We start from the raw sequence: 91,700 nt of genomic DNA, 5'->3' as shown, positions 1-91,700 counted from the left end.
ATCCGCGAACGGTGCTCGCAAAGACACAAAAATATCCAGTTAGGTATAAACGAAAAAACACCACTCGTTCTTAAACGAGTGGTGTTAGACCACTGGTCACCCTTTTTGCTTTTTAACTACTGCTTAATTACCGCTTAACTCACGATTTGAAAAGTTGGTATTAATCAAGCTCACTATAAATACGTCTGTTTTCTTCTTTAGTAAGTGCAATAACTTCTGTTTTAGAGATGTAATCTTGCAGTGCTTTTTTGTTTTTAAAATCTACTAACACCACCAAATTACCTAAACCGAGTAAAGCGCTAACGCTGCGGATAATTGATTGCGGCCAGCTAATTAAATTACCCTCAAGAGTTTGTACTTTTAAACGCCATGCACGCATGCCAATGGTTTGCCCGCTTTTAGTCCAAAAGTAGCCAAAAAATACTAAGGTAACAATAATTAAAAGAGCGGTACGAATACCCGAAAGAAGATTTGAGTTCTGAATAAAGGCAGATACATCCTCTGTGCCATTTAAACTAATTACATCGAGAGAAATAAGCCCTTGAACGGCAAATAAATACAGCACTACAGTTAACATCGCAAACGCAATAATGGCTAACGTATCGTAAACTAACGACGCAAAACGGCGCCAAAAACCAGCACGTGGAAACTCATCCGACATAAATACACTCTCACTATTAATATGCGAGCTAGTTTAGCAAAAAAGCTTACAAATACTAAGACATGTTAATGCTTAGAGAGGGAATTGATTTTATTGCTTTAAGTTATTACCTACAGGGGAAATGAAAAAGACCCTGCTATTGGTAGCAAGGTCTTTTAATTTATAGCGGATTTAACCTAGCTTGATAGCAAGGTATTTGATGTCGTCACCACTTATTTGCGGTAAAAAATAAATATCGCCGTATTTAAAATACTGCTGCGAGTTAATTATTACGGCCTGTGCTGCCTGAGGCAATGAATCGTAAGTTTGGCCCAAGCTATAATCATTCACATTCCCCACTTTTATTGCCTGATTAAGACGGGTTGGTGGCTCATCAACCACTGTATAACCGTCATTATTTGCGACGTAATACACGTTTTGATATGTGTAGTAGGTGGTATTGTGATGCTTAAAATGCCTGTAATTTCTTGGTAGCGTATTTATACGCAGGCCTCTAGGTGGCGTAACTACATGGTAGCCTCTTTTAGCTTTACGGTAGTAAAGGCCGTCGTTAAACGTAAACGAAATACCATTAAATCTAATCGATGCGCTATTGCGTGGTAAATGGTTTATAAATCGATTTTGTCTGTAAGCGACTGAATTATTATGGTTTGTTAAGTAGTTATATTTGCGCTGGTTGTAGCGGTATTGTTCACGCTTTTCCTGCTTGTACTTAGCAAGTTTACGTTTTTCTTGTTTACGGTCTTCTCGTTTTTCTTTTTTATGCTCAATACGCTGCTTTTTTTCATGGCGGCGTTCATCGCGTTTATATTCAACACGTTTGTCGTGGTCACGTTTAAAGCTTTTATCATTCTCTCGCTCGTTTTGTGCTCCAAGCGCAGAGCCTGATACTGCGCCAATGGCGAGCAGTGCAGGTAGTAAAAAAGTAAGTTTCATAGTATTGCCTCGTTTATGTTTTTACATAACTGGGTTCAATACTAGCGGTTCAAACTGAATGTTAACTGACATACAACAGCAAACGGAGCTATGCTTACAGCTTTTTACATTTTACTGACGGTTCTTGACATAATCTCTAGTTTTTGACGATTTTTAAGGGTAATTCTGTTCTTTTTAAGGGGGGGGGTATTACGAGAGATATTTTAATAATATTGCTATTAAATTATGTGTTTGGACTTTTTTGTTGTGCTTAGAAAACGTTATTTCCGTGCATTTTAGATGGGAAAATACCAATAATAGAGTTTAAATAGTGTAAAAAGCTAAGTTTGCGGCGCGTTGTTTATTGCCGCAAACATGACTTTATATTTTAAAGTACGCATTTATCTTTTAATAAATTTAAGGTTAGGGTGATACGTTATGACATTAACTTTAACAAATGCTGTGTTATTAACGTTTCTTTTAACAACTTTAACGGGAACGTACTTGATTACCTTAGTCTGGTTAATTTTTTTCAGTTCTCGTTTTAGCTGAACCTTTTTATATTCTTGCTTTGTATATCTATCATGTGGTGCTGCAAATGCAGAACTAGATAAAGTGCCAATAACTAATAGTGCAGGTAGTATAAATGTAAGTTTCATAATATTGCCTCGTTTGTGGTTAACATGGCTAGTATTGACGTTTGAAACTGAATGCCAACTGCATATAGGGGCAACTGTAGGGAGGCTTTACACCCTTTTACTTATCTTTACTATTCTTGACGCTAATACCAATCCGCAGTAATACTTAATCAATTTGAGAGATTCAATCTAACGCTAACTCTATTAAAAAATGACTGATATATGGCTGCATAAATGCAGAAGGTAGGGCAATGAAAGAGCAATTGTCGAGAACAATTAATAACAAATTCAGCAGTGTTATCAACACCTTTTCTTACTTCAAAACAGGCAGCTTAATTAAGCTACCTGGTATAAAACCGTATTGGTTCTATACCAATTCCATATATCGTTTAGGTTGACTACTTTTGATAAAAAGGATAATCGCTATAACCTACTTCAGTACCGCCATACATAGTGGCTGCATCGGCCTCGTTAAACGTCCAATTATTCGCTATACGCTCTGGTAAATCAGGGTTAGCTATAAATGGGCGACCAAATGCAAATAAGTCACCGTAACCTTCACCTAAAATACGCACCGCTTTTTCTACTGTGTATTTACCAGCATAAATAATGCGACCTGAAAATTCAGCTCGTACTGCTTTATAAAATTCTTGTGGTAAATCAGGAGCATTTTCCCAATCAGCTTCCGCTATTGATAAGTAAGCAATGCCAGCTTGCTCAAGCACTTTAACGGCTTGTACATAAGTATGATGAGGGTTTGATTCAACAAGTCCTAGATACACTCGTGTTTCATCTGTGCTTTCAAATAAAGGAGCAAAGCGAACACCTAAACGATCAGAGCCTACAACGTCACTTACCGCTTCAACTATCTCTTTTAAAAAGCGCAGACGATTATTAAGCGTTCCACCGTATTGATCGTCACGGTTATTAGTATGTTCAGAAATAAACTGATTAACTAAATACCCGTTAGCACAATGAAGCTCTACGCCATCAAAGCCTGCTTCTAGAGCATTACGTGCAGCTTGCGCATACATGTTTACCAGCTCGCCAACCTCAGTAGTACTTAGTGCACGGGGGGCACTTGGGTCAGCCAATGCGCCTTCACCAGGTGCGGTTTCAATAAATACTTTTACATTGTCAGCAATAATATCTGAAGGGCCAACCGGTTTACCTGAATTTGGTTGTAGCGTGGTGTGCGATACGCGCCCTACATGCCAAAGCTGAGCAAAAATAACACCTCTTTTAGCGTGTACCGCGTGTGTTACTTTTTTCCAGCCTTCAATTTGTGCTTGCGAGTGAATACCTGGGGTCCAAGCGTAACCTTGTCCACGAGGTTCTATTTGTGTGCCTTCGGTAACCATAAAACCAGCCGATGCGCGCTGTGCATAATACTCAGCCATTAATTCATTAGGAATATTGCCAGGCTGAGTACTACGAGAGCGAGTAAGAGGTGGCATCACAATACGGTTTTTAAGTGTAAAAGGGCCAAGCTCAATTGGTGAGAATAAAGGGGCGGTATTAACTAATTCTGATTTCATTTTAAATTCTCTTATAAAGCAAACAAAGGCTTAAATAGTGGTTAAGCAACATTGGCAGCATAGAGATTTAAAGATACAATTTGAAACAACACTTTTTTGTGCAGCATACAATTATGAATGGTATTAGTCGGCTCGATATAAAACAGTTAAGAGTACTCAGTAGCTTATTAGAATTGCAAAATCTTTCGCAAGTAGCCAAAAAAATGGGGTTAACGCAACAAGCTATTAGTGAGCAACTACGAAAACTACGAGACTTATTTGACGATCGCTTGTTTATTCGCCAAGGTAATAACATGGTTGCTACTCCTAAAGCGCAAGGACTCAAGGCGCCTGTTAATCATATTTTAAAGCAATTAGAATCGTTACTAGAGCCCGAGCTGTTTAGTCCGCAAACTTATAAAGGTGTGTTTACCATAAGCGCAACCGACTACGCCACGCAGGCTTTACTACCGCAATTATTTAATATTACCCGCCGCGAAGCGCCAGGTTTAAAGCTGATTGTGCGCGACTTTGCATCCGACAACGTTAATCAACTTATAACGGCCGGTGAGCTTGATTTGCTGATAAGCTTTCCAGAATTTATACCCGACAACCTTTCTTATATCACTTTGTTTGAAGAACAGCATTTGTGTATTACCGGTATAGGTAATACTACTTACACTGAGCCTTTGAGTTTGGCGCAATTTGCAAAGCATTCACAGCTAGTGGTGTCGCCATCGCGCGCTAATTTGCGTGGTTCGCACGATCAGTGGTTTGAAAGCCAAGGGCTAAAACGTAATATTGTAATGTCGGTACCGAGTTTTTCAGCAGTGCCCGACATTTTACATACTACTGATATGCTCGCGTTTTACCCATCAAGATTATTACCAAACAGCAAAGTTAAACAGCTAAAAATAGAAGCTCTGCCTCCTACCTTTAAAGTAATAGCCGCATGGCATCCTCGTACCAATAACAGCCCAATCCATAAATGGTTGATAGAGCAGCTGCAAAACTTATAAAATTCTTAGAAATGCAACGAGATCTAAACGCTCTTGCTTAGTTAATTTTAATGGTTTTAGTAGTTTCGTCGTTTTAGGAAAATGAGGATCGTTTAACTGGGTTTTTCTGGGCTTAGGTCTTGCTCCACCATGGTTGTACATGCTTACTATGCCCAGTAGATCATCAAAAAGCCCATTGTGCATCCAAGGAAATGTTTGTGTTAAACCAAGTAGAGAATGGGTTCTAAATAACCCTATATCACTTGGATTATTTGTAAAATTAAACCGGCCTTTATCTTCAAAACTACGGCCGTAGTAATGAAGGCCAGTGCCATGAAATTGGTTGTCACTTAATAGTGCGCCATTGTGGCAAGTCATACATTTTGCTTTGGTTCTAAATAAATGTAATCCGTTTAATTCACTATCTGATAAGCGTCTAACCGCTTTTTTTGGATTACTCTGAACCTCATTAATAAATGATTTAAAACGAGTATTAGGTGCAATGAGTGTTCGCTCAAATGCAACGAGGGCTTCTGCCATTTGTGCCATGGAGAGCGTATTTGAATTAAAAGCACTTTTATTAAATGCCGTATAGCTTTTATCTTTATTGACCCGCATTAAAGCTTTTTGTGGATCTAAGTCCATTTCAATTGGATTGCTAATGGGCATAAGTGCTTGTTGCTCAGCTGTTTTAGCGCGACCATCCCAAAAAAAACTTTGCCACTGATCTATACCAAAAATTGCAGGGGTATTACGGGTGCCCACTTGATCATTTATACCGATTGCAGTGGCACGACCATCATGAAAACCCTTATCTCGTTCATGACAACTTGCACAGCTTACGGTTTTATCGCGTGAAAGCTGTGTATCATGAAAAAGCTTATTGCCAAGTGCAACGTGCTCTGCCGGTGGAGTGGCTATTGGCAATAGCGAAAGAGGCTCAACTATACGTCCGTCACTGGTTTGAATTGGGGGCCAATTTACTTGGCTCTTACTATACAAACCACGTAGCTCTTTGTCGCTGTATTGTTGAGCGTGCATACTAAGGGGGAGTAATAATGTTATTAAACCAAGTAGCTTAATCATATTTATAAGTTACTCCAAGCCAAAACATTCGGCCAGGCTCAATGCCCGCGGCTCCTTCGTTTACATTGTAAGTGCGTGCGTTTAAAAGGTTAGATACATCAGCGCGTATTTCTACGTTGTGTTTTTCACTAATTTTAGGATTATATCGTAAGCTTAAACCGACCATAGTACGGGCGCGAATAACGCGTTGCTCATAAATATCCACCAAAGTAGATGTAATAGGGCAACTTATACAGCTCTTGTCTAGCTCAACGCTTTCACTTGCGCCTGTGCTAACAGCTGTATCAAAGCTGCCACTATAGGTAATGTTCAAGCCTGTACTAAGTGAATCAAGCCAGTCAACATTCCAACCCATAGCACCGGTTACGGGAGTTCCAAAATTGGTGCGAATTTGAGATAACTGGCTAAGTGTAACGAGCTCACCTTCCTCTTTAGCATTAACGTAATAAACTAGCTCATCGAGAGGGGTGTTATTTGCGGTTGCATTGTAACTGTCGTTTGACACTTTATTTTGCGCATATGAAGCATTTGCCCAGAGTGAATGTGCTTTAAATTGTGCACTCCATGCAATCGAGTAACGCTCAGAGCTACCTGTACCGCTGTTTGTTATTTCAATATATTTGAAGCCATCTTCACTTGGCGTATCAGCAGTTGAGCGAGACAATTGTTGATGCTTTTTCCGTTTTACATACTTAAGTGAAAAGTTACCAATTTTTTCAAATGAGTGAGCTATACCAAAAGCTAACTCGTCATCAAAAGGTGTTTGCACATCGTTAAAACGATATTTAAATGCGCCAGTGTAATTAGAGGGTAACCAGCCTTGTAAGTAGCCGTTTTCGATAGGGCGGTATTCGTTATACGAAAAGCTTTGTTGCTCTTTTATTTTATAACCAATAATTCCTGAATCATAATAACGGTTTACGCCTGCGCTTATTATTGTACGTCCATCATTAAACACATCGTAACCAAGCGAAATACGCGGGGCTAAGTTATGATTTTTTAAAAAATCATCATAGTTATAGCGTATTCCTAAGTTAATATTTACATGACCAAGCGTTAAATGATCGGTCATATATAAAGCGCTACGGTTAAGTCCTACATTTATATATTCAGCAGGTGTAACTTTACGACCATTAAAATACTGTGCAGTACTTACAATGTTATCGCTATAAGCTGCAATATGTTCAGGGTTATTAAAATCAATACTCCTTCCCAATTGCTCGGTAAGTTGCTCTATAGAAATAGCAGATTCAAGCGATTGGCAATCAAGCGTGTAACCGCTGCAATTAAGTGGTGCACTGGCGCTTGACCAAATAATAGGAGAGTCGTATGTGTAACTATTTTGAAAACGTTCACGTTTCACTTCTTGGTGTATAAGCTCTATACCAGCTTTAATATTGTGCTCTACACTCAAAAATTTAAACGTATTAAAATCGAGAGTGTTTTTCCAACTAGTGGTCAACTGTGTGTTATCGATCGCCCCATATCCACCTTGCTTTGAGTAACGCGTATTAGATAATCCTTGGTCCGCAAATTCTCCCCATTGCTTTCCTTTTGCCTGCAACCAATTATAAAAGTGATCTGGGGACTCTCGACTGCTATCGCTTAAATTTACATTAAGGTTACTGTGCCATGTAGCAAAGCTTAAATTTTCTGTTAACGATATTACGCCGCCCACTGCTCCACCTTCTAAGTGAAAGTTACTGTCTTTGGTATCAACAATAAAGTTATCAACTTCGTAAGGGGCGTACATTAAACTAATATCAAGCTGATCGACCCAGCCATTTTTGTATCCATATTTAACTAATGCATTAATATTTCGGCGACTTTGCGTTTTTGGTTGACCCAGTGAAAAATCACTAATGTCGCTGGTAAGGTAATTAACGCTTACCATAAGTCCGTGGCGTTCATTGAGTTGTTTATTGGCGCTCAATGAGTAACTTATTTTTTTAAACTCAGGGGCTTCTAGCGCTTCATCATCAACATTTCGTTGTCCAGACTCTTCATCAGCTTTAAGAAAATGGTATTCTCCCCAGCTACTTTGATTCCCACGCACACCAAAGCTAAAGCTGTCTTTTGCAAAAGCACTTTTGGTTTTAGCATCAACAATCCCGCCTGAAAAACCACCAAATTCGGCTGGAATGTTATGGTCGTACACGGTTATTGATTCAACAATATCTGAATTTACATTCATGCTTTGCACACCGCCCGACACATCATTACTGGTAGCTGTAACTCGCGTAGCACTGGCGGGATCAATACGGTTGTTGTAGTTCATGCCATCAATCGAAAACCCTGTTTGCCAAGGTTGCGCGCCAGAAATAGATATTTCGGGTGCGCTAATTTCAGCCAAGCTTTCAATACTAAAAGCGTCGTTACTGAGTTGTACTCCAGGAAGGAGGGCAATTAACTCATTTATATCCCCATTACCTTTAGCGGTCGAGGTTATAAAGTTACGGTCGAGGTATGAGCGACCAATTACTTCAGGCACTTCAATACCTATGTACTGACCTTTTACTTCTATGTGTTCTAAGGCTTCACAACGTTTTTTTTCTTCATTTTGTAAAGTACTGCATATGGGTTTTGACTGGTCGGTCTGCTCTTGCTCGTTCGCTGCATAAGCGTTTTGGGTAAGCAAAAGCAGACACGCTAAGGTGCTAGGTGTCTGCATTTAAATCTCTTAATTAATTACCAAGTGGAGTACTGTCTTCGCTATCAATAATGCCGTCATTGTCGGCATCTTGATCGGCTATTAAACCTGAGGCTGTTATGTCGTCTTCGCTTACATTTGGTAGGAAAAAGTTAGGAAGTCCGTCGTGATCGGTATCTACACTGGCAACTGCTTTTTCTCTAAAGTCATCACGGGCAGCTATTAAACTTGCCATTTCAGTATAAAGGTTGAGTTTATCTGCTGAGCCATTTACGCTATTTTCAATTAACGAAATTGCTTTAGCATTATCACCAAGAAGCACATGAGCAGAAACTAAGTCCATCATATTACTTTGTAATGCGGTGTCTGAAAGCGCAGTAATGCGTTCCTCTAAAGTATTAATTAACGTAGACGTTGGTGCTTTAAATCCTTGGTATTTAGCTTCATAGTCATTAATGTTTTGAGCATTAGCCCCCATAGATGACAACGCACTGTAAATAGTGAAATACCCAGTTTTAGGCGCTTCAATATCTAAAATATACTCTTTTAAAAGCTCAACTAGATCGGTTAATTGGTTGCTATCAAACTCTGAAATTAAAGGCGTAATTTCTTCAACCGATAAAGTAAATGTGTCTAATGCTTGTGTTGAATAACCCGCATCAATCATAAAACCAAGTGTTTCTAAGCGGTTCTCAAAGCGATCTTCAGGGGTTTCTAGTTCTGATATATAGTTAAGTAATTGCGTATATATAGCTGGGATATCATTCGTTGAGCCAGATCGAGTTAGCGTCATTATTACATTGCTATGAACTGAAATTTGGCTGCTAGATGAGAGTGTTTGTAGCTCACCGCTTTGTAGTTTTTCGAGCATAGTAATGCACTTTTCAGCTTGAACTTTTTCATCCATACCAACGCGACCGCTTATTTCAACAAAAGCAGAGCAGCCTCTAAAACCAGTAAGATACGTTGCATAACTCTCGGCTTGTATGTACTCATCTGAAATAAGTAAATCACCGGCATAATTCATTACTTGTTGAGCTAAATCATTTCGATTAAATTGGCTCAAAATAAGTGCAGTACCAGGTAAGTTTGTAGTATCGGTTAACCCCTGAAATAGCACGTTATATTCATCTTTATCTTTAAAAGGTTGAGCAACTTCATCGAGTACTGTTGTGGCATCTTCGCCTGCTAATAAACGCTGCGCCACAATAAATGAAACCATTGAGCGTTGTGCAAATGATTGCTCCCACTCAGATGTAATTAGTTCATATGCAGGGTTTTGAGTTGTGTCGTACAGCGCCTCGATAAGTGTAGCCAAATTACTTAGTGCATACGGGTAGTAGCTAAGAGTTGCTTGTGAATAAGGTGAGGCAGCATAATTATAATTACTATCGAAATTAGTAATACCATAAAGAGCGAGTGCTTTATTAGTATATTCACGGGCAAGTTCTAACTGATTAGTTTGTAATAAAAACTCTGCCGACCATGCTAAATATAGTATACGAGAGCGGTGAGTTGGCTCTCCTTTATAATCACCATTTTTTGCTATTACGTAGCCTGTTTTATTACTTAATTGAGCGAACGATTTGGCGAATAACTTTGCAGTTTCTAAGTTTTCAGCAGTGGGTGTCGCTGCATATGATTCAAGAGTTGAGCTTGCAGCACTTGAAAATGCAGTAATAAAGTACCCAAATGTAGTTGTAAACTCATCCTGTGCTGCGTTTAATGCATAGCCTTCAATTTGTTCAATTAAGCTAGTTGCTTGCGACAGTTGTAATGCATCTAAATAGTCTCGTGTAATAGTTAACAACCAAGATGCATCATTTCTGTCTATATTATCCAATCCTTTTTCAGCAAGGTATTGGTTATAAGATGTTAAAGCTAGCTCTCTATATTCTATAGCTTGCTCAGAGCGATTAATCGTATCCAGTGCACTGGCTACTTTTAGAAGCCCATCGGCATAGGCTGTTTGCTCATTAATGAGTAATAAATACTCTTGTGCGGTAGTTAAAAAACCAGCGCGCGCATAAGCTGCAGCTTGAGTTTGATAAATACTATAACGAGATAGTTCATCGTTAATATTTTCTGTTATTAAATCGGCTTGTTTTAAATGAGACTTATCTGAGCTGTAGTAGTAGTTACGTTTGTCTTCATTTGTTACATAAGAGGGGCTAAGTGAAATAGTCGCAGTTAATGGCTCACTTATAATGCCGTCGGTATAACTAACGGTAAATTCATCATTTTGCGTAGTGAGTGTTTGTGCCTCATAGCTAAATTCACCAGTTTCACTATTTATAGATATTACACCACTACTTGGCGGTGTAAGTAGCGTAATGCTCACTGCATCGCCATCAACATCACTAGTATTTATTTTACCTACACTTGTTGTTGAGGTAGTAAATGTAACATTAGTTGTTGAAATAGTAGGTGCATCATTAATGTTTTCAATAATAAAACGTACAACAACATCAGCGCTTAAACTGCCGTCACTTGCTGAAATAGTCGTGCTATCTTCACCAAAAAAATCAGCGTGTGGTGTGTAAGTAAATTCACCATTAGCCTCTAATGTAATAATGCCGTTACTTGGCGATTGCGCCAAAGTATAACTAAGCGGGTCGTCGTCAGTGGCTGAAACCTGTCCTGAAAAAGCGGTATCTTCATTAAGCGTAAAACTTAAATTTGATTGGGTAAATAATGGTGCACTGTTGCCCGAGCCGCTTCCACAACCTGCTAAAGCGAGTGCGCATAAAATAGGGGTAAATTTAATAAGTCTGTTCATTATTGTTAATATTAGAAGTTAATAATGTTGCGAATGATAACGCATATCAATTGTGTTTCACAGTTCAGGGTCGGTATTTATGTTAAAAATAAGAATGTTACCTTTAACTAATCAAGGGTTTAAAAAGTAAAGAGACGTTAAAGCAGAAAGGTGTATAGCTAATGTAAATATTTTAAGTTCAGCTAAAAAGTATTTATATACTTAACTAATGAAAGCTTTTCTCATTATTAAATGTAGGGGCTGAACAAAATTACCACCTATAAAATAGCTTAAAATATGAGTTTGCATCGGCTTAGTATTTTTAATAAATTTATTAATCAAAATTAAATAGGTTAATGCCATTTAACCTCTCCTTAACCCTCGACCGAATAAGCTATGTGCAATGGTATGAATTAGGCATAGTTAAATGGTTTATTTTAAAAAGCACTCAACCGGTTTTTTACTTGCACTTAGTTGCACACTTGCTGCATGCAGTAGTCAGCCAAGCTATCAAGGTAATAGTACTGAGCAGTCGCTAAAGCAACATGCAAACTGGCAGTACACGCAAAGTAACGCACAGCAAGTAAATTACATTACCGATTTGGTGAATATAGAAGGGCTTGATTCGCTTATTGATCAAGCTGTTACTAATAACCCATCGTTTAATCAAGTGCATGTTGCATTAAAACTAGCTTATGCGCAGCGTGATGTAACCGCTGCAAGTCAGTGGTTTAGTGTAGATGCAGGATTTGACGCGCAGCGCAGTAAAACCGAAGGTACGCAATACAGCTCATCAGTAGGTATAAGCTGGGAAGCCGATATATGGCAAAAAATTGCTGACAACGTAGCCGCGCAAGATATGACTATTGCCAGTAATCAAGCTACTTATCAAGGCGCTAAAGACACATTAGTAGCGAGTGTTATTCGTACTTATTTAAATATTATTTTGCAGCAAAATTTGCTCGATATAGAGCAGCAACGTTTAGTTGTTTTACAAAATAATGAGCAAAGTATTGTAGAGCGCTACCAATATGGGTTAGGTGATTTAGAAGCGCTTGATACCGCCCGTACTAGCACGGCATCTACCCGCGCGACCATTGCCGATTATCAAGAGCAAATAGCAAAAGCAAAGCGTGCTTTAATGCTAATTGTAGGCACTGATAAACTTCAAAACCTGCCAAGTAAATTAACACTGCCAAGCGTTATTGAGCCATTAAGTACATTACCAGAGCAAGATTTGGCACGCCGACCTGACTTACAAAGTGCCTATTACAACATTCAGGCAAAGCATTACTTGGTTGATGTATCGTACAAAGAGCTACTACCGAGTATTTCGCTTTCGGCATCACTGAGTGATTTAGCAAGCACGCCAAGCCAAGCATTATTAACTAGCCCTGTGTGGAGTTTATTGGGGAGTTTAAGTGCCCCTTTATTTGAAGGTGGAGCACTGCGTGCGCAAGTTGATATTGCAAAATTAAATGCCGAGCAAGCGTTTTGGCAGTACCAAGATACGCTGCTAAGTGCGGTAAACGAAGTTTGAAAATGCACTCGGGCAGGAGCAATCATTAACCGAGCAACAACTGCAAATTAGCAATGCACTTGCCAGCGCTCAACGCAGCTTTAGTAACTATCAAAGTAAGTATCAACAAGGTTTGGTTGATATTTTAGATTTGCTAACAGTGCAACAAAAAGTATACGACCTGCAAGCCCAGCTTAGCCAAATAAACTACACCCTTTTAACTAACCGCATAGATTTAGGCCTCGCTTTGGGCCTTGGAGTATCGTCATGAAAATTTCGCCAACACCGGTTGTTGTAACGCTTGTTGCTATTGTTTGTATAGGGCTTGCTATTATGTATAACGGTCAAAAAATGGCTGAACAAGCAAATAGCCCACAACCTCCCGCTATTAAAGCTATTGCCCCAAATGTATCGGTAATTAATGCAGTTCCGAGCACTTATCAGGCTTATGTTAGTGGGCATGGTGAAGCTAAAGCGCATTGGTCACTTAGCTTAAAAGCACAAGTTAAAGGCGAAGTAACCAGTATGAGCGAGCAATTTGCGACCGGTAACTTAATAACTAAAGGGCAGGTGTTTGCACAAATAGATAATACAGAATACTTACAAGCTCTAGCTAGCGCAAAAGCAACATTGGCTGATGCAAAACTAGCACTGCAAGAAGAACAAGATTTAGGTGAGCAGGCAAAACGTGAATGGGAACGCTCAGGTGTTACGCAAGCACCAAGCTCGCCGCTTGTATTTAGAACGCTGCAATTAGAAGCCGCGCAAGCTACGCTCGATAAAGCACAATATGCACTTAAAACCGCACAGCGTGATGTAAATAACACCCAGTTAAGTGCACCATTTGACGCTGTTATTTTATCGCGCGATATAGATTTAGGTACTTATGTAGGTATTGGCGATACGCTTGCCACGCTAAACAGTACCGACAAAATAGAAATAACCGTGCCGCTTTCATTAAGCCAGTGGCAAAACTTAGCAAATAATAAATCAGGCGAGGTTATTTTAAGTGATGTAACCACTAATACTAAATGGAATGGTTATATTGCACGTTTTGAGCAACACCTCGATGACAGTTCGCGTCAGCGCAGCGTAATTGTCGCCTTAGATAAACCGTTTGAGCAAGCAACGCCGTTATTGCCAGGCACATTTTTAGCGGTAGAAATTGCCGGTAAGCAGTTAAGTAACGTAATTAAATTACCTGCTTCTGCGGTATCTCAAGATGGTTCAATTTGGTACGTAAATGATCAAAACAACTTAGTAAGCATACAAGCCAATAAAGTATTTGAGCGTGGTGATTACGTATATATTTCGCCAGTTGCAGAGCAAAGTACTTTAAAAGTAGTAACGCGCCCATTAGTAAGTTACCTAAGCGATATGAAAGTAAATCCAATTGTTGAGGAGATACAATAATGAGCCCTCATCAAGCACCTCAATCACCCAGTAATAATAACCCGCTGCACGGTATTATTAACTGGTTTGCAAATAACTCTGTTGCCGCTAACTTATTGTTAGTTAGTGCGATTGTAATGGGTATTATGTCGCTTACGACTTTACGTAAAGAGGCATTTCCGAGTTTAGAGCCAGATACTATTTCGGTATCGGTGGTTTATGACAGTGGCGATGCATTGCAAGCCGAAGAAGGAATAGCGTTAAAAATTGAAGAAGCGCTCGAAACCGTATCGGGTATTAAACGTATTACCTCTACATCCGATGCTAGCGGCAGCCATGTAAGCATTGAAAAAAGTACTGATTACTCACTCGATGAGTTACTTGTTGACGTTAAAAACCAAGTTGACGCTATTAATAACTTTCCGGCAGATGCCGAGCAACCTGTTATTGATAAAGCCCGTAGGCAAGATCATGCATTAACGCTGCAACTTTTTGGGGATGCCGATCGCCATATATTACAAAACCTGGGCGAAAAACTTAAAGCCGATTTATTAGCGCAATCAGGCATTAGCGACGTAGCGCAGTCGGGTGTGATTGACCCGATGATGTCCATAGAAATCGACGAAGGTAAACTCCAAGCCTATGGCTTAAGTATTAGCGATATAAGCGAGGTCATTAATAATGAGTCATCAAGCCCGCTTTCGACTAGTTTGCGCGATAGCAGTAAAATTATACGCTTAAAAGCCGCCGATCAAGCTTACTGGCAGCGCGACTTTGCCAATATTGTATTGTTGAGTACTGCATCAGGTACACAAATTAAGTTAGGCGATGTAGCAACCGTTACCGACTCATTTGCCGAAGATAGCAACTCATTAAGCCGTTATAACCAACAAAATGCCGTAGGCGTTGAAATTTTAATGGGCGATAGCAGCGATATAACTACCATTGTTGAGCAAGCTAATAGCGTAATAGATAAATGGCACGAAAGCGGTTTATTACCCCAAAATGTAGAGCTTGAAAGCTGGCACGACAAAAGCACCATGATCACCGAACGTTTATCGCTACTTACTAAAAATGCCGTGACCGGTATAATTATGGTGTTTGTAATACTTGCCATATTTTTAAACGTACGCGTAGCGCTGTGGGTGGCTGGTGGCTTGCCGTTTGTATTTTTTGGCACCCTTTATTTTATGACCGATGGCTACACCGCACTGACCATAAACGAAATGACCACCTTTGGCTTTATTATGGCGCTGGGCATAGTGGTAGACGATGCCGTTGTTGTAGGCGAGAGTATTTACACCACACGTAAAAAGCATGGCGATACACTAAATAATACGGTTTTAGGCACCATGAAGGTTGCTGTGCCAACAATATTTGGGGTGTTAACCACCGTTGCCGCGTTTGTGGCGCTTTCGAATGTGTCAGGCAACTTAGGTAAAATTTACTCTCAATTTGCTACCGTAGTGACCATTTGTTTACTGCTTTCGGTTGTTGAATCAAAACTTATTTTACCATCGCATTTAGCCCACATTAGTACTAAACGCCAAGTTAAAAAAGGCTTAGGAGGTCTGTGGTCAAAAATACAACATGGTGCTGATAGTGGCTTAAACTGGTTTAGTAAAAACATTTACTGCAAGGTTATTGAATTTTCACTGCGCTTTAGATACGCCGTAGTCGCTGCGTTTATCGCCTTTTTTATATTAGTTATTGGCATGCCAATGACAGGCACAGTAAAGGTTGGTTTCTTCCCAAGTATTGCAGGCGACACCGTAACAGCCGATTTAGTTATGCAAAACGACGCTGCTTATGGGCAAACAAACACAAATTTACTAACGCTTGAGCAAAGTGCATTACAAGCAGAGCAAAACTTAATGACCAAGTTGAGCTCTGACAAAAGCGAAATAACCAGCCTACAAGTCATTAGTAGTAGCGACACCAGCGGTGAAGTAAGCGTTGAGCTATTAAACGAAGGCGCTTTTACAGCAAGCGAATTTGCTCAAGAGTGGCAGCGCGTAGCAGGTAGCCTTGAGGGCAGTAAAAAATTACAAATATTAGCCACGCGTAAAATGGTCGATAACTTTAAAGTTGAGCTTAAAGCGTGGGACGACGAAACCGTAATGGCGGCGGGCGCACTATTTAAGGAGCGCTTACAAAATACCGCAGGCGTTAACGGAATAGACGACAACTTAAACCCAGGTCAGCCACAGCTTAAATTTACCCTAAATGCACAAGGGCGTGCACTTGGAATGGATACAGCCAGTTTATCAAAGCAAGTACTTCAAGCCTTTGGTGGTGCAGTTGTACAGCGCTACCAACGTAATAAAGACGAAGTTAAAGTGCGTGTACGCTACCCAGAAGATGCTCGTAAAACACCTGCGGATATAATGCAGTCGCGTATTCGCCTGCCTGATGGCACCGTTGTACCGCTAGTAAACGTAGCCACAGTAAGCAGTGAATATCAGCAAGATGAAATAACCCGCATTGATGGACTACGTGCAATTTATTTAAGCGCACAAGTAGATAAAAACGTGATTGCTCCAAACGAGTTAGTTGCTAATTTAAAGCGCGACTTAATTCCTGAGTTAACACAGCAATTTCCTAACTTAAGTGTGTATTTTGCAGGAGAGGCAGAGCAACAAAGCGAAACCACCAGCTCAATGAGTACTATGTTTGTAGCGGCTTTATTAGTTATTTACGTGTTGCTGGCTATTCCGCTTAAATCGTACATTCAACCAGTACTAATCATGGTGGCAATTCCGTTTGGCATTGTGGGCGCTATTTTAGGACATTGGTGGAACGACTTAACCATTAGTATATTGTCATTAAATGGTATTTTGGCGCTCAGTGGCGTAGTTGTAAACGACAGCCTATTACTTGTTTCACGCTTTAACGAACTAGTAAAAGAAGAGGGCATGAGCACACACGATGCCATAGTTGAGTCGTGTACGAGTCGTTTGCGTGCGGTATTACTTACCTCAATTACAACTTACGCAGGCTTAGTGCCGCTACTTAGCGAAACCTCAATGCAGGCACAGTTTTTAATTCCTGCTGCGGCATCACTTGGCTACGGTATTTTGTTTGCTACGGTTATTACCTTAATACTTATACCGGCATTATTGATGATTCAAACCGATGCTAAACGCGGTATTGATGCTGTGCTAAAATCGCTAGGTGCTAAAAATAAAACGCAGGAAACAGCCTCTTAATGATAAACGTACTACTGGTTGAAGACGACATAGACTTGGCAACCACCATTGTTGATTATCTCGAAATTGAGTCAATAGAGTGTGACCATGCAAGCAATGGCGTAATGGGTTTAAATTTAATAGAACGTAATCAATATCAAATGATTATATTAGATGTAAACATGCCCAAAATGGACGGTTTAACCATGTGTAAAACATTGCGTGAGCAAGGCATTGATATACCAGTATTAATGCTGACAGCGCGCGATAGCCTCGACAATAAGCTTGAGGGGTTTGCAGCCGGTAGTGACGACTATTTAGTAAAACCATTTGCTATGAAAGAGCTAGTAGCGCGGGTTCAAGTATTAGCAAAGCGTAAAAGTGGAGAGGTAAAGCGACTTACATTTGCTAACTTAACACTTAATTTAACCGCGCATACAGCAACAGTGGCAGAGCACAGTTTAAAGTTATCACCCATTACTTTTAAGTTATTAGAAGTGCTTGTACGAGAGCAGCAAAAACCGGTAACCCGACAGGTAATTATGCAAGCAATATGGGGCGACGATCAGCCAGACAGCAATAGCTTAAAAGTGCATATTCATCATTTGCGCAAACAGCTAGAGCAAGCGCATTGCCAAGCCGTACTTGAAACAATACCCAGTGTAGGGTTTGCGCTAAAATTAAAAAATGAGACACAAGCATGAAAATTAGACCCAGCCTGAGGTTGTATTTTTTTGCCACCATGGTGCTTTTAAGTTCATTAATGGCAATTGGCTTTTCGTTTTTAAGTGTTAATTATTTTATTGATGGCTTAGACCGAGGGTTAAACGGAGTTATGTTTGAGCTTTCGCAAACCACTGAGATTGAAGATGGGCAGCTAAAAAATATTGTTGGATTTAATGTGGCGAGCCGTTGGGAAGACATGCCAGAAATAATACAGCAAAAATTTGAAGTAGCGCCAAATGAAGCCGGTGTACTACAAAAAGTGAAAGATAATACCTCGTTGTTTACCATGCCTGCAGACTTGTTTTTTGTTGTTTACTATCAAAACCCAAATGGCGAGGCGCGTTATATATCGCGCATTATGCTTGAAAAAAATCGCCCTAAAAGAATGGGAAGTGTAAAACCAATACACCGCATGACATTGATAGCCATTACTGGTTTTGCAGCCATTGCCTTATTTACCTTCTTTTTGTTTATGGTAATGAAAAAAATAGCCAAGCCAGTAGAGTCACTACGTGGTTGGGCTAAGTCGTTAAATCAAAAGAATTTACAAAACACGCCGCCCGATTTTACCTATAACGAACTAAATACCTTGGCAACGTTAATACGCAGTAGCTTACTTTCAGCTCACGACAGCCTTGAGCGAGAACAGCGCTTTTTAAGTTATGCGAGCCACGAGTTACGTACACCAATTTCGGTTATTCGCAGCAACGTTGAGTTACTTAACCGTTTAAGCGAAAAAGCACCTTTAAGCGATAAACAATACCTTACACTGCAGCGAATAGAGCGCGCCGGTTTAACCATGAGCGATTTAACCGAGACGTTATTGTGGCTTAGCAGAAATGACGACCAGCAAAGTTCACCAGAGCCTGTAAACCTAGCCGAAAAAATAACGACCTTGGGTAACGAACTCGACTATTTACTCAATTCAAAACAAGTTGATGTACTTATAAATACCGATAACCAAAATACGACTATTAATACCGAAGCCACTGCATGCCACATTGTGCTTACTAACTTAATACGTAATGCGTATCAGCATACGCAACAAGGGCAAGTGCGAATTACTCAGCAGGGCAGCCGTGTGATTATAGTAAATAGCAGCGAACAAACTGATACGTCACACGCGACTAATAACACAAACAAGCCTGCCAATATTGGCTACGGTTTAGGGTTGGAGTTAAGCGAAAAAATAATAAAACGACACGGTTGGGTATACGAAGTAAACGACATGCCTGGGCGTTATGAAGTGGTGGTCGATTTTAGTTAATACGCTTTTTTTAATACTTAACCTGAACTCTGGTTAAGAGATTTACTAACATATTGAATCATAGTGATATTTAAATTTATATTCTCTAGCCAGAAATTTTCAGTGAAAACAAGGCGAATTTACGCGTCAATAGCTGGTCTATTGCAAGTAAATTCAACGCAGTTATCGCTGAAAATAGCTGCTTGAGATAGATTTATTATCCAGAGTTTAGGTTACTTGGATTTGAAATATAAAAACCGCACTAAGGCACTTTTAAAAAAGCTTTAGCGCGGTTTTTTATATTCAAAAATATTTAATTTAACGCTGAGAATATAGAAACTTAGTGATTTATTTAGCAAAGTATCTGTTAACGAGCCTTACAATGCCAATGATCATCGTGTTTAGTGCAGGCTTGTTTTGTGGGCTTGGCTTTTACGATAATAATGTTTGGAGAGTTGTGCTCAGTTACTAAAACAGGCGTAACTACTTTAACTGCTTTTTTATGTGGTTTATGCGCACTGGGACCATGTTGATATACAGTGCAGCCGCTCATAATAAGCGCGGTCGTCATTACTAAAACTATTTTTAAAGATAAGTTCATGTTTATTAGTCCTATGTAGCTTAATACAAAGCCTAGGATAAACTTTTTTTTGTATAGTGCTGTAAGCAAACGTAAGGATATTGTAAAGGTGGTTTATATGGCTTTTGATATCATTTAACTAATTAATAGGTACATTGGTACTGCGTTAAATACGCCAATACCAATGCTTATAATATTGAGTTTAGAGCTCATAGCTTAGTCCGCTGAGTTCAAGCTTATAAATCGCTGCGCCAACCCATACCAGACTCTTCCATTAAACGCTCGTACACGCCTTCTATGTTAAGTGGTAACCATGCATCAAACTGTTTAAAGTCACTAAATTGGTCTAATTTTACATTTTGTTTAATTTCGTCAAGCGTATTACCGGCTAAAACGCCTGCTGTTACTTGGCTATACAAAAGCTCTAAATAACTTAAGTAACGTGCTACATCGGCTTTATTACCCATATCGGCATGTCCGCCTACAAAAGTATTAAAGTCGTATTTGAATACCGCTTGGGTTGAGTTAATCATGCCTTGAATATCGTAACTCCACAGTTTTTGCCACGGCATTCTACCAATAACAATCCAATCAACCACAAACAACGTTTTTTGCTTTTCGAATAATATACTAACCGAACCACGACCATCGTTTGGACCATGGTAGTTAAGCTTTACTGTTGAATCACCAAGAGTAAGTAGTAGCTCGTCATCAAAAGCAAGGCTGGGCATTACCGTTTTCATTTTTGTGTTTTTAATATCTTGCGCAGCGAGTTTATGCGCTACAAACGTGGTGTGCGGGCTTTTAAATACCTCAGCGCCGTAAATATGATCGCTGTGATTATGGCTATAAATTACATACTTTACCGGTACGTTAAAGCGGGTTTTAATTTGCTCACTTAACCAGGTGGCGGCTTTTTTATTAAGTGGGTCGGTAACAATTGCGCCCTCAGGAGTGATTAAAAATACTGAGCGGTGTCTGTCGTCTATAAAGCGGTGTAAGCCGTCCCCTAAGTCTTCTATTTCATAGGCTTGTGTGGCAAAGCCTATAAATAATAAGGCTGTAGTTAATAGTTTTTGTAGCAAGCGGGGCATACACCATTCCTTTTAAAATTGATTAAATTAATAACGCTATTAAAAGAAGAAAGCATAAAGCTGTAAAAAATTTCAGTTGCTAGTTAAATTAAAACTTAAAACTTAAAACTTAAAACTTAAAACTTAAACCTAAGCCTAAACCTAAGTAAAAGGATCAAATATGAGGATGAAATAAAAAGCCATTATAAAAATGGCTTTAGATAGGTTGGTTGGGTTTATCTTTGTGTTAGTTGTTGGTTTATTTCTTCAAAGATACTTGCATCATCTATGGTTGAAGGTATTTGTAGCTCTTCGCCATCAACTAGTTGACGTAAATTTTTACGCAGTATTTTACCCGAGCGGGTTTTGGGCAACCTATCTACGCTAACTATATTTTTAAGACACGCAATCGCGCCAATTTGATTACGAACACTTAAAACAAGCGCTTGCTCTACGTCGGTACTTGAGCCTATAAAATCATTTTTGAGCACGATCATTCCCATAGGGAGTTGCCCTTTTAGGGGATCGTTCACACCAAAAACAGCGCATTCGGCAACAGCAGGGTGCGCGGCTACTATCTCTTCCATTTCGCCAGTAGAAAGCCTATGCCCTGCTACATTTATAACGTCGTCGGTTCTGCCCATAATAAATAGGTAGCCGTCTTCATCAATATAACCACCATCGCCAGATAAATAATAACCTTCGTATTCATTTAGGTAGCTTGCTTTAAAGCGCGGGGTATCTTGCCAAATTGTTGGTAGGCAACCCGGTGGAAGTGGCAGTTTAATTACCACGGCGCCTTGCTCGTTAGCTGCGCATTCATTGCCATCCATATCTAATATTCGCACGTCAAAACCTGGAGTAGGCACGGTAGAGCTGCCAGGTTTTGTTGCTAAGTACTCAAGCCCTACAGGGTTACAAGCAATAGCCCAGCCAGTTTCGGTTTGCCACCAATGATCGAGCACTGGCAGTTTGGTTTTTTCTTTAAGCCACTCATAAGTGGGAGGATCTAACCGCTCGCCAGCTAAAAATAAACGTTTTAAGCTTGAGGTATCGTATTGATTAAAACCATCGGCATTTGGATCTTCTTTTTTAATTGCTCTAAAGGCGGTGGGGGCACTAAATAATGCATTTACTTTATATTCTTCAACCACGCGCCAAAATGCACTGGCGTCGGGGGTTTTAACCGGTTTACCTTCATATAATACGGTCGCGCAGCGATACATTAGCGGCGCGTAAACTATATAAGAGTGCCCAACTACCCAGCCAATGTCAGACGCTGCCCAAAATACGTCGCCGGGCTTCATACCATAAACGGTTGCCATGCTGTACTGCATTGCCACTGCGTGACCACCATTTTCGCGCACTACGCCTTTGGGTGTGCCTGTCGTGCCTGAGGTATATAAAATATAAAGCGGATCGTTACCATTTACAGGCACCGGATCTGCGATTGCAGCTGTTTGCATTGCCTGAGTCCAATCTATGTCTCGTTTAGGCTTAAGAGTGGCGGTTACTTGTGGACGCTGATAAATAACGCAGTGTTCTACTTTGTGCGTAGCTAAGTCTATTGCGTTATCAATAAGTGGTTTGTATTCAATAACGCTGTTTACTTCAACACCGCATGAGGCGCTAAGTATAAGCTTGGGCTTGGCATCATCAATGCGTACAGCTAATTCGTGTGCAGCAAACCCACCAAATACCACAGAATGAATAGCACCAAGGCGAGCACACGCCAACATACCAATAACCGCTTGTGGGATCATTGGCATATAAATAACAACGCGATCGCCTTTTGTAACACCTAACGATTGTATTACGCCTGCAAATTTAGCAACTTCTTGTTGTAGTTGTGAGTAGCTATAAGTTTGCTTTGTATTAGTGACTGGAGAGTCGTAAATAAGTGCAGTTTGCTCGCCAAATCCGGCAATAACGTGTTGGTCTAGTGCTAAAAAACTGGTGTTTAATTGCCCGTCGCTAAACCAATGGGAAAGCCCATCGTCGTCTTGTGTGTATGCTTTTGTGGGAGCTTTGTACCACGGAATATTTTTACTTTGTTCGAGCCAAAATTGGGCTGGGTTTTGCTTAAAGGCATTATATTGCTGTTGATATTCGCCTGACATGTAAGGCTCCTGAAACTAAATTTGTGTGTGAGAGACCTTACAAAATGTAGGCTTTTTTTAGCAAGCAAGCTATTCGACCTTGGTCGGCTAAAAGTTAATCAATACACTGGTTTTAAAAATACAAAATTGACAATACAAAGCGTGTGGTTCAGCATGGCGGGCAGTAAAAACAAGAGAAAACACGATATGAGTAACGTAGTAAGAGTAGGGGTTGCGGTTATCATAAAGCATCAAAACACAATTTTACTAGGTGAGCGCATTGGCGCGCATGGTGCTAATACATGGGCAACACCTGGTGGACATTTAGAGTTTGGTGAAAGTGTTGAGCAATGTGCAATACGAGAAGTGTTTGAAGAAACAGGTTTAAAGGTAAGTAAAATTACTAAGCTTGATTTTACCAATGATATTTTTACAGCAGAGAACAAACACTATATTACGTTGTATGTAAAAGCTGACTTTGAAGGCGGAGAGCCTGAACTTAAAGAGCCTAATAAATGTTTAAAGTGGCGCTGGTGCGATATTAATAATCTACCAACGCCACTGTTTACATCACTAAAAAATTACTTATCTGAGGCTGTACTAGCCTAGTTATTTTGTTGGCTTAGTCGCTGGGCTTAATTCTAGTTTACTAAAGCTTACTTGAGCGTAATCGCCATTTTGTTTATCTGTAGTCCAATCGCCAGTACCTAAACATGCGGCATACCAACGACCTGGGGCGTCTTTGGTACTACATTGATTGTATGCACCGGCTTTGAAGTAATTAGAATCACCAGCATAACCAAGGGGATGATCTTTTTTGTCTACTTTGCCATAAGCATCAACGTTATTAGCAAGATTTATCGAGTAATTTACGTCTGGCTTACCTTCTGCAGTGAACGTTAGATACATTGTATTTTTATATACATTTACTGTGTAGCTAAAATCTTCACCTAACGCAATACCTTCAGAACCAGGTTCATTAGGATTTTCCCATGTGTTACCCCATACAGGGTAAGCAATGTCTGTACGGTCAGGATCTGCTTTTGGTAAGTTTCGCTCGTAGTTCCAAAATACAGAGCCTGTTTTATGGTTTGGCCATTTCTTATAGTATATTTTAAGTGGTTCATTACCCCAGCCAAATCCAGAATTTTCTGCGACAAGAGCTTTGTTCTTTTCTGCATGTATTTGCCCAACTACAACAGAAAATGCAGCATCTCTATCTGAGTTTTTAGCTCTTAATGCAACATGGTCTACTTTTAATGTAGCCTGCATTTTTCCGCCTTCAGCACCAAACTTTTCAGCTAAAGGATGAGCAGTCAACGCAAAGTTATTACCCGGGTTATTTGTTTTAATTTTAGTATTTGATCCCCGGATCATTTGTCTCAATTCGCTACGGGTATTGGTAGAGTTAGCGCTTGTAAGTGCTTTATTAGGGGAGGTAAATACCATGTAGCCTTTTTCATCAAGATAGAAAAAATCAGGATGTGCGTAAGTCTGAATTTCTGCTACATCTATTTCATCAATTTTACCGTCGTTGTTTAAATCTACTGGTACATTTATTTTCCAGTGAGATAAATCAAATTTAGTTGCAGGTACTGGCGCATTGCTTTGCTGATTATTACTTGGAGTACTTGTACAAGCTGTAAAAAATAAAGGCGTGATAACGGCTAGAGCCGTAAGTTTAAATTTAGATGTATTTTTTGTCATTATTGTCTCTGTGTGATGAAGTAAAAATTGTACGGTTCTGGCATCGCTCAATCTCAATCTAGCATACCAATTTAACAATTAAAACTTACCAATTAGTGATTTTAATTATTTTTTAATTGTATTTTTGTTATACCAATTTTCTTGGTGTGTTGTTTTACGGTTTTTATGAAAGTGTTTTCGGTATGAGTTTTTACATGCTTGGCTATCCACTTACTCATGTTTAGCGTGAGCTTAGGAACAAAGATATAGCTTGTTCCTTGGGTTGTTTTTAGTTTTGTAGTTTGCTTTTAGAGTTAATAAAAGTAATTAAATAGTCACTGCCGTGAATAACTAATATTGAAGTTTTTGCAAGTAGCTAATGCTGCTAATTGGCGCTTATAGTTTATTGGGTTATGTGAACGGCCCGTCATTTTTTATTTTATGAGTGCGTAGAGAAAACCGGGCCATGTTCGAAATTTAAACTAAGTATGAAATTACTCTTAATAAAATTTAGAAATATCATAATTTTTTCTTCAAAATCAAATCCTAAAGTATGTGTTTTTGTTTTTAGTTTAATATAAAAGTAGAAAAAAATATTCATATCAATACAATAATGTATCTATTTTTCGGTTAGTGTTGTTGGAGTTTCAGTTGTTGGATTTTAAAGGGATTAAGTCTACTTTTTTAAGCGCTCTTGGTATTTCAGGTCTTTTTTTTGGTTTAATACACTTTGAGGCTTTATGGCAAGACAAACTAACAATTATAAATTATTTAGTATTTCCCTTACTTATTATTACAGCTGTATTTGCAACTCAGTTTAATCGAAGTCGCATTGCTATTTTGTGTTTATTATGGGGACTATATTTAATAAGTGAGCACTCTACTTTTACGTGGTCTAAATGGTTGGTTGGTAACTCCCAGTGGCTACTTTTATGCGGAGCAAGTTTATTACTGCTGCTTGCATTCATGAAAGATAGGGCTATCTTCTCAGTACACACCCTTACTCGTGTCGTACTTATTGTTTTTTGTGGTGGGATTACGTTTGCTTGGCTTAAAGTAAGTGGTAGTTTTATAGAGTTATTTCCTAACACTGAAACATGGAAACAGATAACGCCATATATCCCAATTTTTTTGCCATTAAGAGTAATTGGAATTGTATTATTATGGCGAAGCTTACGAAATCATGACTTAACACAAACGATATTACTAGTAACTTTTGTTGTTTGGTATTTAAATCAACTTCATGTAATTACATTACCTTGGTCTGTTATTGCGGTTGCCATGTCATCTATATATTTGTTGGCGGTAAGTACAGATTCATATTATTTAGCATACAGAGACGATTTAACGAGCCTTCCTACACGTCGAGCTTTAAACCAACTCGCATTGTCTTTAGGAAGAAAATACACAGTTGCTATGCTTGATATCGATCATTTTAAAAAGTTCAATGATACTTACGGACATGACATTGGTGATCAAGTACTAAAATTAGTTGCAGCAAAAATGGCAGGTGTAAAAGGTGGTGGTAAAATTTATCGCTATGGGGGAGAGGAGTTTACGGTAGTATTTCCTCGTAAATCTATAGAGCAAGCAATCCCTGAATTAGATGCCTTGAGGGAAAGTATTGCAACCTATGACATGGTTATACGAAATCCTAAACGGACTGACAAAAATTCCAGAAAATCAAAAAAGCCCAGTGACTATAAAACAGTTAATGTTACTGTTTCTATCGGTGTAGCACAAAGAGAGCCTAAGCAAACTTTTGATCAAGCCTTAAAAAATGCTGATTTAGCTTTATATAGAGCTAAGAAAAATGGCCGTAATAATGTAAGCAAATAACTTAAGTCACTTAAATATTAAGTTTTTTCATTTAAATATTTACTCGGAGAATGGCCATACCATCGATAAAAAGCACGATTAAACGAACTTTGATCTTGAAAGCCTAAGATATCTGTCAGTTCTATTAAAGGTATATTGCCTATTAAAGTATCTGCACGTTTTTTTCGTTCTTTTTCAAGTAACTGAACAAAGGTTAAATCTTGCTGTTTTAAGCGTCGTTGTAGCGTTCGGGGTGTTAAATTAAGCGCATCAGCTATGCCTATTAGGTTGCAGTTTTGCAAAGTAGTTTTAGCTGTAAGTAACTGATTAACTTTATCGTCAATACACTGCTGGCTTTTAAAGTTAGAGAGTTGCTGCTCTGACAATTGCTTAAAAGTAGAATTAATAATGGCGTTATCGGTTTTAAAGGGCAGCGTCAAATAATCGCTCGGAAAGCTAATTTGATTATATTCAGCACTGCTTTTTACAGGGCATTTAAACCATGATTCAAGGGCGCGCCTTTGCGATGGCAACCAATTATAAGTGAAACTAATACTACTTGGCGAAAGCGTTAAATTTATTAACTGGCGAATAACACTTACCCACGCGGTCATGTTTCGTAAAACAACATGCTCATTACAACTTTGGTGAGCAACCCAACGAATAGTTGCTGTATCAGTATTTAGTTCAAACTTGGCTTTACCAATATCAGCCACCAAGCTGTCGTAGCTTAACAATGCTTTAATGGCACTGCTTAAGTTATCGCTTGATTCAATTAAGTAACCTAAAACGCCGTAGTCAGCAGTGCGAATTTGCTGACCTAGGGTAAAACCAAAAAGAGGATCGTTAAGTGTTTTTTTGCCATAAACTAATAAGGCATTGTAACTATTTAAACTAATACGCGGCGCTAATTGATGGGTACGCTGATTACTAAATTCGTCAAAGCTAATAGCGTGCAAAGCCGTTTTAGTACTAATGCCTTGCGCTTGTAAGTAATCAAGAATACTTGAAAAGTAATGATCAGCTAATGTGTGCATTTGTCATCTAAAGCTAAAAAATAGTCGTGTATTAGCAAGTTTGCCACGTTAAATTTTTATATGCTAGTTGAATGCCTAATAACCTCTTGCTGTAAAAATGATACTTATAACAATTAAACAAACGCTTAATGCACAGCCAAAGCAAATAATAAGCACACTATTGGATCATCAACAGTTGCATCGATTTTTTAATGCCAAATTTACGCTGCTACAAGCACAAGACGAAGGGCAAATAGAAGGCGGAAAAGGATCTGTTAGGCAAGTGAAAATAGGTAAAATAACTTTTTCAGAGCAAATAATCAGTGCCGATCAAAATCAGATCAGTTACCAAATAGTAGGCGATAAACCAGTAGCTAATCATCGAGGCGACATATACCTCAGTGCAAATAAAGACATCAATACTTTAGTTACCGAACTTAACTATTGCATAAGCTGCTCAGCTCCATGGTGGATGCCAAATGCATTACTTAAATATGTTATTACAAAAGATATAACCCAAGCGTTAAACAATTTAAATAATTATTTTTTGGCGGGTAAAGTATGAACTCAGAAATTATTTTGCTCGCTCTTAGCCCGTTATTTTTGATATTTGTTTGCTGTGAGTTTATTAAGTTTAAGTGCTATTACGACATAAAAGATAGCCTAGCAAATACAGTGTTAGCGCTATTACACCAAGGCGCAGATGCTATTGTGTTACTGCTGTTAATGCCTTTATTTAATTGGTTGTATGACTATAGATTGTTTGATATTGAAGTGAGTGTGTTAAGTATTGCATTTGCATTTTTACTACAAGATTTTTTATATTATTGGTTTCATAAAGCATCGCATCATGTTCATTGGCTGTGGGCCGCGCATGTGGTTCACCACAGCTCAACTAAAATGAATTTCACCACCGCATTTAGGCAAAGCTTAATGTACCCCGTAGCCGGTATGTGGGTGTTTTGGCTACCTATGATTTTAATTGGATTTGAACCGCTAACAGTATTTAGCGTGGTTGCATTAAATTTAGCGTATCAATTTTTTGTACATACTCAAATAGTGGGTAAGTTAGGCTGGTTTGAAAAAGTATTTAATACGCCTTCGCATCATCGAGTTCATCACGCAATAAATGCAGGCTACCTTGATAAAAACTTTGCTGGTGTACTTATTATTTGGGATAAGTTATTTGGCACCTTTGTAGAAGAAGATAAATCAAAGCCTTGTAAATACGGCATTATAGGGCAGCTTAATAGCAATAACCCAGTCGTTATTACGTTTCATCAGTGGGAGCACTTATTGAAAAGTGTTTATAAGGCATCGGGAATAAAAGCTAAATGTAGAGTGCTATTTGGCTACCCTACAAGTAGCATTAAATATAAATAATATTGAGAAAGTTAAAAGTAAAACTGCATAGCTAAACTCATTGATGAATTATGGCTATGCCATTGAGCATGCTGTACTTTGCTGCGCAGCGATACATTGCGAGAAACAGCGTAATTCCATGTTATAGCTATTTCGCTGTGCTTACTTGCTGCGTTATCAGTTAGCCATAATATATTGCCAGTTAAAGCGAGTTTATGGTTATTGTTTATTTGCCAAATTACACCGGCTTCGCTGCCTATTCCTGTACTAAGTTGGTCGGTTATATCGCCTGTATTTAGCTCAAATTGACCAAGAATATAGCCGTGTACATTATTAGGATCGCCATAAGATTTACCATAACCTCCTTTTGTAAAAAAGCGGCCTAAACGTTTATTGTCACTTGGTTGTCGGTCAAAGCCCATTTTAAAGTTCCACGACCAGCTATCAAATACGCGGTTATCGGGTGCAAGCGACATAGCATCTAATAAGTAAAAATGTTCAATATCTGCATTTCCTTCGTCAGTAATAGCGGCTTCCAAATCAAAAAAACTAATTTGTGCACCCGCTATAAAACCTTCAGGCCTATCTAGTAAGTCATGATACGCAAGCCTATAACCAAAATTTGTAAGGTTTGCTTGGTTATTATTTTGTACCCTACCTAGCGATACTTTAGAAGAACCATGACCTTGCTCTGGGGAAGCAATAGGGCGGTTTGGCTTAGTAAATGGCGAAGCTACATTATATTTGCTGCGCATTAGGAGTAGCTTAGTTAGTCGCGGGGCAATTTCTTTACGATTTAATGCTTTATCGTAAAATTCAAAATTTAACCATTCATACGCCATTTCTAATATAGCGACTAATTGCGACTGTGAGTAATTACGAGTATTGAGAGAGCCACCTTGCATTAACTCTCTTGCATCATCAAGTTGTTCGTCAGTCATTTGAGTAGAGTAATGGTATAGCTTAGTGCCAAAAGCAGGGCGGTAATTAGGTGTTTGTAATAAGTTGTTATTTCTTAGTACTGCAACGGTATCTGATGGAATAGCTTGCATATTAAATGACGATGTTAAATCAAGGTCCTCTTGTGCAAGTTGTAATAATGCAAGTAATTGGTAAGAGCAGTTTTCATCAATAAAAAAGTAATCGAATGTAGCTAATTGTAGCTCCCACAAGTGCAATAAAATAAGCTCTACCTGTAGCTCTGATAAATTAAGTTTGTATTCCCAAATATCACGAGATTCTAAATCATTATATTCGCGTACTTTTTTATAGTACGGCATAAGCGAAAACTTACCTGGGTAGCTGCCAATCAAGCCTTTTAGTGCATACATAGCTGCGTTATCTGAGCCGTCTGGCTCTGCTGCAAAATTAACGGCGAATGCGAGCAACTCTTTATGGCGAGTCTGATCTTTTGCATCAATACGAAGTAAAGTGTGGCCAAACATTGATGATGGGCTATTCATAAATGCAGTTGGAAAAACTAACGTAACCCCTTTAGGGTTTATTATTTTTTGCCACGCCTGTAGTTCTGGGCAATTAAGTTCGGGCCAGTTATTTTTAACTTTTGTTTTTAGCCATTTATAACGTGCAGGAAACTGACAACGATATTGTGCTGTTTTTGGGTGAGTATTTTTACCACTAAATGCGGCTATAGTGGCTTTTAGTTCGTCATATGGGCTTGTTTTACCTGAAGGAGATAAAAAAAACTCAGCACTGTCTACTTCACTTTTCCAATCACCTAATGTGGCCAAGCGGTAGTGACCTAATTTAAGCCAGTAAGGGTGTGTTGCTAATGTATTTGTTTCAATACTTTGAGCGTTTGAGTAAGTACTAAAAAGTGCGAGCAGTAAACCAAATAATATTTTTTTCATAATCACTAAATTACAAAAGCCGCTAGAGAAATACTCCAGCGGCTTTATTTATACGTATAAAACCGGCTAATTTAGCTGATTAAGAAAGAGTATAAGAAGCAAGTTGTGCGTTACTTGCAAGAACAGTGTTTAGGTTTTCTAAAACTGTTTGTGAAGTCACGTTTTCAGAAGTAAATACTGAAGAAAACTGTGCTTGAGCAAGCTTATTGAACGCTGCTTTATCTTGATCTGCAACACCCCAAGCTTCAGCTAGAGTAGCTAAAGTTTCGCCTTCACCTTTTGACATATCACGAGCAAGTTGCTCCATGTTACCGTCAATGAATAAAGCGATTTTTTCTGAAGAAGTTACTGTACCAGTACCATCACAACCAAGAGTACCAAAAGTGATACCAAAAGTTTGGTTACCAGATGTACCATTTGTTGTAGCGCCTAAAATTTTAACGCCTTTACCTTGCTGACCAGCAAATAACATAGAACCAAGACCACAACCAATATCTTGGTCAGCCATTGCGTTTGAGAAAGGAAGTAAAGATAGAGCTGCTACTGCGATTAGTTTTTTCATTTTCATAAATCCGTATATGATTGTCTTTATTTAGAGTAAATAAAGTTCACGGAAGATTTTAGCAGACTTGCAGAGAAAAGGAACAGGCTAAAATATGAATATTTTACACTCTAATTTTTAAATATATTAAAGTTAATGTCAGGATGAAAATTAGCCTAATTTCACTTTTTATTGAACTGGTGGCGGTTTTTTACTTCTTGGGGCGCCTAATAAAATACAAGTATGGCAAATGCATACAGATAAAAACGCACTAATACCCAATGCACCGCCATAACCGTCAAGTTTTGGTACAAGGAATTCAAATAATACTGAAAACAAAATAGATGAGCTTGCTACAGTATAAATACCAAATCGATGTGGGGCGCTCATACCTATGAATGTGCCGCCAAAAAATACAATTGCGTATAAATCGGGGTTTAAATTTAAGGCGCTAAAAATTAAATAAGCAATAATAGACAGTGAAGATGATGCTCTTATACCATCAAAGCGGCTATGTTTAGCTAAATAAAATGTTAAAAAAGCTCCAAGCAGTACAAGTAATGGATATTCAATACTCATAATACAATTCCTTTGGCTAATACAAAAAGTGCCACGCTTGCAAAAGCTACACTGCCAAGCTTGCCACCAAAACCTGTAAACATATTAATAGTAAGCACATACAAACTTGAGCCAATAAGCGAAATAATAGCAATTTCCCAGTAACTGGTAATTAAATGAGTTGAACACATACCTGCAAAGCTACCAGCATAAATTGCAGCATACGGATGGTTTTTATAATGTGCAGGAAAAGGAATAAACGAGCCAATAAGCCCCGTTAGCGCAGCAGAAATCACTAAAGGTAATGCAAAAGTAGTGTGCATAGCAAAGCAAGCTACAAAGCCTAAAAAGAAAGTGATGAATTTTAAAAATAAGAATTTAATCATAGCGGCGCATTTTAAACTAATCCTTTTGCGCTTTCTAATACTCTCTAACAAATAAATGTTATAAGTAATTACAAACTTTAAAAACGTGTTTTTTAAACGGCTTTTAGGTATTAAATATGCTTAATAGTGCCGCTGTTAATGTTCTATAAATCACAAGTTATGTATAATGGCGATAATTTAATGTATTAAAGTGTTAACCAAGGGTTATTTATGTCTAACTGTTTACATCTGGCTATTCCGGCTGGCAATTTAAAAGTGGCTAAAGCGTTTTATTGTGACGTACTAGGCTGTAAAACGGGCAACAGTGAAGAAGGTCGCTGGGTAGATATAGATTTTTGGGGTAATGAACTTACCTTACACCAAAGCGTTGAGCGCCTACCAACAGTTCGCCATGATGTAGATATGGGAGCTGTAGCAGTACCTCACTTTGGGATTCACTTATCTGAAGATGAATTTAACGGGTTAAAAAAACGTATTGAAGATGCGGGTATTGAATACCTAGATAAACCATACCGTCGTTTTATTGGTGATGAGTTTGAACAAGAAACGTTTTTTATTGAAGATCCAAATGGCAATGTGCTTGAAATGAAAACAATGGTAAACCCTGACGTTTTATTTAAAAAAGTATAAATATTACTTTGCTCATAAGGCTAAAAAGCCACCTTATTGAGTAATGTTGATTGTTTTCGATCGTTGTTCGACATTTCAAACTTTTTAAAGTAGGCCCTAACAATTGTTAGAGCCTACTTTTATATGCCTGTTAAAGCCAGCTACTGAAATTAAGTACTGTGGTTAAGTAGTGATTTTAGTTTGCCAGGCTTAATTGGCTTACTTAAATAATGAATATTAGCGGCTTTGGTTTCTTGTTTAAGCTCGGTGTCGCGCACTGCGGTAATTAAAATAGCGGGTACTTGGCTTTGCCAAATTTCGCGCAGGGTTTTAATTAGCGTTATCCCATCGCAATCACTACCTAATTGATAGTCCATTAAAATAACATCGGGTGCACCGTTTTCTTTAGCGTGCGCCAGTACATTATTTACATTATCAAATAGTGTGTAATTAGCTTGCCACTTTTTAAGTAAGCTTGCCATTGCTGCTAGGTTTTCAGGGTCGTCGTCTACGGCAACAATATTAATTGCTGCACGGTTTTCTATTAAGCTGTTTGTAGTACTTTTTTGTTGTACAAACTGCTCGTCTCCATAAGGTACTTCAATACTAAAACGGCTACCTTTATTAGGCTCAGAATGCACATCAAGCGGCAAACTTAATAAATCAGCCATACGTTTTACAACACCTAATCCTAAGCCTACGCCTTTGTTATCGCCCGACTCAACACGGTAAAAGTCGTTAAATATTTTAGCTTGCTCTACTTCGCTAATACCAGGGCCTGTATCCCATACTTCTATTCGTAAATTGTGTTTACGGTTTCTACAAGCAATTAATACACGGCCATTATCGGTGTATTTAACTGCATTAGAGACCAAGTTTTGAATAATTCGGCGTAAATAGGTTATATCGCTGTGCACAATTTGCTGGTGTGAACGCACACTAAGCTTAAGGCCTTTATCACTTGATAAAATAGCGTATTCACTTTGCAGTGGCGCTAAAATATCTTCAATATAAAAGTGGCGAGGGGTTGGGGTCATAGCGCCTTGTTCTAGCTTGGCTATTTCAAGTAGTGCCGACATTAAGTGCACGGTTGAATCGAGACTGTCGCCTAATTTTTCAAAGCTGTTTTGGTTAGTGCTGTCGAGTTGCTTTTCGTCAATGGCAGCAAGGTATAAACGTGCTGCGTTTAACGGCTGTAAAATGTCGTGGCTCGCCAGTGCTAAAAAGCGCGTTTTACTGTCGTTGGCTTGCTCTGCTTCTCGTTTTGCTAAAGTAAGTGCTTGCTCGGTTTGTACACGGCTATCTATTTGAGCTTGTAAGTCTCTATTAATGGTTTGCACTTCTTGAGTTCGCGCTTCTATGCGGTTTTCAAGATCCATGTTTACTTCTTCAAGCGCATTTTGCGTACTTATGTGATTGGTAATATCTGAAAAGCTGGTAACAAATCCGCCATCGGGCAGCGGATTACCAATCATTTCGTATACTTGGCCATTACGACGGTGGCGAATAAAGTGATGCGAGCTGCCGTATTTTAAATGCTGCACACGTTTTTCTACTTGGCGTTCTATTTCGCCAGGGCCACATTCACCTCGATTAGCGTTGTATCTAATAATATCTTCTATGGGTTGGCCTACTTCTAAAAATCCTTCAGGGTAGCCGAACATTTCGCTGTAGCGTTTATTCCAAGCTACTAGCTTTAAATCTTTATCGACAACTGAAATACCATGGCTTAAATTTTCGAGTGAGGTAAATAACAGATTTTGATTAAATTGCAGCGCTTGTGTGGTTTCGTCAAAAAAGTTTACAACTTCTTCAAACGCCATACGCTTACCCGACGATACCGTATGTATTAATGCTTGTGCGGAAGATGCGCCAAGCACGCCTGTTAACGCGCGTTCGCAGTAGGCTATAAATTCAGGCTCTGGGTGTGCGTTGTTATCGCTTAAGTGATGGGCGAGTGCGTAATGCGCCAATACTTGTTGGCTGCGCTGAATACCTAAAAAGGTTTGCAGTAGTATTTTAAAGTCGTAAACAGTGGCTTTTACGTCTTTATTTAAGCGCCTTGATAAAATAGCCTGATCTTTAGGGTTAACAAAAGCAGCTGCCTGAATCTTATCAATTAAGCGCTCCTCAGCCCCAAGTGAAAAACTAATATAACACCCAATATTGGCAAACAAAGCTATCAAGGTTCCACGCGTTATAAGCGTTTGTTGTAGCTCGCTATCAAGCGTTGCTCCGGCATCGAGTATTGGCAGCATTAAAAATAGTACCCAGCAAATAAAGCCCGCTACTAAACCTGCATAAACCCCATAAGCATGGCCTTTTCGCCAGTATAAACCGCCCACAATAGCGGGTAATAATTGAGTAACAAGTGAAAAAGCAACTAAGCCCATACTTGCCAGTGCGCTGCTATGGCCAAACCATTGCTGATAGAAATAGGCCAAAATTAATATGCCTGCAATAGCAAAGCGCCTTACAAGCAAAATACGAGACTTATAACTGGTGGTAATTAAGTTGCGTTTAAATTTACGACGTAGCATTAGGGGTAATACCACATCGTTTGAAATCATCGTGCTTAGCGTCAGTGTTGCTACCACTATCATTGCGGTGGCGGCCGATAGTCCACCTATAAATACAAAGGTGGTTAAAAAGGCGTTGTCGTTAATTAACGGTAGGGCAAGTACAAAGCTATCTGGCGAATAGCCGCTGCCAATTTCAGGATGAATTGCCGCAGTCGCAATAGGTAAAATCATTGCGGCAGTTAATAGTAAATACAGCGGAAAAGCCCAGCGAGCGGTAAGTAAGTGGCGTTTGTTTTGATTGTCGACCACGGTTACATGAAACTGGCGTGGTAAACATATAATAGCGGCCGCAGCCATTAAAGACTGGCCAATAAAGTTAAAACTAAAAAAGTTAAAGTCGCTCCAATGGGCCCAAATCGACTCGGTTACTTTATTTGAAGTAGGCTCTGGCATATTAAATAAGGTGTAAACAGCAAGGCTTGCTACAGCAATAAGTGCAATAAGTTTAATCATTGATTCAAACGCGACAGCAAGCATTAACCCAGAGCGATACTCTGTTACGTCCACTTTGCGGGTACCAAAAAATATTGCAAATAAGGCCATAATTAATGTTGCAGAAAGCGCGAGCATATCGCCTGATATTTTATTACTGTTTTGCAAAAGTAAAAAGCTGGTACTAAGCGCTTTTAATTGCAGTGCAATGTAGGGAATAGTCGCCAGTAAGGCGATTACAGTAACCATAATCGCGGTAGTTTGGCGTTTGCCGTAACGAGCTGAAATAAAGTCAGCAATAGTGGTTATGTTTTGTTTTTTGCTTACCAGTACCAGCTTACGTAAAAACCCTTGGCCGAATAAAAACAGCAGCGCAGGGCCCAATAATATTGGCAAATAACTCCAACTGCTGGTAGCGGCTGTACCCACTGAGCCGTAGTAAGTCCAAGAGGTACAGTAAATCCCAAGTGAGAGTGAATACACAAAAGGGTGATGGCTAATACGCTTTGCCAAAGGGGTTGTTTTATCGCCCCAATTGGCGAGCCAAAACAGCATACCTATATAACTTAAAGCAACAATAATGAGTACGGCAGTCATGTTGTTATTAAACCTTATTATTTTAAATAGTCCCTCAACCCTATGAGGGATTAACACAATACCAGAACTGAGGTTAAGTGTGAGGCTTGAATTTAAAATAAAACTTTCATTTTATTTCTATCTTATTGAATATTAATAACAAAAATAAAATCATCTCAAGCATTAGACTAATGTCGCATTAATAATCAACTTACCAATTTAATAGTAAAGCCAATTCAAAAAATTAAGCTAACCAATTGAAATAAAATGAAAATGTATAAAATACGTTTGAATGATAAATACAGTTTACGTAAACGTTAACAGGCTGTTACGACTATGGTCTCAATTCAATATGTAACCAGCGTTGCTAAATTGGTAAGCGAAGATAAAAAACCACTCATCGCGATATTGCGGTGCTTAAAGGGGAAAACAAAAATGGCTTTTAAAGATGAAGAACAAGCAAAAGCTTATTGGGCAGAAAACATTTCGCTGTTATTTAAACTGTTAGCAGTGTGGTTTATCGTGTCTTTCGGCTTTGGCATATTACTGGTTGATGTACTTAATGAAGTACGTTTTTTTGGGTTTAAACTTGGCTTCTGGTTCGCCCAGCAAGGCGCGATTTATACCTTTGTTGCTTTGATTTTTGTGTACGTTTTCAAAATGAATACGTTAGATAAAAAATACGGCGTAGACGAATAGGAGCTAAGCAATGGATGTTCAAACACTCACGTTTATAATTGTTGGTTTAAGCTTTGCGCTTTATATCGGCATAGCAATTTGGGCCCGTGCGGGTTCAACTAAAGAGTTTTATGTAGCAGGCGGCGGCGTACCTCCTCTTGCTAATGGTATGGCAACGGCTGCCGATTGGATGAGCGCCGCGTCGTTTATTTCAATGGCGGGTATTATTTCGTTTGCAGGTTACGATGGCAGTGTTTACTTAATGGGGTGGACAGGTGGTTATGTACTATTAGCCATGTGTTTAGCGCCTTACTTACGTAAATTCGGCAAGTTTACTGTGCCAGACTTTATTGGCGACCGTTACTATTCACGCACTGCGCGTTTAGTAGCAATTGTATGTGCCATATTCATTTGTTTTACTTACATTGCAGGGCAAATGCGTGGTGTAGGCGTCGTATTTTCACGCTTTTTAGAAGTAGAAATTGAAACCGGTGTTTACATTGGTATGGTGATTGTATTCTTTTATGCGGTACTTGGCGGCATGAAAGGCATTACCTACACACAAGTAGCGCAGTATTGTGTACTTGTATTTGCCTACCTTGTACCTGCTATTTTTATTTCGATGATGATGACGGGTCACTTCTTCCCACAAACCGGTTTTGGTGCCACATTAATTGGCAGCGACGGCGTGTACGTACTTGATAAATTAGACGGCTTAAGCGCTGAACTTGGTTTTGCGCAATATACCGAAGGCTCTAAGAGCATGATAGACGTGTTCGCTATTACTGGCGCGTTAATGGTAGGTACTGCTGGTTTACCACATGTAATTGTTCGCTTTTTCACTGTGCCTCGCGTAAAAGACACGCGTATTTCTGCAGCATGGACACTTGTGTTCATCGCGATTGTTTATACTACAGCACCTGCAGTTGCAGCTTTTGCTCGCGTAAACATGGTTGATACTATTAATGGTAAAGACGGTAGCGGTACAGCTTACGCAGAAGCACCAGGATGGATTAAAAACTGGGAACGCACAGGTTTAATTACATTTAATGATAAAAACGGCGATGGCAAAATGTTCTACACGGCGGGTAAAATCACCGATCCGAACAGTGCTAACGAAGTAAACGTAGACCGCGACATTATGGTATTAGCTAATCCAGAGATTGCTAACTTACCAGCATGGGTAATTGCACTTGTAGCTGCTGGTGGTATTGCCGCTGCACTTTCTACAACAGCAGGTTTACTACTGGTTATTTCGACCTCCGTTTCGCACGATTTACTCAAGCGAACCCTCAAGCCCGATATTACCGACAAGCAAGAGTTACTTGCAGCGAGGTTGGCAGCCATGGTCGCTATTGTTATCTCCGCGTACTTTGGTATTAACCCGCCTGGGTTTGTGGCATCGGTAGTGGCATTTGCATTCGGCTTGGCGGCAGCGAGTTTCTTCCCAGCAATTATTATGGGTATATTCTCTAAAACAATGAACCGCGAAGGCGCAATTGCAGGCATGGTAACGGGTATTGGCTTTACCGCTGCGTATATCATCTTCTTCAAGTTTGTTAGCCCAGAGCTAAACAGCCCTGAAAACTGGTTCTTAGGTATTTCGCCTGAAGGTATTGGCTTAATTGGTATGATTATTAACTTTGGAGTAGCTGCAATTGTTCTTAAGTTTACTAAACCTACACCGGTTGAAATTCAAGAAATGGTTGAAAGCATTCGTAACCCTAAAGGGTCTGCAGAAGCACACGACCACTAGGCTACAATTTATAGATATAGTTTACAAAACATAAAGCACCAAAAGCCCGACTTTAGTCGGGCTTTTTATTTGTTTAATAAATAAGTACATTAGATTGGTACATCATCATTTAAAGAGCGAATACAATGAGTGTAGAACAACAAGAAATAGCCCAATACGTTTGTCTGCAAGCGCCTTTTACACTGCTTGATAGCAGCGCATACGAATATTTTGTAAATCATCTTGATATTATTTACCTCACCCGCGAAAACCAAACTCAGTGGTTACAAAGTGAAAACCCTAAACTGTTTTTAATTCGCTCTGGTTTGTATGACCTAGTTGATGGCAAGGGCGATGTTGTTACACGCTTGGCGCAAGGTGATTATTTTGGTTTTCCGTCGCTGTTAACCGGCGAGGCAATTCAAAATAGGTTAGAAGTACAAAAAGAGGGCATTGTGTATATGCTCTCTCAAACGCACTTTGATTTTTTACGCAGAGAATATAAATTGTTTGAGCAATACTTTGTACGCGCTCATGCTAACCGGTTGTTGTCATCGCATTATAAAAGTAAAAACGATAGTTGGTCTGAGCGTAAAATATCAGAGCTGATGACCCGCACCGCCATTACGCTTACGCCCGATGCAAGTATTAGGCAAAGCGCTAAAAAAATGAAAGAGCATGGCGTGTCGTCAATAATGATAACGCAGCACGCGCACTTAGTAGGGGTGGTAACAGACCGCGATTTACGTAATCGAGTACTTGCCGACGAGGTAGATCCACAAGATGCAGTAAGCAGTATTATGACCGCCAAGCCCAAGTTTATATTTGAAAATAACCGGGTGTTTTCAGCGCTGCACTTAATGCTTAAATATAATATTCATCATTTGCCTGTGCTTGACGAAAGTCACAACCCGATAGGGATGATAACCAGCACCGATTTACTACGCCAACAAAAAAGCGACCCCGTACAGCTTATTGGGCGCATATATAAAGCGCATACTGTTACTGATTTAAAACGCTACGCTAAAGAAATTCCCGAACTTTTGCGTGGTTTTTCGTACAACATTGACGACATATCGCTAATTGGTAAATTACTCAGTGGTTTAACCGATGCGCTTACATCGCGCCTGATTCACTTATTTCAAGAAGAGCATGGCGCAGCGCCAACCAGCTTTAGTTTTATTTGCTTTGGCTCGCAAGCACGCGAAGAACAAACCCTGCATTCAGATCAAGACAACGGCTTGTTACTCCCTAACGACTTAACCACCGAGCAACACGCTTACTTTAAAAGTATGGGGGAGTTTGTATGTGAGAATTTAGTTGAGTGCGGCATTAGGCGTTGCCCAGGTAATATTATGGCAAGCAGTGATGAGTGCCGAATGAGCGTAAACGATTGGAGCGAGCGCTTTTTTAAATGGATAAAAAGCCCCACACCGAATGCAATGCTTAACTGTAAGATATTTTTTGACCTGCGATTTATTGAAGGTTCAAATGCTTTATATACCGCTTTTTGCGAGCAATTAATTCGTATATCGCGTAACGACTTATTCTATGCCGCAATGGCAACCGACATAAGCAGCAACAGCGTGCCAATTGGTTTATTTAATAAATTTAAAACCGAAAAAACAGATCAAAATAATAAATACATAGATTTAAAAAAACGTGGTGTCGTAATTATAAATGACATAGTGCGGTTATACGCTTTAAAAGCGGGTATTAGGCGCGCCAACACACAAGAGCGGTTGGATGCACTACTAAAACATAAACTGATCAGCAAAGAAGATATATACAACCTAAAAGACTGCTGGCGGTTCTTAACGCAGCTTCGTTTGAGTACACAAATAAACGAAGAGGGCTTACCGAGTAATTGCATTAACCCTAATAAATTAAACTCACTAGAGCGCCATCAACTAAAAGAAGCGTTTTACCTTGTTAAACAAGCGCAGCAAGCCGCCGCGTTTAAGTTTGCTCGCGGCAGTTTATAATGATGGATTACTAACATGGTAAAAAAGCTGCTCACTCGGTATTTAAAGCGCCGTAAATTACTAGGTAAAAATGCCTTACAACAACGTTATTTGGTGATTGATTTAGAGCTCACTGGGCTTGATGCAAAGCAGCACGAAATTGTATCGGTAGCGTGGGTGATAATAGATAACCAATGTATAAAAATGAGCGAGTCACAGCACATTATAAATAAAGACGTAAAAAGCCTTGAGCAAAGTCCTGTTTTTCATGGAATTAGCGATGATGCTATAACAAAAGGACAGAGCTTGTGCAGTATATTAACGCAATTGAGCTGCCATTTTAGCGACTGTATTTTAGTGTTTCATAATGCCATGCTCGATTGGGGGTTTTTAAAAATAGGGCTTAAAAATGCCAATATAACTATACGTCCTAAACTTATAATCGACACACTCCATATTGAACAAAAGCGCTTACTCCATCATTCAACTGAAATAAAACAAGACGATTTAACCCTTAATACATGCCGCACACGTTATGAGTTACCAAGCTATCATTGCCATCATGCACTGACCGATGCACAAGCCACCGCCGAGTTACTGCTAGCCCAGTGCCATCAAATAAGCCGTGGCAAAGAGTTAAAAGTAGCCGAGTTGACGTAGATTGGCTGTAGGCGGGGCTTTATGCCGCGCGAGATAAACTCCCGCCTACAGTAAAGGACAGTTTACTTTTATTGTTGTCCGTATAACTATAGGTACGGTTGCGTAATCATTATCTAACTAATCACTTCAAGGAACGATCATGAAGCTCATCACTACTATTTTCTTAACCTTATTCCCACTCATCACTTTTGCTAATTCAAGCTTACCTACAAGCCGTCAAATTTCGGTTCAAGGTAGTGCAGAGGTGCTTGCCAATCCTGATATCGCTAAAATACTATTTCAAATTATAAGTATTAAAAACGAACCTTTAGCAGCTAAGAACGATCTTGATAATAAAGTTAATTTACTAATTGACGGACTAAATCAATTTGAAATAACTGCCGATGATGTAGTTGCCTCAAGTGTTAAAGTTGAAAAAACGGGTATGGATTACATTGAAACAGGGCATCAAGCTCCCGCTGAATACGCAGCTATAAGGACCTTTGAAGTAACACTAAAAAATATTGAAAGAGTGAATGATTTAAGTGATTTTTTATTGAGTTTAAAAGTAAATGCGATTCAAAATACTGAGTTTTTATCTTCAAAAGCTGAGCTGTTACAAGCACAAGCTACACAACAAGCACTTAATAACGCAAAAGAAAAAGCAAATGTGCTTGCTAACTCCTTTGGTACAAAAGTGGGTGAAGTACGGACTATTAGCTCAACTCAAAAAAGCGTTTACAGTGGCTTTGGTGCAGCGGTTAAAAAAATAGATAGAGTAAATCCAATGAGCGATTCATTTCCTAAAGCTCGCAAAAATTATTTACAACAAACGGTAAGCTTTAAATCATCAATAAACGTGGTGTTTGATTTAGAGGTAAATGAATAAGCTAAAATTTTCATTCCAAATACACTTTCGTACTGTAAGCTGGCTTTAAGTTTTTGATTAATTTGAAGGTAACCATATTATGAGCGATGAAAATAACACGTTAAAAGCACAAACTGAGGCAAAAATAGCAGCAGGGCGTAAAGGTAATCCTGATTTTATGAAAGGTGTTGATGAAACGATTGCACAAGCAAAAGCGTTTCAACAAGATGCTAATGCACTTGATTTAAACCAAATCGCACCAAGTTTTGAGTTACCAAATCAACATGGTCAATCGGTGCAGTTAACCGAGTTACTTGCTAAAGGGCCTGTACTTGTTACTTTTTATCGTGGAAGTTGGTGTCCGTACTGCAATTTACAGCTCAAAGCGCTTCAAGCACGTTTACCTGAAATTCACGAATTAGGCGCACAATTAGTGGCTATTAGCCCGCAAGTACCCGATGGCTCACTTAGTGATGATGAAATAAGTAAAATGGATTTTTTAGTGCTGAGTGATCAAAATGCGGATGTAGCAGCAAGCTACGGCGTAGCATGGCAAGTACCCACATTTTTACTAGAGCATATGCGAGTAGACAGAGGCCTAGATTTAGAGTCGGTTAACAATGGCAATAGTAGTGTTTTACCGATCCCTGCCACCTTTGTTTTAGATAAACAAGGTAAAGTGACTTGGCGTTATGTTGATGTTGATTATCGTACTCGTTCTGAGCCAGAAGATATAATTAACGCATTGAAAAATTTAGTATAAAAAACTTAATTTAAAAAGTCAGAACCATCGAAGAGCTTGCAATGCGTAAGCTCTTTAACCTTAATTTAAAGTTTCTAATGCTACCCTCTTATAATAATGCTCAAGGTCGATTACAATACAGCCATCTAAAAGGCGTATTGCCTTTATCTGCACGCTAAAAGAGTGGATTTTATATTTCATGGCAATCAAACTTGCAATTAATGGTTTTGGTCGTATTGGTCGAAATATTGTCCGCGCGTTATACGAGTCTGGTTTGAGCGACGATATAAAAATTGTTGCGATTAACGAACTTGCTGATCCTGAAGCTATTGCTCATTTATTAAAATACGACACATCCCACGGTCGTTTTTCTTTTCCTGTAAAACTTGGTGAAGACACCATTAGTGTTGCAGGCGATACCATTGCACTTTTTTGTGAAGAAAACCCAATTGAATTACCTTGGCAAACGCTCGATGTAGACGTTGTACTTGAATGTACGGGTGTTTATCACTCGCGTGAACATGCGCAGTTACATATTACTGCAGGCGCTAAAAAGGTGTTGTTTTCGCATCCGGCTGATAACGATGTTGATGCTACGATTGTGTATGGCATTAACGACGATGAGCTTAAAAGCGAGCACACAATTGTGTCTAACGGCTCGTGTACAACTAACTGTGTTGTGCCGGTTATTAAAGTATTAGATGATGCATTTGGTATTGAGTCGGGCGCTATTACAACTATTCATGCGTCGATGAACGATCAACAAGTGATTGATGGTTATCATCATGATTTACGCCGTACTCGCGCTGCAAGCCAATCAATTATTCCAGTTGATACAAAGCTCGCCCGTGGTATAGACCGTATTTTACCTAAATTTAAAGGCCGTTTTGAAGCCATCGCCGTACGTGTACCGACTATAAATGTCACGGCAATGGATTTAAGTGTAACGGTTAATACCGATGTAGATTTAAACGCAGTAAATAACGCACTTAAAGCACAAGCAAAAGACCGCTTAGAAGGTATTTTAAGTTATACCGAAGAGCCGCTTGTGTCGGTTGATTTTAATCACGACCCACATTCTTGTATTATTGATGGCACACAAACACGTGTTAGTCACAAACGACTGATAAAGTTATTAGTGTGGTGTGATAACGAATGGGGTTTTGCTAATCGTATGCTCGACACAGCGCGTGCTATGATGGCAGTGAATAAGTAATTTATTAATATAATAATTTTAAACGTATTTTTCAGGTTCAGTATCGTTAACTAAGGAGATGTTCATGTCGGTCATAAAAATGGCAGATTTAGATTTAAACGGCAAACGCGTATTAATTCGTGAAGATTTAAATGTACCAGTTAAAGCAGGTAAAGTGACGTCAGATGCGCGTATTCGTGCAGCACTACCTACTATTAAATTAGCGCTTGATATGGGTGCTAAAGTAATGGTTATGTCACACCTTGGCCGTCCTACGGAAGGGGAATACGATGAAGCGTTTTCGCTAGCACCTGTAGCTGATTACTTAAACGATGCCCTTGAGCAAACTGTACGTTTAGAAAAAGATTACCTAAACGGTGTTGATATTGCTGATAACGAAGTTGTTGTTTTTGAAAATGTGCGCTTTAACAAAGGCGAGAAGAAAAACGACGAAGCGTTATCTAAGCAACTTGCAGCACTGTGTGATGTATATGTAATGGATGCATTTGGTACGGCTCACCGTGCACAAGCATCTACGCATGGCGTTGGCTTATTTGCTGATGTGGCGTGTGCAGGTCCTTTATTATCGGCTGAACTAGAAGCGTTAGGCAAAGCACTTGATAACCCAGCTCGTCCATTAGTGGCGATTGTTGGTGGTTCTAAAGTTTCAACTAAGCTAACCGTTTTAGATTCACTTTCTAAAATTGTTGACCAATTAGTTACCGGTGGCGGTATTGCAAATACCTTTATTGCTGCATCAGGTAGCCCAGTTGGTAAATCGCTTTACGAACCAGATTTAATGGATGAAGCGAACCGTTTATGTGCTGCAGCGATTGCTAATAATGGTGAAATTCCGGTACCGACTGACGTAGTTGTTGGTAATGAGTTTTCTGAATCTGCTGTAGCTACGCTTAAAGATGTAAGCGAAGTAACAAGCGACGATATGATTTTTGATATTGGTCCTGATACAGCGAGCAAGCTTGCAAAAATTATTGCAAATGCGGGCACTGTTGTATGGAATGGCCCTGTTGGCGTGTTCGAGTTTGACCAGTTTGGTAATGGCACACGTGCTATTGCACAAGCAATTGCTAACTCAAATGCGTTTTCAATTGCTGGTGGTGGTGATACCTTAGCCGCAATTGATAAATACGGCATTGCCGATAAAGTTTCTTATATTTCTACTGGTGGTGGTGCGTTCTTAGAGTTTTTAGAAGGCAAAAAACTTCCAGCAGTTGAAATGCTAGAGTCGCGCGCTAAGTAATTTTAGTAGCGTAAGGTGAGGGGGTAATAGCCCTCACCGACAATTAATTATTAAATACCTCTCACCCTAATTTAATAGTTAATTTAGACGGAATATTACTGCAAAGCAGTGGTTTTTCGTGGCGTTGTTATAACGCCAAACTAACACATCCGTTCAAACTAGATGGTAGGGAACTACTGTCGATAAATTGGAGAATACCCAATGGCTTTAATCAGTATGCGACAACTTTTAGATCATGCAGCAGAGCATGGTTACGGCGTACCTGCTTTTAACGTTAACAATCAAGAGCAAATGCGCGCAATAATGGAAGCGGCTGACAAAACAAACAGCCCAGTAATCGTTCAGGGATCAGCTGGCGCACGTGCTTATGCTGGTGCTCCATTTATTCGTCATATGATTTTAGCAGCCGTTGAAGAATGGCCACATATCCCCGTTGTTATGCATCAAGATCACGGCACATCGCCAGGTGTATGTCAGCGTTCAATTCAGCTTGGTTTTTCATCAGTAATGATGGATGGCTCGTTAATGAGCGACGGTAAAACCCCTTCAAGCTACGAATACAATGTAGAAGTAACGCGCGAAACTGTTGCTATGGCTCATGCTTGTGGCGTATCGGTTGAAGGCGAGCTAGGTGTACTTGGTTCACTGGAAACAGGTGAAGCTGGCGAAGAAGATGGTGTTGGCGCTGAAGGTATACTAACCACTGAGCAAATGCTAACAGACCCTGAAGAAGCGGCTGACTTTGTAAATAAAACACATGTTGATGCACTTGCAATTGCCTGTGGTACTTCGCATGGAGCTTATAAATTTACTCGCCCACCAACAGATGACATTTTAGCGATTGACCGCATTAAAGCTATTCATGCACGTATTCCTAACACGCATTTAGTGATGCATGGTTCATCTTCAGTTCCACAAGAGTGGTTAGAAATTATTAATCAGTACGGTGGCGAAATTCCAGAAACTTATGGTGTGCCAGTTGAACAGATTGTTGAAGGCATTAAATTTGGTGTTCGTAAGGTAAATATTGATACCGATTTACGTTTGGCATCTACCGGTGCAATTCGCCGTCATATGGCGCTTAACCCATCTAACTTTGATCCACGTAAATACCTAGCTGAAGCTACAAAAGCAATGACAGAGATTTGTGTTGCGCGCTATAACTCGTTTGGTACTTCTGGTCAGGCTAGTAAAATTAAGCCAATTTCACTTGATGAAATGCACCTTAAATACTTAAGCGGCGAACTAGACCCTAAAATTAGATAATAGATCAATTTATAATTGATCATTATTAGGGCCTGTTTATCTTTCGAGGTTAAATTTGCAGCAGTATGTTTGGTATTTAGGCAAGGCAGAGCCTATGCAGTGTGGTTATTCCCCATAAATAGGCGATAACGTGGAATAAATGCCAAACATGCGCTGCCCGAAGGGTTCTGCCTAGGGGCAATTTACTCTTTGTTGCTCGGTTTTTACTTAGCCCGCTAGGTTACAAACCTCACGCCGCGATTAAATCGCCCCTAGATTGAACAAATTTTAATCCTGAAAGGTCAACAGGCCCTAAGCCAGTAACTTTGTTGCTGGCTTTTTTAATGTCAGCCCTTTTTATATTGTAGGTTACGGCTTCTATTGATCAGATCGCTGTACTATCAACGCCGTACTATGGGATCACGCATTTACTAACACAGCCTTTTCGGATCATTACTTTACTAAGCCAAATACACTTTAATGCTATTTTGGGCTCTGAGATAATTTGATCGTTATTTATTTGTATAAACAATCAACAACTTATGGCTTTGACTAGGTACAACTCTGATCTGAGAGTGGATCGGCTTGGTAAAAATATGATCCTTTATTTAGGGCTTAGTAAAATTTAGATCTATTTTTAAACGTATTGATTGTTACACAGGCGGGTTTATTGATTTTAAAATGGCTTTAAAGCTGCTTTTAAACGATCGATCTGTAAAAATGTCTTGGTTAGTAAAACAATGATCCCAACTAATTTTGTATTATTTAATGATTTAACTAGCGACAAAAAGCAGATAATTTCAAAAATTAGCTATTTTATAAATTTATCGTAAATCTCTTTTTATTACGTTAAATATTAAAAAGGTTTTAAAAATATGACGTTAATGAGGTTTTTTGTCACTAATTTGTGTTTTTTTTACCACCATTTTAATTTACACGTTACACTTTCATAAAAATGTCATACTTAGTCATAATAATGAAAACTAATTCGATAGCGTAAGAGATAAATTGGAATGTCACGTAAAGTACTAGTCGTAGATGACGAAGCTCCTATCAGGGAGATGTTGGTTTTTGTTTTAGAGCAAAATGGATTTCAAGCAATTGAAGCAGAAGATTACGACTCTGCTATTGCAGCTATGGTTGAACCTTACCCAGATATGGTTTTACTTGATTGGATGTTACCAGGTGGAAGCGGTATTCAAATTGCTAAAAAGTTTAAGCAAAACGAACACACCCGCCAAATCCCAATTATTATGCTTACAGCCCGCGGCGAAGAAGAAGACAAAGTACGTGGCCTTGAAGTAGGTGCTGACGATTACGTAACTAAGCCGTTTTCTCCTAAAGAGCTTATGGCACGTATTAAAGCGGTTATTCGCCGTGTATCGCCAACCTCATTAGAAGAAGCTATTGAAGTACATGGCCTGCGTTTAGACCCTATTTCGCATCGTGTTACCTCAGAAGGTAATGAGCTTGATATGGGGCCAACCGAATTCAGATTACTGCACTTTTTTATGACTCACCCAGAGCGTGTTTATAGCCGTGAACAACTGCTTGATCATGTATGGGGAACTAATGTTTACGTAGAAGATCGCACGGTTGATGTGCACATTCGTCGTCTGCGTAAAGCAATTGGCCCACTTGGACATGACCGTTTGGTGCAAACTGTACGTGGTGCTGGATATCGTTTTTCAAGTAAGCTGTGATCAGCTTAAAGCTTAGCTAATGTATGAAATACGCATGTATTACTACTCTAAGGTAAAGTGAGTGTATGTATCGAGTTGTTAATAAGCAGGCGTTAGTAAAGCGCCTGTTTATCTATTTTTTACCCTTACTATTAATTGGTGTGCTAGTTGGCGCGCCATTTTTGCTTTTATTTTTAGGATCTTTTTCCCTCCTTATTTGGCACTACCATCAACTTTATCGTTTGAGCGATTGGCTACTTAATCAACGTAGCTTTAATCCACCTGAGGGCGAGGGTGCATGGGAGCAAGTGTTTGAAGGTATTTATCATCTACAGCACCGTAATCGTAAAAAACGTAATGAGCTTGCTGATTTAATTCGTCGCTTTCGCGATGGAGCTGAAGCAGTACCTGATGCGGTAGTGGTATTACAAAACGATTTAAGTATTGTGTGGTGTAATCAATTAGCCCTTAAAGTGCTTGGTTTGCAGTGGCCAACCGATCATGGTCAGCGTCTTGATAATTTAATTCGCGAACCTAAGTTTGCCAAATACATGCACAAAGGTGAATTTGACGACGCGCTTGAGCTGGATAACGGCCATAGCATTGAGCAAGTACTAGAATTTAGGGTAATGCCTTATGCAAGCACGCAACTTATGGTTGTTGTGCGTGATGTAACGCGCTTAAAACAGCTAGAACAGATGCGTAAAGACTTTGTAGCCAATGTGTCGCATGAACTACGTACACCGCTTACAGTGGTTACTGGGTATCTTGAGATGATGGATGGCGACATGATGCCGCCGCCAGCAATGTGGAACAAAGCGCAAAATACTATGCTTGAACAATGCAAGCGCATGGATAGCTTAGTCAGCCAATTATTATCGCTTTCGCGTATTGAAGGTGCACGGCGCCAAGACAACGATAAAGCTATAAATGTGCCGCAATTACTTGGTTATATTCACACTGAGGCAAACTCAATTAATCAAGACAAAGGCCATGAGCTTATTTTTAATATTGATAAAACCCTCGATATTAAAGGCTCTGAGGATGAACTGCGTAGTGCGTTTTCTAATTTAGTATTTAACGCCATTCATTACACTAAGCCCGGTGGCAAAGTGGAAGTGTGTTGGCAGCGCAAAAACAATAAAGCGTGTTTTAGTGTTACCGATAATGGTGATGGTATTGCGCCAGAGCATATTAACCGTTTAACTGAGCGTTTTTATCGTGTTGATAAAGCCCGCAGCAGAACAACAGGTGGCTCAGGTTTAGGGCTTGCGATTACAAAACATGTACTAACGCGCCACGATAGCAAATTAAATATTAGCAGTGAAGTTAACAAAGGTTCGTGTTTTTCTTTCGAATTTTCAATAGATAAGATAGTTTCGCTAGCTAAGTAATTAGGCTGAAAAGCAAAGTCATAAAAGTGTCATTTAAGAGTAATGTAACTGTCATGTACTCACTTTAGAGTGGGCAGCAGTTAGAAAATGGGACGAACAAACCGGAGAACCCTACATGAAATTTAAAAACTTAGTTGCCGCAATGGGTGTGGCTGTTACAACTTTCGTATCTGCACAAGCAGTTGCTTTAGACCAAGATATTCCTGAGTATCAAAAAATTAGTGGTGTTTCAGGTAACTTCTCATCAGTAGGTTCTGACACTTTAGCCAACATGATGACGTTCTGGGCTGAAGAGTACAAACGTATTTACCCAAATGTAAATATTCAAATTCAAGCAGCAGGTTCTTCTACTGCACCACCGGCACTTACCGAAGGTACAGCTAACCTAGGTCCAATGAGCCGTAAAATGAAATCTAAAGAAATCGAAGCGTTCGAAAAACGTTACGGTTATAAGCCAACAGAAGTTCGCGTAGCTATTGATGCACTTGCTGTATTTGTACATAAAGATAACCCAATTGAAGGTCTTCGTATTGACCAAGTAGATGCTATTTTTTCATCTACTCGTAAATGTGGCGCACCAGAGCAAGTTAATCGTTGGAGCGATGTCGGCCTAACAGGCGATTGGGCTGCTAAAGACGTTCAGCTTTATGGACGTAACTCAGTGTCAGGTACTTATGGCTACTTTAAAAAGAAAGCACTGTGTAAAGGTGATTTCCGTAATAACGTAAATGAGCAACCGGGTTCTGCATCGGTAGTACAGTCAATTTCATCTTCATTAAATGCAATTGGTTACTCTGGTATTGGTTATAAAACATCAGGCGTACGTACAGTACCGCTTGCTAAAAAAGGCGATAACTTTGTTGATGCAACACTTGATAACGTTGCGCAAGGTAAATACCCGCTATCGCGCTTTTTATATGTTTATGTGAATAAACACCCGAATAAGCCACTATCACCTATGGAAGAACAATTTTTAAGAATGGTACTTTCAAAAGATGGTCAGCAAATTGTAGAAAAAGATGGTTATGTACCACTTTCTGCAAAGCTAGTAAAAACAGAACTTAAAAAGCTTGGTTTAAACTAATAAACCATAGGCAATAAAAAACCGCTCACTGAGCGGTTTTTTTGTGCCTAAAACTAAAAACTTTAAGGAATTAAATATTACCTAATTTTTCGGCTTGTGCTTTACATTGATTATAGCTCTCAACACATTTTCCAGAGCATACTTGTTGCTTTAAGCCCTCAGCAGTTGTTTGCTGTTCACATGTACTTTCGCATTGGTAATTTTGTTGAGCACACTGATTCATTTCAGGGTTTTCAACTTGGTTTTGACAACCTACTAATAGTGCAAAAGTAAGGGCGACTACGCTTGTTTTTATTAAAGTGTGCATGCTTCTTATCCTTAAAATGGAGTCGCAATAATATTAAATTTCGACTTGAATATTGTCGATCAATCTAACACCACCAAAATAGGCTGCGGCTAAAATAACAAATTGAGTATCTTCGATTGTAGCAGTTTTTAATGTATCTCGTTGAGCAATCTCAAAATAGTCTGGCTTTAGGCCAGCTTGCTCTAAGCTCTGTTTAGCTAAGCTTTCAAGTTTTACGAAGTCTTTTTCGCCGCTTTTAAGTTGCTCAGCGCATGTATTAAGTGCTTTAAATAATACGGTTGCAGTCGCTTTTTGCTCATCAGATAAGTAACCATTACGCGAGCTCATAGCAAGGCCAGAAACTTCTCGCATTGTAGGTACACCAATAACTTCAACCGGAATTGATAGGTCGCGCGCCATGGTTTTAATTACTTGCAGTTGCTGAAAATCTTTTTCACCAAAGCAGGCGTAATCGGGTTGTACAAGATTAAATAATTTTGTAACTACCGTGGCAACACCTCTAAAGTGACCAGGGCGTGAGCCACCACAGTAACCTAATGAAATATCAGGCACATCTACAAAGCTCTGTGCGCCAAGTCCATTTGGATAAATTGTCTCTACACTTGGGGTAAATACAATATCAGTGCCTAGTTCTGCAAGGCCTTGTTTATCTTCGTTTAGTGTACGAGGATAGTTATCTAAATCTTCGTTAGCACCAAATTGCATTGGGTTAACAAAAATACTCACAACGACTTTATCGGCTAAGTTTTTTGCTTTTTCTACTAGCGAAAAATGCCCACGGTGCAAGTTGCCCATCGTTGGCACAAGTGCCACGCTAAGACCCGCTTGGCGCCATGCTTTAATTTGACTACGTAACGATCTGATTTCAGTAATTGACTGCATTATTTAAACTCGTGTTCAGCGCTTGGAAACGCGCCATTTTTAACGTCTGTACAATACTTTTGAACGGCTGCAGGCATATTGCCTGTTTCGAGCAAAAAGTTTTTAGAAAATTTAGGAATGTAACCTGCTGAAATACCAACCAGGTCATGCATTACCAGTATTTGGCCGTCAGTTAAACTGCCCGCACCAATACCAATAGTTGGGATGCTTAGGGCGTCTGTAATGCGTTTTGCCAGTGCACTTGGAATACATTCAAGTACTAATAATTGCGCGCCAGCAGCTTCTAGTGCTTTTGCGTCATCAATCATTTTTTGTGCTTTATCTTCTTCGCGACCTTGTATTTTAAAGCCGCCAAATACATGTACTGACTGTGGTGTAAGGCCTAAATGCCCGCAAACTGGAATACCTTGTTGAGTAAGCGTTTTAATGCTCTCGTAAAGCCATTCTCCGCCTTCAAGCTTAATCATGTTTGCGCCAGCGCGCATAAGCTCAGCTGCATTTTTACAAGTATCACTTACGCTTGAGTAGGTCATAAAAGGTAAGTCAGCAATTACAAATAATTCGCGGCTACCAGCGCGGACACAGCGGGTATGATATGCGATATCTTGATTGGTTACGCCAAGGGTGTCATCGCCGCCTTGTAGTACCATGCCCAAAGAGTCGCCCACTAAAATAACTTCAACGCCGTTATCATGAAATAACTTTGCAAAACTAGCGTCGTAGGCTGTTAATGCAGTAATTTTGTTATTTTCTGCTTTCATTTTATTTAAAGTAGAAACGGTTATTTTAGACATAATATCCTCGCAGGCAAAAGCCTAGGTTAATTACAGAGGTAATTGTTGTAAGTCGTTGAGCGGTAAATTATTTGCAATGGTTTTTAATGCAATGCCGCTAGGTAAAATAAGTTCAGGTGCAAGCTCTAATAGTGGATAAACCACAAACTCGCGATTATTCAAACCATAATGAGGCACAGTTAAGCGCACCGTATTTATAATTTGATCATCAAATAATAGAGTATCTATATCAAGAGTGCGTGGACCCCAACGTTCAGCCTTTCTTACTCGACCATGCTCAAGTTCAATACGTTGCGTTAAATCAAGTAATTGCTCTGGCTCAAGGGTCGTTTTAATGCACGCTACTGCATTGATATAGTCTGGTTGATCTTGTGGGCCCATAGGCTTACTTGCATAGTAATGCGATACGTTTATAAATTCACAATTAGGCAGCTTTTTAAGCGCGATTACCGCGTTATCAAGCTGCTCTTTTGGTGAGTTTAGGTTGGCACCTAAACCCAAATAAACACAGTGCATGTTATTACTCAGCTGGCTTTTTAGTAGGTCGACGGCGCTTTCGAGGCTTAGGACCACCTTGGTGACCTAAGTTTTTAACCATCTCTTTTTGGCCGTTTATATCTTGGCTTAAGTATTGTGTCCACCACTGGGCAAGCTCAGTGTGCTGTGTTTCGCCTGCATCTACGCGTAAGAGTAAAAAGTCGTAGGCGGCTTTAAAGCGAGGTTGCTGCGTTAGTCTGTAAGCACGTTGGCCTGCACGTTTATCCAAACGGTGCTGAATATGCCAAATATCGCGAGCACCTAAAGTAAAGCGTTTAGGAACCGCAATGTGTTGTGAGTTATCGCTTAGTACTTTATTCATTGCTTGTGCGAAAGCATCGTATTCTGCAAGTTGTTCTTGGCTTTGAATCTTTTTAGTACGTTCAAGCAGCGGGAACCAAAGTAGTGCGGCAAAAATAAACGCTGGTGTTACTTTTTTATCTGCATTAATACGTTTGTCGGTATTTTGAAACATTTGCTGAATAAGCGTGTGTTCTAAGCCACTTGGATTTTTATCTAAGATTTTATCAAGCTCAGGAAACAGTGAGCGGAATAAGCCGTATTTACGCAGCATTAAAAAGTTAGCTTCGGCCTTGCCGTTTAAAAACAGCTTAAGAATTTCTTCAAATAAACGTGCTGGCGGAATGTTATCAAGCAAACTTGCAAGCTCGCTAATTGGCTTTTCACTTTTAGGCGCAATACTCATATCAAGTTTAGTAGCAAAGCGAACTGCACGTAACATACGAACAGGGTCTTCGCGGTAACGCGTTTCAGGGTCGCCGATTAGCTCAATTTGTTTAGCTTTAATTGCCGCTAAGCCGTTGGCGTAATCGTGAATACTAAAATCTTTGATTGAGTAATAAAGTGCATTGATTGAAAAGTCGCGGCGTTCTGCATCTTCTTCAATACTGCCAAATACGTTGTCACGTAGTAATTGGCCTTCATCGCTTGATTGGCTTATTTGATTTTTGTCTTCTTGGGCTTCGTGGTGGCCACGCATAGTCGCCACTTCAATAATTTCACGGCCAAATACAATATGTGCTAAACGAAAGCGACGACCAATAAGGCGACAGTTTCTAAATAGTTTTTTTACTTGATCTGGCGTGGCATTAGTAACTACGTCAAAATCTTTTGGCTGTTGGCCTAACAATATATCGCGAATACAACCACCAACAAGGTAGGCATCGTAGCCACCGTCTTTTAAACGGTATAATACTTTGATTGCATTTGGGCTAAATTGTTTGCGAGAAATACCATGCTCACCACGAGTGACAACAATAGGTTCACTGCTTACAGAAGCGCTTTCGGCACTGGTATTCGGGCCGATTATTTGTCGGCAAAATTGAAAAAGCTTGGAAATAATAGTCTGTCTCCTAGAAGGTGTGATTGACTCTGCATCGCAATCAAAAGTTACAGCAAATGGGGCGGTTATAGCCCAGTACAAGCTGTTTGACGTAATTAGCATATATTTAGGCGGCTATCATATACCAGCAGGGTTTAAAAATTAAGTTGATGTGTTGAAATTAAGCCGTTTTTAGCTATTTTATTTACTTAAATGTGTAAATTGGACTTTCTGACTACGTGGATGCTGAGAAATTTGTATTTCGGATACTTGTGGTACCTGTTTTAAGCTAAAGTTTTTAATTCCCCAAGCGATTAATTGTTCAATATTTAAATCGATTAAATCAGCTATAACAGGCAATCCTAAAAATTCAAATGCACTAATTAAAGCAGGCTTTGGATTTTGTTTGCTAATGGCAGGAGCATAATTTTGTTTAGACAATTTGAAACCAGGCTTGGCAACCGCTAAAGGTAAATGAGCAAATTCAGGCACAGGGCTATCGAGTTGTTTAAATAAACTAATTTGCCGTGCGGTTGGCTCAATTAAATCAGCGCCTCTTACAATTCGATTAATCCCTTGATCAATATCATCGACGACCACAACAAGTTGATATGCAAATAAGTCATCGCTGCGTTTAATTAAGTAATCTTCATGGGAAAGGGCGCTATTTACCGTTATATCGCCTTGAATTAAGTCATTAAATTGAGTCGTTGGATGTTGCTGAACTAAGCGAAGCGCACCGGATTGAGTATTATGATTAAGTGCTTGGCAATGCCCCTGATAAATACCGCCAATGGCTTTTATTTGTTTGCGAGTACAGGTGCAACCATAAACAAGTTTTTGTTTTAAAAGTGAGTGGGTAATATCTTGGTATAAAGGCAGGCGCTGCGTTTGATATACAACAGATTCATCCCAGTGCAGGGCGTAGGCTTGTAAGGTATTAAGAATATCGGAGTCGGCGTTTTTAACCACGCGCGTAGTGTCAATGTCTTCTATACGAACTAACCAATCTCCTTGGTTAGCTTTTGCATCTAGATAACTACCCACAGCCGCTACAAGTGAGCCAAAATGTAATGGCCCAGAAGGAGACGGTGCAAAACGACCGCGATATTTACGCATAGGCGCAGTAACGGCTGTAGGAGACATAACTAATTAATAAATATTAATTAGCCACGTCCAGATTGCTTTTCTTTGATTTCTGCAAGTGTTTTGCAGTCTACGCATAAATCGGCAGTAGGACGTGCTTCTAAGCGACGTATGCCAATTTCGATGCCACAAGACTCACAAAAGCCAAAATCATCTTCTTTAATCAAATTAATTGTTTTTTCAATTTTTTTGATTAATTTACGTTCGCGGTCACGAGTACGAAGTTCTAAAGAGAACTCTTCTTCTTGTGCAGCGCGGTCAACCGGGTCAGGAAAGTTAGCAGCTTCGTCTTGCATGTGCGATTTAGTACGATCAACTTCGTTACGTAAATCATTACGCCAAGTTTCTAAAATCGTTCTAAAATGAGCACGTTGTGCATCATTCATGTACTCTTCGCCTGGTTTTTCTTGGTATGGTTCTAAACCGGCTTGAGCCAATAAACCATGTTTCTTTTGGTCTGGCATAACTCTCTCCTAAATCCTTAATTTAATGCCTCAGCATTAGCCGGCGGTATAAATAACAGAATCTTATATCCTAGGCAAATTTATTTTTAATTAATCGAATTAGCTTCAACCATGCTTACTGAGTGAAAAGTGTATTAATAGTCTATTTACACTTTTAATTAATTCACATATTCGCTTTCTAAAACTTGCCTTGTTATGTGGGCAAAAGCTTTAAAAACAAGTTAATTTTTATAATTCACTTTGTATAACTTTTTTTAATTTGAGTACTTTGCTTATTTTTCAAATTACGCTTAGTTCAATCCCTTGGTTTAATACACTATTGTGCAAATACTATTTTTTTATGAAGTAAAACTTCATTAGCAGAAATTGTGGCCTTGTATGCTAATACTTCAACGCCGGCTATTATTGCTTGGCTTAATAGCGTGGCGTATTTTTTATCAATATGCGCAGCTGCACTTACTGTATTTATTCCTTCATGCAAAACAGCGAACAGTAATACTGCTCGGTGGCCTTGTTCGATCATTTCTATTAGTTCGCGAATATGTTTTTGTCCGCGCAGTGTTTGCGCATCAGGAAAGTAGCCTTGCCCGCTTTGTGGTGCATCTTCGCTTAATAATGTGACTGATTTAACTTCTACGTAGCAATCAGGCTTATTTTCGTCTGTGAGTAAAAAATCGATTCTGCTGTTTTCGCTGCCGTACTTTACTTCGCTTTGCAATTGACTGTAGTCGAGTAGCTCGCTTATCACATTATTGTTTATTGCTTCTTCTACTACTTTATTGGCCACCGCTGTATTTACACAAATAAGCTGCAATAAGTTATTTTGCGTAAGCTCTAATGAATGCGGATATTTTCGTTTTGCGTTATCGCTTGTGGAATAAAAAGCAGCAAAACCCGGCTCTGCGCATCCCGTCATTTTACCTGTATTAGCACAGTGGGCGGTAAATTCACTGCCATCACTTAATTGTAAATCAGCTAAAAAGCGTTTGTAGCGTTTTAATAAGGTGGCAGGTTGCAGAGTTGGCGTGTACTTCATGATAACTTCCAAAGCGTAAATACTGCACAGCAGTGTGGTTTATGTTATTTATCTCAAGCTGTTGGGAACTTAAGCGCTCTATAGTAAACTCGGTGGCACATTTAAGTGCAAGGGGATTCTAACATGAGTGAAAAATTTGTTGTTCAACTAAGCGAACAAGCAGCAGCGAGTCATTGGGGCGATAATGCGTCATTGTCTTTTAATGAGCGCGGTGCAACTGTTCATTTGTCTGAGCAAGAAACATTGAAAAATGTTCAAAAAGCTGGTCGTACTATTGCAATCCAAGGTATTAAAAACGTTGAATTAGCAGGCGATGCTTGGTGTACAGAAAGCCAATGGGCTTTTTATCAAGGCTTTGTAACACCAAAATCGTTAAACGGTGTTGAGTTTGTTGATAACGCACAATCAGATATTAAAGAACTTGCTCACTTAAAAACGTCAGCAATTTGGGCACGTGAAATGGTTAACGGGACTGCCGATGACATTTACCCAGAAAGCCTTGCTGAAAAAGCGGCTGAGTTTATTCAATCATTAGCGCCTGAGCATGTAAGTTACCAAATTATTAAAGGTGATGCGTTACTAGAACAACAGTGGATTGGTATTCATGCTGTTGGTCGCGGTAGTGTTCGCCCACCAGTATTGCTTGAGCTTGATTACAACCCAACAGGCGACGAAAATGCACCAGTAAGTGCAGCGCTTGTAGGCAAAGGTATTACGTTTGACTCAGGTGGTTACTCAATTAAATCAAGCGAAGGTATGCTTGGTATGAAGTGCGACATGGGCGGCGCTGCAACAGTAACTGCAGGTTTAGCATTGGCTATTAACCGTGGTATTGAAAAACGTATTAAACTGTTTTTATGTTGTGCTGAGAACTTAATTTCGGGTCATGCATACAAATTAGGTGACATTCTTACTTATAAAAATGGCACGACAGTTGAAATTGTAAACACCGATGCTGAAGGTCGCTTAGTACTTGCAGATGGCCTAATGGCAGCAGGGGAGACTGGCGCTCCACTTATTATTGATGCAGCAACACTAACTGGCGCAGCGCTTGTTGCTGTTGGCCAAGAGTACAATGCATTATTTGCACTTGATAAAGAACTTGTACGTGAAGTTGAGAGTTTTGCATCTCAAGAAATGGAAGCTGCTTGGCCACTTCCTCTTGAAAAATGGCATCAACAAAACTGCCCATCTCCTTATGCTGATACGGCGAATAGCCGTGCACAAAAAGGTGGCGGTTATGGCGGTGCATCGAATGCTGCAGGCTTTTTATCGCGCTTTGTGCCAAACGATGGCAAAGGCTGGGTACACATCGATTTAGCGGCTGCATTTAACATGGGCAGTACAAGTCAATGGGCAGCGGGTGCAACAACTCAAGGTATGCGTACAGTTGCTCGTACTTTACAAGAAAAAGCATAATATTTACTAAATTACGCTTTTTACGCTAAAAATAGGCACCTTTTGGTGCCTATTTTTTATTTTACAGGCAAGCAATTTTATTTCATTTACGGTAAAATCAGTAGCCAATACCTGTTTGAGTTTAATTTTTGCTTAACTCTAAGCTGCGCTCAAATCTTATATCCACCACTGGGGTTTCTAATTATGTCAGATAAGTGCTACATCACAGCTCAACAGCTGCTTGAAGATTCGTTCCGCGTAGCGGCACAAGTATACCAAGATGGCTTTCGTCCTGATTTTATTATTGGTATTTGGCGAGGTGGTGCACCGATCGGTATTGCTGTTCAAGAATATTACGATTACAAAGGCATTGAGACTGACCACATTGCAGTACGTACATCGTCTTATTACGGTATTGGTAAACAGTCGAAAGAAATTAAAGTACACGGCTTACATTACATTGTAGAGAACGCAAATGCAGGTGATTCATTATTAATTGTTGATGATGTATTTGACTCAGGTCGTAGTATTGTTGCATTAAAAGAAAAGCTTTCAGAGCTTATGCGCTTAAACTTACCACGTGATATTCGTATTGCATGCCCGTACTACAAGCCAAAAAACTCAAAAGTAGACACTGTTCCAGATTATTATATTCATGAATCTGAAGAGTGGTTAGTGTTCCCGCATGAACTATCGGGTTTAACACCGGATGAAATTATTGCTGGTAAATCTGATCTTGCGAAAATTCATGACATTTTGCTAGAGAAGTAATTAGTAATTTGCATAAATAAAAAAAGGCCGTAAGGCCTTTTTTTATTTTAAAGCTGAGCAAAGCTATCTACGTACTCACTTAGTTTTGGTATATCGACTGCTTGTAAGCCATCGTTACTTCTAAGTACCAAGCCTTTTTCTACAAGTTCTGTAACAACACGCCTGTAAGCTCGCTCAGTGGTAGCAAAACGTTCAGCTTCAGCATTTACAGTTGGGTAGGCTCTAAGTAGCGTAGGGTTGTTGTTTTCGGCTCTTAGTAAGCAATCTTTAGCTATGTTATAGCTAAGTGGTAGTAATAACTTATCTAAATTGATTTTTTGGTTTTCCTGAAACTTAGCCGCAATAGTTTGTGCGGTGTATAAGCTTAGTTCTGGTTTTTCAAGCAGTAGAGCACGCCAATGCCTTAATTCAATAAGGTTATAAGTTACATCGCTAAAGCACGTTACCGTATAAATACATGGATTATTATTTAGCGCTTCTATTTCACCAATAAGGGTGTTGTTACAATCCAATTGTCCTAACAGCAGGCGTCGTCCATTACCTACGTCGTAACTAAACGACACAGTGCCACTGCGTACAAGCACAAGCTTGCTTAAAGGCTGATCTTGATGGATCAGAACTTCTTTTTTTGATTGTTGATAGCTGCTACCGGCAAAGGTTAAAAGCTGATCAACAAGGTAACTAGAAAAATGGTATTGAAACATCAATGTGCTCTTCGGACATTTGTCCTATTTATTACATCTTAATGACGATAGCATTAAGACACTAAGAATTTACGCTAACTTGCTACTAATATTATTAGCTTTGCTAAGAGTATTATTTTACCTTCATTTCCCGTGTAATGATTTAAGAATTTGCTGGTATTTTCTGGCAAACTTTTTCAGGTTTTTTAAGCAGGTTAGCTTTTTTATTTTGTTGTAACTTTGCAATACTTACAAGTGCCATAAGATAGCAGTACATGTAATGCTAACCTAAAGGCTAGGAGAGAACAATTGAGTTGGGAATATTTAGGTTATATTGCATCAGCTTTATTGGTTGCATCGTTAACAATGACAGATGTAGTAAAACTGCGTTGGTACAATATGTTTGGTTGTATTGTATTTACTGCATACGGTGTTGCCATTGGCGCAGTGCCTGTTATTTTTACCAACGGCTTATTGTCGCTTGTAAATTTATATCACATTATAAAAATATATCGCCAACCTAAAGTTGAAGACGCTAAAAGCTAAAATGAGCTATCTGCACAAAATAAGTTAATGATTTCAATTAAAATCAAAACTTCAGTTTTTGTGCAGTCCAGCTTGAAGCGCATATAGATAATCTCATATCACTCTACATAACTTACCTTGATGAACCTTTGAACCTTTGAACCTTTGAACCTTTGAACCTTTGAATCATGCTGTAATCTCCTATTCGAAAGATGATTACCTTAGGTTTTAATACGTCGATCGTTAGCTAAATTCTGTTCGCGGTTAAGATATAAATAAGTGCTTCTAAATTTCATAAAAAAATCCGATAGCAGTAAACCGCTATCGGATTTTTATCTGTTATACCAACCTGCTTATATGCTATTTAAATTGCTTAAATATTTATGTAGGTTGGTACTATGGTATTTACGCTTTTTCTAAATCCTCAACGTCACCTAAACCTGCAGTTAGTTCTTCAAGTAATTGCTTTATTTCTTCAGAAGCTAAAATAAAGTCAGCATCAAGTTTTAAAGCCATATCTTCTTTAGGAATATCTGCGTTTTCTTCTTTTAGAGTTTCAGAGTAGCTTAAACGTTTGATAGAGCCATCGTTTTGCAGCATAAACTTAAGACGCTCTTGCCAGTCAAGCGCAAGTTTAGTTACGCGTTTACCACTTTCTAAATGCGATTTAACTTCATCACACGATAGATCATGACCTTTAAGCTTTACTTGCGCGCCGCTGTCGTCTGCTTCTTCAAGTTCAGCGTCTGAGCCAATAGCAAAACCTTCTGGTGTACTAAAGTTAGTTAACCAATCAGTTAAAAACACATCTAGATCGTAGTTAGCAAACGCAGGTACAACCGGAAGCGTTCCTAACGATTTACGAAGTAGTGCTAGTAGCTCTTCTGCTTTATTAAAGCTGCCACTATTTACAACAACCCAACCGTTTTCTTGGTCAATAAAGGCAAATTGTAAGCTCGACTTTTTAAATGCTTGAGGTAGAAGAGTATGAAGAATGTTTTCTTTTAATTCGTCTTTTTCTTTCTTTTTAACTGGGCGGTTTTCTTCAGCTTCTATCAGATCAACTTTCTCAGCAACTAGTTCATTAATGACAGAAGCAGGGAGTACTTTTTCTTCGCGTTTAGCGCAAACTAGAATACTTTTTTGAGAAAAATGCGATAGCGTATCGCCATGTTTTCCAAACGCTTTTGTCCAACCAAATGTTGCAAGCTCTTGACCAGTACATGGGCGAAATAAATCTTGCTCTAATGCTTTATCAAAGTCTTCTTGAGTATATGAAACGTCTTGCTTAAAGCGGTAACAAATAAGGTTACTAAACCACATAGGGGAATTGATCCATTTGAAAAATTTGTACAATCATAGCAATAAAAACAGTATCTCGAAATGACTGATTTGTTACTAGGGCGTGTTGAACTTTATGGATTGAAATTTGTTCAATCTAGGGGCGATTAAATCGCGGCGCGAGGTTTGTAACCTAGTGGACTAAGTAAAAACCGAGCAACAAAGAGTTAATCGTCCCTAGAAAGAACCCAAAGGGCAGCGCATGTTTGGTATTTATGCTGCGTTATCGCCTATTTATGGGAAATAACCACACTACATAGGCTCTGCCTTGCCTAAAAACCAAATATGTTGCTGCAAATTCAACCACCAAAGATCAACACGCCCTAATAATTTAATGCATATACTTTTATTTATTCATATTTATCAAAAATAGGCAGTGGCTTAGCCATGTTCTTCGGAAATTGAATATAGTAACGCAGACCTTTGCCCGGTTCACTCGTTGCATCAATAGAGCCACTAAGGGTTTGCTTGACCAAATTAAGCATTATATGGGTGCCTAATCCGCTACCGCCTTCATCGCGTTTGGTAGTAAAAAATGGGTCAAATAATTTTTTTAATTGCTCGTTAGTAACACCGTTACCGTCATCTTTGTAATCAATAGTTAAGTTGGTGTCATCAGCGCTTATTTTAATATCCATTACACCGTTGCTTTTACCTTCAAAGCCATGAATAAGTGAGTTCATAATTAGGTTAGTAAAAATTTGGCTTATAGCCCCAGCAGGTAGATTTAAAACTAAATCATCAGGACATTCTAATTTTATAGTATGGGATGTCTTTTTTAGTTTTGGGTGCAGTGAGCGTATTACTTCGTTAGTGTAATCTTTAAAGTTAATGGTTCTTACTGCTTCACTGGCTTGATCGACCGCTATTTGTTTAAAGCTAGCTATAAGCTCCGAAGCTCTATCTAAGTTAGTGGTTAGTAAGCTTGTGCTTTGTTTTGCTTCGTTAATGAATTCTTCTAGTGCTTTTGGCGAAAGTGTTTTTTCGGTATAAGCATTTTCGAGTTTATTTAAGCGTTCTTGTAAAAATGATATTGCCGTTACACCTATCCCAATAGGGGTGTTTATATCGTGTGTAATACCTGCCACAAGTCCGCCTAGCGCAGCCATTTTTTCTGTGCCTAGTAAACGTTCCTGTGCAAGGCTCAACTCTTCTATATAGCGCTGAGATTCAGTTTGCTTTGTAATTAACTCTTGCTCTGTGCTGCGGCGTAAGTCTACTTCTTCGGTGAGGACAATTTTTTGCTTTTCGAGTTCGTATTTTTGCTGCTGTAAATCCATCATTGCTTGGCTTAAGTTGGATGTTTTACGGGCTACGTCTTGTTCAAGTTGTATGTTGTGATGATCGAGTTTTTCGTTACTTATAATGAGTTCTTTTTGGGTGTGCTCAAGCTCTTTTCTATACTGAACTACTTTATCTATAAGATTGTTAAATGACTGCTCCATCACTTTTAATTCATTATGTTCTTCTGTTTCTATTTCTATATGTTGACCTTCTAGCTCGTCTAGTTCTAAATTTTCTAGTTGCTCAGTGAGCTCAGCTAGAGGGTCTGTTAGAAGTTTTCTAAATGCCATTAAAAATAAAATGATCAAAAAAGTGGTTTTAATCATCGCATTACCAATCAAAAAGTAGATTGATACCATAATGCGACTAAATACAACTTCTCGACTTGAGAATAAGGTAACGTCGCCGACTTGGGTAGCACGACCTGAAAACTCAAAAATAAGTGGGAAGGTGTAACCAAATAAACCTGATTTACTATCTTCTAAAATAACTTCCTCTTGTACTAACTGTTGGTTATAAAGCTTGTGTATATCGAGCGAGCGTCCTAACTGTGAAATAATTTCGCCGCTGTCGTCACGAACAATAATTCCCTCAATCATAGGGATGGCGAGTAAACCTTCTGCCGTTGTAATTGTTTGCTTAGTATTAAGCTCCCAAATTGCACGCGTTAAGCTACGGCTAAAAGTTTTTTGTAATGTACTCAATTCGTCACGAATATAGTCTTTAGTGTTGAGGTACTCGGCAAGCACCTGTCCGCAAGTCACTACAAAGGTAAGTAAAAAATAAACGGATAAAACGCTAGTCAGTAGCTTTTTTGAAAGGCTTTTCTTTAACATGGGTGACTTGTACATCCTTTGTTATTTTTATGACGTTACTATAATTATTTAAAATTTAGTCAATAAACCTCTAAAAATAAATAAAAAAGTTAATGTTTAGTAACTTTAATTAGTAAAACTGGTATGTAAGATCAAAGTAGCCAAACGAAGTTATAGATTAGTCATTTAGTTACCTGCTAAGGATTGTCGCTTTGATTCGTTAACCATAAAAAAATAGATTTATTCTATATCTATCATTGAATTGAATTATTAATGTGTTGGGTATTTAGGAACGTGTTAAAGTATCTTAAGTGCAAAAGAAGGCATTATTTCAATAACCTTTTAATAGCCTTTTAATAACTTTAATGGTTGTGTAGTAGTAAACATGATGAAATTTTCGATATTAGTTTGTGATGATTCTGCAGTTGCTCGTAAGCAAGTTGTACGGTGTTTAAACGAATGTATAGACGCAGAAATACAACAAGCTATAAATGGAGCGTACGCTCTAGAACTTTTACGAGCACAAAGCTTTGATTTACTGTGCTTAGACCTAACCATGCCTGAAGTTGATGGTATACAAGTACTCGAGACTATAAAAACAGAAAAAATAGAGTGTTTTGTGTTAGTGATTTCTGCCGATATACAAGAAAAAATGAAGTTCAGAGTTATAGAACTTGGAGCTATAGACTTTGTTAATAAGCCTATTAATAAATCTAGGCTGAATGAGATTCTGCATAAATTTGGCATTCATTAGGTTTTTTCATGTTAAAAAAGGCTGTTTTATCTTTTAATTTAGGGTTGACAGCATAGCCTTTGTTAAGGCAGTCTTAACATATGAAAACAATTAATCGCGTACTGACCATTATTATTACAACCATCATTCTTACTGGATAGTGGCATAGGTCGGTGCAACAAATTTAAAGGCCTGTGTTCACTTAGAACACAGGCCTTTTTTCGTTTTATGGGATGAGGAACATAAACAATGCGAGTTTTAAAATTTGGTGGGTCTTCGCTTGCCGACTATGCATGCTTACAACAGGTAGCTCAGCTAGTTAAAGTACAATTAAAAGATGAAATGCTTTTGGTACTTTCTGCTCCCGGTGGAATGACCGATTCGCTAGTCGCACTTGCAAGTGCTGCAGAACAAGGCTTAGATTTTTCGCAGCAATGGCAAACATTAGTTAGCCGCTGTGAAGGTTTGAAAGCTGACGTTGAAAAAAGTGGTGTAGTAGTTACAAGTTGGCCAAACTTAAGGGAACTTAAAAATAAACTAGATGGCGTGTCACTTATACAATGTTGCCCTGATCAGGTTCGCGCATTTGTGATTAGCTTTGGAGAGCGCGTTAGCGTTTCTTTAATGCAGGCTTTATTGAACTCGCACGATGCAAGATACTTAGAAGCAACAAGCTGTATAGCTTCAACTGGCGGTTATATTGACGCCGAGGCTGATTTAGTAACAAGTAAAGCGCGCTTTCAAGCTGTGCTCAAAGAAAGCCCTGCAACTATTTATATCATGCCTGGTTTTACAGCGAGTAATGATAAAGGTGAGCTTACAACGCTTGGCCGTAATGGCTCAGACTACTCAGCAGCAATTGCAGCAGCATGTTTAGAAGCTGAAATTTGCCAAATTTGGACAGACGTTGATGGTGTATACAGTGCTGATCCTCGTTATATTAAAAAAGCGACTAAAGTAGATTTTTTATCTTATAAAGAAGCGATGGAGCTTTCTTACTTTGGTGCAAAAGTACTTCACCCTAAAACAATTTTACCGTGTGCTAAAGCAGGCGTGCCGTGCGAAATTAAAAATACGCATAACCCAGACGCACAAGGCTCATTAATTGGTAACGATTATTCATCAGATGAGCCAGTAAAAGCGCTTTCGAGCCTACAAGACCTTGCAATGCTAACTGTCTCAGGGCCTGGTATGAAAGGTAAAGTAGGCATGGCGTCTAAGGTATTTAACGCGCTTGCTCACGATAATGTATCAATTGTATTGATCACGCAGTCATCATGCGAATTCAGCATTAGCTTTTGTGTACACGAAACAGACCTAGCACTTGCACTTGATGCGCTACAAACTGCATTTGAGCTTGAACTACAAGCAGGGCTTATTGAGCCTGTACAAGTGCAGCGCAATTTAGCCATTGTTACTTTAGTGGGCGATAACATGCGCGCGCACCGTGGCTTAGCAGCTAAGTTTTTTGCATCGCTTGCACAAGCTCAAGTAAATATTGTGGCAATTGCACAGGATTCTACAGAAAGCGCTATTTCAGCCGTGATTGATGGCGAACTTTGTAACGACGCCGTAAAAATATGCCATGAAAACTTTTTCACGCATGTGCCGTCAATTGATGTGTTTTTACTAGGTTGTGGCTTAGTAGGGCAAGAGCTTATTAACCAGCTTGAACGCCAGCAAGCGTGGCTTGAAAAACGTAATATTAAACTCAACTTGTATGGTGTTGCTAACTCTCGTCAATTACACCTAGATAGTGAAGGCATTGCTTTTAGTGATTGGCAGCAAAAACTAGCCTCATCTGAGCAAGCGTTTGATTTAACACTAGTAGAGCAATTTGTTAAGCAAAATCATTTGGTAAACCCTGTGCTTGTTGATTGTACGTCGTCGGATGCACTTGCTGCGCAGTATGTAGACTTTTTAAATGCAGGTTTTCATGTGGTTGCTGCCAATAAAAAAGCAACAACAAGCACATACACGTATTACCAAGATTTAATTGCAGCAACGCAAAAGAATAATCGTAAATTTTTATACGAAACAAACGTTGGTGCAGGCTTACCTGTAATCGACAACTTACAGTCATTATTTGGTGCCGGTGATGAGTTATTAGAGTTTAGCGGTATTTTATCAGGTTCACTTTCGTATATGTTTGGCGCACTTCAAGATGGTTTATCACTTTCTGAGGCAACTATTAAAGCCAAAGAAAGTGGCTTTACTGAGCCAGATCCTCGTGATGATTTATCGGGTACCGATGTAGCACGTAAGTTGTTGATCATTGCTCGCGAAGCCGGTATGAAATTAGAGCTAAGCGATATTGAAGTTGAGTCTGTATTGCCACAAGGTTTTGCACAAGGTGATAGCGTTGATGAGTTTATGGCAAAACTACCAAGCTTAGATGCTGATTTTAACGACCGTATCAAAAGCGCTGCGAGCGAAGGCAGAGTACTTCGCTATGTAGGCACAATTAAAGAAGGCCACTGTAAAGTAGGTATTGAAGCGGTAGATGCAAAGCATGCGCTTAGTGTCATTCGTGATGGCGAAAACGCACTGGCTATTTTAAGCCAATATTACCAGCCACGTCCGTTTGTAATTCGTGGTTATGGCGCCGGCTCGGAAGTAACAGCCGCGGGTGTATTTGCTGATATTTTAAAAACGTTATCGCGCTAGGAGCTCGTTATGATTGAAGTATATGCTCCGGCGTCTATTGGTAATTTTGCAGTGGGCTTTGATGCACTTGGCGCAGCGCTTGCGCCAATTGATGGCAGTTTATTAGGCGATGTTGCAGTTGTAAGCGCAGCGCTAAGCGATGAGTTTATTTGCACTGGCGAATACGCTCATAAGTTACCAAGTGATGCTAATGATAATTTAGCGTATCAGTGCTTAGTGCATTTTAGAGCGCATGTTGCGCCTAATATGCCAAGCGTAAAGCTCGAGCTTAAAAAGAACTTACCAATTGGATCTGGACTTGGCTCTAGTGCGTGTTCGGTCGTGGCTACTTTTACTGCCCTTGATAAGTTTGCAAAAACTAATTTAAGTCAGGTTGAGCTTATTGAACTGATGGCTGACTTTGAAGGTGTAGTAAGCGGGGGTCGTCATTACGACAACATCACGCCATGTTATTTAGGTGGCTTGCAGTTAACAGGTGATTTAATTCCTGATAAATCGATTGCACTGCCTGTTGATGAAAACTGGTACTACGTTGCTGCGTTTCCTGGTTTTTCGCTTAATACTGCAAAAGCGCGTTCTGTTTTACCAAAAGAGTTGAGCATGCATGCAAGTGTTGAGTTTGCTCAGCGTTTGTCGGCATTTAGTAGCTTGCTGTTAACTAATCGTTTTGACGATGCGCTAAGCATAATGAAAGATGAAATAGCAGAACCTTACCGCGCACCGCTTATAAAAGGCTTTAGTGAAGCCAAAGCAAGCTTGCCAGCGCTGGGCGCTGAAATAGTCAGTATCTCGGGCGCCGGACCCACCTTGTTTAGCGTATGTAAAACACTTGAAGCTGCACAGCAATGCGCGCAGTGGTTAGAAACCAATTACATTAACGAGCAAGGCTTTTGCCACATTTGTAAATTAGATAACGACGGCACGCGTCAATTAACAGTTTTATAGGATAGGTAGTCATGCAATTACATAATTTAAAAGATAGCTCACAAAAAGTGTCGTTCGTTGAAGCCGTAAAAACAGGTTTGGGTCGTAACCAAGGTGTATTTTTTCCAGAATCACTAGCCCCACTGTCCGATGTTGATGCATTGCTTGATATGGACTTTGTTGCACGCAGCGGCAAAATATTATCTCACCTAATTGGTGATGAGTTACCAAGCGATACTGTGGCACAAATGGTTAAAAATGCATTTAACTTTCCAGTTAAGCTGGTGGAAGTTGAAGAGAACACATACTGTTTAGAACTGTTTCATGGTCCTACACTTGCGTTTAAAGACTTTGGTGGTCGCTTTATGGCAGAGTGTTTAACGCAGTTTAATAAAGACGAGAAAGTAACTATTTTAACAGCAACATCGGGCGATACCGGTGCAGCTGTAGCGCATGCTTTTTACAATAAACCAAATATCGATGTTGTTATTTTATACCCTAAAGGCAAAATTTCACTTGCTCAGCAAAAGCTATTTACTACGCTTGGTAATAATATTCATTGTTATGCAGTTGAGGGCAGCTTTGATGATTGCCAAGAGCTAGTTAAAAATGCCTTTTTAGATGAAGAAGTTAAATCAACACTTGGGCTTAACTCAGCTAATTCAATTAATATTAGCCGTTTAGTTGCTCAGGTTTGTTACTACTTTGAAGCCATCGCACAGCTACCAAAAGAAAAACGCGCAACAGCACATATATCAGTACCTAGTGGTAACTTTGGTAATGTGTGCGCCGCAATGATTGGTGCGGTTATTGGTTTACCTGTAGGTAAATTAAGCGCAACAACCAACCAAAACGATACTGTGCCGCGCTTTATGCTTGATAAAAACTGGACGCCAAACGCAACGCTTGAGTCGCTTTCAAATGCGATGGATGTAAGTAAGCCAAACAATTGGCCGCGTGTACAAACAATGTTAGATAATAACTGGTTTAGCTACGATAATTTTTATTCAACAAGCGTAAACGAGCAAGACACGCAAGCCGTGATGAAAAAAATTCAACAAACGGGCTATGTTGCAGAGCCCCATACTGCTATTGCTTACCAAGGTCTTGTTGAAAATCGGGCACCTGGTGCAGCGGGTATCTTTTTAGCGACAGCTCATCCTGCTAAGTTTAAAGAAAGCGTAGAGGGTATTCTAAATATTGAATTAGGTATGCCAAAACCACTTGCTGATGCACTAGCAAAACCATGCCTAGCAAGCGACATGAACGCCGATTACGACGCGTTACGTACCGAAATACTCGCTAAATTAGGCTAAGTTAAATTACAAGGAAAAGCGGCTTGAGCCGCTTTTTTTATAACTTTATACGGATGATTACACTTAGTTATATTTACTAATTAAATGTAGTAAATATAATTCATTTAAAATTATTATGGCTTTATAAAAAAATATCATCTTAAAAGAGCTGTGAAATAGTTTCAATCCCTGTTTAAATATCCTCAACTTAAGAGCGTAGGCAAAGAGTCGTTTAAAGCGTACAATAAAGCCTCTAAAAAACACCATACACGTTGCCCTAGGAGACCCCAATGTTAGAACGTAGCATGAATATTTCGGATTTTGATCCAGAGTTATTTGACGCGATAACCAAAGAAACTGCTCGCCAAGAAGAGCATATCGAACTAATCGCTTCAGAAAACTACTGTAGCCCACGCGTACTAGAAGCGCAGGGTTCACAGCTTACAAACAAATACGCAGAAGGTTACCCAGGCAAACGTTATTATGGCGGTTGTGAGCATGTAGATGTTGTTGAGCAATTAGCAATTGACCGTGCTAACGAATTATTTGGTTCTGACTACGCTAACGTGCAGCCACATGCTGGTTCGCAAGCTAATGCTGCTGTTTTTCTAGCATTATTAGACGCTGGCGATACTGTATTAGGTATGAGCTTAGCTCATGGTGGTCACTTAACTCACGGTTCTCACGTAAGCTTCTCTGGTAAGCTTTACAATGCAATCCAATACGGACTAGATGAAGCAACGGGCGAAATTGATTACGCACAAGTTGAAGCACTAGCACTTGAGCACAAGCCAAAAATGATTATTGGTGGTTTCTCAGCGTACTCTGGTATTGTTGATTGGGCTAAATTCCGTGAAATTGCTGACAAAATCGGTGCTTATCTGTTTGTTGATATGGCTCACGTTGCGGGTTTAATTGCGGCAGGCGTTTACCCAAGCCCTGTTCCTCATGCACACGTTGTAACTACAACTACGCATAAAACACTTGCAGGCCCTCGTGGTGGTTTGATTATTTCTGCATGTGGCGACGAAGCAATCTACAAAAAGCTTAACAGCGCTGTTTTCCCTGGTGGCCAAGGCGGTCCTTTATGTCATGTTATTGCAGCAAAAGCAGTGGCATTTAAAGAAGCACTTCAACCAGAGTTTAAAGTATACCAAACACAAGTTGTTAAAAACGCAAAAGCAATGGTTGCTGTAATGCAAGAGCGCGGCTACAAAATCGTTTCTGACAAAACTGAAAACCACTTATTTTTACTTGATTTAATCGATAAAGATATCACTGGTAAAGATGCAGATGCTGCCCTAGGCAACGCTAACATCACAGTTAATAAAAACTCAGTGCCTAACGATCCTCGCTCACCATTTGTAACATCTGGTTTGCGTATTGGTTCTCCTGCAATTACTCGTCGTGGTTTTACTGAAGTAGAATCAAAAGAGCTTGCTGGCTGGATTTGTGACGTACTAGATAACATCACTGATGAATCTGTACAGGCGCAAGTTAAAGAAAAAGTAAAAGCAATTTGTGCAAAGTTACCTGTTTACGCTTAATTGCATAAGCGGCAGTAATTTAGAGCACATAAGCCCTAATTTTTGCTAAGATAAAAGACCGCTATTTAGCGGTCTTTTTTGTTTTAAAACGGAAGTACCGAGCTATGCATTGTCCATTTTGTACCGCAAAAGATACTAAAGTAATTGACTCACGCCTTGTTGGCGGAGGCCATCAAGTTCGCAGGCGTCGTGAGTGTAACGACTGCCACGAGCGCTTTACTACATTTGAAGGCGCTGAACTGGTTATGCCTCGTGTTATTAAACAAGACGGCAGCCGCGAACCATTTAACGAAGATAAACTTTTAAATGGCTTAAACCGTGCACTCGAAAAACGCCCAGTGAGCACCGAGCAAGTAGACGAAGTAGTGAATATAATAAAATCGCAACTACGCGCAACGGGTGAGCGAGAAATTTCAAGCCATTTGGTTGGTGAATGCATTATGGAAGCCCTCAAAAAACTCGATAAAGTAGCGTACGTAAGATTTGCCTCTGTTTATCGCTCGTTTGAAGATATACGCGAATTTGGCGAAGAAATTGCCCGCTTAGGGGAGTAATACCAATTTTATTAAAAACATGATTATTCTATCGCATTAAATAGCGCACTCACTGCGTTAAAAATTATTCATATAGAACAACTATATGTCATAATTTTCGCCTTGTTATTGCGCTATTTTCTTAGCGCTATAATAGACCACTTATTTAACGCAATTGGTATAATAAATGCTTAACCAAGTTCCTTTTACAGAACATGATGAAATGTATATGGCACGCGCCATAGAACTTGCAAAAAAAGGCCGGTTTACTACCACGCCTAACCCTAATGTTGGCTGTGTATTAGTTAAAAATAATCAAATAATTGGTGAGGGTTTTCATCAATTAGCAGGTCAAGGCCATGCTGAAGTAAATGCACTGGCAATAGCTGGTAATAATGCACAAGGTGCAACGGCTTATGTAACGCTTGAACCATGTAGTCATTATGGGCGTACGCCACCGTGTGCTGAAGGCTTAAAAAAGGCGGGCGTAGTAAAAGTAATTGCCGCTATGGTTGATACAAACCCACAAGTTGCAGGCAAAGGCCTTAAAATACTGAGCGATGCCGGTATTGAAGTTGCTTATGGATTACTTGAATCACAAGCTCGCGCACTTAACGTTGGCTTTTTTAAGCGAATGGAACAAGGCTTACCTTATGTGACCTGTAAAATGGCAGCAAGCATAGATGGTAAAACAGCGCTTAAAAATGGGCAAAGTAAGTGGATCACAAGTCCTGCTGCTCGACAAGACGTACAATTATATCGAGCGCAAAGCTGCGCTATTTTAACCGGTGCCGATACCGTGCTAGTAGACGATGCTAAACTTAATGTGCGACTAAGCGAGTTGCCTTGCACGTTACCTACCGATTTACCGCTTCGCCAGCCCGTGCGTGTTATAATTGATTCACAGAATCGTTTAACGCCCAACCTTGCTTTATTTAAAATCCAAAGTGATGTAATAATATTTACGACTAAGGTTGATAAATCACTGCAATGGCCGCATTTTGTAAAGCATATTGAAGTAAGTGAAAGTAACGGCAAAGTTGATTTACAGGCTGTTTTAGAAAAGCTTGGGCAACTGCAGTTTAATAATGTTTGGCTTGAGAGCGGAGCAACACTTGCTGGTAAAATGACAGAGCTTGATTTAGTTGACGAGTTTGTTTTTTATTTGGCGCCTAAATTAATGGGCCATGATGCAAAAAGTTTAGTTAATTTTCCTGAATTGACGAGTATGCAAAACACCGTTGATTTAACATTTAATGAATGTGCGCGCATTGGTGACGATTTACGTATCACCGCGTTAAAAACTCATTAAAATCACTTAATAAAAAGAGTAGCGCTATGTTTACTGGGATAATAGAAGCCACAGGCAAAATTGCTTTATTACAAAAAAAACAAGGCGACTTAGCCATTCGTATCCAAAGTGCTGATCTTGATATGGAAGATGTAAAGCTAGGCGACAGCATTGCAACCAATGGCGTTTGCTTAACCGTAGTTGATAAACATATTGATGGTTTTAGTGCTGATTTATCTAATGAGACGATTGGTTTAACCGGTTTTGCTCACTATGCATTAGGGCAAACGGTGAATCTTGAAAAAGCCATGCAACCGGTTTCGCGTTTGGGCGGTCATTTAGTATCTGGCCATGTTGATGGTATTGCAACAATTACAAGCATTACAGCAAATGCTCGAGCTACAGAATATTGGCTTACAACTGACGAAAATTTAATGAAATACATTCCGTACAAAGGTTCGGTATGTATTGATGGTATAAGCCTGACAGTAAACGCTGTAGAGGGGAATAAATTCAAATTAACAATTGTCCCACATACGAGTGAGCAAACCACAATTGCTCACTTTAAAGTAGGTACTCAGGTTAATTTAGAAGTCGATCAAATTGCACGTTATTTAGAGCGCCTTATAAAAGGTGCGGAGCAACCATCGGGCTCTGATATTTCGATGAGCTTACTCGCTAAAGCGGGTTTTATTAAATAACGAAACTGACAACTTACACGAGCAAATTTATGAATTTACACAGCGCGCAAGAAATCATCGACGATATTAAAGCCGGTAAAATGGTTATTTTAATGGATGATGAAGATAGAGAAAATGAAGGCGATTTAATAATAGCTGCTGAGCATATTAGCGCACAAGCGATTAATTTTATGGCTACCCATGGCCGTGGTTTAATTTGTTTAACCATGACGCAAGATCGTTGCGAGCAACTTGATTTACCGTTAATGGTAAAAAACAATGGTGCTGCATTTTCGACTAACTTTACAATGTCGATAGAAGCATCAAAAGGTGTTACAACCGGTATTTCAGCAGCAGATAGAGCGCGTACAGTGCAAGCGGCGATAGCTAAAGGCGCAGTGCCAAGTGATATTGTTCAGCCTGGTCATATTTTTCCTATTATGGCACAACCTGGTGGCGTATTAACTCGTGCAGGACACACTGAAGCTGGCTGTGATTTAGCGCGTTTAGCTGGGCTTGAAGCATCATCTGTTATTGTTGAAATACTTAATGCTGATGGCACTATGGCACGTCGCCCTGATTTAGAAGTTTTTGCGAAAGAGCACGATATTAAAATTGGCACCATTGCTGATTTAATCGAATACCGTAACTTAAACGAAACAACAATTGAGCAAGTTGCAAAATGTAAGTTACCCACTGTTCATGGTGAATTTGATTTAGTTACTTACAAAGATACAATTGACGGCCAATTACATTACGTATTGCTCAAAGGCGATATAAAAAATCAAGAGCCGACAAATGTACGTGTACATTTGCAAAGCACTTTTAACGATATCCTACTTTCAGACAGAAGTGCTGACCGAAGCTGGGGCCTTTCTGAAGCAATGGCCTATATTGCTAAAAATGAAGGTGCTTTAGTTATTTTAGGTAAGCAAGAAAGCACTGAAGAGTTAGAGGCAACTGTAAAAGCATTTGCAGCAGCTGATGCTGGCGAAAGCGTTACGCCACGTAAATTCAAAGGTACATCTCGTACTGTTGGCGTAGGCTCGCAAATACTTGCCGATCTTGGAATTAAACAAATGCGCTTAATGAGTCGCCCTAAAAAGTACCATGCACTTTCGGGCTTTCATTTAGAAGTTGTTGAGTACATTGAGCCACAATAAGCATCACGCTTAAACTAGGCTATTATTTTATTTTTATGGTATGATGCGTAGCAATTTTTGCGCAATCGCAACCGCTTGAACTTATTTTTAGGGTTATCAAATGAAAATTATTGAAGGTAGTAAGTACGCTCCTGGCAAAAAGTTTGCCATTGTCATTTCTCGTTTTAATGACTTTATCGGTAGCAGCCTCCTTGCAGGTGCTGTTGATGAGCTAAAACGCACTGGTGGCGTATCTGATGACGACATTACCGTTATTTATGTACCAGGCGCGGTAGAATTACCTTTAGCGGCTAAACGCGTTGCGGCAAAAAAAGAGTATGATGCAATCATCGCATTAGGCGTAGTGATCAGAGGTGGTACACCACACTTTGACCTAGTTGCTGGCGAATCAAACAAAGGTCTTGCGCAAGTATCACTTGAGTATGATATCCCGGTTGCATTTGGCGTATTAACCACAGAAAGCATTGAACAAGCAATTGAGCGTGCTGGCACCAAAATGGGCAATAAAGGCGGCGAAGCTGCTTTAGGCGCGCTTGAAATGGTTAATGTGTTAGATAAAATTTAAGTTTAAGGAATTTTTGTGAAACCAGCAGCAAGACGTAAAGCACGTATCTTAGCACTCCAAGCCGTTTATTCTTGGCAAATAAGTGGCAATTTAATTGCCGATATCGAACAACAAATGTTGATCGAAACAGACGTTACTAAAATTGATGTTGAATACTTTAAAGATTTAGCGACGGGTGTTGCTGTAAATTATAAGCAACTAGACGAAGCTGTATCACCACATTTAACACGTCCGTTTAATGACTTAGATATGGTTGAGCGCGCAATTTTACGTTTAAGCAGCTATGAGCTTAAGTTCCGTGAAGATGTACCTTATAAAGTTGCTATCAACGAAGGTATTGAGCTGGCCAAAATATTTGGCGCTGAAGACAGCCATAAATTTGTAAACGGTGTACTTGATAAAGCTGTTAAGCATTTACGCAAGTAAGTAAACCGTTAAAGAGGGGAGCCGGCATAGGCCGGCTTTTTTGTGTATGAAGGAATTTGAATTAATTAACCGCTACTTTAAAGGTCGCGGGATCACCCGTCGTGATGTAAACCTAGGTATAGGGGATGATTGCGCTTTAGTAACCGTTCCACAAAACTGCCAACTTGCCGTTACAACAGATACTCTTGTTGCTGGCGTACACTTTTTTGATGATATTTCCCCTCGTGCATTAGGTCACAGAGCGCTTGCTGTTAATTTAAGTGATTTAGCGGCAATGGGCGCTGAGCCAACATGGGTTTCAGTTGCGTTAACCTTGCCAAGTATTGACCCACAGTGGATTGAAGAGTTTACTGAAGGCATGCATGAAATTGCAGAATACTTTAATGTGCAAATTATAGGTGGCGATACTACTCAGGGCCCATTAACTATCACTATTTGTGCAAAAGGGACTGTACCAGAAGGTACTGCACTTCGCCGTAGTGGTGCGAAAGTGGGTGATTGGATTTATGTTACAGGTCCGCTAGGTGACGCTGGACTTGCAATTGAGTCTCGCAAACAAGGTATAAGTATTGAGCCAGAGCATTTAAAGTACTTAAATAAGCGCTTTGACTTTCCAACACCGCGTGTTGCTGCAGGACAGGTATTACGAGGTCTTGCATCATCGGCTATTGATGTATCAGATGGTTTAATCGCTGATTTAAGTCATATACTTGATATGTCGCAAGTAAATGCAGTTGTGAATATTGAAAGTATTCCGACTTCAGATGCAATGCAAGCAAGCCTTGATTTTAATCAGCAGCTGCCATTTATTCTAAGTTACGGTGATGATTACGAATTAATTTTTACTGTACCTGATAGCAATAAAAGTATGCTAGATATAAAACTGCGTCAATATGGTGTAGATGCAACATGCATAGGCCAAATTAAAAGTGGCGATGGTCAAATTGAACTTTTACACAACGGTGAAAAGTTTGATTTTAAGCAGCAAGGTTTTGAGCATTTTGCAAAGGAGCTGGTTTGAACAAAAACCGAAAGTTTAATTTAAAGCGCCCACATCAGTTTTTTGGTTTGGGTTTTGGTACTGGGTTAGCCCCTAAAGCACCTGGTACATTTGGCACTTTTGCTGCACTGCCATTCATTTTTATGACTATGTATTATCCGCTATGGTTGCAAATTGTGTTTGCCGTAGTGATCAGTATATTTGGTATATGGGCCTGCGGTAAAACGGCTGATGATTTAGGCGTGCATGACCATCCTGCTATTGTATGGGATGAAGTGGCAGGTTATTACATTACAATGATTGGTGCAGCACTTAGCTGGCAAACATTACTCGTTGGTTTTTTGTTATTTCGCTTTTTTGATATAGCAAAACCTGGTCCAATCCGTATGCTAGACAAACGAGTACATGGTGGTTTGGGTATTATGGCCGATGATATACTTGCGGGCGTTTTTTCGCTTATATGCTTACAGGCGCTAATAAAAGTGGGTTTACTACCCTTTTAATTTTTTATATTTGATTTGTTTAACTAGGTGGCAGCAATATGATGCGATTTTTACTGGTTTGTGTACTGATGTTGTGCGCGACACCAAGTTGGGCTTCAATTAGTGATTACGTAGTTAAGCAATGGAATATAAAAGATGGTCTACCTTCGCAATCACTTAAAAGCGTAGTACAAGACCAGCAAGGCTATATGTGGCTTGGTACTCAGTTTGGCTTAAGCCGTTTTGATGGCACAACATTTACAAACTACAACACGCAAAATAGCCCGTTCTTGCCTAGTAATGGTATTAATAAACTTTTAGTCGATTCTAGTGGCTTATTATGGGTAGGTACTAAAAGTGGCTTGGTAGTTATTAATCCAGCCACATTTGCAGCACAAGAGTTTAATATTAAAGGTCCAGTAATAGATATTCTTGAGGACTCTAAAGGCAGCATATGGATTGCGGCCAATGGTTTATACTATGTAGATAGAGGGCAAGTTGATTTACGCACTGAAGTAAATGGGCCCCTACCTATTGTTAATGCTACCGTAATTACCCAAATTGTTGGCTCTGTTAGCCAAATGGCACTCTCTCCTGAAGGTATTTGGCTGGTTAATGACCGTCATTTATTGCGCCTTACAAAAAACTCATCAGATTTTTCTAAATTACGTTTAGAGCTTACCGCAAAAATATCGTTACCAGAGCGCTTAGCGCAAACCATAGTGCACGATTTATCATTCTTAAATGGTAATTTGTATATAGCCTCTGAGTTAGGTGCTTACTTTTTAGATTTAGACGATGAACTAAGGCCTTTTCCTTTACCTAATGCAAATAACTCAGCCGTTTATAAGTTTATGAGTGATACCGATGGTGGCTTGTGGATTTCGACTTATGGACGTTTATTGTTTAGAGATAAAACCGGTGAGTGGCAATGGGTAGAGCCAAGCCAACTTGATCAAAGCATATGGTTTGCTGATATTTTTAGAGATGATAAAAATAACGTTTGGTTAGCAAGTTTTAGTGAAGGCTTATGGCTTGTCCATGAAGGGCGAGTAGAAAGGCATTCAGCGGTTTCAAATATGACCGAATCTGTTATGGCTATTAGCCAAGCTCCCGATGGGAAACTGTGGGTTGCTAACAAAAGCGGCATTGGTTATTTCGATTTAGATAAAAGTTTTATTAATTTAGTTCCAAGTAGTAAATATGGATACGCGTCAGTACACGATCTACAATTTGATGGTGAACGATTATATATAGCTACAGGACGTGGCTTATTTGTTTTTGAAAACAAGACACTCTATACCGTCCCAGGTCGAGCGCTTCGCGATAATCCTGTGTTTGCAATAAGTCGCTCTAGTAAAGGCGGTTTTTGGATTGGTACCGGACGCGGTTTATATCGATTAAATTATGCTGGTTTAACACCTTTTGCATATAATGCTTTTTTAGGTAGTAAGTTTATTACCTACGTATTGGATAAAACAAACTTTGGTGTGATTGGTACTAGTAAAGGCGCATATTACTTTACAGACCGCGGCATTGAAAAAATTGGTGACCAAACAACACTTGAAAGTGCATACGTAACTAGCGTGTTACATATAGATGGCGTGGGTATTTTGATCGGCTCTCTTAACGATGGGCTTTTTTACAGAAGTACGCAAGGGCAGTGGCGTCAACTCGATGCAGCTAATGGTTTACCGTATGGGTCTATATTTAGCCTAGAATATGATGAAAAGTTAAAGCATGTTTGGGTAAGCACCATGAAAGGTGTTTACAGAATGCCTGTAGAGCAATTTAAAACAGAAATAAAAAGCTTAAAAGTTGAAGAAGTAATTTCATCTTTTGACCGTCAACTCGATGGTAAAGCGAATCAATGTTGTAGTGGACTTGGGCATGATGCGGTAGCAGACACCGGTAATTCTATTTGGTACCCAAGCTTACAAGGTGTTGTTGAAATACCTAAAAACGTAGAGCTATTTGGTGTGCTTGCATTAAAGCCAACAATAGAAACAATAACAACGCCACTTCGTCATTTAACTACCGCTGCGCTTGGTAAAAAACCATCATTAGAAACAGACGAGCGTGATATAACGCTAACTTACACAGCTATTGATTACTATGCACCAAACAGTATTGAATTTAGATATAAACTAAGTGGCTTAGATAGTGATTGGCGCTATGCTAATACGCGACGTGAAGCTATTTATACTAACTTGCCTCCAGGCTCGTTTTTGTTTCAATTAGAAGCTAAGCGCCAAGGTGAAGACTGGACTAAAGCGCAAGAAGTAGAATATGGTTTTGTAGTGCCTGAGCGATTTGATGAAACTATTTACTTTAGGCTTTTAATTACCAGTGGCTTTATTTTGCTTTTCTACCTTATTTTTTGGGTGTTTAGAGCGCAAGAGCGTAGAAAACAAGAAGCATTAGAGGGCTTGATCACCGAGCGTACCTTAGAGCTTCGTCAAGCTAATGATAAATTAGGCCAAGTGAATTCACAGCTTAAATTAGTTAGTCACTCAGATGAGCTAACAGGGCTGCGTAGCCGTCGCTTTTTGTTTGATCAACTCCCTAAAGATATCGAACACTTTCAACGTAATTCACAATCGCTGCAGGCACAAGGCAAGTCACTGGTGCTGGTAATTATTAACTTTGATAACTTCAGCCGTATCAATGATGCCTATGGCCCAATTGCAGGTGATAGCTGCTTACAGCAAATGGCTGCATTATTAAATTCGCGTACGCAGGGTTCTGACTATGTGGCACGTTGGAGTGGTGATGAGTTTTTACTATTATTACGTGATTTTAAATGCAATAAAATAGACAGCTATGCTTCAGATCTTTGTAAAGTAATAGCGGCTAATTCATTCCAATTACCAAATGGAAAAACAACTAATATCACGGCATCAATTGGTTGGTCATTTTATCCATTACCACTTTTGGGTGGGCAGGTAATTAGCTGGGAGACATCTATTAACCTAGCAGATATTTCACTACACCAAGTTAAAAAGCGCGGTGGTGATGGTGTTGCAAATATTACGTTTGATGATCAGCTTGATGCATTTGAGTTTGAACAAAATTCTAACGTTGATCAACAATTAGGTATTTTACAAAGCAATGGCCTAGCTGATATTAAAGTGTGGATGCGCTGATCAGCAATATTTGATATTAAAAAAGGAGCCTAGGCTCCTTTTTTAATATGCTCAACTTTAGATGTATAGGAAGTTAATTAATAAACGCTTTAATAGCGGTTAATATTCCTTGCTCGCCTAATCCCATTTCATCGTGCATTTCATCTTGGGTGCCGTGTTTAATAAACTCATCAGGAATACCTAAGTTAAGGATATTAATATCAGCTTTTTGCGTTGCTAAGAATTCGTTAACTGCAGAGCCGGCACCGCCAGCAATCGCATTATCTTCAAGCGTAACAATTACATCGTGGCTAGTTGCAAGCTCATTTAAAAGTGCGGTATCAAGTGGTTTAATAAAACGCATATTAACAAGCGTTGCATCTAATTCATCTGCAGCAAGCTGTGCATTTTCAAGTAATGTACCGAACGATAAAATGGCAATTTTACGGCCTTTCTTAACCGTATCTGCCCTACCTATTTCAAGCAGTTGCATAGTGCTTTCAATGTCTGCAGTACCTGCACTACCTCGAGGGTAACGAACTGCAACAGGGCAGTTTGCTTTATAACCAGTGTACAACATTTGGCGGCACTCGTTGGTATCGCTTGGTGCCATAATTACTATATTTGGAATACAGCGCATAAAGCTTAAATCGTACGCACCTTGGTGAGTTTCACCATCGGCTCCAACAATACCAGCGCGGTCAATGGCAAATAATACAGGTAAGTTTTGCAGTGCAACATCATGTATTAATTGGTCATACGCACGTTGTAAAAAGCTTGAGTAAATAGCCACAACAGGTTTTAAACCTTCACAGGCAAAACCAGCAGCTAAAGTAACTGCATGTTGCTCTGCAATGGCAACATCAAAGTATTGATCTGGAAACTCTTTAGAAAAACGCACCATGCCTGAACCTTCGCGCATCGCAGGTGTGATAGCCATTAACTTGCTATCTTGCTTGGCCATATCGCATAACCAATCACCAAATACTTTTGAAAAAGTAGCAGCACTAGGTTTAGATTTAGGTAGGCTAGTTGTGCTCGGATCGAATTTTGGTACACCATGGTAGCCAATAGGATCGGCTTCAGCCGGTTTATAGCCCTTACCTTTCTGCGTTTTTATATGTAAAAGCTGTGGGCCTTTTAAATTACGCATATTACGCAATGTATCTACAAGCATGTTTACATCGTGGCCATCAATAGGGCCAATGTAATTTAGGCCTAATTCTTCAAAGAAGGTACCCGGGATCATCATGCCTTTAATGTGCTCTTCCATTTTACTGGCAAGTTGTTTTACCGGAGGTACACCTGAGAGTAGCTTTTTACTACCTTCACGAATGTTAGTATAAAAGCTACCTGATAAAATTCGAGCAAAGTGATTTGTTAATGCGCCAACATTTTCAGATATCGACATTTCGTTATCATTTAAAATAATAAGCATGTCTGATTTTACATCGCCTAAATGATTCATCGCTTCAAATGCCATGCCTGCGGTTATAGCTCCGTCACCAATAATGGCTACAGACTTTCGACCTTTACCTTCTTTTTGTGCAGCAATAGACATACCTAAAGCAGCTGAAATAGATGTGCTTGAATGGCCTACGCTAAACGTATCGTATTGGCTTTCATCGCGAAAAGGAAAAGGGTGCAAACCATCTTTTTGGCGAATAGTGTGCATTTGGTCGCGACGACCAGTAAGAATTTTATGCGGATAAGCTTGATGACCCACATCCCAAACTAGGCGATCGTCTGGAGTGTTATAAACATAATGCAGCGCAACGGTTAGTTCAACCGTCCCTAAACCAGACGCTAGATGACCGCTACTTTGCGATACTGAGTTGAGTAAATAATCGCGCAGCTCATTGCTAAATGCAGGGAGTTTGTCTTGCGCTAAGTCACGCAATTGGGCTGGCTCGTCAACCAAATTAAGTAATGGATACTTGCTACTATCAAGTGTCATGGTTTTATATATATCCTTCGCTAACATTAATTAATTCAAAGCTTTTACGAATAATTAATGTTGAGTAATAATGTCAGTGCTAATTGCAATACGTATGAGCAAAAATTAGTGGTCACGCTCAATTAGGTAATTTGCTAGCGACGCAAGAAGTGTTGTGTCAGCATCTATATTTGCTAACGCTTCATGGGCTTGTTGAATTAAATTATGCGCCTTTTCTTTAGCGCCTAGCATACCTAATAATGCCGGATATGTCGCTTTATTCGCGGCAATATCGGAGCCTTGTGGCTTTCCTAAAGTAACCGTATCGCCTTCAACATCTAAAATGTCGTCGTGTACTTGAAATGCTAGCCCTATAGCATACCCAAAAACACTTAAATTTTCTAAGGTTTGTTGATCAGCCTTTTCACTGCAAAGTGCACCAAGTGTAATTGCGCAATTAATTAGAGCCCCGGTTTTTAGTTTATGTATTCGCTCCAGTTCTTGTACGGTAATTACTTTATCTGTTGCTGCTATATCAAGCCCTTGTCCGCCAACCATACCCTGAAGACCTGATGCATGGGCAAGTTGCGCAATCATTTTTACTTGTGTTTGCGATGAGCATTCAAATTTGTGATTCGCAATAAGCTCAAAAGCAAGAGTTTGAAGAGCATCACCGGCTAAAATTGCATTTGCCTCGCCAAACTCTATATGGCAAGTAGGGCGTCCACGGCGTAAATCGTCGTCATCCATTGCCGGCAAGTCATCATGAACTAACGAATAGCTATGAATGCACTCAATTGCAGCAGCAAGTACGTTTAAGTCTTGATGGTTTACGCCGAGCATTTTACCTGTGGCATAAACTAAAAATGGACGTAATCTTTTACCGCCATTAAATAATCCATACTGGGTGGCGTTCTTTACCGTTTCTTCTGTATCGAGAGGCTGGTTAAAATGCTGTTGTAAGGTCGCTACTACATCTTTTTGAGCACGTTCAATATGATTTTTTATGCTCACAGCTATTCCATATCATTATCAAAATTTGTAAGTACTGACTTTTCGCCATTCCCCAGCAAAATTGATACTTTTTGTTCTGCTTGCTGTAATTTCCCTGATGAAGCACTTGCTAATGCTATTCCACGCTCAAATTGCTTTAACGATTGCTCAAGCGATAAGTCACCTTGTTCCATGTCACTAACGATTGTAGATAATTCTTCTAGTGCTTGTTCGAAACTTAAGTTTTCAGGTTTTTTAGTCGCCATCTTTATTTCAGCTTACATAATAAATTTAGGGGTCAATTTTAGGGGGAATGCTAAACTAGGTCAAAGGATGATATTGGTTTTTTACCTTTATGACGTTAAATTATATTTCAAGTGCATTAATAAAGCCTTAATAGCGGTCTGTTGGTTTAATAAATCAATTGATAATTAGGTAGCCCTTAGAACTTCATCTAAGATAGTGTTTAAGGCTGCTTTTTATGTTTATTTATAAAAATGGCTCAAGCAATTCAATATGTTGCCGATAAGCAGTTAATAATAAAAGTTTATGATAAGGCCATTAAGCATGAAACTTCTGGAGGAAATGTGGATTTAGCAACCATTATAGGGATTTTGGGCGCAGTTGGCTTAATTGTTATGTCCATGTTCATGAGTAGTAGCGGCGAAGTCGCTATGTTTTATAATACCCCATCTGTAGTTATTGTATTTGGTGGTTCACTTTTTATTGTTTTATCTAACTTCACTATGTCGCAATTCTTGGGTATAGGTAAAGTTGTTACTAAAGCGTTTATGTTTAAAATTGAAACGCCAGAAGAGCTTATAGAAAAAGCAGTTGAGCTTGCTGATTCAGCTCGTAAAGGGGGGTTTTTAGCACTCGAAGAAGCTGAAATACCAAATCCCTTTATGCGCAAAGGAGTCGACATGCTCGTCGATGGCCATGATGCAGATGTAGTTCGCGCAACACTTCAAAAAGATATTTCTCTAACCACTACTCGCCATGAAATGGGGGCGGGTTTATTTAAGTCTTTAGCTGACATAGGGCCTGCAATGGGCATGATTGGTACTTTAATTGGTTTGGTTGCGATGTTATCTAACATGGATGATCCAAAGGCAATTGGTCCGGCAATGGCTGTAGCGTTATTAACAACCCTATATGGTGCATTCTTGGCTAATGTTATAGCTATACCTATACAGGTTAAATTAGAGCTACGTAAAGATGAGGAAGCTATGAATCAGCGATTAATCTTAGATGCAATTCTAGGTATTCAAGATGGCCAAAACCCGAAAGTAATCGAGGGTATATTGAAAAATTACTTAGCTGAATCAAAACGTAAAGTAGATACCGAGGAGTAACTATGTCTGATCAAGAGTGCAAATGTCCGCCACCAGGTCTACCTGCATGGATGGGAACTTTTGCCGATTTAATGTCACTATTAATGTGCTTTTTTGTACTCTTGTTGGCTTTTTCTGAAATGGATGTACTCAAATTTAAACAAATTGCAGGCTCTATGAAGTTTGCTTTTGGTGTACAAAACAAAATTGAAGTAAAAGATATCCCTAAAGGAACTTCTGTGATTGCCATGGAATTTACTCCAGGTAAACCAGAGCCCACCCCAATTGAAACTATTCAGCAACAAACAGTAGAAATGACTCAGCAAATGTTAGAGTTTCAAGCTGGTGATGAAAGCTCAGCTGGTGGTAGGCAAGAGCAGCGTGGTGACAAACGAGGTGGTGAATCCAGTAGTACTTCGCAAGGTCAAGGAGCTGAACAAGCAACGTCTTCGGCCGATCAGGAGCAAACTAACGAGTTAGTCAAAAAAATAGCCCAACAGTTAGAAACTCAAATAATCGATGGCGCAATTGAGCTCGAGTCCTTGGGGCAGCAAATAATTATACGTATCAGAGAAAATGGTTCGTTTCCTTCAGGTAGTGCATTTCTACAGCCTAAGTTTAAACCTATAATTAAAGATATTGGTGTGCTTTTAAAGGATGTGCCAGGGGAGATAACGGTATCTGGGCACACGGATGATTTTCAGGTGTCGAATGAGTTATACATAAACAACTGGGATCTTTCTTCTAAGCGAGCTGTTGCTGTAGCAAGCGAGTTACAAAAAGTATCTGGCTTTGACAAAACTCGGATGATGGTTGTTGGGCGAGCTGAAACAAGACCACTTGTACCAAATGATACAGATGAAGACCGCCGAAGAAATCGTCGTGTCGAGATTTCTATTTTACAAGGTAAGGCAAAAGAGTCTGCACCTATTGATGTAAGATAACTTTACTTGGCAAATACGTTTATTTATCATAAAGTAAGCTTTCAATAACAAATGTAACGGAGTCAGCCATGAAGAATATCGATAAATTTAGTTATATGCTGGGTAATGGTGATGATGATGATAAAACAGATAGCCAAACTCAAGATTGGTGGAAGTTTTTCTTCTAAACAATAATAACTTTTACTTACAGGATATCAATTATGAAAAAGTTAGATAAATTTAGCTACATGCCTGGCAATGGAAATGGACAGGATGATGACACAAAACCAGATTAGGTAACTCTATGCCTACATGGTTTAATAGTAGTATGCAAATACTCGAAATTAGCTGGGTGCTATTTTTACTCCCAGCTATTTTTGTATTCTACTTACGTAAGGATTATCTGGCACTTCGCTTTGTGTTAGTTACCGCTGCTTTTTTTTTGTACGGTACTTTAATTTACGGTGATCTAATAACTATTGATGACCCTTATATTTGGCGTTATGTTGTCTGGGCATTTAATGATCTGGCGTGGATGGCTCTGATTGCCTATTGGGGTCTTAAAGATAAAGTGCATTTGTGGCAGTGTGTTATCGGTCAGCTTGTTGTTGTAAGTGCCCCTATTTTACAACTTTTCAGATTAGTTGATCGCCATTTATGGGATCTTTCTTATAGTACATACATTTATAAAACCTTATTGCCATTTATTAATATAGGCACCGTTGTTGTTTGTTATCTTCCGCTTATTTATATTTTAACAAAAGACAAAAAAAGCCCAGCTAGCCAATAGTTACAAAAAGTTCCCTCCTTTAAAATAGCTGTGCTAGACTACTGTTTATATAAACAGTGATGAGCAGGCTATGAAACTCTACATTGCAGAAAAACCTTCACTTGGACGCGCTATTGCTGATGCGTTACCGAAACCACATAAAAAATATGATGGTTATATAGAAGTCGCTAATGGCGATTGTGTATCGTGGTGTATTGGACATTTGCTAGAACAAGCAGAACCCGATGATTACGATGAGCGCTTTAAAAAGTGGCAGTTTGAACACTTACCTATCATACCTGAGCAGTGGAAGTTAAAAGCCAAAACCAAAACACGTAAACAGCTCACTGTTTTAAAAAAATTAATTAAACAAGCCTCGCAACTTATTCACGCTGGCGATCCAGACCGTGAAGGCCAGCTACTAGTCGATCAAGTAATTGAAGAAGCTAAAATAAGTCAAACTAAAAAACAAAGTACGCAGCGCTTACTCATTAGTGATTTAAATTTGTCCGCAGTAAAAAAATCACTGGGTGCTATGCGCTCTAATCGAGATTTTATCCCGTTAAGTGTATCTGCTTTAGCGCGCTCTCGTGCTGATTGGCTATTTGGTATGAATTTAACGCGTGCATATACATTAGCTGGTCAAAAAGCAGGATTTGGTAATGTACTTTCGGTAGGGCGGGTTCAAACCCCTATTTTGGGTCTTGTTGTTAATAGAGATAACGAAATAGCACACTTTGTATCTAAGCCTTTTTACGATGTACTGGCACATTTACTTACTCCAGATAACCAGCCATTCATAGCTAAGTGGGTTCCTAGTAAAGCATGTGAGCCACATCAAGATGAAGAAGGGCGAATACTTAACAAAGCACTCGCAGAAAATGTTGCTTCACGCATTACAAAGCAAAGTGCTGAGCTTACTTCACTTGACCAAAAACAAAAAAAACAAAGTGCACCGTTACCTTATAATTTATCTGCACTGCAAATAGATGCGGCTAAAGCTTTTGGTATGGCAGCTCAAAAGGTATTGGATATTTGCCAAATCCTTTACGAACGTCATAAACTATTGACCTACCCACGCTCGGATAATCGTTATTTACCTAAAGATCACCATCAAGATGCATCTGCTATTTTTAAAGCTATAAGTGCTAATGGTGGGCAAAGCACCGAATTGGTAAATGGGGCTGATGTAAAAAAGCGTAGTAAATGTTTTAACGATTCAAAAGTGGCTGCCCATCATGCCATTGTGCCTACGGCTAAGCAGTTAAAGTCAGCGAGTTTGAGCGGTGACGAAGCGAAGGTATATCAATTAATAAGCCGCCATTACCTAATTCAGTTTTATCCCGACTATATATATAACGAAACTAAAGCAGAGATAACAATCGCTGGCGGATTATTTAAAGCAAATGCAAAACAAGATGTAAGCTTGGGTTTTAAGGTGTTGATGGGTAAATCTGAATTAAAAGATGAAGCCTCGCTACCTCCTTTAACAAAAGGTATGCCTCTTTTTTGCGATAAAGGCGAAGTAGTCGAAAAGCATACGTCGCCCCCTGCTTATTTTACCGATGCTACATTATTGGCTGCGATGACGGGCATTAGCCGGTATGTTAAAGATCCACAAATTAAAAAAGTATTAAAAGACACCGATGGTTTAGGTACGGAGGCAACACGTGCGGGAATAATCGAGTTGCTTTTTAAACGTCGTTTTTTAAAACGTGAAGGTAAGTCAATTAGAGCGACCGAAACGGGGCTTGCTCTTATTAGCGTATTACCACAAGGTTTAGCGAGTCCTGATTTAACCGCAAAGTGGGAATCAAGCTTAGGTGATATTGCGCAGCAAGTAATGAGTTATCAGCAATTTTTACAACCGTTACTTGCCGACTTAAATGGGTTTGTACAATTAGCAGCAAACTGCGATAGCAATGCATTTGCAAGGTTACCAAAAAGCTCACCTAAAAAACGCTTTGCTAAACGAGGTGGAAAAGCGACCTTTAAAAAATCGAGTTATAAAAAAAGCTCTGTTGCTAGTTAGCTACAGAGCCATAGCTGGCCTATTGCAAATAAATTCAACGCAGTTAGCGCTGAAAATAGCTGCTTGAGATAGATTTATTATCCAGAATTCAGGTTACTTATTAAATAAAGCTACAGCAGCGTTACTCATTGCTTTTATTCCGGTAGGGATAGCAACTTTATAATCTGGTGCAAATTTACTAGAGTGTAGGGAAGGGAGTACTTCACCTGTTTTTATAGAATCTGCATATTGTGCTTGGTTTACACCACCTAGCCAAAATAAGGTAATCGGGATATTTTCATCGGTGCGTCCGTATAGGCCAAAGTCTTCACCCGCCATTACAGCTTGTGTTTCAAGCACATTAGTATCACCAATTGCGCTGGCAATAGAGTGTCTAACAATGTCTGTTTGTGCTGGGTTATTATAAGTAGATGGAATAGATTCATCTTCATGTACATATACTACAGGGTAGTTTGATTCATTTAGGCCAGCACTTTGTGCAATACCTGCTGTGATTCGTTTTATTGCTGCTATTTGAGCACTTCTAACATTTGGGTTATAGCTTCTGAGAGTGAGTTGTAGTTTTACTTCATCCGAAATCACATTATGTTTTGAGCCACCATGAATAGACCCAACCGAAATAACCGAAGGCTCTAGCGGTGAAAGTTCTCGGCTTGTGATTGTTTGCAGAGCAAGTACTGTGCGTGAAGCTATAATCACAGGGTCTATAGTTGTATGCGGATAAGCACCATGACCACCTTTACCTTTAATTGTAATATCGACAGAATCTACACTTGCCATAGTGTATTCATTTTTCATTGATATCTTACCAGCGGGGACGCTAGCACTTACATGCAAAGCAATTATATGATCAGGTTTTTCATATTTACTAAATAGTCCTTCGCCTAACATGGCTTTAGCACCCCCACCAACTTCTTCGGCAGGCTGTGCAACCATCATCAAAGTGCCTTTCCATTGATCTTTGTGTACTATTAATTGCTCAGCAGTACCAATAAAAGAGCTCATGTGAATATCGTGGCCACAACCGTGCATTACACCTACTTTCGCACCATGCTCGTCTATTACTTTAACTTTTGAGGCATAGGACTTTCCTGTCTGCTCTATAATAGGTAAGCCATCGGTGTCAGTACGGATCATCACGGTTGGACCGTTTCCGTTTTTGTAAATGCCGACAACACCAAAGCCACCTACATTACTTGTTACTTTAAAACCCAGCTGAGTTAATTTATCCGCTATTTTATTACCCGTTTTTTGTTCGTGATAAGAAAGCTCTGGCGATTGGTGTAAATCGAGGTAAAACTTTTCTATAGCTGGCATGGCTTTGCTTAAATTCAAATCGAGTCCATTTGCCTGTACAAATGGACTTGCTAATAAAAGTGCTGCACTTAGGTAAGTTAATTTCATGTTTTCCCTCATTGTTGAATATGTATACCGAGTGATTTAGGTATATGACTTGTAATTATTATGTTCACCACCATATAAAAACCTAAATAGATGAATATGGCAATCAATTCAATGAGCAACATAGTTAGTATTAATGCGCAAAACCTTCAACAAGTACTCGGTGAAACATCACAGCAAAAATTAGTGTTGCTTAACTTTTTCTCTCCTCAAAGTCCTGACTGCATCGGACAAGCTGCAATTTTAGATAAAGTAGCAGCAGAATATGCAAGCTATATAGTAGTAGCAAACCTAGATTGCGATGCAGAGCAAGCACTCGCATCTCAACTTGCGCAACAAGTTGGTCTGCAAACACTGCCTACGCTTGTATTATTAAAAGACTCTGCACCAGTAGATTTACTTGCAGGTGTTCAAAGTGAGGCACAAATACGCGAAGCCCTAGCAAAGCATTTACCTGCACAACAAGACTTACTGTTAGAACAAGCAAAGCAAGCGTTATTAAAGTCAGATTTAAATGCTGCATTTAATTATGCAAAGCAAGCTTATGAAATAGACAGCGGTAATGCACGTATCAAATTAGTGCTAGCAGACATATGTATTCAAATTCACAAGGTAGATGAAGCGCAAGCGCTTATAAATACAATAGATGCACAAGAGCAAGATGCTTACTTTAATAATATAAAAGCAAAATGCGAAGCCGCGCTTGAAGCAAAAGACTCACCAGAGATTAAAGAAAAGCAACAACAAGTAGAAAAGTACCCAAATGACCTAGAATTAAAAGAAGAGCTCAGTATTTTACTCAATGAAGCAGGCAGAAAAGAAGAAGCATTGGATATACTATTTACAGTGCTGCAAAAAGATCTGAATTTCAATGAAGCGAAACCAAGCTTTTTAGCCATTATTGCCTCTTTACCCGATGGTGATGCGCTCGCAGCAAAGTATCGTCGCAAGTTATATAGTATTTTATACTAGGGTCTGTTGCTCTTAGCGGATTAAAATTTGTTCAAACTAGGGGTTGTTTAATCGCGGCGCGAGATTTGTAACCTAGTGGGCTCGGTAACTGCTCCTGCGTTACCCTACTGGCTTACATCCATGTAAGAATAAGTAAAAACCGAGTAACAAAGAGTAAATAGCCCCTAGGAAGAACCCTTTGGGCAGCGCCTGTTTGGCATTAATGCTACGTTATCGCCTATTTATGGGGAGTAACCACACTACATAGGCTCTGCCTTGCCTGAATACCAAATAGGCTGCTGCAAATTTAACCTTGAAAGATAAACAGACCCTAGATTCTAATAACTATTACTTTTGAGAAGCACCTATATAGGTGCTTTTTGTATTTTTAGGGTTTTAATTAAAAGCTTTAGTATGGTTTAGCTATGAAAAAACAAGAGTTATCAACAGGTTTTTGTGGGTAACTTGTGCTTATCATGTGTGCTTGCTTGGGGCTTAATTTTAATTACTATTTTATGCAAATAACGCTTGCGTAAAATCCGCTGCTCCCTATAATGCGACCCCACTGAGACGGGAAACGCCAACGCATAGCGAGGCACGAACAACTCAGAGAGTTAAATAAAACTTCGGTTTTA

At 39.4% G+C, this 91,700-nt stretch carries 78 protein-coding genes; 46 read left to right on the top strand and 32 right to left on the bottom strand.

The annotated features are described in order from the left end of the window. Nucleotides 1-160: 160 nt before the first annotated feature. The 4 genes from GQR54_RS13155 to GQR54_RS13140 all read right to left on the bottom strand — a co-directional run bounded on the left by GQR54_RS13155 (nt 161) and on the right by GQR54_RS13140 (nt 3,752). On the bottom strand, nt 161-661 hold the full coding sequence (locus GQR54_RS13155) for an RDD family protein (RefSeq protein ID WP_166378172.1): 501 nt from the start codon (nt 659-661) through the stop codon (nt 161-163). Nucleotides 662-832: 171 nt separating this feature from the next. Next, nucleotides 833-1,597 (bottom strand): DUF6515 family protein, encoded by a 765-nt coding sequence (locus tag GQR54_RS13150; RefSeq protein WP_024589716.1) that lies wholly within the window; start codon nt 1,595-1,597, stop codon nt 833-835. 380 nt (nt 1,598-1,977) lie between these two features. Further along, nucleotides 1,978-2,235 carry a hypothetical protein gene (locus GQR54_RS13145; RefSeq protein WP_166378170.1) on the bottom strand — a complete coding sequence of 86 codons (258 nt, stop codon included), beginning with the start codon at nt 2,233-2,235 and terminating at the stop codon, nt 1,978-1,980. A gap of 377 nt (nt 2,236-2,612) precedes the next feature. After that, nucleotides 2,613-3,752, bottom strand: a complete 1,140-nt coding sequence (locus GQR54_RS13140) for an alkene reductase (protein WP_166378168.1) — start codon at nt 3,750-3,752, stop codon at nt 2,613-2,615. Between the two features lie 80 nt (nt 3,753-3,832). On the opposite strand from GQR54_RS13140, the gene GQR54_RS13135 reads away from it, so the two are divergent. Continuing rightward, complete coding sequence (locus GQR54_RS13135) at nt 3,833-4,750, top strand: LysR family transcriptional regulator (protein WP_197152594.1); 918 nt, start codon at nt 3,833-3,835, stop codon at nt 4,748-4,750. On the opposite strand, the gene GQR54_RS13130 is transcribed toward GQR54_RS13135, so the two are convergent. From GQR54_RS13130 to GQR54_RS13120, 3 genes are read right to left on the bottom strand one after another with little or no spacing between them, the layout of a single operon-like run. Beyond that, on the bottom strand, nt 4,745-5,815 hold the full coding sequence (locus tag GQR54_RS13130) for a cytochrome c peroxidase (RefSeq protein ID WP_166378166.1): 1,071 nt from the start codon (nt 5,813-5,815) through the stop codon (nt 4,745-4,747). The genes GQR54_RS13135 and GQR54_RS13130 overlap by 6 nt on opposite strands. Continuing rightward, nucleotides 5,808-8,486, bottom strand: a complete 2,679-nt coding sequence (locus GQR54_RS13125; RefSeq protein WP_166378165.1) for a TonB-dependent receptor plug domain-containing protein — start codon at nt 8,484-8,486, stop codon at nt 5,808-5,810. Before GQR54_RS13125 ends, GQR54_RS13130 begins: the two co-directional genes overlap by 8 nt. A gap of 13 nt (nt 8,487-8,499) precedes the next feature. Beyond that, a complete protein-coding gene (locus GQR54_RS13120; RefSeq protein WP_166378163.1) occupies nt 8,500-11,244 on the bottom strand; it encodes an Ig-like domain-containing protein in 2,745 nt (914 codons plus the stop codon). 406 nt (nt 11,245-11,650) lie between these two features. Here GQR54_RS13120 and GQR54_RS13115 point away from each other — a divergent pair, with 406 nt between their 5' ends. From GQR54_RS13115 to GQR54_RS13095, 6 genes are read left to right on the top strand one after another with little or no spacing between them, the layout of a single operon-like run. Beyond that, nucleotides 11,651-12,763, top strand: a complete 1,113-nt coding sequence (locus tag GQR54_RS13115) for a TolC family protein (RefSeq protein WP_269435499.1) — start codon at nt 11,651-11,653, stop codon at nt 12,761-12,763. Nucleotides 12,764-12,803: 40 nt separating this feature from the next. After that, nucleotides 12,804-13,013 (top strand): TolC family protein, encoded by a 210-nt coding sequence (locus GQR54_RS19730; RefSeq protein WP_269435501.1) that lies wholly within the window; start codon nt 12,804-12,806, stop codon nt 13,011-13,013. Beyond that, nucleotides 13,010-14,155 (top strand): efflux RND transporter periplasmic adaptor subunit, encoded by a 1,146-nt coding sequence (locus GQR54_RS13110; protein WP_166378161.1) that lies wholly within the window; start codon nt 13,010-13,012, stop codon nt 14,153-14,155. Before GQR54_RS19730 ends, GQR54_RS13110 begins: the two co-directional genes overlap by 4 nt. Next, nucleotides 14,155-17,343: an efflux RND transporter permease subunit gene (locus GQR54_RS13105; RefSeq protein ID WP_166378159.1), complete on the top strand. Its 3,189-nt coding sequence runs from the start codon at nt 14,155-14,157 to the stop codon at nt 17,341-17,343. The genes GQR54_RS13110 and GQR54_RS13105 overlap by 1 nt, the downstream gene beginning before the upstream one ends. Then, nucleotides 17,343-18,026, top strand: coding sequence for a response regulator transcription factor (locus tag GQR54_RS13100; RefSeq protein WP_166378157.1), 684 nt, complete (start codon nt 17,343-17,345; stop codon nt 18,024-18,026). Before GQR54_RS13105 ends, GQR54_RS13100 begins: the two co-directional genes overlap by 1 nt. Beyond that, nucleotides 18,023-19,315: a HAMP domain-containing sensor histidine kinase gene (locus GQR54_RS13095; RefSeq protein WP_166378155.1), complete on the top strand. Its 1,293-nt coding sequence runs from the start codon at nt 18,023-18,025 to the stop codon at nt 19,313-19,315. The genes GQR54_RS13100 and GQR54_RS13095 overlap by 4 nt, the downstream gene beginning before the upstream one ends. A gap of 346 nt (nt 19,316-19,661) precedes the next feature. On the opposite strand, the gene GQR54_RS13090 is transcribed toward GQR54_RS13095, so the two are convergent. From GQR54_RS13090 to GQR54_RS13080, 3 genes are all read right to left on the bottom strand, one after another. Beyond that, a complete protein-coding gene (locus tag GQR54_RS13090; RefSeq protein ID WP_166378154.1) occupies nt 19,662-19,895 on the bottom strand; it encodes a hypothetical protein in 234 nt (77 codons plus the stop codon). Nucleotides 19,896-20,110: 215 nt separating this feature from the next. Then, nucleotides 20,111-20,968 (bottom strand): MBL fold metallo-hydrolase, encoded by an 858-nt coding sequence (locus GQR54_RS13085; protein WP_166378152.1) that lies wholly within the window; start codon nt 20,966-20,968, stop codon nt 20,111-20,113. Nucleotides 20,969-21,183: 215 nt separating this feature from the next. Further along, the gene (locus tag GQR54_RS13080; RefSeq protein WP_166378150.1) at nt 21,184-23,067 is read right to left on the bottom strand and encodes a propionyl-CoA synthetase; all 1,884 of its coding nucleotides are present in this window, start codon (nt 23,065-23,067) and stop codon (nt 21,184-21,186) included. A gap of 186 nt (nt 23,068-23,253) precedes the next feature. On the opposite strand from GQR54_RS13080, the gene GQR54_RS13075 reads away from it, so the two are divergent. Continuing rightward, nucleotides 23,254-23,655: an NUDIX hydrolase gene (locus GQR54_RS13075; RefSeq protein WP_024589726.1), complete on the top strand. Its 402-nt coding sequence runs from the start codon at nt 23,254-23,256 to the stop codon at nt 23,653-23,655. Here the strand turns inward: GQR54_RS13075 and GQR54_RS13070 are convergent, their stop codons facing one another. Further along, nucleotides 23,656-24,753, bottom strand: coding sequence for a polysaccharide lyase family 7 protein (locus tag GQR54_RS13070; protein WP_166378148.1), 1,098 nt, complete (start codon nt 24,751-24,753; stop codon nt 23,656-23,658). It abuts the gene before it with no gap. Between the two features lie 630 nt (nt 24,754-25,383). Between GQR54_RS13070 and GQR54_RS13065 the strand changes: the two genes are divergently transcribed. Then, nucleotides 25,384-26,571, top strand: a complete 1,188-nt coding sequence (locus GQR54_RS13065; RefSeq protein WP_166378147.1) for a GGDEF domain-containing protein — start codon at nt 25,384-25,386, stop codon at nt 26,569-26,571. A 17-nt stretch (nt 26,572-26,588) separates the two neighbouring features. Here GQR54_RS13065 and GQR54_RS13060 read toward each other — a convergent pair whose 3' ends face one another. Continuing rightward, the gene (locus GQR54_RS13060; RefSeq protein ID WP_166378145.1) at nt 26,589-27,587 is read right to left on the bottom strand and encodes an AraC family transcriptional regulator; all 999 of its coding nucleotides are present in this window, start codon (nt 27,585-27,587) and stop codon (nt 26,589-26,591) included. Nucleotides 27,588-27,684: 97 nt separating this feature from the next. Between GQR54_RS13060 and GQR54_RS13055 the strand changes: the two genes are divergently transcribed. Together GQR54_RS13055 and GQR54_RS13050 are read left to right on the top strand one after the other, a co-directional pair. Next, entirely contained in the window at nt 27,685-28,131 is a 447-nt protein-coding gene (locus GQR54_RS13055) for an SRPBCC family protein (RefSeq protein ID WP_121955073.1), read from the top strand. Continuing rightward, nucleotides 28,128-28,949 carry a sterol desaturase family protein gene (locus GQR54_RS13050; RefSeq protein WP_166378143.1) on the top strand — a complete coding sequence of 274 codons (822 nt, stop codon included), beginning with the start codon at nt 28,128-28,130 and terminating at the stop codon, nt 28,947-28,949. Before GQR54_RS13055 ends, GQR54_RS13050 begins: the two co-directional genes overlap by 4 nt. An 11-nt stretch (nt 28,950-28,960) precedes the next feature. Here GQR54_RS13050 and GQR54_RS13045 read toward each other — a convergent pair whose 3' ends face one another. The 4 genes from GQR54_RS13045 to GQR54_RS13030 all read right to left on the bottom strand — a co-directional run bounded on the left by GQR54_RS13045 (nt 28,961) and on the right by GQR54_RS13030 (nt 32,221). After that, the gene (locus GQR54_RS13045) at nt 28,961-30,799 is read right to left on the bottom strand and encodes a DUF4105 domain-containing protein (RefSeq protein WP_166378141.1); all 1,839 of its coding nucleotides are present in this window, start codon (nt 30,797-30,799) and stop codon (nt 28,961-28,963) included. Between the two features lie 79 nt (nt 30,800-30,878). Beyond that, entirely contained in the window at nt 30,879-31,361 is a 483-nt protein-coding gene (locus GQR54_RS13040; RefSeq protein WP_024589733.1) for a DUF3015 domain-containing protein, read from the bottom strand. A 168-nt stretch (nt 31,362-31,529) separates the two neighbouring features. Then, on the bottom strand, nt 31,530-31,919 hold the full coding sequence (locus tag GQR54_RS13035; protein ID WP_166378139.1) for a hypothetical protein: 390 nt from the start codon (nt 31,917-31,919) through the stop codon (nt 31,530-31,532). Then, the gene (locus GQR54_RS13030) at nt 31,916-32,221 is read right to left on the bottom strand and encodes a hypothetical protein (RefSeq protein WP_166378174.1); all 306 of its coding nucleotides are present in this window, start codon (nt 32,219-32,221) and stop codon (nt 31,916-31,918) included. Before GQR54_RS13030 ends, GQR54_RS13035 begins: the two co-directional genes overlap by 4 nt. A 273-nt stretch (nt 32,222-32,494) precedes the next feature. Here GQR54_RS13030 and GQR54_RS13025 point away from each other — a divergent pair, with 273 nt between their 5' ends. Further along, nucleotides 32,495-32,914 carry a VOC family protein gene (locus GQR54_RS13025; protein ID WP_166378138.1) on the top strand — a complete coding sequence of 140 codons (420 nt, stop codon included), beginning with the start codon at nt 32,495-32,497 and terminating at the stop codon, nt 32,912-32,914. Between the two features lie 149 nt (nt 32,915-33,063). Here the strand turns inward: GQR54_RS13025 and GQR54_RS13020 are convergent, their stop codons facing one another. Continuing rightward, on the bottom strand, nt 33,064-36,504 hold the full coding sequence (locus tag GQR54_RS13020; protein WP_166378136.1) for a PAS-domain containing protein: 3,441 nt from the start codon (nt 36,502-36,504) through the stop codon (nt 33,064-33,066). Nucleotides 36,505-36,918: 414 nt separating this feature from the next. On the opposite strand from GQR54_RS13020, the gene GQR54_RS13015 reads away from it, so the two are divergent. The 12 genes from GQR54_RS13015 to GQR54_RS12960 all read left to right on the top strand — a co-directional run bounded on the left by GQR54_RS13015 (nt 36,919) and on the right by GQR54_RS12960 (nt 50,970). Then, complete coding sequence (locus GQR54_RS13015) at nt 36,919-37,182, top strand: DUF4212 domain-containing protein (protein ID WP_007377498.1); 264 nt, start codon at nt 36,919-36,921, stop codon at nt 37,180-37,182. Nucleotides 37,183-37,192: 10 nt separating this feature from the next. Beyond that, nucleotides 37,193-38,917 (top strand): sodium:solute symporter family protein, encoded by a 1,725-nt coding sequence (locus tag GQR54_RS13010; RefSeq protein ID WP_166378134.1) that lies wholly within the window; start codon nt 37,193-37,195, stop codon nt 38,915-38,917. Nucleotides 38,918-39,042: 125 nt separating this feature from the next. After that, nucleotides 39,043-40,881, top strand: a complete 1,839-nt coding sequence (locus GQR54_RS13005; RefSeq protein ID WP_166378132.1) for a DUF294 nucleotidyltransferase-like domain-containing protein — start codon at nt 39,043-39,045, stop codon at nt 40,879-40,881. A gap of 15 nt (nt 40,882-40,896) precedes the next feature. Beyond that, the gene (locus tag GQR54_RS13000) at nt 40,897-41,520 is read left to right on the top strand and encodes a 3'-5' exonuclease (protein ID WP_166378130.1); all 624 of its coding nucleotides are present in this window, start codon (nt 40,897-40,899) and stop codon (nt 41,518-41,520) included. A gap of 139 nt (nt 41,521-41,659) precedes the next feature. After that, complete coding sequence (locus tag GQR54_RS12995; RefSeq protein WP_166378128.1) at nt 41,660-42,388, top strand: SIMPL domain-containing protein; 729 nt, start codon at nt 41,660-41,662, stop codon at nt 42,386-42,388. 79 nt (nt 42,389-42,467) lie between these two features. Then, nucleotides 42,468-43,130 (top strand): peroxiredoxin-like family protein, encoded by a 663-nt coding sequence (locus GQR54_RS12990; protein ID WP_166378126.1) that lies wholly within the window; start codon nt 42,468-42,470, stop codon nt 43,128-43,130. Between the two features lie 178 nt (nt 43,131-43,308). Beyond that, nucleotides 43,309-44,325 (top strand): erythrose-4-phosphate dehydrogenase, encoded by a 1,017-nt coding sequence (gene epd, locus GQR54_RS12985; RefSeq protein WP_002961528.1) that lies wholly within the window; start codon nt 43,309-43,311, stop codon nt 44,323-44,325. Nucleotides 44,326-44,389: 64 nt separating this feature from the next. Then, complete coding sequence (locus tag GQR54_RS12980) at nt 44,390-45,565, top strand: phosphoglycerate kinase (protein ID WP_166378124.1); 1,176 nt, start codon at nt 44,390-44,392, stop codon at nt 45,563-45,565. Nucleotides 45,566-45,766: 201 nt separating this feature from the next. Continuing rightward, nucleotides 45,767-46,831 carry a class II fructose-bisphosphate aldolase gene (gene fba, locus GQR54_RS12975; RefSeq protein WP_007377491.1) on the top strand — a complete coding sequence of 355 codons (1,065 nt, stop codon included), beginning with the start codon at nt 45,767-45,769 and terminating at the stop codon, nt 46,829-46,831. Between the two features lie 992 nt (nt 46,832-47,823). Then, nucleotides 47,824-48,513, top strand: coding sequence for a phosphate regulon transcriptional regulator PhoB (phoB, locus tag GQR54_RS12970; protein ID WP_006791869.1), 690 nt, complete (start codon nt 47,824-47,826; stop codon nt 48,511-48,513). A 65-nt stretch (nt 48,514-48,578) separates the two neighbouring features. Then, entirely contained in the window at nt 48,579-49,886 is a 1,308-nt protein-coding gene (gene phoR / locus GQR54_RS12965; protein WP_007587170.1) for a phosphate regulon sensor histidine kinase PhoR, read from the top strand. A 115-nt stretch (nt 49,887-50,001) separates the two neighbouring features. After that, complete coding sequence (locus GQR54_RS12960) at nt 50,002-50,970, top strand: phosphate ABC transporter substrate-binding protein PstS family protein (protein WP_010554592.1); 969 nt, start codon at nt 50,002-50,004, stop codon at nt 50,968-50,970. 70 nt (nt 50,971-51,040) lie between these two features. Here GQR54_RS12960 and GQR54_RS12955 read toward each other — a convergent pair whose 3' ends face one another. The 8 genes from GQR54_RS12955 to sfsA all read right to left on the bottom strand — a co-directional run bounded on the left by GQR54_RS12955 (nt 51,041) and on the right by sfsA (nt 57,478). Next, entirely contained in the window at nt 51,041-51,277 is a 237-nt protein-coding gene (locus GQR54_RS12955; protein ID WP_007587168.1) for a hypothetical protein, read from the bottom strand. Nucleotides 51,278-51,310: 33 nt separating this feature from the next. After that, a complete protein-coding gene (panC, locus tag GQR54_RS12950; RefSeq protein WP_007587167.1) occupies nt 51,311-52,159 on the bottom strand; it encodes a pantoate--beta-alanine ligase in 849 nt (282 codons plus the stop codon). After that, the gene (gene panB / locus GQR54_RS12945) at nt 52,159-52,953 is read right to left on the bottom strand and encodes a 3-methyl-2-oxobutanoate hydroxymethyltransferase (protein ID WP_007587166.1); all 795 of its coding nucleotides are present in this window, start codon (nt 52,951-52,953) and stop codon (nt 52,159-52,161) included. The genes panC and panB overlap by 1 nt, the downstream gene beginning before the upstream one ends. A 30-nt stretch (nt 52,954-52,983) precedes the next feature. Beyond that, nucleotides 52,984-53,469, bottom strand: a complete 486-nt coding sequence (gene folK, locus GQR54_RS12940; RefSeq protein WP_007587165.1) for a 2-amino-4-hydroxy-6-hydroxymethyldihydropteridine diphosphokinase — start codon at nt 53,467-53,469, stop codon at nt 52,984-52,986. Between the two features lie 4 nt (nt 53,470-53,473). Next, complete coding sequence (gene pcnB, locus GQR54_RS12935; RefSeq protein WP_007587164.1) at nt 53,474-54,955, bottom strand: polynucleotide adenylyltransferase PcnB; 1,482 nt, start codon at nt 54,953-54,955, stop codon at nt 53,474-53,476. Nucleotides 54,956-55,033: 78 nt separating this feature from the next. Beyond that, entirely contained in the window at nt 55,034-55,978 is a 945-nt protein-coding gene (gene gluQRS, locus GQR54_RS12930; RefSeq protein ID WP_166378122.1) for a tRNA glutamyl-Q(34) synthetase GluQRS, read from the bottom strand. 20 nt (nt 55,979-55,998) lie between these two features. After that, nucleotides 55,999-56,442, bottom strand: a complete 444-nt coding sequence (dksA, locus tag GQR54_RS12925) for an RNA polymerase-binding protein DksA (protein ID WP_024611520.1) — start codon at nt 56,440-56,442, stop codon at nt 55,999-56,001. Nucleotides 56,443-56,758: 316 nt separating this feature from the next. After that, nucleotides 56,759-57,478 (bottom strand): DNA/RNA nuclease SfsA, encoded by a 720-nt coding sequence (gene sfsA / locus GQR54_RS12920; protein ID WP_024593694.1) that lies wholly within the window; start codon nt 57,476-57,478, stop codon nt 56,759-56,761. Nucleotides 57,479-57,601: 123 nt separating this feature from the next. Between sfsA and pepB the strand changes: the two genes are divergently transcribed. Beyond that, nucleotides 57,602-58,897 (top strand): aminopeptidase PepB, encoded by a 1,296-nt coding sequence (pepB, locus tag GQR54_RS12915; protein ID WP_024589754.1) that lies wholly within the window; start codon nt 57,602-57,604, stop codon nt 58,895-58,897. Between the two features lie 183 nt (nt 58,898-59,080). Next, the gene (locus tag GQR54_RS12910) at nt 59,081-59,647 is read left to right on the top strand and encodes a phosphoribosyltransferase family protein (protein WP_007377478.1); all 567 of its coding nucleotides are present in this window, start codon (nt 59,081-59,083) and stop codon (nt 59,645-59,647) included. A gap of 47 nt (nt 59,648-59,694) precedes the next feature. Here GQR54_RS12910 and GQR54_RS12905 read toward each other — a convergent pair whose 3' ends face one another. After that, nucleotides 59,695-60,351, bottom strand: a complete 657-nt coding sequence (locus tag GQR54_RS12905; protein ID WP_002962665.1) for a Crp/Fnr family transcriptional regulator — start codon at nt 60,349-60,351, stop codon at nt 59,695-59,697. A gap of 288 nt (nt 60,352-60,639) precedes the next feature. On the opposite strand from GQR54_RS12905, the gene GQR54_RS12900 reads away from it, so the two are divergent. Then, nucleotides 60,640-60,876 carry a YgjV family protein gene (locus tag GQR54_RS12900; protein ID WP_002962663.1) on the top strand — a complete coding sequence of 79 codons (237 nt, stop codon included), beginning with the start codon at nt 60,640-60,642 and terminating at the stop codon, nt 60,874-60,876. A gap of 384 nt (nt 60,877-61,260) precedes the next feature. On the opposite strand, the gene rdgC is transcribed toward GQR54_RS12900, so the two are convergent. Together rdgC and GQR54_RS12890 are read right to left on the bottom strand one after the other, a co-directional pair. Then, nucleotides 61,261-62,178, bottom strand: coding sequence for a recombination-associated protein RdgC (rdgC, locus tag GQR54_RS12895; protein WP_007587156.1), 918 nt, complete (start codon nt 62,176-62,178; stop codon nt 61,261-61,263). A gap of 368 nt (nt 62,179-62,546) precedes the next feature. Then, nucleotides 62,547-64,316, bottom strand: coding sequence for an ATP-binding protein (locus GQR54_RS12890; protein ID WP_166378121.1), 1,770 nt, complete (start codon nt 64,314-64,316; stop codon nt 62,547-62,549). Nucleotides 64,317-64,680: 364 nt separating this feature from the next. Here GQR54_RS12890 and GQR54_RS12885 point away from each other — a divergent pair, with 364 nt between their 5' ends. The 14 genes from GQR54_RS12885 to GQR54_RS12820 all read left to right on the top strand — a co-directional run bounded on the left by GQR54_RS12885 (nt 64,681) and on the right by GQR54_RS12820 (nt 80,747). After that, a complete protein-coding gene (locus GQR54_RS12885; RefSeq protein WP_166378119.1) occupies nt 64,681-65,049 on the top strand; it encodes a response regulator in 369 nt (122 codons plus the stop codon). 228 nt (nt 65,050-65,277) lie between these two features. Beyond that, on the top strand, nt 65,278-67,695 hold the full coding sequence (thrA, locus tag GQR54_RS12880) for a bifunctional aspartate kinase/homoserine dehydrogenase I (RefSeq protein WP_166378117.1): 2,418 nt from the start codon (nt 65,278-65,280) through the stop codon (nt 67,693-67,695). Nucleotides 67,696-67,704: 9 nt separating this feature from the next. Next, nucleotides 67,705-68,640 carry a homoserine kinase gene (gene thrB / locus GQR54_RS12875; protein WP_166378116.1) on the top strand — a complete coding sequence of 312 codons (936 nt, stop codon included), beginning with the start codon at nt 67,705-67,707 and terminating at the stop codon, nt 68,638-68,640. A gap of 11 nt (nt 68,641-68,651) precedes the next feature. Continuing rightward, nucleotides 68,652-69,935: a threonine synthase gene (gene thrC / locus GQR54_RS12870; RefSeq protein ID WP_166378114.1), complete on the top strand. Its 1,284-nt coding sequence runs from the start codon at nt 68,652-68,654 to the stop codon at nt 69,933-69,935. A 269-nt stretch (nt 69,936-70,204) separates the two neighbouring features. Next, a complete protein-coding gene (gene glyA / locus GQR54_RS12865; RefSeq protein ID WP_024593690.1) occupies nt 70,205-71,461 on the top strand; it encodes a serine hydroxymethyltransferase in 1,257 nt (418 codons plus the stop codon). A gap of 104 nt (nt 71,462-71,565) precedes the next feature. Then, nucleotides 71,566-72,015: a transcriptional regulator NrdR gene (gene nrdR / locus GQR54_RS12860; protein ID WP_002961761.1), complete on the top strand. Its 450-nt coding sequence runs from the start codon at nt 71,566-71,568 to the stop codon at nt 72,013-72,015. A gap of 166 nt (nt 72,016-72,181) precedes the next feature. Next, the gene (gene ribD / locus GQR54_RS12855) at nt 72,182-73,306 is read left to right on the top strand and encodes a bifunctional diaminohydroxyphosphoribosylaminopyrimidine deaminase/5-amino-6-(5-phosphoribosylamino)uracil reductase RibD (RefSeq protein WP_101164010.1); all 1,125 of its coding nucleotides are present in this window, start codon (nt 72,182-72,184) and stop codon (nt 73,304-73,306) included. A gap of 26 nt (nt 73,307-73,332) precedes the next feature. Beyond that, the gene (locus GQR54_RS12850) at nt 73,333-73,986 is read left to right on the top strand and encodes a riboflavin synthase (RefSeq protein ID WP_166378112.1); all 654 of its coding nucleotides are present in this window, start codon (nt 73,333-73,335) and stop codon (nt 73,984-73,986) included. 29 nt (nt 73,987-74,015) lie between these two features. Beyond that, complete coding sequence (gene ribBA / locus GQR54_RS12845) at nt 74,016-75,128, top strand: bifunctional 3,4-dihydroxy-2-butanone-4-phosphate synthase/GTP cyclohydrolase II (RefSeq protein WP_166378110.1); 1,113 nt, start codon at nt 74,016-74,018, stop codon at nt 75,126-75,128. A 100-nt stretch (nt 75,129-75,228) separates the two neighbouring features. Next, entirely contained in the window at nt 75,229-75,693 is a 465-nt protein-coding gene (gene ribE, locus GQR54_RS12840) for a 6,7-dimethyl-8-ribityllumazine synthase (protein ID WP_007587130.1), read from the top strand. A gap of 15 nt (nt 75,694-75,708) precedes the next feature. After that, nucleotides 75,709-76,119: a transcription antitermination factor NusB gene (nusB, locus tag GQR54_RS12835; RefSeq protein ID WP_007587129.1), complete on the top strand. Its 411-nt coding sequence runs from the start codon at nt 75,709-75,711 to the stop codon at nt 76,117-76,119. A 46-nt stretch (nt 76,120-76,165) separates the two neighbouring features. Beyond that, entirely contained in the window at nt 76,166-77,140 is a 975-nt protein-coding gene (thiL, locus tag GQR54_RS12830) for a thiamine-phosphate kinase (RefSeq protein ID WP_007587128.1), read from the top strand. After that, nucleotides 77,137-77,622, top strand: coding sequence for a phosphatidylglycerophosphatase A (locus tag GQR54_RS12825; protein WP_007587120.1), 486 nt, complete (start codon nt 77,137-77,139; stop codon nt 77,620-77,622). Before thiL ends, GQR54_RS12825 begins: the two co-directional genes overlap by 4 nt. Nucleotides 77,623-77,660: 38 nt before the next feature. Then, on the top strand, nt 77,661-80,747 hold the full coding sequence (locus tag GQR54_RS12820) for a ligand-binding sensor domain-containing diguanylate cyclase (protein WP_166378108.1): 3,087 nt from the start codon (nt 77,661-77,663) through the stop codon (nt 80,745-80,747). Nucleotides 80,748-80,820: 73 nt separating this feature from the next. On the opposite strand, the gene dxs is transcribed toward GQR54_RS12820, so the two are convergent. The 3 genes from dxs to GQR54_RS12805 all read right to left on the bottom strand — a co-directional run bounded on the left by dxs (nt 80,821) and on the right by GQR54_RS12805 (nt 83,921). Next, nucleotides 80,821-82,683: a 1-deoxy-D-xylulose-5-phosphate synthase gene (gene dxs / locus GQR54_RS12815; RefSeq protein ID WP_166378106.1), complete on the bottom strand. Its 1,863-nt coding sequence runs from the start codon at nt 82,681-82,683 to the stop codon at nt 80,821-80,823. Nucleotides 82,684-82,788: 105 nt separating this feature from the next. Beyond that, the gene (gene ispA, locus GQR54_RS12810; protein ID WP_166378104.1) at nt 82,789-83,676 is read right to left on the bottom strand and encodes a (2E,6E)-farnesyl diphosphate synthase; all 888 of its coding nucleotides are present in this window, start codon (nt 83,674-83,676) and stop codon (nt 82,789-82,791) included. 2 nt (nt 83,677-83,678) lie between these two features. After that, a complete protein-coding gene (locus tag GQR54_RS12805; protein ID WP_166378102.1) occupies nt 83,679-83,921 on the bottom strand; it encodes an exodeoxyribonuclease VII small subunit in 243 nt (80 codons plus the stop codon). Nucleotides 83,922-84,242: 321 nt separating this feature from the next. On the opposite strand from GQR54_RS12805, the gene pomA reads away from it, so the two are divergent. The 4 genes from pomA to GQR54_RS12785 all read left to right on the top strand — a co-directional run bounded on the left by pomA (nt 84,243) and on the right by GQR54_RS12785 (nt 88,713). Then, nucleotides 84,243-85,010, top strand: a complete 768-nt coding sequence (gene pomA, locus GQR54_RS12800; RefSeq protein ID WP_166378100.1) for a flagellar motor protein PomA — start codon at nt 84,243-84,245, stop codon at nt 85,008-85,010. A gap of 2 nt (nt 85,011-85,012) precedes the next feature. Next, nucleotides 85,013-85,933 (top strand): flagellar motor protein MotB, encoded by a 921-nt coding sequence (locus GQR54_RS12795; RefSeq protein ID WP_166378098.1) that lies wholly within the window; start codon nt 85,013-85,015, stop codon nt 85,931-85,933. A 283-nt stretch (nt 85,934-86,216) separates the two neighbouring features. After that, nucleotides 86,217-86,702 (top strand): hypothetical protein, encoded by a 486-nt coding sequence (locus GQR54_RS12790; RefSeq protein ID WP_166378096.1) that lies wholly within the window; start codon nt 86,217-86,219, stop codon nt 86,700-86,702. A 70-nt stretch (nt 86,703-86,772) separates the two neighbouring features. After that, a complete protein-coding gene (locus GQR54_RS12785; RefSeq protein ID WP_166378094.1) occupies nt 86,773-88,713 on the top strand; it encodes a DNA topoisomerase III in 1,941 nt (646 codons plus the stop codon). 93 nt (nt 88,714-88,806) lie between these two features. On the opposite strand, the gene GQR54_RS12780 is transcribed toward GQR54_RS12785, so the two are convergent. After that, entirely contained in the window at nt 88,807-90,117 is a 1,311-nt protein-coding gene (locus tag GQR54_RS12780; RefSeq protein WP_166378092.1) for an amidohydrolase, read from the bottom strand. Between the two features lie 111 nt (nt 90,118-90,228). On the opposite strand from GQR54_RS12780, the gene GQR54_RS12775 reads away from it, so the two are divergent. Beyond that, nucleotides 90,229-91,086, top strand: a complete 858-nt coding sequence (locus tag GQR54_RS12775) for a tetratricopeptide repeat protein (RefSeq protein ID WP_024589769.1) — start codon at nt 90,229-90,231, stop codon at nt 91,084-91,086. Nucleotides 91,087-91,700 lie beyond the last annotated feature (614 nt).

The sequence above is a fragment of the Pseudoalteromonas sp. Z9A4 genome, assembly GCF_011378845.1.
Lineage (GTDB): Bacteria > Pseudomonadota > Gammaproteobacteria > Enterobacterales > Alteromonadaceae > Pseudoalteromonas > Pseudoalteromonas arctica.
The sequence above is the reverse complement of the archived record's forward strand: the minus strand, read 5'-3'. Positions and strand labels throughout refer to the sequence as shown.

Bases quoted from the DNA above. Each gene is read 5' to 3' on its own strand.
- GQR54_RS12775 (WP_024589769.1), top strand. From the start codon at position 90,229: ATGAGCAACATAGTTAGTATTAATGCGCAAAACCTTCAACAAGTACTC.
- GQR54_RS12910 (WP_007377478.1), top strand. From the start codon at position 59,081: ATGTCAGATAAGTGCTACATCACAGCTCAACAGCTGCTTGAAGATTCG.
- thiL (WP_007587128.1), top strand. From the start codon at position 76,166: ATGAAGGAATTTGAATTAATTAACCGCTACTTTAAAGGTCGCGGGATC.
- GQR54_RS13015 (WP_007377498.1), top strand. From the start codon at position 36,919: ATGGCTTTTAAAGATGAAGAACAAGCAAAAGCTTATTGGGCAGAAAAC.
- GQR54_RS12790 (WP_166378096.1), top strand. From the start codon at position 86,217: ATGCCTACATGGTTTAATAGTAGTATGCAAATACTCGAAATTAGCTGG.
- thrA (WP_166378117.1), top strand. From the start codon at position 65,278: ATGCGAGTTTTAAAATTTGGTGGGTCTTCGCTTGCCGACTATGCATGC.
- GQR54_RS13055 (WP_121955073.1), top strand. From the start codon at position 27,685: ATGATACTTATAACAATTAAACAAACGCTTAATGCACAGCCAAAGCAA.
- GQR54_RS13140 (WP_166378168.1), bottom strand. From the start codon at position 3,752: ATGAAATCAGAATTAGTTAATACCGCCCCTTTATTCTCACCAATTGAG.
- GQR54_RS13050 (WP_166378143.1), top strand. From the start codon at position 28,128: ATGAACTCAGAAATTATTTTGCTCGCTCTTAGCCCGTTATTTTTGATA.
- GQR54_RS13025 (WP_166378138.1), top strand. From the start codon at position 32,495: ATGTCTAACTGTTTACATCTGGCTATTCCGGCTGGCAATTTAAAAGTG.
- rdgC (WP_007587156.1), bottom strand. From the start codon at position 62,178: ATGTGGTTTAGTAACCTTATTTGTTACCGCTTTAAGCAAGACGTTTCA.
- GQR54_RS13040 (WP_024589733.1), bottom strand. From the start codon at position 31,361: ATGAAAAAACTAATCGCAGTAGCAGCTCTATCTTTACTTCCTTTCTCA.
- pepB (WP_024589754.1), top strand. From the start codon at position 57,602: ATGAGTGAAAAATTTGTTGTTCAACTAAGCGAACAAGCAGCAGCGAGT.
- ribE (WP_007587130.1), top strand. From the start codon at position 75,229: ATGAAAATTATTGAAGGTAGTAAGTACGCTCCTGGCAAAAAGTTTGCC.
- GQR54_RS12960 (WP_010554592.1), top strand. From the start codon at position 50,002: ATGAAATTTAAAAACTTAGTTGCCGCAATGGGTGTGGCTGTTACAACT.
- GQR54_RS12955 (WP_007587168.1), bottom strand. From the start codon at position 51,277: ATGCACACTTTAATAAAAACAAGCGTAGTCGCCCTTACTTTTGCACTA.
- folK (WP_007587165.1), bottom strand. From the start codon at position 53,469: ATGCACTGTGTTTATTTGGGTTTAGGTGCCAACCTAAACTCACCAAAA.
- phoR (WP_007587170.1), top strand. From the start codon at position 48,579: ATGTATCGAGTTGTTAATAAGCAGGCGTTAGTAAAGCGCCTGTTTATC.
- glyA (WP_024593690.1), top strand. From the start codon at position 70,205: ATGTTAGAACGTAGCATGAATATTTCGGATTTTGATCCAGAGTTATTT.
- GQR54_RS13100 (WP_166378157.1), top strand. From the start codon at position 17,343: ATGATAAACGTACTACTGGTTGAAGACGACATAGACTTGGCAACCACC.
- GQR54_RS13030 (WP_166378174.1), bottom strand. From the start codon at position 32,221: ATGCACACTACTTTTGCATTACCTTTAGTGATTTCTGCTGCGCTAACG.
- GQR54_RS13060 (WP_166378145.1), bottom strand. From the start codon at position 27,587: ATGCACACATTAGCTGATCATTACTTTTCAAGTATTCTTGATTACTTA.
- GQR54_RS12785 (WP_166378094.1), top strand. From the start codon at position 86,773: ATGAAACTCTACATTGCAGAAAAACCTTCACTTGGACGCGCTATTGCT.
- GQR54_RS13150 (WP_024589716.1), bottom strand. From the start codon at position 1,597: ATGAAACTTACTTTTTTACTACCTGCACTGCTCGCCATTGGCGCAGTA.
- GQR54_RS13155 (WP_166378172.1), bottom strand. From the start codon at position 661: ATGTCGGATGAGTTTCCACGTGCTGGTTTTTGGCGCCGTTTTGCGTCG.
- GQR54_RS13095 (WP_166378155.1), top strand. From the start codon at position 18,023: ATGAAAATTAGACCCAGCCTGAGGTTGTATTTTTTTGCCACCATGGTG.
- GQR54_RS12805 (WP_166378102.1), bottom strand. From the start codon at position 83,921: ATGGCGACTAAAAAACCTGAAAACTTAAGTTTCGAACAAGCACTAGAA.
- gluQRS (WP_166378122.1), bottom strand. From the start codon at position 55,978: ATGTCTCCTACAGCCGTTACTGCGCCTATGCGTAAATATCGCGGTCGT.
- GQR54_RS12795 (WP_166378098.1), top strand. From the start codon at position 85,013: ATGTCTGATCAAGAGTGCAAATGTCCGCCACCAGGTCTACCTGCATGG.
- dksA (WP_024611520.1), bottom strand. From the start codon at position 56,442: ATGCCAGACCAAAAGAAACATGGTTTATTGGCTCAAGCCGGTTTAGAA.
- pcnB (WP_007587164.1), bottom strand. From the start codon at position 54,955: ATGCTAATTACGTCAAACAGCTTGTACTGGGCTATAACCGCCCCATTT.
- GQR54_RS13105 (WP_166378159.1), top strand. From the start codon at position 14,155: ATGAGCCCTCATCAAGCACCTCAATCACCCAGTAATAATAACCCGCTG.
- thrB (WP_166378116.1), top strand. From the start codon at position 67,705: ATGATTGAAGTATATGCTCCGGCGTCTATTGGTAATTTTGCAGTGGGC.
- sfsA (WP_024593694.1), bottom strand. From the start codon at position 57,478: ATGAAGTACACGCCAACTCTGCAACCTGCCACCTTATTAAAACGCTAC.
- nrdR (WP_002961761.1), top strand. From the start codon at position 71,566: ATGCATTGTCCATTTTGTACCGCAAAAGATACTAAAGTAATTGACTCA.
- GQR54_RS13000 (WP_166378130.1), top strand. From the start codon at position 40,897: ATGGTAAAAAAGCTGCTCACTCGGTATTTAAAGCGCCGTAAATTACTA.
- GQR54_RS13080 (WP_166378150.1), bottom strand. From the start codon at position 23,067: ATGTCAGGCGAATATCAACAGCAATATAATGCCTTTAAGCAAAACCCA.
- thrC (WP_166378114.1), top strand. From the start codon at position 68,652: ATGCAATTACATAATTTAAAAGATAGCTCACAAAAAGTGTCGTTCGTT.
- ribD (WP_101164010.1), top strand. From the start codon at position 72,182: ATGCTTAACCAAGTTCCTTTTACAGAACATGATGAAATGTATATGGCA.
- panC (WP_007587167.1), bottom strand. From the start codon at position 52,159: ATGCAGTCAATTACTGAAATCAGATCGTTACGTAGTCAAATTAAAGCA.
- GQR54_RS13145 (WP_166378170.1), bottom strand. From the start codon at position 2,235: ATGAAACTTACATTTATACTACCTGCACTATTAGTTATTGGCACTTTA.
- GQR54_RS13115 (WP_269435499.1), top strand. From the start codon at position 11,651: ATGGTTTATTTTAAAAAGCACTCAACCGGTTTTTTACTTGCACTTAGT.
- phoB (WP_006791869.1), top strand. From the start codon at position 47,824: ATGTCACGTAAAGTACTAGTCGTAGATGACGAAGCTCCTATCAGGGAG.
- GQR54_RS13130 (WP_166378166.1), bottom strand. From the start codon at position 5,815: ATGATTAAGCTACTTGGTTTAATAACATTATTACTCCCCCTTAGTATG.
- GQR54_RS12780 (WP_166378092.1), bottom strand. From the start codon at position 90,117: ATGAAATTAACTTACCTAAGTGCAGCACTTTTATTAGCAAGTCCATTT.
- GQR54_RS13085 (WP_166378152.1), bottom strand. From the start codon at position 20,968: ATGCCCCGCTTGCTACAAAAACTATTAACTACAGCCTTATTATTTATA.
- GQR54_RS12850 (WP_166378112.1), top strand. From the start codon at position 73,333: ATGTTTACTGGGATAATAGAAGCCACAGGCAAAATTGCTTTATTACAA.
- GQR54_RS13120 (WP_166378163.1), bottom strand. From the start codon at position 11,244: ATGAACAGACTTATTAAATTTACCCCTATTTTATGCGCACTCGCTTTA.
- GQR54_RS13035 (WP_166378139.1), bottom strand. From the start codon at position 31,919: ATGAGTATTGAATATCCATTACTTGTACTGCTTGGAGCTTTTTTAACA.
- panB (WP_007587166.1), bottom strand. From the start codon at position 52,953: ATGTCTAAAATAACCGTTTCTACTTTAAATAAAATGAAAGCAGAAAAT.
- GQR54_RS12890 (WP_166378121.1), bottom strand. From the start codon at position 64,316: ATGTTAAAGAAAAGCCTTTCAAAAAAGCTACTGACTAGCGTTTTATCC.
- epd (WP_002961528.1), top strand. From the start codon at position 43,309: ATGGCAATCAAACTTGCAATTAATGGTTTTGGTCGTATTGGTCGAAAT.
- GQR54_RS13005 (WP_166378132.1), top strand. From the start codon at position 39,043: ATGAGTGTAGAACAACAAGAAATAGCCCAATACGTTTGTCTGCAAGCG.
- GQR54_RS12980 (WP_166378124.1), top strand. From the start codon at position 44,390: ATGTCGGTCATAAAAATGGCAGATTTAGATTTAAACGGCAAACGCGTA.
- dxs (WP_166378106.1), bottom strand. From the start codon at position 82,683: ATGACACTTGATAGTAGCAAGTATCCATTACTTAATTTGGTTGACGAG.
- GQR54_RS12990 (WP_166378126.1), top strand. From the start codon at position 42,468: ATGAGCGATGAAAATAACACGTTAAAAGCACAAACTGAGGCAAAAATA.
- fba (WP_007377491.1), top strand. From the start codon at position 45,767: ATGGCTTTAATCAGTATGCGACAACTTTTAGATCATGCAGCAGAGCAT.
- GQR54_RS13020 (WP_166378136.1), bottom strand. From the start codon at position 36,504: ATGACTGCCGTACTCATTATTGTTGCTTTAAGTTATATAGGTATGCTG.
- GQR54_RS13010 (WP_166378134.1), top strand. From the start codon at position 37,193: ATGGATGTTCAAACACTCACGTTTATAATTGTTGGTTTAAGCTTTGCG.
- GQR54_RS13125 (WP_166378165.1), bottom strand. From the start codon at position 8,486: ATGCAGACACCTAGCACCTTAGCGTGTCTGCTTTTGCTTACCCAAAAC.
- GQR54_RS13110 (WP_166378161.1), top strand. From the start codon at position 13,010: ATGAAAATTTCGCCAACACCGGTTGTTGTAACGCTTGTTGCTATTGTT.
- GQR54_RS13075 (WP_024589726.1), top strand. From the start codon at position 23,254: ATGAGTAACGTAGTAAGAGTAGGGGTTGCGGTTATCATAAAGCATCAA.
- GQR54_RS13045 (WP_166378141.1), bottom strand. From the start codon at position 30,799: ATGAAAAAAATATTATTTGGTTTACTGCTCGCACTTTTTAGTACTTAC.
- ribBA (WP_166378110.1), top strand. From the start codon at position 74,016: ATGAATTTACACAGCGCGCAAGAAATCATCGACGATATTAAAGCCGGT.
- GQR54_RS12820 (WP_166378108.1), top strand. From the start codon at position 77,661: ATGATGCGATTTTTACTGGTTTGTGTACTGATGTTGTGCGCGACACCA.
- GQR54_RS13090 (WP_166378154.1), bottom strand. From the start codon at position 19,895: ATGAACTTATCTTTAAAAATAGTTTTAGTAATGACGACCGCGCTTATT.
- GQR54_RS13070 (WP_166378148.1), bottom strand. From the start codon at position 24,753: ATGACAAAAAATACATCTAAATTTAAACTTACGGCTCTAGCCGTTATC.
- GQR54_RS12905 (WP_002962665.1), bottom strand. From the start codon at position 60,351: ATGTTTCAATACCATTTTTCTAGTTACCTTGTTGATCAGCTTTTAACC.
- GQR54_RS12995 (WP_166378128.1), top strand. From the start codon at position 41,660: ATGAAGCTCATCACTACTATTTTCTTAACCTTATTCCCACTCATCACT.
- GQR54_RS12885 (WP_166378119.1), top strand. From the start codon at position 64,681: ATGATGAAATTTTCGATATTAGTTTGTGATGATTCTGCAGTTGCTCGT.